The following is a 109,856-nucleotide window of genomic DNA, read 5'->3' as shown; positions in this document are numbered from 1 at the left end:
AAGAAAAAGAAGGCATACGATATGGCGGCGGGGCTGGTGGGCTCGGGGATGGGTATAAGAGACAGGGAAGACGGGAGGCTTGGGCGCGGGCACGCCGGGCTTGTCCGGCATGGCGTGGCGCAGACCCGGCGCCGGGGGAGCGGGAGGCGCCACCTGCGTATCGGGGTTGTCCGCCGGCGTGTGCGGGGTGCTCGGCACCACGCGCGGTTCGCCGGCGACGTGCATGCTCGGCGCGCGGTTCGCCGCGTCGGCCGGCACGCTCGGGAACGCGAGCGAATGCTTCAGCTCCTCGGACGACGGGGCGACGCCGTGCTCGTCGATGGTCGGGAACGAGAGCGCCGGGATGTCCCAGTCGTTGTCCTCGCCCTGCGGGTTGAGCAGCGAGACGCCGTTGATCGTCACGTTGTTCGGGTCGAGGCCGCTGTCGAGATGCGGCTTGTCGTTCGGATTCGGGATGTTGTCCGCGGCATGGTCGGACTTGGCGCGCTGATTGCGTTGGTCGCGCTGGTTCTTCGGGTTCGTCATGTTCTCCATCTACCCCCTACGATTCGCTGCGCATCATCATAGTCGAAGAGCGGGGATATGGGGACGCCCGTAACAAAACGTCCCCACGCGGGGAATCGTATCCGCGGGGGGACGTGTGGTCATCGGGCCGCGCGTGCGCCGGCCCGGGGCGGCCCGGGGTGAACTCAGGCCTGCTGCTGCGCGGCCTGGGCGGCGGCGAGGTCGAGGGCCTTGGCCTGGGCGATCAGGTCGTCGAGGTCCTCGGCGCGCAGCGCGCCGGCCTGCTGGAAGATGATCTGGCCCTGCTTGGCGATCATCAGCGTCGGCACGGCCTGGATGCCGGCGGCCGCGGCGAGGTCCTGGTTCTGGTCGATATCGACCTTCGCGAAGACGATGCCCTTGTTGTCCTCCTGCTCGCTGGCGGCCTCGAAGATCGGGCCGAACGCCTTGCAGGGGCCGCACCAGGTGGCCCAGAAATCGACGAACACGATCTCGTTGTCGTTGATGGTCTTCTCGAACTCGGCCGAGGTGAGGGTGGTTGTCGCCATGTGAGGCTCCTTTATATATACGTGCGCATGCGTCGCGCATACGCGGGTTTGCGTCGTGGTCGTGTGCGGCGCGCGGTCCCCGTGCGCACACCTTGCACACCAGCAAACCAGCATGGGGCAACAAAGGCAAGGGCTTGCGCCGACAGATGATTCCCCGTGCGCCCCGGACCCCGCCGGTCCCGCGCGACGCCCCGCGAAACGCCCGGTCCACGTTGTGGACGGTTGGGGGCGGATGCGCGGACCGTCACGTGAGCGCGCGATAATGGGACGCATGCCAGTGATGAATGATGAGGTGCCCGACGAGGGCGACTTCGACGCCGACCGCCCGCGCGGTGAATTCGACCATGTGACTCCGGAGGACTTCATCCGCGGCTCCGGCCACGGCAACCCGCCCGGATGGCTCGACCCCGCGGACATCAACCGCGCGCGCAGCCAGATGCCGATCGCGTACGTGGAGATCGTGCCGGTGCGCGCCGACGAGTTCGGCCGCATCGCCCAGGTCGGCTCCCTGCTGCGCGTCACCGAGGACGGCTCGGTCGAGCGCGCGCTGATCTCCGGACGCGTGCTGTTCCACGAGACGCTGCGCGAGGCCATCGCCCGCAACGTCGCCAAGGATCTGGGCGACATCGCCCTGCCGATCCTGCCGCTCAACCTCCAGCCGTTCACCGTCGCCGAGTTCTTCCCGACGCCGGGACTGTCCGAATACTTCGATCCGCGCCAGCACGCGATCGCGCTGTGCTACGTCGTGCCGATCGCGGGCGACTGCCGTCCGCAGGACGAGACGCTCGACGTCGAATGGGTCGATCCCCATTCCGACATGCTCGACAAGTTCCTGTCCCAGATGTCCAACGGCCACGACCGCATCGTCCGCAGGGCCCTGGCCTGGGCAAACGCATAGCGCATAGAGAGGATCTCAATCACATGACTTTCACCATCCATAACCGCATCCTGCGCGAGGGCGAGGGGACGCCGCTCGTGCTGGTCAACGCGTACCCGGTGGACGGGCGCATGTGGACCGAGTGCGCGAGGCGCATCGCCGCGCTCGCCGACGAGGAGGGCCTGAGGCCCTTCCCGATCTGGGCGCCGGACATGCCCGGCTCCGGCGAATCGCCCGCGCCGAGCGACCGGGAGTCCGGCCGTCGCGCCGCTAACGGCTCGTATCCGGACGCGCTCGACCGCATGGCCGAGTCGTACGTCGCCCTGCTCCACGCGGCCGGCCACGACCGGGCCGTGTGGGCCGGCCTGTCGATGGGCGGCTATCTCGTGACCGATCTGTACCGCCTGCATCCGGAGGCCGTCGCCGCGATCGCCCTGTGCGACACGATGGCCGCGTCCGACGGCATCGGCGGCGAGCCGCGCCTCGAGACGTCGAACGCCTGCGAGGCGACGAACAGCGTCGAGCCGGTGATGCACTTCGCCAGGCCGTCCGACGGCGACTCCACCGTCAAGAAGGGGCAGCCGTTCATCGACCAGATGACCGCATGGATCAACGACCAGAACCCGGCCGGCCTCGCGTGGCGTCAGCGCATGACGTACGGCCGCCCGGAGCTCGCCGGCGTGCCGGAGACGATGGACGTGCCGGTCGCGGTCATCTCGGGCGAGCTCGATCCGACCAGCAACCCGTCCGTGATGGGCCCGCTCGCCGAGCGCATCGGCGACAACGCGGTCTTCACCGCGATCCCCGACTGCGGCCACTTCAGCGCCGTCGAGCACCCGGATACCGTCGCGCGCGCCCTCGTCGACCTCGTCGGGCGCGTCTGACGGCAACCAGCCGGAACAAACCGGAACTTCAGGAAGCAGTACATCATATGAGCATTTCGTTCAATCCGCTCGCGCTGACGCAGGCGCTGCCGTTCCTGCCGCTCGCGCAGGGCGACATCGACTACCAGACCGAGCGCCGCACCGAGCCGGGACTCATCGAACGCACCCTCGCCGAGCCCGCCACCAAGGTGATCCTCACGCGCAACGGCCTGATCGCCGTGCCGCGCGGCCAGGGCGAACTCGCCGACTACGAGAACGTCAAGATGCGCCTCGCCACGCTGCCCGGCGCGTACATGGCCGCCGAACTCGGGAGGAACCCCGAGGCCGTCGCGATGTTCCTCGGCAGCTACGGCGGACGCCGCGACGAGCACGTCGTCGCCGTCGACATCACGCGCGTGACCGCGCGCCCCGCCTCGTTCGGCGTGGACGACGGCACGGACGGGTCGTCGCGCGGCAGCACGGCCGGCCGCTCGGGCGCGTCCGACGGCGGGCAGGGCGCCGACGCCGCGTTCGACGAGACCCCGGCCGGCCCCGCGTCGCGCGTCCGCAAGAGCCTGCTCGAGCAGGCGCTCGACCGCTTCGACTGGGTGGATCTGCGCGGCTTCGCGCCGCACGCCTCCGCCCGCGAGGCCGGACAGGCCACGACCGCCATCTCCCTGAGCATCTGGCACAACCGACAGCGCCACTGCCCGACCTGCGGCGCGCCCGTCGAGACCGCCAACGGCGGCTGGGCGCAGCGCTGCACCGACGAGGCCGACGGGCGCCGCCTGCTGTTCCCGCGCGTCGAGCCCGCCGTCATCACGATCATCGTCGACTCCGAGGGCCGCGCGCTCATGCAGCACAACGCCGCATGGAAGAACCCGACGCTCTACTCGGTGTCGGCCGGATTCGTCGAGGCCGGCGAGAACCTCGAGCACGCGGCCCGTCGCGAGGCGCTCGAGGAGGTCGGCATCCGGCTCGGCGAGGTGAAGTACCTCGGCTCCCAGCCGTGGCCGTACCCCGCGTCCCTGATGATGGCGTTCAAGGCGCAGGCCCTGACCACCGACATCCGCGTGGACAACGTCGAGACCGTGGAGGCGCGCTGGGTCACGCCGGACGAGTACATGGCGGCGGTCATCTCCGGGCGCATGAGCGCGCCGGGCAAGGCCACGATCGCCCGGTACATGATCGAGGAGTGGCTCGGCCACGAGCTGTGAGTCGTCTGTGCATACCCCACGAATAGACCGATCAGAACCAAATATTTCACTGTGAGGTATGTCACAGGCGTGTTTCGATTCCGTGAATATCGCGGAATGCCGCGGAAATTCACGGAATCGGGCCGTTCGGCTGGGATGACGTTGTTGTACAGTCGGGAAGCAGTCCGCATGCGCCGCGCCCCGTCGCGCCGCATCGCGGGGAGAACGAGACCGTCAAGAGGTTAAGGAATCGGGAATGACTGACGAGCAGACGCAACGCATGTCGAACTGGCGCCCGGAGTACGGCGCCATGCGTGGCGACTTCGAGTCCACGCAGCGCATGGCCCCGATCGCCGCCCAAATGGCCGTTCCGATGCCCGGCGTGGCCGGGGTCGCGGGCGGCGCGTCCGCCGGAACGTACGCCGGCGCGCATCAGGTGGCTGGCCGCGCCCAGTCGAACGCCGGCGAGGCGGCCGGCGCCGCGGACGGCGTCGACATCAACGCCGACATGAACATCGCCGTCAAGAAGAAGTCGCACAAGGGACTCATCATCACGCTGATCGTCGCCGCGGTCCTGCTGGCCGCGCTCATCGGCGCGTTCTTCACCGCACGCTGGTACTTCGCCGACCGCGTCGCGCCGGGCGTGCACTTCGGCGCCGTCGACGTCACCGGACAGACGAGCGACGAGCTGACCGCCACCGTCACCAAGGCGGTCAAGGACTCCGCGATCACCGTCAACGACGTGACCAGCGGCAACAAGGTCACCGCCTCGCTCGAGAACCTCGGCGTGGACGTCGACGTCGAGGCCACGGTCAAGGACCTCCTCAACGCGAAGTCCTCCTCCAACCTGCTCGAGGACGTCGTGCGCGTCAACCCGCTGAGCACCGTGAGCGTGCCGCTCAAGGCCACCACCAACGACTTCCAGCTGAGCGACTACCTGTCCTCCAAGCTCATCGACGAGTCCGGCCGCGCCGTGCCGTCGTCGATCGCGTACAACGCCGAGACGAAGGCGTTCGCCGCCACCGAGGGCCGCTCCGGCTCCACGCCGCAGACCGCCAAGGTGCAGGCCGCCGTCAGGAACGCCGTCGCCGAGCCGGGCACGGCCGCCACCGTGAGCGTCAAGGACGAGACCATCGAGACGCCGATCAGCCTCGCCACGGCCCAGCAGGCCGCCGATCAGGCCAACCAGCGCCTGAGCAACAAGATCGTCATGACCAACGGCGATTCCAAGCAGTTCACGCTGCCCGTCGACGAGGTCGCCAAGTGGATCGAGCCGACCGGCGAGCCGTCGAAGGGCGAGATCACGCTCTCCTACGACACCACCGCCATCAAGCAGTACCTCGAGCAGCAGCTGCCCGCGCAGCTCAATCAGGACATGGTCTCGCAGGTCGACATCGTCGACGGCAACGGCACCGTGGTCATCAAGGCGCAGACCAAGGGCGTCAACGGCGTGGTCGTCAAGGACACGGACGCCGCCGCCACGCAGGTCGTCTCTGCGCTCGAGAAGGGCCAGGGCGGCACCGTGCAGGTCGCCGCGGACGTCACCAAGTACGACACCAAGCAGAAGAAGAGCGAGTACCGCCTCGTGGTGGACAAGAGCTCCCAGACCGTGACGGTGTACCAGAACGGCAGCCTCATCAAGACGTTCAACGTGGTCACCGGCAAGGCCTCCACCCAGACCGACAACGGCACGTTCTACGTGTATCTGAAGTATCAGACGCAGACCATGCGCGGCGAGGACTACGTCACGCCGAACGTGCGCTGGGTCACGTACTTCAACGGCGGCGAGGGCTTCCACGCCGCGCCGTGGAACTACAGCGCCATCGCCGCGGGCGACCCGATCAACCACGGCTCGCACGGCTGCGTGAACATGTACGAGGCCGACGCCAACTGGATCTACACCAACATCCCCGACGGCGCGATCGTCCAGGTCGTGGGCTCCAACCCCACCAGCCCGACGCGCTGACGGCCTCCCCGGCCGTTCCGGCGACCTTGCTACCCTTGTAACCATGAGTGAAGAACTTGACGACCAGCCGCTGAACCTCGATGTGCCCGAGCACCTCGAATACTCCGACGACCACGTGTGGGTCGACACGACGCTCGAGCCCGCCGTGCTCGGCATCACCGACTACGCCGCCGAGAAGCTCGGCGAGCTGGTCTACGTGGACCTGCCCGAGCCCGGCACGCGCGTCGAGGCGGGCGACGAGGTTCTCGAGCTCGAGTCCTCCAAGGCCGTCGAGCCGCTGATCGCGCCGGTCGCCGGCACCATCCGCTACGTGAACCAGGCCGTCTCCGACGACCCGAGCGTCATCAACTCCGATCCGTACGGCGAGGGCTGGATCCTCAAGATCGAGCTCGAGGACGACGAGCCCGAGCTGCTCACCGCCGAGGAATACCTGAAGGTCATCCGATGACCAACGAGGGGGAGCAGTCGCCCGACGACATGCCCACGGTGCCGATCCCGGCCCACCACGTCGTCACCACGTTCGACGCGGCGTCCAAGCGCGAACGCATCGAGGCGCAGCCGTTGCTCGAACGCGTCATGCGCCGCGTCGTCACCCGCACGTTCAACGCGTGGGTGACGGCCGCGACGAAGGTCGCGCACGACCTCGACTGGTTCCCCCGCGTCGACCCGTATGTCGGGTACGGCACGAACGACTACTCCCGACTGATCTGCCGCACCGTCTACGCGGGCCCACACAGCCAGTCCGGGCGCGCCACGCGCGGCATCCGCGGCATGCTCGCCATCCCGTCGCGCCACACGCAGGTCAAGATCCGCATCGACGACGTCCCGCTCGAGACCGTCCAGGTGGGTGAGTCCGAGCGCTACGACGCGGTCGACGCGCATCCCGAGGTGGACAGCGAGTACGCGGTGTCCGACACGTCCGGCTACCTCGATCTGGTCGCCGAGCACAAGCTCTCCTCCGGCGTGCATACCGTCTCCTACCGGGTCAACGGCCGCAAGCCGGTCACCGCCAACCTGTTCACGATCCCCAGGAGCGCGAAGGTCGGCATCATCTCCGACGTCGACGACACGATCATGATCACGCAGGCGCCCGTGCTGTGGAAGGCCGCGTGGAATCTCCTGTTCCTCAATCCGGAGAAGAAGGCGTCCGTGCCGGGCATGAGCGTGCTGTTCACTAAACTTGCCGACCTGTTCCCCGACGCGCCGTTCTTCTATCTGTCCACCTCGCCGTGGAACGTCGAGGGCTCGATCCGCCACTTCATCGCGAACCACGGGTTCCCCGAGGGGCCCCTGCTGCTGCGCGACCTCGACCCGCGCCCCAAGACGTTCGTGCCGTCCGGCCCGCAGCACAAGCTCGAGTTCGCCGAACAACTGATGGGCGATTTCCCCGACATGAAGTTCATCCTCGTCGGCGACGACGGCCAGAAGGACCCATCGACCTACGCGACGATCGTCCGCCGGTATCCCGGACGCGTGCTCGCCATCGCCATCCGGCAGCTGAGCCCGCGCGAGGCGATGCCGTTCGGGCTGACGGCCGCCGGAATGACGGCCTCCCAGCCCACCCCCGTCACGGACGTGCCCGTGTTCACCGGAACCACCGGCGCGAACCTGATGAAGACGATGCTGCCGTACCTCAAGGAGCACCTCGCGGGCCTCGATCGCGGGTGACGCGCGGTCCGGCGGCCTTACGTCTACGGCCGGCAACGTACCATATGGCGATCGGAACATGTCGAATCGCGTGGTCAGGTGACGTCGTCGGCCTATAATCGCGATTATGACTGACGAGAAGAACACCACTACGGCAACGGAGCCGCAAGAGGCGACCCAGACGACGGCGCCCGCAGACAGCAACGATCCGAAGCACCTCGAATCGATCCGCGACATGGCGTGGGCGGCCGAGGCCACGGCCGCGCGCATGGAGGTCGTCGAGGCGGAATCGCCCGACCTGACCATCCTCCCGCTCGTGCCGCAGGCCGTCAAGGAGTACGTGCGCCGCGAGCATCACGGCGACCTGTTCCTCGACCCGTACGAGTGGATGCGCGACAAGGAATCGAAGCGCACACGCGACTACGTGGCCGCGCAGAACGCGCTGTGCGAGACGCGCAACGCCCATCTCAAGGGGTTGCGCGACACCCTCTTCGACGAGCTCAAGTCGCATGTGCAGGAGACCGACATGTCGGTGCCGGTGCGCATGAACGGCTACTGGTACTTCGCGCGCACGCAGGAGGGCCGGCAGTACGCCGTCCAGTGCCGCATGCCCGTGCGCGACCAGGACGACTGGACACCGCCGCAGGTCGATCCGATGGGCGAACCCGGATCGCTGCCCGGCGAATCGGTCATCTTCGACGCGAACGCCGAATCCGAGGGGCATGACTTCTTCCGCCTCGGCGGCATGGACCTGAGCCGTGACGGCCGCTGGATGCTCTACGGCGTCGACACCGAGGGCGACGAACGCTACGACTTCCATGTGCGCGACCTCGGCAAGCCGGTCGCCCTGCAGCCCGGGCACGCGGCCGAGGCCGACCTGCCCGAGGTGTTCGAGGGCGTCGGCGGCGCCTGCTTCACCCCGGACGGCGCGTACGTGTTCTGGGTCGAGCTCGACGACGCGTGGCGTCCGTGCGCGGTGTGGCGCCACCGCGTCGGCACGCCGGTCGAGAGCGACGTGTGCGTCTACCGCGAGCGTGACGAGCGCTTCTGGGTGGGTGTGGGCCTGAGCTTCGACGAGCGCAACATCGTCATCGGCACCGGATCGAAGACCACCACCGAGGTGCTCATGCTGCCGACCGACCGCCCCGAGGGCGAGTTCCGGCCGTTCATCCCGCGCCAGACGGACATCGAATACGACGTGAGCTTCGCGTGCTTCGAGGGCGCGGGGGAGAACGGCGCCGACATCCCGCTCGCCGTCGTCTACCACAACGCGAAGAACCCGAACTTCGAGATCGACGTCATCGACATGCGCGACCACGAGCCGCCGTACGCGCTCGGCGAGGGCGTATGCGTGGCGCAGGGCTCGCCGTACGGCTGCGAGCGCGGCGACGAGGTCGGCACGCCGGACGGTCAGGAGAGCCTCGTGGCGAACTCCGAGCAGCCGATCACCAAGGCGTATGTCAACCCGGCGAACCCGGCGATACTGCAGGGGCTGCACGGACTGGGGATCGAGGGCATCGCCATCCACCGCCACTTCGTCTCGCTGGCCTACCGTGCGGACGGTCTGCCGCGCGTGGCGGTCATGCCGAAGGGGCTCGCCGCCGAGGACTTCCTCGCCGGGCGCCCGTGGCGGTTCACCGAACTGCTGCCGCCGTCGCTGGAGGACGATTGGGATACGGTCGCGGACGACGTCAACGAGACCACCGGCGACCACGGCGAGCAGCTGTGGCTCGACGCGCACGCGGATCCGACCGACCACACGTCGTCGTCGGACGGCGCGAGCGACGACCATCTGCCGGGCGAGACGCGCCGCCTCTACTCGATCGGCACGGGCGGCAACCCGTCGTACGACGCGCCGCGCATGCGCTACTCGTTCACCAGCTACACGCGTCCGGGCGAACTGCACGAGTTCGACCCGGCGACCGGCGAGGACCGGCTTTTGAAGCGCGCGACCGTGCTGGGCGGCTTCGATCCGCGCGACTACATGGAGCGCCGCGTGTGGATCACCGCGCGCGACGGCGAGCGCATCCCCGTCTCGTTGGTGTGGCGCCGCGACATCCCGGTGCAGGACGCGCCGATGTTCATCACCGGCTACGGCGCGTACGAGATCTCGTCCGACCCGTCGTTCTCGGTGGCGCGCCTGAGTCTGCTTGATCGCGGCGTGCTGTACGCCGTGCCGCACGTGCGTGGCGGCGGCGAGCTGGGCCGCGCCTGGTACGAGCAGGGGCGTCGTCTCAACAAGAAGCACACGTTCGAGGACTTCGTCGACGCGACGCGCGCGCTGCAGAAGGCGAGGCTCGCCGATCCGCGCAGGACGGTCGCCAACGGCGGCTCGGCCGGCGGCCTGCTGATGGGCGCGATCGCGAACATCGCGCCGGAGGCGTACGCGGGCATCGAGGCGGACGTGCCGTTCGTCGACGCGCTGACGTCGATCCTCGATCCGTCGCTGCCGCTGACGGTGACCGAGTGGGACGAGTGGGGCGACCCGCTGCACGACAAGGACGTGTACGACTACATGAAGTCGTACACGCCGTACGAGAACCTGCCCGAGAGGGACACGACGTTCCCGCGCGTGTTCATCACCACGTCGATGAACGACACGCGCGTGCTGTACGTGGAGCCGCTGAAGTGGCTCGCCGCGATGCAGGAGCGCGGGTTCGACGCGATCGCCAAGATCGAGGTCGAGGCCGGCCACGGCGGCACGTCCGGCCGCTACAAGCAGTGGCGTCAGGTCTCCTACGAAAACGCCTGGTGTCTGGACGTAATGGGCCTGGCCTGAGGTAAGGACAGTCCGGTGGACTGTCCGCAGGCCAGGTCCCGCCGGCAGGCGGGCGGGGTTGGGTCTTGCCGGAAGGCAAGTCGATGATTGCAGGGCCGGAGGATGGCCTGAAACAAGGACGGTCCAGTGGACCGTCCGCAGGTCAAGTCCCGCCAATAGGCGGGCGGGGTTGGGTCTTGCCGGAAGGCAGATCGATGATTGCAGGGCCGAAGGATGGCCAAGTGGCGTACGTTGCCGGTGGCTTTTCCCGTCCGTACCCGTATAAACGTACGCTGAGCAGCCGTCAGCGTACGTTGATACGGATGAACGGCCGGAAGGCCCCTGCGAACGTACGGTGACGTCCGCTCGGCGTACGTTTTTCCGGACTAGGCAACGAAAAACCCCGTCGGGCGTACGCCGTGACGACGTTCGACGGGGTTTCTCCGTTGTCGTGGAATCAGATCCTGTTGAGGATGTCCTGGCCGACCTGATCGGTGGAGCGGACGGTGGAGCCGAGCTCCTCGATGTCCGCCTCGACGGCCGTGTGGATCTTCTTCGCGGCATCGTCGAAGCCGAGGTGCTCGAGCAGCATCGCGGCGGAGAGGATCGCGGCGGTCGGGTTGGCCTTGTTCTGGCCGGCGATGTCCGGGGCGGAGCCGTGGATCGGCTCGAACATGGACGGATACTTGTCGGTCGCGTTGATGCAGCCGGACGCGGAGTAGCCCACGCCGCCCACGACCGCGCCGGCCTCGTCGGTGAGGATGTCGCCGAAGAGGTTGTCGGTCAGGATCACGTCGAAGCGGGACGGATCGGAGACCAGGAAGATGGTGGCCGCGTCGATGTGCTGGTAGTCGTGCGTGACCTCCGGGTACTCCTCGCCGACCTTGTCGACGATGCGCTGCCACATGTCGCCCGCGTTGACGAGCACGTTCTTCTTGTGCACGAGGGTGATGTGCTTGCGGCGCTTCATGGCCAGCTGGTAGGCGTAGCGCACCACGCGCTCGACGCCGTACGCGGTGTTGATGGACACCTCGGTCGCGACCTCGTTCGGGGTGTCGCGGCGGACCGCGCCGCCGGCGCCGCAGTACAGACCCTCGGTGCCCTCGCGCACGACGACGAAGTCGATGTCGCCGGGGTTGGCGAGCGGGGAGGTGACGCCCTTGTACAGCTTGGACGGACGCAGGTTGACGAACTGGTCGAGGTCGAAGCGGAGCTTGAGGAGCAGGCCGCGCTCGAGGATGCCGGCCTTGATGCGCGGGTCGCCGACGGCGCCCAGCAGGATCGCATCGTTGGCCTTGATGCGCTCCTCCTCATCCTCGGGCAGGATCGCGCCGTCGCGCAGGTAGCGCTCGGCGCCCAGGTCGAAGTGCTCGTATTCGAACTCGGCCACGCCCTCGGCGGCCTTCTCGAGCGCCTTCTGGGCCCAGGGGGTAACTTCCTTGCCGATACCGTCGCCGGGGATGACGGCGATCTTGTACTTCTTCGTTGCGGTGTTATCAGTCATGTAGACGAACGTTACCCGCGGGGCGACGAGTGTCCGCCGGCCCGTTCATTTGATGGACATAGGCGGGACGCGCGGCGGCGTGTGCCGGGCCGTAGGATGGGGCCGATGTCGACTTGGGCGCGGTCCGGATCCGTCATGCGGCATATGCCGTCGTTCCAAGGGCGAATCCGTCTCATCGCCCGGCAGATGCGCTGCATCCGATGCGCTGAATAGCGGCTGGATCGATGCTCCCTGAGTGAACCGTCGCGGGAGACACGGCGGGTTGCTCCCAGCGTACGTTTTTCTCGAGATGAACCCATTGCTCGAGAATATGTGCCGCTGGGCTTGACTGAGCGGTACATATTCTCGAGGTTTCCCTGGTTTTCGAGAATATGTGACGCTGGGCGCGAATAAGCGGTACGTATTCTCGCGCATTGGGATGATCTCGAAAATAAGTACCGCTTACCGGGGCATGATGGATGTGATGACGCGGTCCGTGCCCACGAGGAGTTCTGTATCGGACCCATCGAAGCGATTGCCGACCGTCGGACTGGTAGCGTGAGGGTATGAGGACCGTGCGTGGGGAATATAAGGTGCCGGGCGGCAAGCTGGTCGCCGTCAACGTGAAGGTCGACGAGTCCGGGCGGCCCGTCGGATGCCGGATCGACGGTGATTTCTTCGTCGAAGCGGAATCGGACGGGCAGGCCGACGCGCTGATCGGCGATGTGGAGCGGTCGCTGGTCTCGGGGTCGGTCGGTGCGGCCGGGGCAGACGAATCGACTGGTGCGGCCAGGGCGGACGGCATGGCCGCACCGGGTGATGCGGCCGGAGTGGCTGGGTCGGGTGATGCGGCCGGAGTGGCTGGGGCGGATGATACGGCTAGGGCGGCCAGGGCGGGTGATGCGGTCGGAGCGGCGAGACTCGTTGAGGCGGTGGTCGCGCGACATCCGGGCGTGCGGCTCATCGGTTGCGATGCGGCGGCGATCGGGACGGCGTTCCATCGGGCGGTGATGGCGACATGCGGGGGTCATGGCAATGGTCATGACGGTGATGATCGCCCGGGGAGCGGGAACGATGCGGGGGCGCTCCCCCCGGTCCGTGTGCCGCGGCAGGCTCCGGTCGATGAGTGCCATGCCGATGAGCGTGGCACTTCGGTCCGTGTGCCGCGGCAGACTCGCCTCGGGAAAGGGAATTGGGTGTCGGCCGATGGGGAAAACGGAGGAGTACTGGCCGATGAGGGAAACAGAGAAGTCTCGGCCGGTGAGGAAGTCGGCGGAGCCCCGGCCGGTGGGGAATGTGGTGGAGTCTCGATCGCCGGGGAAAACGGCGGAATCCCGGCCGGCGGACGGGGAATCCGGGTGCCGGCCGAGGACGCCGATTTCTCGGCGAGATGGGCGAAGCTCCGGCCGCTACTGGAGATCGTGCACGATGTGCCGCGCTCGCCGGCCGAGCAGATGGCTCTCGACGAGCGGTGGGCGCGCGAGGTCGCGTCGGGGGATCGGCGGCCGACCCTGCGCATCTGGGAGTGGAGCGGGTCGTGCGTGGTCGTCGGACGGTTCCAGTCGATCCCCGACGAGGTCCATGAGGACGTGGCGCGCGCCGAGGGCATCGAGGTGGTGCGCCGGTGCACCGGGGGCGGTGCGATGTTCATCGAACCGGGCAACACGATCACCTACTCACTGTACGCACCGCTGTGGTTCGTCGACGGAATCGACGTGGCGGCGTCGTACCGCCTGTGCGACCGGTGGCTCGTCGGGGCGCTGGGGGAGATGGGGCTCGATGTGCGGTTCTCGGGGCTCAACGACATCGCCTCCGCGCGCGGCAAGATCGGCGGCGCCGCGCAGCGCCGGTTCCCGGCCTCATCCCGGGCCGCCGGCGGACGGTCGGACGACGCGGCATCGTCCGCATTCGGCGGGGCGGTCGCGGGGCGATGCGTGCCGCCGCAGGCGACCGGGCATGGCCCCGGCGCGGTGCTGCACCACGTGACGATGGCGTACGACATCGACGCGGCGAAGATGGGGCGCGTGCTCAACACGAGCCGGGAGAAGATGAGCGACAAGGCGGTCAGATCGGCCGTCAAACGAGTCGACCCGCTCAAAAGCCAGACCGGGCTGACCCGCGGCGAGGTCGTCGCCCGGCTGCTCGCGTACCTGCACGACCATGTCCGCTGAACGGATGCGCGCCCGATGGCCCGATGGCTGGATGGCAGGATGATCGGACGGCCAGACGAATCGGATGGCCCGGATGGCCCACGTGAACGGGAGCCCGGCCGTACGCCGTCCGGTCCGTCCGACATGTCCGCCGTTCGCTCCGTCCGACATGTCCGCCGTTCGCTCCGTGACCGGTCACGGAACGTCTCGCCGGTCCCGTCGCGGTGCGGTACAATGATGCGGAAACGTCAACGGCCGGCGGGAGATGGATCGAAGTCGTCCGACCGATATCGTCCGACAAAGGAGTGATGCGTGGTGGCGGAGAAACCGAATGCGATGCCCGATCAGGAGAACGTCCTGCTGCACACGGCATTGTTCAAGCAGGTTTCGCCGCAGGAGGCCGAGGAGCTGATCCCGCACCTCAATCAGGCGGTCTACGCCAAGGGCGACGCCATCTTCGAGCAGGGCGGCACCGACCACCGCATGTACCTGCTCGAGAGCGGGCGGGTCAAGCTCATCCGCGAGTCGAGCGACCACCGCATCCAGCTGCTGTCCATCCACGCGCCCGGCGAGGTGCTGGGCGAGATCCCGGTGTTCGACCCGACCGGCGGCCCGCGCACGGCGTCGGCGCTGGCGATGCGCCACGGCACGCGCGTGGTGTGGCTCGAGCACGACGCGCTGTTCCACTGGCTCGACCAGCATCCGCGCGTCGCCATCGACATGCTGCAGGTGATGGCCAGCCGCATGCGCACGAACAACGAGCACATCTCCGATCTGGTGTTCATGGACGTGCCCGCGCGCCTCGCGAAGACCCTGATCAATCTGGGCGCGCGCTTCGGCGAGCCGGTCGAGGAGGGGCTCAAGGTCCCGCACGACCTCACGCAGGAGGAGATGGCGCAGCTGGTCGGCTCCAGCCGCGAGACCGTGAACAAGGCGCTGATGGACTTCGCCAACCGCGGTTGGATCGCGCGCGAGGGGCGCTCGATCATCATCTACCAGCCGGGCATGCTCATCCGTCGTTCGCGCAGGTAGGCCCATCGAAAAACCGTCGTCAAGGCAGTATTAAGGTGTCTTTCAGAGAGTGCGGTTACTGTGAACGATTGACTACGGCCGCGGGACGATGACGTCCACGGACCACCCGCCCACTTAGAATGGGCCGCATGCCCAAAAAGAAGTCCTCCCTCACCGTCCGACGTGTGTTCACTCTGCTGTTGACCTATGTCATGCTGTGCGTCGGCGGCGGCATCGTGGTCGCCACGATGTTCTCGCCCGCCGTGTTCGCCGCGAATACGGTCTCCAAGAGCGTGGTCTCGTCGCTCAAGGTGGAAGGCGTCGATTTCGACGTGACCTCCCTGCCGCAGAAGTCCGTGATGTACGCGGCCGACGGCAAGACCGAGATCACCGATTTCTACGCCGACAACCGTACCGTCGTCCCCCTGAAGAAGATCTCCAAGGCCATGCAGCAGGCGGTCGTCGCGCGTGAGGACCGACGGTTCTTCCAGCACCACGGCGTCGACATCCAGGGTACGATGCGCGCCTTCTTCCAGACCTTCATCCACAAGGGCGACACCCAGGGCGGCTCCACGCTGACCCAGCAGTACGTCAAGAACGTGCTCGCCATGCAGGCCCGCGAGGACAACGACCCGATCGCCGAATACCACGCCTCCGAGCAGACCATCGCGCGTAAGCTGCGCGAGATGCTCATCGCCGTGCAGATGGAGAAGGAGTACACCAAGCTCGAGATCCTGCAGGGCTACCTCAACATCGCGCAGTTCGGCAACCACAACCTCTACGGCGTCGAGAGCGCCGCGAAGCGCTACTTCAACACCAGCGCCGACAAGCTCACCTACGTGCAGGCCGCCACGATCGCCGCCATCACGAAGAACCCGGCCATGTACGACCCGACCTCCGACGCGAACCTCAAGAGGTCCGAGGAGCAGCGCAACATCGTGCTCAAGCTCATGTACGACCAGGGCTTCATCACCTCCGAGAGCGAGTACAAGAAGGCCGTCGCCACCCCGCTCAAGGACACGCTCGACGTGCAGACCATCGAGTCCGGCTGCCAGGTCGCCGGCGACGCCGCGTTCTTCTGCGAGTACGTGACCCGCCAGATCCTCAAGAGCAAGGAGTTCGGCGACACCGAGGAGGAGCGCAGCAAGCTCCTCAAGGAGGGCGGCCTCAAGATCGTCACCACGATGGACGTCAACGCGAACACCATCGCGATGCAGACGGCGCGCAACACCATCCCGCCCGACGACGCCACCGGCTTCGAGGTGTCGATGGCCGTCATCAGACCCGGCACCGGCGAGGTGCTCGGCTTCGGTCTGAACCGCACGTTCGACGCGACCGACCGTGCGAAGACCGATTCGACCCGAACGGCCGTCAACTACGCCGTCGATCAGGTCGACGGCGGCGGCTGGGGCTTCAACGTGGGCTCCACGTGGAAGCCGATCAACCTGGTCGCCTGGATGCAGGCGGGCAAGTCCATCAACCAGGCGCTGTCCACGTCCACCGTGGTCAACACCAGGGGCTTCAGCTGCAACGGCCACAGCTTCGGCGCGATCCCGTGGAAGGTGCAGAACTCCGGCGGCGGCACCGTCGCCACCGAGACCCCGCTGCAGGCGCTGGTCCTGTCGCACAACACGACGCAGGCCGCCATGGCCTCGCAGATCGGCCTGTGCGCGATCGCCGACGCCGCCAAGTCGATGGGCTACCACAACTCCATCCAGGGCAAGGAAGACATCTACGACTCCAACTCCTTCCAGCCCCCGATGGTCATCGGCACCGTCCAGGCGTCCCCGCTGACCATGGCCAACGTGTACGCGACCATCGCCGCCAAGGGCGTCGAGTGCACCCCGATCGCCATCACCAAGATGACCGACAGCTCCGGCAAGAACTACAAGGTGCCGTCCGCCAACTGCCATCAGGCGATCGACCCCGAGGTCGCCGAGACCGCCGCGTACGCGCTCAACCAGGGTGTCGTGCGCTCCGGCGGCAACGCGGTCCTCGCCCAGCTCGACGACAACCGCAAGACGTTCGCCAAGACCGGCACCAACGAGGACACGTACATGCTCACCGGCGGATTCATCCCGCAGGTGGCCACCTACGTGGCCGTCGGCAACGCCGAGACCCCGCAGTCGTTCAACTACAAGACGATCAACGGCAAGTACCACGGCACGTGGTACGGCATGTACATCGCCGAGCCGGCGTGGCGCGAGTTCATGCAGAACTACGTCAACGCGGCGAACATCCCGATCGACAACGACTACGGCAACCCGAGCGCGAAGTACACGTACGGCGCCTCGTCGACGACCACCAAGAAGCGCAGCTCGTCGTCGTCCGGCAGCACGTCGTCCGGCACCACGTCCGGCACGACCGGCGGCACCACCGGTGGCGGCACGGCCACGGGCGGCGGCACCACGGGCGGCACCACGACCGGCGGCGAGTCCACCGGCGGCACCACCCAGAACGGCACCGGCCAGGAGGGCACCACCCAGCAGTGACGCCCGCGCCGCGGTCCGCATGTCCGCGGTGCGACGCCCGACGGTGTCGCGCGGCAGGTGAGGGCCGGCATATGAGGAGGACGCTCCACCAGATCGGTGGGCGTCCTCCTCGCGTATGCGGGCCTCGCGCGGGAAGGCGTTCCGGTGAAGGACCCGCCGGCCCGTCCGATTCCCCGATGCCCCCGGCCGAGGGCGCGTCCGACTACAATGGAGAGCGTTCACAGCGGTACCGCGCCGACGGCGAGAAGGGGCATCACACATGGCGGACCAGACCGAGACCAGCAACACGAACGACACGGCCAACACGGGCGACGAGGGCATCGAAAGCCCGAGCGGATTCGACTTCCGCGGGCTGACGATCTCCGGCGTCGCGCCCGCCGCGGCACCCGTCCCGACGGACGGCGGGGGAGTCAAGGGCGGCAGGAAGGGCGGACGGAAGTCCGCGAAGTCGTCCGGCAAGGGCGCGAAGTCCGGCGGCAAGGCGGACAAGACGGGCAAGGATGGCAAGGCGAAGGCCGGTCGTTCCGCCGCAACGCCCGCGCCCGCGTTCCTCGGCACCTTCCCCGACAAGCCCGGCGCCGACGGTCCGGCGCTGTTCGAGCCGATGACCCTGCGCGGGCTGACCATCCGCAACCGCATCTGGCTGCCCCCGATGGACACCTACTCCGCGTTCGGGCGCGACGGCCGACCCACCCCGTTCCACTACCAGCACTACGTCTCCCGTGCACTCGGCGGCTTCGGCATGATCATCGCCGAGGCCACCGCCGTCGCGCCCGAGGGCCGCATCTCCCCGTGCGACGTCGGCCTGTGGGACGACTGGCAGATCGACGCGTGGCGGTGGATCGTCGAGGATATCAAGGCCGCCGGCGCCGTCGCCGCGATTCAGCTCAACCACGCCGGCCGCAAGGGCTCGACCGGCTGCTTCACGACCGGATACGAGGGTCGGACCGTGCCGCCAGAGGCCGGCGGCTGGCCCACCGTCGCCCCCAGCGCGATCCCGTTCGGCGACTACGCGACGCCGCGCGAGCTGGGCGTCGACGAGATCCACGGACTGGTCGGCGCGTTCGCCGCGGCCGCCCGTCGCGCCGTCGCCGCCGGATTCCAAGCGATCGAGATCCACGCCGCCCACGGCTACCTGATCTCCCAGTTCCTCGACCCGCTGAGCAACGAGCGCGCCGACGAATACGGCAACGGCTTCGAGGGACGCATCCGTTTCCTGCTCGAGGTCGTCGACGCGATCCGCGGCGAGATCCCGGGCGACATGCCGTTGCTCGTGCGCGTCTCCGCCACCGACTGGGCGGCCGGCGGCTGGGATCTCGACCAGACGGTCGCGCTCGCCCGCATCCTCAGGGAGCACGGCGTCGATCTGGTGGACGTGTCCACCGGCGGCATCGTCTCCGGTGTGACGGTCCCGGTCAAGCCCGACTACCAGGTGCCGTTCTCCGCGCAGGTGCGTCGCCGCGCCGAGGTGCCGGTCACGGCCGTGGGGCTCATCACCAAGCCGAAGCAGGCCGAGCGCGTGCTGCTCAAGGGCAAGGCCGACGCCGTCGAGATCGGCCGCGCCGCGCTGCGCGACCCGTACTGGCCGCTGCGCGCCGCCGACAAGCTCGGCGTGCCGTCCGACCGCGTCCCGTACGCGCCCCAGTACGTGCGCGGCGCGTACTGACGCCCGGCCGCGTGCTGCGGCGTACTGACATCCGGTGCGTGCAGTGGCGCGTACCGGTCCTCCTCTGATCGGCCGTCCAACCGACTGAGTTGGCCGTCCAACTGACCGAGTTGGTCACCCAACCGACTAAGCGGTCCCTTTTCTCGAGATCGTCCCCATCCCCGCGAAAAGGGACCGCTGGGCTGAGCCAGGAGGTACATATTTTCGGGCAATGGGGTGATCTCGCGAAAAGGGACCGTGGGGAGCGGCACGGCGTTCCGTCCGGCGGCGGGAGAGACGGGGCGATGGTGACAAGCCCCGCGAATGGTGAGACAATGGGCGTCATGAGTTACGTTTCGGAAAACTTCTGGCACGACGCGGTCAACAAGGCGACGACCGACCTGTTCACCTTCGGCTACAAGCACGTCATCAAGCCCAACTTCGTCTTCAACGTGCCGCCGGACGAGGCGCACGACCGCATGATCGCGTTCTGCCGCGTCACCAAGCACGTCCCGCCGCTGATGTGGGCGTGCCGCGAGATGCTCAACTACACCGATCCGATCCTCGAGACGACCGTGATGGGCGTCGACTTCGCCAATCCGTTCGGCCTGTCCGCCGGTCTCGACAAGAACTGCGACATGCCGGTCCTGCTTGACAACGCCGGCTTCGGCTTCGAGACCGTTGGTTCGACCACGTCGCGTCCGTGCGCGGGCAACCCCAAGCCGTGGTTCCACCGTCTGCCCGAATACGATTCGATGATGGTCCACGTGGGCCTGGCCAACATCGGTTCCGACAAGGTCATCGCCCGCGCCGAGCAGGCGTGGACGCACGCGCACGACATGCAGGTGTCCGTCTCGATCGCCCGCACCAACGACGGACTGTGCGGCGACCTTGACGAGGGCATCGAGGATTACTGCACCTCGATGCGCCGCGCCGCCGGACGCACCGCGATGGTCGAGGTGAACGTCTCCTGCCCGAACACGCACGCCGGCGAGCCGTTCACCGCCTCGCCCGAGGCGCTCGACCGCCTGTTCACCGCGCTCGACAGGATCGACCGCCCGCAGCCGACGCTCGTCAAGATGCCGCTCAACAAGCCGTGGGGCGAGTTCCGCGAGCTGCTCGAGGTGCTCGCCGAGCACAACGTGCAGGGCGTGTCCCTGGCCAACCTCAACAAGGACCGCACCGGCCTCGAGATTCCACGCGACTGGGAGGGCGGCCTGTCCGGCGGCCCGTGCACGCTCGCGAGCGAGCAGCTGGTGGCCCGCGTCTACCGCGAGTTCGGCGACCGGTTCGCGATCGCCGGCATCGGCGGCGTGTTCACCCCCGAGCAGGCGTACGCGAAGATTCGCGCCGGCGCAAGCCTCGTGATGTTCATCTCGTCGCTCATGTACCGCGGCCCCCAGCAGATCACCGTGCTGAAGCGCGGTCTGGCCGAGCTGCTGCGCCGCGACGGCTTCGACTCCGTCTCCCAGGCCGTCGGCGTCGACGCCTGACGCCCGGTCCCGGCCGGTCTTCCGTCTCAGTCTCTCCCCGTCTCAGGATCTCCCGTCCTAGGGGGGCGTTCCCAGAGTTCCGTCTCTGGGGGATTTCCTGTTCCCCGGGGATTTCCTGTCCCCGGGGTTCTTCTGTCCCCGGGGTTCTTCTGTCCTCTGGGTTCTTCTGTCCTCTGGGATCTCCCGTTCTAGGGGGTTTCTCTCCCGTCTCGGGCTCTCTCGTCTTAGGGTCTTCCGGTCTAAGGTGCGTCCTAGGAGTTCGTCCCTGGGGATTTCCTGTTCCCGGGGATCTCCCGTTTCGGAGAACCTTCCGTTTCGGGGATCCCCTGTCTGTCCCGTCTCATCCTCTCCGTTCTCATGCCCGCAAGAATGTCCGATCCTATAGGAATGGATGTTTTGAGGTCGTGCGGAGAACGTATTACGTCCGTTCCTATAGGAACGGACGTTCATGGTGTGGTTGGAGGGTGCGTTGCGTCCGATACTTACGGATCGGACGTTTCTGGCCCCCTGGAGGGTGCGTTGCGTCCGATACTTACGGATCGGACGTGTGGGTCTCTCCCAGAGAGGTGTGTTGCGTCCGTTCCTATAGGATCGGGCGCTTGAGATTGATCGAAGGGGCGTGTTGCGCCCGATTCTGCAGTATCGGACGTTTGCGGGGCTGCTGGAAGGTGTGTCGCGTCCGATACTGACGGATCGGACGTTTGTCGGGTGGACTGAGGGGCGTTTCGCGACGGATTCTGCGGTATTGGACGTTTGCGGGGGCGCTGACGAGGATGTTGCGTCCGTTCCTATAGATTCGGACGTTTGGAGCTTGTTCTTGATGGACATTTCGTCTGATACTGAAGGATCGGACGTTTGCGGTGTGGTTGGAGTGCGCGTTGCGTCCGATACTTACGGATCGGACGTTGGGGCTCTCCCAGAGAGGTGTGTCGCGTCCGTTCCTATAGGGTCGGGCGTTGGCGGGCGATGTGCTTTTTTGTTCGCTAACGTTTGCAAAAACGAAAATACGCGACGCGAAACGCACAAGTCGGTTTGGTAAATGGGTGATTGTGTGCGATAATGTTCGTATGATATCGTCACAACGTCAACACCTGATACTGAGCAGGCTGCGCACCAGAGGTGCCGTGCGCATCACGGCCCTGAGCAAGGAACTCGGCGTCTCCGCGATGACCATCCGCCGCGATATCGCCGAACTCGCCGACAAGGGGCTCCTCAAGCGGGTCCACGGCGGCGCCGTCACCACCAGCACGCTGCTGAGCGAACCGCTGTTCTCTGTAAAGTCGCAGATGGACATCGGACTCAAGGACGCCATCGCGCAGGAGGCCGTCAAGTACGTCGCCCCCGGCGACGTGATCGCCATCGGCGGCGGCACCACCGCCTACGTCTTCGCGCAGCATCTGCTGGAGAGCCAGCAGGCCAGCGGCATCACCATCCTCACCAACTCGATCCCCGTCGCCGAGCTCGTCCAGGCGCTCGAATCGAAGGACGTCGAGGTCATCGTCACCGGCGGAGTCACGACCCGCTCCAACTCGCTCGTCGGGCCGATCGCCGACAAGGTCATCGCCTCGCTGCGCGTCAACACCGTCTTCCTCGGCACGCACTCCGTGTCGATTCCCCGCGGCTTCCTCATGCCTAACTCGCTCGAGGCCGCAACCGATATGGCGATGATGAGCATCGCCGATCGCACCATCATTTTGACCGACCACACCAAGTGGAGCTGCACATCGCTGTCGTTGTTCGCGCGGTTCGACCAGGTGGAGACGGTCATCACCGACGACGGCCTCGATCCTGATACCGCCGCCAAAACGAAGGAACTGGTCAATGAGCTCGTCCTGGCCGAACAGGTCGAGCCCGCACAGGAAAGTGAGCAGAAGTAACCATGACCGATTTCGCAGCCTACGAACCCGGTGAATACGCGAAGGAACACATCCGCATCACGCCGACGAAGCTCGCCGACGGACGCGACTTCTTCTACCTCGACGACGACCCGGAGTACGTCTCCGGCAAGAAGACCCGCGAGCTCAAGGACCCGCGCGACCTGCCGTACCGCTTCAGCAACCAGCTGAACGCCGCCGGCGAGGAGGTGCCGTACGCGGCCCCCGAGATGCGCCGCGACCCGCTGACCGGCGACTGGATCCCGATGGCGACCGCCCGCATGAACCGCCCGATCACCGCCGGCCCCGGCGCCACCGCCAAGGGCAACCCGCTGGCCGCCCGCAAGCCCGGCGACCCGTACCAGGACGGCGAGGTCCCGGACACCGACTACAACGTCGTCGTCTTCGAGAACCGCTTCCCGTCGATGGTGCGCGTGCCCGGCCGCTCCGAGGACGTCACCTACGTCGACGGCAACCCGCTGTGGGAGAAGAAGATGGCCGCCGGCCGCTGCGAGGTCATCTGCTTCGACCCCGACGAGCACGGTCTGCCGGCCGACCTGCCGGTGTCCCGTCTGCGCACCGTCGTCGAGGCCTGGGCGTTCCGCACCGCCGAGATCTCCAAGATGGAGGGCATCGAACAGATCTTCCCGTTCGAGAACCACGGCCAGGAGATCGGCGTCTCCCTCGCCCACCCGCACGGCCAGGTCTACTGCTACCCGTTCATCGCCCCGAAGATGGAGAAGGAGCTCCAGCACACCGAGGCCTACCATGAGAAGACCGGCGGCAACCTGCTCAAGGACCTGATGAACGCCGAGCTCGAGGCCAAGGAGCGCATCGTCCTGCGCAACCACAGCTGGGTCGCCTACGTGCCGGCCGCCGCCCGCTGGCCCCTCGAGGTCCACGTGGCCCCGGTGCGCGACGTCCTGACGATCGACCAGCTCAACGATCAGGAGCGCTGGGACCTCGCCCAGATGTACTCCACGCTGCTCAAGCGCGGCAACGCGTTCTTCGACAAGGGCGACGGCAAGGGCATGGACCTGCCGTACATCGCCGCCTGGCACCAGGCCCCGATCCACGATCCGCGCCGCGAGAACTACCGCCTGAACCTGCAGTTCTTCAGCTTCCGCCGCGCCGCCAACAAGATCAAGTACCTCGCCGGCTCCGAGTCCGGCATGGCCGCCTGGATCTCCGACACCACCCCGGAGCTCATCGCCAAGCGCTTCCACGAGCTGGGCGACATCGACATCGCCGACTGAGCGAAACCATCGGGCACCGAACACTTCAACGAAGAAACCAAACACAGACAGAAAATACAAAGGAACACACCAATGACTGATGTCGAGTTCATTGAACCGCTGTCCCACGAGGAGGGCGTCTCGAAGGCCACCAAGCTCTTCGTCGACACCTTCGGCACCGCGCCCGAGGGCGTGTGGGGCGCCCCGGGCCGCGTCAACCTGATCGGCGAGCACACCGACTACAACGCCGGCCTGTGCCTGCCGATCGCGCTGCCGCACCGCACGTTCATCGCCTTGAAGCCTCGCGAGGACACCAAGGTGCGCGTCGTCTCCGACGTCGCCCCGGACAAGGTCGCCGAGGCCGATCTCGACGGCCTCAAGGCCCGCGGCGTGGACGGCTGGGCCGCCTACCCGGTGGGCGTCGCCTGGGCTCTGCGCGAGGCCGGCTTCACCAAGGTGAAGGGCTTCGACGCCGCGTTCACCTCCTGCGTGCCGCTGGGCTCGGGCCTGAGCTCCTCCGCCGCGATGACCTGCTCCACCGCCCTCGCCCTCGACGACGTGTACGGCCTCGGCTACGGCGACTCCGACGCCGGCCGCGTGACCCTGATCAACGCCGCCATCAAGTCCGAGAACGAGATGGCCGGCGCCTCCACCGGCGGTCTTGACCAGAACGCCTCGATGCGCTGCACCGCCGGCCACGCGCTGCTGCTCGACTGCCGTCCGGAGCTCACCCCGCTCGAGAACGTCTCCCAGCAGGAGTTCGACCTCGACAAGTACAACCTCGAACTGCTCGTCGTCGACACCCAGGCCCCGCACCAGCTCAATGACGGCCAGTACGCCCAGCGCCGCGCCACCTGCGAGGAGGCCGCCAAGGTCCTCGGCGTGACCAACCTGCGCGTCGCCGCCGACGGCATCGCCAAGGCCGACGACCAGTTCCAGGCCTTGAAGGAGACCCTCGACGCCCTGCCCGACGAGACGATGAAGAAGCGCGTGCGCCACGTCGTCACCGAGATCGAGCGCGTCCGCTCCTTCGTGCGCGCCTTCGCCAAGGGCGACATCGAGGCCGCCGGCCGCCTGTTCAACGCCTCCCACGACTCCCTCGCCGCCGACTACGAGGTCACCGTCCCCGAGCTCGACGTGGCCGTGGACGTGGCCCGCAGGAACGGCGCGTACGGCGCCCGTATGACCGGCGGCGGCTTCGGCGGCTCCATCATCGCGCTCGTCGACAAGGGCCGCTCCCAGGAGGTCGCCCAGAAGATCGCCGACGAGTTCGCCAAGCAGGGCTTCCACGCCCCGCGCGCGCTGGCCGCGTACGCCGCGCCGAGCGCCTCGCGCGAGGCGTGAAGGACGGTCCGGTAGGCCGTCCGCAATCGCGGGACGCGTACGCCGCGCCGAGCGCGAGCCGCGAGGCCCGATTCCCCGCGACACGCCCGGCGGACTTACGAAGAATCCGCAAATCCGCTACGGTGAGGCCTTGATCTGATAACCGCATGCCTCTGGCGTATTTCCCGCCAGAGGCATGCGGTTTTTCGTTGTCGTCGAGACCCGGACGTTAGGGGTTGTCGACGCGAAGCCAATGAAGCCGCCCGCCACGCCGTTCCGGGATTCCCGGGCACGATCCGTGGCGGGCGAAGCCGTGGCCGAGCGTCGCTCGGCGGCGACGAACGCGAATCATCGAGAGAGGCCCATGTTGTCCGAAACGCAGGCAACCGCAACGCAATCCAACTCCAATTCCCATTCCCACGCATCCGATTCCCATAACGATTCCAAGCCGCACTTCGACGATCTCAGCTACGAGATCGCAACCCCGACCGCCGACCCCGACGGCCGCGAGCCCGCCGGCCGATTCGCGCATCCGCACCGCGTGATGCTCGGCCTGTACCTCGCCGTGTTCCTCGGCATGCTCTCCGAGACGTCGATGAACATCGCCATCCCCGACCTGATGGACGAGTTCTCCGTCTCCTCCGGCACCGCCCAGTGGATGGTCGTCGGCTACATGCTCGCCATCGGCGTCGTCCTGCCGTGCGTCGGCTTCCTGCTCAAGTGGATCAAGGCGAAGACCCTGGTCGTCTTCGCGCTTGTCTGCTTCCTCGTCGGCGCTCTCGTGTGCACGTTCGCGACCGCGTTCCCCGTGCTGCTCGCCGGCCGCATCGTGCAGGGCGTGAGCACCGGCATCGTGCTGCCCACCATGTTCGCGTCGATCATGCGCGTGTTCCCGCCGGTCAGGATCGGCGCGGCCAACGGCGTGGCGGGCCTCGTCATCATGTTCGCGCCGGTCGTCGGCCCGACCATCGCCGGCGCGCTCATCGGCTCCGTCTCCTGGCGCGCGATCTTCGCCCTGTTCGCGCTGATCGCCGCCGTCGCGCTCGTGCTCACCGCGCTGTTCTTCGTGACCCCGATCGAACGCACCCGTCCGGCGGTCGACGTCATCTCCATCATCGCCTCCGCGATCGGCTTCGGCTGCCTCGTCGCCGGCGTGAGCCTCGTGGCCGACATGGGCTTCTCGCCCGCCGTCATCGGCCTGCTGGTCGTCGGCGTCGTGGTGCTCGCCTTCTACGCCCGCCGCCAGCTCACCATCGCGGACCCGCTGCTCGACCTGCGCGCGCTCGGCGTCGCCGCGTTCCGCACGCCGGCCATCATGGTCTCCTGCTCGTTCGCCTGCACGCTCGCGTTCATGTACCTCGTGCCGCAGGAGCTGCAGCGCGGTCTCGGCCTGAGCTCCACCGTCGCGGGTCTGCTCATGCTGCCCGGCGGCATCGTCAACGCGGTGTGCACGCTGGTCGCAGGTCGTCTGTTCGACCGCCACGGCGCCCGTCGTCTCGTCTGGATCGGCGTGGTGATGTCCGTGATCGGCGGCGCGCTGTTCTACATGATCGGCGTCGGCACCCCGATCGCGCTGTTCCTCGCCGCGCACATCATCGTGATGGTCGGCATCCCGTTCATCCAGCAGTCCACGCAGTCGGCCGCCCTGAAGGCCCTGCCGGGACGCATGGCCGCCGACGGCAGCACGATCCTCAACACGATGCAGCAGGTGTGCGGCGCGATCTCCACCGCCGTCGCGACCTGCCTGCTGGGCCTCGGCCAGGCGAACTACGCGGCCGCCGGCGGATCGAACCCGGCGCAGGGCTTCGTGGACGGCTCGCGCTACGGCTACCTGTTCGGCCTCGCGCTGATCGTCATCGTGCTCGCGTTCTCGTTCCTGCTGCGCGAACACCGCTCCGAGCCGGAGCTCGTGCCGGTCGAGACGCGCGCCGCCGAGGACCTCATGGCCTGAATCTCCTGACCCATGCGTCGTGATCCGGCTGTGATCCGGTCGTGATCGGCCATGGATCGGTCCGTGATCGGAACCGGCCGATCATCGTGACGGACCGTCGCCGCCTCCACGCGGGACCGGCTCCGTTCCCGGGAGAGGCCGACTTCGGCCCGCGTGGACGATTCACCTCATCGAAACGGGTGTCTTCCTATACTGGAAGACACCCGTTTTTCGTCTTTCGATTTCAGGAGCTCCATGAACAAGGCAATCATCACCGTCGTCGGTCAGGACACCGTCGGCATCATCGCACGCGTCTGCACCTATCTGTCCAACCACAACGTCAACGTGCTTGACATCTCCCAGACCATCATCGACGGATTCTTCAACATGATGATGATCGTCGACTACTCCAACTCCGACAAGGAGTTCAGCGCCATGGTCGGCAACCTCGAGGATCTCGGCGACGACATCGGCGTGCGCATCCGCTGCCAGCGCGAGGAGATCTTCACCAAGATGCACAGGATCTGATACGACCCGCTTGTCAGGTCGCATCACGCGAGGAGACGGAAAGCCCGGTGGCTTTCCGCCGACGGAGCCATCCATATAACCCAACGGCTCACCCACCGAATTTTTCAGAAAGACAACACCATGCTGAATATCATGGAGGTCCACGAGACCAACCAGATGATCGAGCAGGAGAAGCTCGACGTGCGCACCATCACGATGGGCATCTCGCTGCTCGACTGCGCCACCGACGACGTCGACGAGACCTGCGACAACATCTACCGCAAGATCACCACGTACGCCAAGGACCTCGTCTCCACCGGCGAGGACATCGAACGCGACTACGGCATCCCGATCGTCAACAAGCGCATCACCGTCACCCCGATCTCGCTGGTCGGCGCGAGCTGCTGCAAGACCTCCGAGGACTTCGTCAAGATCGCCCACGCGCTCGACCGCGCGGCCAAGCAGGTCGGCGTCAACCTCATCGGCGGCTACTCCGCGCTCGTCTCCAAGGCCATGACCCCGGCCGAGGAGCTGCTCATCAGGTCGCTGCCGCAGGCCCTGTCGGAGACCGAGGTCGTGTGCTCGTCGGTCAACGTCGGTTCCACGAAGACCGGCATCGACATGAACGCGGTCGAGCTGCTCGGCCACATCATCAAGGACATCGCGCACGCGACCGCCGACAACGACTCCTACGGCTGCGTCAAGTTCGTCGCGTTCTGCAACGTGCCCGACGACAACCCGTTCATGGCCGGCGGCTTCCACGGCGTCACCGAGGGCGACGCGGTCATCAACGTCGGCGTCTCCGGCCCCGGCGTGGTCTCCCGCGCGCTCGACGCCGCCAAGGGCAGGGACTTCGAGTTCCTGTGCGAGACCATCAAGCGCACCGCGTTCAAGATCACGCGCGTCGGCCAGCTCGTCGCGCAGGAGGCCTCGCGCCGCCTCGGCGTGCCGTTCGGCATCATCGACCTGTCCTTGGCCCCGACACCGGCCGTGGGCGACTCGGTCGGCGAGGTCCTCGAGAAGATCGGCCTCGAGCAGGTCGGCGCCCCCGGCACCACCGCCGCGCTTGCGATGCTCAACGATCAGGTCAAGAAGGGCGGCATCATGGCGTCCTCGTACGTCGGCGGCCTGTCCGGCGCGTTCATCCCGGTCTCCGAGGACAAGAACATGATCGACGCCGCGGCCTCCGGGTGCCTGACGATCGAGAAGCTCGAGGCGATGACCTGCGTGTGCTCGGTCGGCCTCGACATGATCGCCATCCCCGGAGACACCACGGCCGCGACGATCTCCGGCCTCATCGCCGACGAGGCGGCCATCGGCATGGTCAACCAGAAGACCACCGCCGTGCGCGTCATCCCGGTCGAAGGCAAGGGCGTGGGCGAGATGGCCAACTTCGGCGGCCTCATGGGCTACGCGCCGATCATCCCGGTCAACCAGACCTCGTGCGAGGCGTTCGTCACGCGCGGCGGCCGCATCCCCGCCCCGATCCACTCCTTCAAGAACTGACCTCCACCCGATCCGTCCGGTCGACGGTCGTCGTCGGCCGGACGGATCGGTCCACGTGGCGTTCAGGGCGTCGTATGTTCTCCCGCGAACGCCGATTCGTCGCATCGCGCCGGCGTCGACGCATGGGGCAGAGGATGTCCTATGCTCGAATGTCGGTCGCGGCCCCGCGCAGGGCGGCGCGCACGAGTCCACAACCGAGACGAATGACGAATCGACGGTGAGAAGAATATGAGTGAGATGGAACCCACGGCGGGCATGGGCCCGGAGGCCTCCGGCAATCCGGAGGACAAGGTCGAGAAGATGTTCGAATACGGCTACCGCAAGTCGAACTACGGGCCGGACGAACTCGTCACCGACGCGCACGGCAACCCGATCTCGGTGGTCGACGCGATGCTCTCCGCCGAGAAGGCCGCGGAGACCGAAACCGTCACCCCGCACCTGTGCTACTACAGCCCGCGTATCCCCGGCAATACCGGCTCGGCCATCCGCCTGTGCGCGGTGACCGGCACCATCCTGCATCTGGTGGAGCCGCTCGGCTTCAACCTGCGCGACACGAAGCTGCGCCGCGCCGGCCTCGACTACCACGACATGGCGCACGTGGTGCTGCATCCGAACTTCGACAACCTCGTCGAGTCGATGCCGAACTCGCGCATCATCGCGTTCACCGCGCACGCCACGAAGCTGTACACCGAGATCGAGTACAAGCCGACCGACATCCTGCTGTTCGGCCCCGAGCCGGGCAACATCCCCGACCCGATGGACATCATGGCCGGCCCGCACGTGGCCGAGCAGGTGAGGCTCCCGATGCGCCCGTCCCTGCGCTCCCTCAACCTCACCAACTGCGCGTCCATCGCCATCTACGAGGCCTGGCGCCAGCTGGGCTTCGCCGGCGGCCGCTGAGCCGGGAACGCTCGTGCGGCGGCGCCGGGGAAGTGCCGGCAGTTGTGAACGAGACGGGAAAGAGTCCCCGCGCGGCGGGTCCGCGATCGTGAACGGGAGGTGATTCGTGATGACGCCGGATGCCGAATCCGTCCGTCTGAGGCTCGCCGCGTGGTGGGAGGCGAACGCGCGCGATCTGCCGTGGCGCTTCGGACGCGCGACCCCGTGGGGCGTGCTTGTCTCCGAGGTGATGAGCCAGCAGACGCAGATGAGCCGCGTCGTGCCGTACTGGACCCAGTGGATGGAGCGCTGGCCGGACGCCGCCGCGCTCGCCGCCGCGCCCAAGGCCGACGTGATCACCGCGTGGGGGAGGCTCGGCTACCCGCGCCGCGCCCTGCGACTGCAGGAGTGCGCGCGCGTCGTGTCGACCGAATGCGGTGACGAGCTGCCACGCACGTATGACGCGCTGATCGCGCTGCCCGGCGTCGGCGACTACACCGCGTCGGCCGTGATGAGCTTCGCGTACGGCGAGCGCATCGCCGTGATCGACACGAACATCCGTCGCGTCCTCGCGCGCGTGTTCCGCGGCGAGGAGTCGCGCGGAGGAGCGGCGAGCCTGTTGGAGCGCGCGCTCGCCGCCGAGGTGTTGCCGAAGGACGGTGCGGTCGATGACGGCGCGTGCGGTGAATCGGCCCGCCGTGTTCCACGACCTGTTTCACACGGCGACAAACCTGTTTCACGGGATGTTTCACGACTCTCCGAGGGAAACGGGGAAGCCGATGGCGGGACGGGGCTGACTAACCGGGATACGCCGCGCCTTGCTCCGGTCCGCCGGCGCGAGCCGCGCTCGGTCGTGTGGAACCAGTCGGTGATGGAGCTGGGCGCGCTGGTGTGCACCGCGAAGAACCCGCTGTGCGACCACTGCCCGGTGTCCGGCGACTGCGCGTTCCTCGCGGCCGGCCGTCCCGGGCTGGGGGAGCGGCGCACGAGGCCGCGCCAGCGCTTCCAGGGCACCGACCGTCAGGTGCGCGGCATCGTGCTCAAGGCGTTGCGCGACCTGTCGTTCGAGAAGGCGGGAATGGTCGGTGGTCGTGACGCATCCGTCGCTTCGCCCGTCTCGGATCCGACCGGGCCGGATTCGGTCGGTGCGCCGGGAGGAGGCGGCTCGGTCCCGCGCATGACGACGAAGGGCGTGGACGAACGGGTCGCACCGCGCTCGCTGCCGCGCGCACGGGTCGAGGAATTGTGGAAGGACCGCGTGCAGCTCGATGCCTGCATCGCCGGCCTCGACGAGGACGGTCTGATCGAGATCCTCGACGACGGTTCGCTGCGTCTGCCGCGGGGCTGAGGCGCCTCATCATGTGAAGAAACATGGGCGGCGCCGGCGCGTGGAACCCCGCCGCCCGTACACTGGGAATCGTTATCGGCAGTCAGGAGGAGCAGCATGGGCACGCACCCGAACGGAACCTACGGAGCCGGTGGCGTCGGCGGTCCGGGGGTTTCGCGCGGGTCGGGGCCCGGTGGCGCCCGTCCCAGGGGGAGCGGGAAGAAGCGCAGGCCGAGCAAGCGCCAGCGCGCGATCTACCGCCGTCGCCGCATCGTGGTCGGCGCGGCCGCCCTCGTCGTCCTCTTCGTGCTGGGATTCACCCTCTACAGCCTCGGCCGCGGCGCGGGAGCCGTGGTCAACGTGGCGCTCGGCAACGCCGACCACTCCGTCCTCGAGCGCGACACCTCGCCCGAGCCGCACCACAGCGCGTCCGTACGTAACTGCTCGGCGAAGGACACCCGCCTCGAACTGACCGCGAAGACCGCGACGGTATCGGTCGGCGGATCGCTCGACTGGGTCGCGACCATCACGCACGAGGGGTCCGGCTCCTGCCTGATCGACGCGTCCGACTCCGGCCGCGTGCTCACCATCACCTCCGGCGGCAAGACCGTCTGGCGCTCCGACTCCTGTCCGGCCGAATCGCGCTCGCTGCTCATGGCCAAGGGCGACAAGGACGTCAAGACGATCACCTGGAACACGAGCCGCACGACCGACGAGTGCGTGCAGGATCAGGACAGCCTGTCCAAGGTGGACCGCGGCACGTACGTGGGCGTGCTGAGCCTCAAGAAGGCGCCGAAGGTCAAGAGCCAGCCGGTCACCATCGAGGTGCAGTAGCCCTGGGGTCGGCGTCTCCGCCATGAGTCGGCGCGTCGCCGTCCGTCCGGTCGGTCCCGGTATGCGGAGTTGTTCATGCCCTCGTTGCAGTCGTCATCGCCGCGGATCCGTCCGGTCCGCCGCGCATCGGCCCGAAATGTGACGGGATTGTGTTGATTTCCGCCCCGCGGCATGGGGAAGCGGGGCCTGCGGGTATGGACGTCCAGCCATACCACTAGAGTTGTTTGTTTGCATAGGGTATGTCATATTGCGGGCATGCCATCAACGATGAAGCGTCCGCAGAGGCATATGGTGGCCATGCGTGCGCTCCCGGGGAACCATACGATATAGCGAGCGATAAGGAACGTCCATTGGCTACTGAGTCTACGACGAATACCACCACCATCACCGCGCGCGCCGACCAGCACGACATCGACCTGCACAAGGCGTCGGACCGCGTGAACTTCGGTTCCATCAAGGAACCCATCGATGTGCCCTACCTGCTGGGCGTGCAGACCGACAGCTTCGACTGGCTGATCGGCAACGACCGCTGGAAGGCGCGCGTCGCCGAGGACGAGAAGAACGGTACCGTCACCACGCCGCACACCTCCGGCCTCGACGAGGTCTTCAACGAGATCTCCCCGATCGAGAACTTCGCGCAGACCATGTCCCTGACCTTCTCCGACCCGTACTTCGAGGAGCCGCGTCACACCGTGCAGGAGTGCAAGGAGAAGGACTACACCTACTCCGCGCCGCTGTACGTCAACGCCGAGTTCGAGAACGGCGAGACCGGCGAGATCAAGTCCCAGACCGTGTTCATGGGCGACTTCCCGCTGCAGACCGCGCACGGCACCTTCATCATCGGCGGCACCGAGCGCGTCATCGTCTCCCAGCTCGTGCGCTCCCCGGGCGTCTACTTCGACCGCCAGCAGGACCGCACCTCCGACAAGGAGGTCTTCGGCGCGAAGATCATCCCGTCGCGCGGCGCCTGGCTCGAGTTCGAGATCGACAAGAAGGACCAGCCGCAGGTGCGCGTGGACCGCAAGCGCAAGCAGTCCGCGATCGTTTTCCTCATGGCCATCGGCATGACCAAGCCGGAGATCCGCGAGGCCTTCAAGGACTACCCGCTGGTGCTCGACGCCCTCGAGCGCGAGACCCTGCAGACCCAGGACGAGGCCCTCGTCGACCTCTACCGCAAGATCCGTCCGGCCGACACCCCGACCCCGGACGCCGGCAAGAACCTGCTGGACTCCTTCTACTTCAACACCAAGCGCTACGATCTGGCCCGCGTCGGCCGCTACAAGATCGACCGCAAGCTCGGTCTGGAGAACGACGTCAACGACCGCTCCCTCCACCGCGAGGACATCATCGCGACGATCAAGTACCTGTGCACCCTGCACGACGGCAAGGCCACCTTCCCGGGCCGTCGCAACGGCGAGGACGTGGACCTGCGCGTCGACGTCGACGACATCGACCACTTCGGCAACCGCCGCATCCGTCAGGTCGGCGAGCTGATCCAGAACCAGCTGCGCACCGGCCTGTCGCGCATGGAGCGCGTCGTGCGCGAGCGCATGACCACCCAGGACGCCGAGGCCATCACCCCGCAGTCCCTGATCAACATCCGCCCGGTGAACGCCACCATCAAGGAGTTCTTCGGCACCTCGCAGCTCTCGCAGTTCATGGACCAGAACAACCCGCTGTCCGGCGTGACGAACAAGCGTCGTCTCTCCGCGCTGGGCCCCGGCGGTCTGTCCCGCGACCGCGCCTCCATGGAGGTGCGCGACGTGCACCCGTCCCACTTCGGCCGCATGTGCCCGATCGAGTCCCCCGAAGGCCCGAACATCGGTCTGATCGGCTCGCTGGCGACCTTCGGCCGCGTCAACCCGTTCGGCTTCATCGAGACCCCGTACCGCAAGGTCGTCGACGGCCACGTCACCGACGAGGTCGAGTACATGACCGCCGACCGCGATCTCGACCACGTGATCGCCCAGGCCAACCAGGAGCTCGACAAGGACGGCAACTTCACGCAGTCCGAGGCCCTCGCCCGAGTCGGCGAGGAGGAGGCGGTCGATGTCCCGGTCAGCCAGGTCGACTACATGGACGTCTCCCCGCGCCAGATGGTCTCCCTCGGCGCCTCGCTGATCCCGTTCCTCGAGCACGACGAGGGCCACCGAGCGCTGATGGGCACCAACATGCAGCGTCAGGCCGTCCCGCTGATCGAGTCCGAGCGTCCGCTCGTGGGCACCGGCTCCGAGTGGCGCGCCGCCAACGACTCCGGCGACGTCATCAAGTCCGAGAAGGACGGCGTGGTCACCTACGTGTCCGCCGACATGATCCGCGTGATGAACGACGACGGCACGACCAGCTCCTACAAGCTGGCCAAGTTCCAGCGCTCCAACCAGACCACCTGCTACAACCAGCGTCCGATCGTCCACGACGGCGAGCGCGTCGAGGCCGGCACCGTGATGGCCGACGGCCCCGCGATCGAGAAGGGCGAGCTGGCCCTCGGCAAGAACCTGCTCATCGCCTTCATGCCGTGGAACGGTTACAACTACGAGGACGCCGTGATCATCTCCCAGCGCCTCGTGCAGGACGACACCCTCTCCTCGATCCACATCGAGGAGTACGAGATCGACGCCCGCGAGACCAAGCTGGGCGCCGAGGAGATCACTCGCGACCTGCCGAACGTCGGCGAGGACGCGGTCGCGAACCTCGACGAGCGCGGCATCATCCGCATCGGCGCCGAGGTCGAGGCCGGCGACATCCTCGTCGGCAAGGTCACCCCGAAGGGCGAGACCGAGCTGACCCCGGAGGAGCGCCTGCTGCGCGCCATCTTCGGCGAGAAGTCCCGCGAGGTGCGCGACACCTCCCTGCGCGTGCCCCACGGCGAGACCGGCACGGTCATCGGCGTCAAGGAGATCACCCGCGAGGACGCCGAGGAGGACGGCGACGAGCTGCCCAACGGCGTCAACCAGATGATCCGCGTCTACATCGCCCAGCACCGCAAGATCACCGTCGGCGACAAGCTCTCCGGCCGTCACGGCAACAAGGGCTGCATCTCCCGCATCCTGCCCGAGGAGGACATGCCGTTCCTCGCCGACGGCACCCCGGTCGACATCATGCTCAACCCGCTCGGCGTGCCGTCGCGAATGAACCTGGGCCAGGTGCTCGAGCTGCACCTGGGCTGGATCGCGCACTCCGGCTGGGACATCTCCCTGGATCCGGACCTCGAGGCCGAGTGGAAGAAGCTCGTCCCCGCGGGCGCCGAGAAGGCCGAGCCGGGCACCCCGGTCGCGACCCCGGTGTTCGACGGCGTCAAGCCGGACGTCCTCAAGGGCCTGCTGTCCACCACGCTGCCGAACCGCGACGGCGACCGTCTGGTCGGCCCCGACGGCAAGGCCACGCTGTTCGACGGCCGCACCGGCGAGCCGTACGCGCGTCCGATCTCCGTGGGCTACATGTACATGCTCAAGCTCCACCACCTCGTGGACGACAAGATCCACGCCCGCTCTACCGGCCCGTACTCGATGATCACCCAGCAGCCGCTGGGCGGCAAGGCGCAGTTCGGCGGCCAGCGCTTCGGCGAGATGGAGGTGTGGGCCCTCGAGGCCTACGGCGCCGCGTACACGCTGCACGAGATGATGACCACCAAGTCCGATGACGTCGACGGCCGCGTGCGCGCCTACGGCGCCATCGTCAAGGGCGAGAACCTGCCGCCGGCGGGCATCCCCGAGTCCTTCAAGGTGCTCCTCAAGGAAATGCAGTCCCTGTCCCTGAACGTCGAGGTCCTGAACGCCGAAGGCCAGGCCATCGACATGAAGGACGAGGACGACGATCCGAGCAGCGCCTCCGACGACCTCGGCTTCAACATCGGCGCCCGCCCGGACGCCGCGGCGAAGGAAGACCAGGCCGCCCCGCAGCCCGAGTACCAGTGAGCCCGGCGGGGCGCGAGCCCCGCACAGCGGACACGGTAACGCACGACTGAGCGCAGTCGTCATGCGGCGTCCCCGCCCCGCCCCGGGAGGGCGGACGGCGGGGCGCCGCCCACGAGCAAGCAGAACGAGCAACGTTAGAACCGTTTTCAAGTAAGGACGTAAGAAACAAGTGCTGGACGTCAACGCATTTGACAAGCTGAGGATCGGCCTGGCCACCGCGGACGACATTCGCGGCTGGAGCCACGGCGAGGTCAAGAAGCCCGAAACCATCAACTACCGCACCCTGAAGCCGGAGAAGGACGGTCTGTTCGGCGAGCAGATCTTCGGCCCGACCCGCGACTGGGAGTGCGCCTGCGGCAAGTACAAGCGCGTGCGCTTCAAGGGCATCGTGTGCGAGCGATGCGGCGTCGAAGTCACCCGCTCCCGCGTGCGCCGCGAGCGCATGGGCCACATCGAGCTGGCCGCCCCGGTCACCCACATCTGGTTCTTCAAGGGCGTGCCGTCCCGTCTGGGCTACATGCTGAACGTCACCCCGAAGGAGCTGGAGAAGGTCATCTACTTCGCCTCCTACATGGTCACCGCCGTCGACGACGCGCAGCGCCACCAGGACCTGCCGGACCTGCAGGCCGAGTTCGACCACGACATCAACGCCCTCGAGCACCGCCGCAACAACGAGATCGAGGAGCGCGCCAAGAAGGTCGAGGCCGATCTGCACGAGCTCGAGGAGGCCGGCGAGGCCAAGGGCGCCGCCAAGGCCAAGCTGCGCAACGGCGCCGAGCGCGACATGGCGGCCATCCGCCAGCGCTACGACGACCAGATCGCGCGCATGGGTGCCGTCTTCGACAAGTTCAAGAAGCTCAAGCCGGGCGACATCATCGACGACGTGGATCTGTGGCGCGAGATGCAGGACCGCTACGAGGACTACTTCGAGGGCTGCATGGGCGCCGAGGCCGTCAAGAAGCGCCTGCAGTCGCTCAACCTCGAGGCCATCGCCGCCGACCTGCGCGAGGAGATCAAGGACGCGTCCGAGCAGCGCAAGACCAAGGCCCTCAAGCGCCTGAAGGTCGTCAACGCGTTCCTGTCCACCGGCAACAAGCCGGAGGCCATGGTCCTCGACGTCATCCCGGTCATCCCGCCGGACCTGCGCCCGATGGTCCAGCTGGACGGCGGCCGCTTCGCGACCTCCGACCTCAACGACCTGTACCGCCGCGTGATCAACCGCAACAACCGTCTGAAGCGACTGATCGAGCTCGGCGCCCCGGAGATCATGCTCAACAACGAGAAGCGCATGCTCCAGGAGGCCGTCGACTCCCTGTTCGACAACGGCCGTCGCGGCCGTCCGGTCACCGGCGCCTCCAACCGCCCGCTCAAGTCCCTGTCCGACATGCTCAAGGGCAAGCAGGGCCGCTTCCGTCAGAACCTGCTCGGCAAGCGCGTCGACTACTCCGGCCGTTCCGTGATCGTCGTCGGCCCGTCCCTGCGCATGCACCAGTGCGGTCTGCCGAAGCCGATGGCGCTCGAGCTGTTCAAGCCGTTCGTCATCAAGCGCCTCGTCGACATGAACTACGCGCAGAACATGAAGAGCGCCAAGCGTCTGGTCGACCGCGGCGACTCCGAGGTGTGGGGCGTGCTCGAGGAGGTCATCTCCGAGCACCCGGTGCTGCTCAACCGTGCGCCTACGCTGCACCGTCTGGGCATCCAGGCCTTCGAGCCGATCCTCGTCGAGGGCAAGGCCATCCACCTGCCGCCGCTCGCCTGCGCCGCCTTCAACGCCGACTTCGACGGCGACCAGATGGCAGTCCACCTGCCGCTGTCCGCCGAGGCCCAGGCCGAGGCCCGCTCGCTGATGATGGCGTCCGACAACATCCTCAAGCCGGCCGACGGCCACACCGTGACCATGCCGTCCCAGGATATGATCCTCGGTCTGTACTACCTGTCCACCGTGGTGGAGGGCGCCAAGGGCCAGGGCCGCGTGTTCTCCTCGCTGGCCGAGGCCGAGATGGCGCTCGACCTGCACGAGATCGACATGCAGGCCAAGGTCCTCATCCGCGTGCCGGAGACCTTCGTGCTGCCCGCCGGCTGGGAGCCGGGCGAGCTCAAGGTCGCCGACCCGGCCGCCCAGAACGGCGAGGAGGTCGTCAAGGAGGAGCGCTTCCACGACGGCACCGCGCTGTTCGCGACCTCCTACGGCCGCATCCTGTTCAACCAGACCCTGCCGATCGACTACCCGTTCGTCAACGAGCAGGTCGGCAAGAAGCGTCTGGCCAAGATCGTCGACGACATCGCGACCCGCTACTCCACCGCCCAGGTGGCCGCCTCGCTGGACGCCCTGAAGGATCTCGGCTTCACCCGCGCGCCGTGGTCCGGCGTGTCCTTCGCGTTCTCCGACGTCATCGAGCCGGCCGAGCGCAACAAGCTCGTCGCCAGCTACGAGGACGAGGCCGCCACGGTCAACGAGAACTACGAGATGGGTCTTCTGACCGAGGAGGAGCGCCGCCAGGAGCTCATCGACCTGTGGACCAAGTGCACCGCCGAGGTCTCCAAGGCCGTCGAGCACGACTTCGATCCGCTCAACAACCTCGCCATCATCGTCCAGTCGGGCGCGCGAGGCAACATGATGCAGATCAACCAGATCGCCGGCATGCGTGGCCTCGTGGCCAACCCGAAGGGCGAGATCATCCCCCGTCCGGTCAAGTCCAACTACCGCGACGGCCTGTCCGTGCTGGAGTACTTCATCTCCCAGCACGGCGCGCGTAAGGGTCTGGCCGATACCGCACTGCGTACGGCCGAGTCCGGCTACCTGACCCGTCGTCTGGTCGACGTGGCGCAGGACGTCATCGTGCGCGAGGAGGACTGCGGCACCAAGCAGGGCATCCAGATCCGCGTGGCCGACCGCGACGCCGACGGCAACCTCGTGCTCGTCAAGGCGGCGGACGGCGGCCCGTACTCCCGTCTGCTCGCGGCCGACGTGCTCGATCCGGCCGACGGTACCACCGTGCTGTACAAGCGCGACGACGCCCTGTCGATGGACGTCCTCGAGGACCTCGTCAAGCACGGCGTCGAGTTCGTCAAGTGCCGCTCCGTGCTCTCCTGCGAGTCGAGCCGCGGCGTGTGCGCCAAGTGCTACGGCTGGTCGATGGCCACCAACAAGCTGGTCGACGTCGGCGAGGCCGTCGGCATCGTCGCGGCCCAGTCCATCGGCGAGCCCGGTACGCAGCTGACCCTGCGTTCCTTCCACTCCGGCGGCGTCGCCTCGGCGTCCGACATCACCCAGGGTCTTCCCCGTGTCACCGAGCTTTTCGAGGCCCGTACGCCTAAGGGCGAGTCCCCGATCGCCGACTTCGCCGGCACGATCAAGATCACCGAGAACGACCGCGGCCGTCAGGTCATCCTGACCCCGGACGCCGACTCGGGCGCGCCGATGGAGGAGGGCGTGATCAAGCCGATCACGTACTCCGTCTCCCGCCGCGTGCCGCTGCTGGTCAAGGACGGCGAGCACGTCGCCACCGGCACCCAGCTGGTCGAGGGCTCCGTGGATCCGAAGAAGATCCTGCGCATCCTCAACAAGCGCGCCGCGCAGATGAACATCGTCGAGGAGGTGCACAACGTGTACCGCTCCCAGGGCGTCGACATCCACGACAAGCACATCGAGGTCATCGTGCACCAGATGAGCCGTCGCGTCACCGTGATCGACTCCGGCGACACCGATCTGCTGCCGGGCGAGCTGGTGGACCAGCGCCGCTTCCGCGACGTGAACAAGGCCGCCGTCAAGGCCGGCAAGAAGCCCGCCTCCGGCCGTCCGGAGCTCATGGGCATCACGAAGGCCTCGCTGGCCACCGATTCGTGGCTGTCCGCCGCCTCCTTCCAGGAGACGACCCGCGTGCTCACCGACGCCGCCCTGAACCAGAAGGTCGACGACCTCAAGGGCCTCAAGGAGAACGTCATCATCGGTAAGCTCATCCCGGCCGGCACCGGCCTGGCCCGCTACCGCAACGCGGTGGTCGAGCCGGACAAGGCGATCCGCGACACCATCTACCCGAACTTCGGTCTGGGCGGCGACGCGGACGGCGACGGCGTGGACTTCACCGACGGCGACATGAGCGATGTGGACTTCTCCAACATCGACTTCGGCGACCTCAAGCTCGGCGAGGACTTCAACCCCGACGACTTCCTCGACGACCAGGGCGGCACCGCCATGTTCGGCGACGAGGACGAGGAGCACCACATCGACCACACCGATCTCCTCGGTGGCGACGATGACGCCTCCGGCTCCGCCGACGGCGATGCGGACGACTCCGCCTCCGACGAGGGCCAGGACGCCTGATCCGGTAGCATAGGGTAGTCCGAAGCAATCGAAAGGGCCGTGACCACCTCCCCAAGCGGGGAGAGGTCACGGCCCTTCGTCGTAGGCGGCGGGTGCGCGGCGCGCACGGGGCGCGGATCGTCCGGACGCCGGCGTCAGTCCTCGGACGTGCGTTCCGTCAGCTCGAACAGCTGATCGCCGAATCGGATGGAGGCCGGAGCGGCCACAGCGACGGCCTCGCCCGAGGCGATCTTGTGGTCGTGCCCGTCGATGACGAGGAACGTGCCGTTGAGCGACCGGCAGTCGTCGAGCCACAGCCGGCCGTCCTCGTCCATCGTGATCGTCGCGTGGTTGCGCGAGATGGTGCGCGTCGGATCCTCGAGCTGGACGATCCTCGCGCCGTCGGGCACCGGATTGGACGGGCGACGGCCCAGCAGCATGCTGGAGTCGACGACGATCGACTGCCCGGTGGAGCCGTTGCGCAGCACGTAGGTGCGGCGGGGCGACGCGTCGGACGAGGCCGGCGTCGGTCCGCCGGCGGGGGACACGGCCGGCACGGCGGCCGGACCGGCCGCCGACGACGCGGGGGAGGAGCCGGGGGCCGGCTCGCCGGAAGACTCCCCGGACGCGGCGTCGGCCGGCTCCTGATGGCGCGGCAGCGTCCGCAGCACGTCGCCGGTGGCCCGCGAGAGCTCCGCGAGGCCGCTGTCGCCGCCGGCGTGCTGCGTCATCGGCACGGTGTGCATCGGGATCGCGGCGCTGGTGGCGGGATACTCGTCGTCGACGTCCTCGATGGCGCTCAGCGCGGCGGGCAGGCCGTCGCCAGCGCCGTCGAGCGCCTCGGCGTCGAACGGCTCGTCGGCGACGGATTGGATGTCGTCCATCAGCTCGCGCGCGGGACCGGCGCCCGGCGCGGGGAGGGCGTCATCCGCATACCAGCCGGGTTCCGGCGCGGGAGGGAACGGGATCGTTCGGGTCATGGCAGAACCTCCTTGGCGTGGGACCGTCAGAACCGCGGGGTGCGCGCGGCGAGCGCGGCGTCGACCGCCGGGTCGTGCAGCTGCGCGAGCCAGTCGACGAGCGCCGGGTACAGGTTGGGATTGCGCGCCAGATCGGCGTACAGCTCGGGCGCGCTGCGGGCGATCTCGGCCATCTGCATCTGATCGGTGGTGGACGCGGCCTGCGCGGCGGTGAAGCCGTAGGGGTTCCTCGCCGGCTGCACGTAGGCGTCCTCGCCGTAGGAGGCGGGACGGGGGTGCGGTTCGAACGAGACCGGACGGGCCGCGGCCTGCGCGGCGTCGGCCGGGGCGGCGGCCTGCCCGGACGGGGCGTATCCGTACGCCGGGCCGTCGTCGTACGACGACGCGTCCGCGGCGGCGGGCGCCGACGGCTCCTCGGCGGATTCGGACGGCTGATGGGCGCCGGCGGGGGAGTCGGACACCGCATACCCCAGCTGCGCGACCGTCTGGCGCGCGCGGTCGTCGCCGAACTCGGCGAGCCAGCGGATCAGGCCGGGGTAGGCGCGCGGGTTCACCGCGACGTTCGCGCCGAACTCCGGGTTCTCGTATGCGATTTTCGCCAGAAACACGGGATCCGCGTTCGGATCCTGCACAGCCGCGACCGCGGCGTCATAATCGACCATTCTTCAAACTCCTTATGGTGCGTGCGGTGCGAAGTCGCGTCGGCGCGAGGCCGAGTCCCCACCTTCTGTAAGCCCAGTGTAGTCAAGACCGGGCCATAACGCCGGCGGAATCCCGCGCCCTCCCCGCGCGGGGACGCCGACGCGACACGCCGGAGGCGGCGATGTCCGGTCGAAAACCGGTGCACATCCACCGTCCGACGGGAAGGGACTTAGTCTGGAACCATGACCGACACGATGCAGACCATGAGCGCGACCGACGCGCTGCACACGCTGTTCGCGGACGACGGCGTCCAGGCCGGGGCGCCGCGCGTCCTGCTCGCCGCCGCGCCGCCGAGGGGAGGCAAGACCGAGTTCGCGTTCGCCGCGCTGCTGGCCGCGCTGGAGCGCTTCGGCGGGGATGCGGCGGCGATGACCGTCCCCGACCGCGTGATCGCGGACCGTCTGGGCGACCGCGCGATCCGCGTGATCGGCGCGTCCGCGCAGGTCAGGCCCGTCACGACGCTGTCGGCCGTCGCGTTCCGCGCGATCGCCGGCGAGCGGTTCGCGGCCGGGGAGAGCGCGCCGAGGCTGCTCAACGGCGCCGAACAGGACGCCCTGCTGCGCGGCGTGCTGGCCGCGCACCTGGCGCACGCCCGCGTCGGCGACCTGTGCGGCACGTGCGGCCTGCTGCGCGCCTACTTCGCGTCCGACGACTGGGCGCGCGCGGTGGCCTCGTTCGAGGACGACGCCCCGCGCGCCGCCGACCCCGATGCCGACGGGACCGCGGGCGCGGCCTCGACCGACGAGATGTTCGCGCGCGGCGTCTCGTCCGCGTTCGTCGACCAGCTGCGCGACATGCTCGCCCGCATGAACGAGCTCGGCGCCTCGTTCGACCGCGAGGACGAGCTGGTCGCCGCCGCCCGCGCACAGGGTCCGGCCGGCGAGCGACTGGAGCTGCAGTGGCGTCTGGCGTTCGCGCTGCGCCGCGAATACGTCGCGGCGATCGAACGCACGTATCCCGGCGAATACCGGCTCGACGCCTCCCGGCTGCTGGTCGAGGGCGCGGCCGTGCTGCGCCGTCGCGCCGCGGGGACGGCGTCGTTGCCGCGTCTGCTCGTCGTCGACGACTTCCAGGACACCACGCTCGCCGGCCTGAACTTCCTCGAGGCGCTGGCCGGCGCCGGCGCGCGACTCCTGCTCGTCGGCAACCCGGACGAGTCGGTGCAGACCTTCCGCGGCTCCTACCCCGAATACCTCTTCGCGCGGGCGTGCGACGGCCCGCTGCACGCGACGCCCGTACGCGTCGCCGCGGACGCGGTGGACGACGTCGCTGCCGCGCGCGGCGACGGTCGACCCGGCGCCGTCTCCGAACCCGCGGCCGGCGCGCCGCGCCCCACCTACCGCGACATCGTCGCGGCGCGCGTCTCCCTGTCCATCCCCTCGCCGGAGGACGATCCGACTCCGCTGCCGGATCGTCCCGGCAAGACGCCGCGGCTGCCCGGCGCATGGCCGATCGCGCCGCTCGGTGCCCACGCCCCGGAGCCGTCCGACGGCTCGCTCGCGACGGCCCTGTACCGTTCGCCTCGCGAGGAGCTCGACGACGTGGTCTGGCGCATCAAACGCGCCCGGCTCGACGGCGACGCGCAGTGGAACGACATGGCCGTCATCGCGCACGACAACGCCACCGTGCGCGCGTTCGGCGAGCGTCTGCGCCGCGACGGCGTGCCCGTGCGCTACTCGTCGGTCACCCGCCCCCTCAACGAGGAGCCGTTCGTGCAGGGCCTGTTCGCGCTGATCGAACTCGCCCGACTGCGCCGCCGGGGCCTCGACGGCGCCGACATGACCCTGCGCGGGATCGCCGCGTTCGCCCGCTCCCGCGTCGCGACGCTGATGGCCGGACCGCTGATCACGACCGGTGCAAGGCCGGGCGAGGGCCGGCCCGCGCGCCTCGAGGTCATCGAATCCGCGATGCACGCGCTCGAATCGCTCTCCGCGGTGATCGGCGACGACGCGTCCGATGCGGGCACGACGACGATCGGCGAGGCGGAGTCCCACGATACCGCGGCCGACGGCGATCCCGCGGGCACGGGGGAGACGCTCGCCGCGCTGGTACGCGGCTGGCGGACCCTGACCGACGCCGATCGCGCGCGGCGCGACGCGGACGGGACGCCGTCCGCCGCCGTGCCGATGGTCGACGACTCGCTGCTCGACCCGCTGGCCGCCGACGAGGCGCCAGCGTTCGGCCTGAACGCGCTGTACGCGATGCTCGCGCTCGACGATCCGCGCGCGCCCGCCGACGCCGTGGTCGCCGCCGTCGGACGGGTCGTCGGCACCGACCCGCAGCTTCGGGCGTTCCAACGCCTGTGGCTGCTCGTCGACAAGGTCGCCGGGGGCCTCGACCGGCTCGCCGGCGACGGCCCGCAGTTCGCGCTCGCGCTCGCCTGGGACGCGACCGGCGTGGCCCGCGTCTGGCAGCGCGCCGCGCTCGACAACACCCCCGAGGGCCGTGCGGCCAACGACCGCCTCGATGCGGCGATGCGCCTGTTCCAGTACGCCGAGGGCGGCACCGCCGGCCACGACGTCGTCCACTTCATCGCGCAGGTGCGCGCCATGCAAATCGAGGCCGACTCGCTCGCCCACATCGGCCCGGTCGAGCAGGCCGTCACCCTGACCACGCCCGCCGGCGCGGCCGGACGGCACTGGGCGTACGTGTGGTGCCCCGCCGTCCAGCAGAACGTGTGGCCCAACCTCGCCGAACGCAACACGATGTTCGGCGGCGAGGACCTCGCCGACGTCGTCCTGCACGGCGGGCCCGCCCGGGGCGCCGGCTCCGCGCACGACCCGCGGCTGGAGTCGGTGCTCTCCTCCGAGAAGAAGAGCCTGCTGGTCGCGCTCACCCGCGCCGACCTCCGCGTGACGGTCAGCGCCGTGATGAGCGACGACCTGACGCCCTCCGACTTCCTCTACGGCTACCTGCCGGAACGCTACGACCGCGGCTCCTCCCGCTTCACCGAGGTGGGAGGGGCGGACGCCGGATCCGGCGCGTTCGCGGGCCTCGACGCCGACCCGCGCGGACTGGTCGCGGCCGCGCGCGTCGTCCTGGCGACCAGCCCGGCCGGCTCCGACGAGGCGCGCGACGCGGCCGCCGCGCTCGCGTTGCTCGCCGACCACGGCGTCGAGTCCGCCGATCCCGACAACTGGACGTATCCGCCGCACCATGGCGGTGACGCGGCGGGCGCGGACCTCGCGCCCGGTCCGGACGCCCCCGCCCGCCCGCCGGTGGTCTCCCTGTCGCCGTCCTCCGTGGACCGGCTGTGGGAGTGCCCGGTGTGCTGGATGCTGGAGAACACGTTCGCCGGACCGCGCCCGAGCAGCGTCGCCACCGGCTTCGGCACGCTCATCCACGCGGTCGCCCAGCGCGGCAGCGAGGAGGGGCTCGACCTGCCCGGCTTCATGGCCGGCGAGTCCCGCGACAGGTGCCTCAAGGCCGTCACGGACCGGCTCGTCGCGATCTACGACGAACTCAAAACCGATCCGTCCGACATCGACGACCCGGCGAGCCGGTACGCCGCCATCCGCAAGGACCGCACCGCGGGCGAGACCCTGGGGCACATCGCCGCCTACTTCACCGGCTCCAACGAGCCCGACTACCTCGGTGCCAACGCGAAGCACTTCGAGACCGGACGCCTCGAGAGCGCCTCATGCGAGGAGGAGTTCGCCGCGCGGTTCGATCTGGACGACATCCTCGCCGCCGTCAACGCGACCCCCGGCGTCGAGACGCTCGACCGCCACGGGCTCGCCGGACTCATGGGCCTCCTGGTCGGCGGCTGGCCCGAGGGTATGCGCGACGACCTGACCGTGCGCCTGACGGGCCGCATCGACCGCATGGAGACGCGCCTGATGCCCGACGGCACCGAACGGCTGCGGCTCATCGACTACAAGACCGGGCGCACGCCCGTGCAGAACCAGATCTCCAACGACCTGCAGCTCGTGTGCTACCAGCTCGGCGTGACTTTCCCCGAACACCTCGCGGACGGCTCGCCGGCCCCGCGCGGCGCCCGGGCGCTCGCCGTCGCGCCGCGGATCGGCCAATGCGCGCTGTTCCACGTCGAGCACAAGGCCGCGCCCGCGGAGAGCCACGCGCCGGAGGGCCTCCACCAGCCCGCGCTGTTCTCGCGCGGCTCGCTCAACGCCGACGGGTTCACGCCGCGCTCCTACTTCCGCGAGGCGTCGAGGATCCTCGAGATGCCCGTGCTCGACCCGGAGCGTCCGGGCGTGGTGGACGGGACCGACATGGGCCTGCCGGACGGCGTCACCGCGACGCAGTGGCGCGCGCTCGCCTCGCTCGACGGCACGCAGGCCCTGTGGTCGCTCACGATGATCGCGCGCGTGTTCTTCGCGGCCGCCGCGAGCCGGTCCGAACATCTGACCGCCCACCCGACCAAGGCCCACCTGTCCCACTGCCGCATGCGCACCGTCTGCCCGGCGTGCGCGGGCGAGATCGACACCGTATTCGAAACGAGGCAAGCATGACCAACGCACCCGTCTTCACCGACAGCCCCGAACAGGCGGCCGTCGTCGGCGCGCCCGCGGACGCCGACGTGCTCGTCGTCGCCGGCGCCGGATCGGGCAAGACCTACACGATGACCCGCCGCATCATCGCCCTGATCGAGCGCGGCGTCGCCCCCGAGGCCATCCTCGGACTCACGTTCACGCGCAAGGCCGCCGGCGAGCTGCTCGCACGCGTCTCCGCCGCCGTGACCGACGCGCGCGAGGACGCGATGTTCCTCAAACCGTCGGTCCTCACCTACGACGCGTTCTTCCAGTCGATCGTGCGGCAGTACGGCCTGCTCGTCGGCTTCGACCAGAACACGCAGCCGCTGAGCGAGGCCGGCGCGCTGCAGCTGGCCGCCGACGTCATCGACGAGCACATGGACGAGCTGCGCGGCGTCGACCTCGGCGCGTTCAGTACGCTGGCCGGCCGCGTGCTCGCCCTGTCCGGGGCGATCGGCAGCGCGATGATCGGCGGCGACGTCGCCGACATGGACCGGGCCATCGCCGAGGTGCGCGCGTGGGACGGCGCCTTCGCCGAGCGCGTGCGCGACGCCATCGGCGGCGAGGACGTGCCCGAGGAGGCGCCGAGCCTCAAGCCGCCGCGCCACCTGAAGAAGGACACCGACGAGACGTGGGCGGCGAAGCTGCGCGACTTCCAGCGCCGCCAGCACGAGGCGTGCCTGCGCAACTGCGCGGACCTCGTCGAGGTCGCCGCCACGCGCGACGTGCTCCTGGACCTCGTCGAGGCGTACACGGCGGCCAAGCGCCGGCGCGACATGGCCGAGTTCGGCGACTTCACCATCGCCGCCTACCAGCTGGTCACCCGCTTCCCGTCCATCGGCGAGCGCTACCGCCGCCGCTTCAGCCACGTGCTGCTCGACGAGTACCAGGACACCTCCACCACGCAGGCGTCCCTGCTGGCAACCCTGTTCCACGGCCCCGGCACCGCCGTCAACGCGGTCGGCGACCCCTTCCAGTCGATCTACGCGTGGCGCGGCGCCAGCCCGGGTGCGTTCCGCATGTTCCAGCGCGACTTCCGCATGCCCGCCGACGCCCGTCCGTATGCGCTGAGCGTCACCCGGCGCAACGCGCGCCTCGTGCTCGAGGCCGCCAACGACCTGACCCTGCCGCTGCGCGAGGCCCCGCGCCGCGCCGGCAGCTCGCTGATGCGCGAGGTCGACGTGACCCCGCTCGGCACGCTGCCCGGGGCGCCGCTCGGCACGCTCGGCGTGCTCGGCTACGACACGCTCGGCCAGGAGATCGACGCGGTCGTGCGTTTCTGCCGCCACTGCGCGCGTCGCGACGAGCTCGACGCGGCCCGCGGCGACGGCCCGACGGCCGACCCGGACCCGTGGAACCCCGGGCCGAAGCGTCGCAGCGTCGCCGTGCTGTTCCGCTCCAAGAAGCACATGGCCGACTACCAGCGCGCGCTCGAGGAGGCCGGTCTGACCACGCTGGTCGTCGGCTACTCGGCCATGCTCGAACGGCCCGAGATCCGCGACGTGCTCGCCCTGCTGCACGTGGCCGCCGACCACACCGACTCGGCGTCGCTGATGCGTCTGCTCGCGACCCCACGCTTCGGCCTCGACACCGCGGCCCTGACCGCGCTCGCGTCGATCGCCGAGACGCTCAACATGGAGACCCGGTTCCGCGCGCTCGCGGCCGCCGGCATCGCGCCCACCGACGCGCCCCGCGAGCGCTGGGCGTCGATCGTGCGCGAGCACCGAAACGAGGTCGCCAACGCCGTGTTCCTGCCGGACGTGATGCTGCGCGGCGATCTGGAGCGGCTCATCGACGGCGACGACCGGTTCGCCCCCGACGCGCGCCGCGTCGTCCTGCGCGCGGGTTCCGTGCTGCGCCGCGTGCACGACGTGGTCGGCCGGCCCCTGCCGGACGTCGTGCGCGAGGCCGTGCGCGCGCTGGACCTCGACATCGACACCGTGCTCGCGCAGGCGATGCACGCCGACCCGGACGGCCCCGCCGACGTCGCCGCGGTCAACCCCACGCTCGCGCGCATCCCGATGGACGCGATCATCGACCTGACGGACACGTACGCCGCCGAGATCGCCGCCGGCTCGACCCCCACGCTGCGCGGCTTCATGGCGTGGGTGGACGCGCTGGGCAGCATCGAGGACGAGACCGCCACGCTGCGCCCCGACCAGCGCGCCGACGTGGAGCTGATGACCGTCCACCAGTCCAAGGGCCTCGAATGGGACTCCGTCGCCATCGTCGGGCTCGCGGCCGGCGCGTTCCCCAGCGGACAGGGCGACCGGCTGAGCGTCACGCCCGACGAATCGCACGTCGGCGGCATGGAGGGCGGCGTGTGGCACGCGCCCGAATACCGCGAGACGGCCCGCACCTGGCTCGACGACCCGACCGCCGTGCCGGCGCCGATCCGCGCCGACGCGGGCATCCTGCCGCGCTTCCCGCACGACGCGCCCGCCGACGCCGACCCGATCGCCTCGCTGGACGCGCTCGACGGCGTCGAGGCCATCGACGACGAGGTGTACGGCACGCTGCGCGCCGTCGGCGACGGCGTCGACGAGGTCGACCCCGATTCCTGGCATCTGACCCAGCGCGAGGAGTACGGCCGCCGGCTGCACGCCGACGAGCGCCGGCTCATGTACGTCGCGCTGACCCGCGCGAAGGAGGACGTGCTGCTCACGTACTCGCGCCGCGCCGACCCCGGCCGCGTCGCGGCGGACGATGCGTCGTCGCGCGAGGCCAAGCCCTCCAATTTCTGGACCGAGGTGCACGACGCGCTCGGGCACCGCCCCGACGTCGTGGGCGACCCCGGCGCCCTGCCCGAGGGCGTCGAGCCGGCGGCCACGGCGCCCGACGGGTTCTTCGTCGGCGAACGAGCGCGCGAATACGAGGACGCGGTCGTGCGCGACGCCCTGCTCGACCCGGTCGAGGATCGCGACGAGGACGCGACCCTGCCGTGGCCGGCCTCGCTGAGCGGCACGCTCGAGGAGCGTCTGGACACGGCGGCCGAGGCCGTGCGCGGGGCGCGCCGGGACGGGGAGACGGGACCGTCCGCGCCCGACGGGCCGCTCATGGCCCGCGCCCGGCTGCTCGTCGCCGACGAGGACCTCATGGCCGGCACGCTCGAGGGCGCCGATCTGGACGCGGCCGTCAAGGCCAAGGCGCAGCGCATCCTGGCCGGTTCGCGCCGCTCCGTCACCAGCCTGCAGGCGCGCGCCGGGCAGTTGGGCGAGCACGAGGAGCGCCGCTACTGGCGCGGCATCGTGCGCCCGATCCCGTCCGTCGCCTCGCCCGCCGCATCCGCCGGCACGCGCTTCCACGCGTGGGCCGAACGCTTCGTCGACGCCGCGATCCCGGACGGGCGGGACGTCGCCGTCACGCGCGAGACGCTGCTCGACGACCTGCGCGCGCGTCGGGACGGCATAGAACGGCAGGAGCGTCCGGACGCCGTGGAACGCGACCTCGTCGTCTGGGAGGGCCGACTCGCCGACTCGCCGTGGGCGCGCCGCACGCCCGCGTGGGCCGAACGCCAGCTCGTCGTCGCCCTGCCCGGGCTCGACGGCATCATCGCCAACGGCAAGCTCGACGCCGTGTTCGTCGGCGGCCTCGACCCGGACGACCCGTCCAAGCGGTTCACCGTCGTCGACTGGAAGACCGGACGCCGTCCGCGCGACGGGCGGCGGACCGCCGAGAAGCTCGTCCAGCTGGACCTCTACCGGCTGCTGCTTTCCGCGATGGAGGGCGTCCCGCTGGACAGTATCGACGCCGCTCTCTACTATGTGAGTGAGCCTGACGAGGCACGCAGGCAGCTGCGCGCCGAGGCGAAAACAGAACAGGACATCATTGCCGAGTTGAGCTCCGGAGTTCCCGAGCAATCCGACGACGACTAGACCCATCCCGAGGCCGGGACAGCGGGTCCCGCGGTGGAACGCGCCGCGAACGTCGCGCCGGAGGAACCCGCGACCCTCGTGCGTGCACGTGTGGGCGGGCGCACGTGCCGAACGACATACAAGGAGTATTGGCATCATGGCCGCGACCGCGCACGCGATCAGCAACGCATCCACCGACCGCACCGCTATCACCTACCGTCCCATCCGACGGGACGACATCGACGTCATCGTCGAACAGTTCTATCTCACCTGGGGCGTGGCCGAACCCGGCGACCCGGACATCGCGCGGATGACCTCGCGTCATTTCACGCTCCACTACCTCGAGCCGGCCACGCGCGGCGACATCGCCGAGGGGCCGGACGGCACGTTCATGGGCGTCACGCTCGCACGCGTGGCCGGCCGGCCCGTGCTGTTCCCCGAGGTGTCCGACGAGCTCGCGCACGTCGACGCCGCGCTGAACGCCACGGCTCAGGGCGCCGACGCGCTCGCGCGCACCAACGCCTGGCACCGCGTCGAGGAGCGCATGGAGGACGACGTCGCCGTCAACGAGCGGGCCGGGGCCGAACTCGAGCTGTTCCTCGTCGCCCCGGCCGCGCGCGGCCACGGCGTCGGCGGCACGCTGTGGCGCCGGCTGCTCGCGTACTTCGCGCATCAGGGCGTCGAACGCTACTACCTGCACACCGATTCGAGCTGCGACGTCGGCTTCTACGAGCACAAGGGCCTGACGCGCACGGCCGAGCGGCTGGCCGCCGACCATCCCGAGGAGCCGGCCGGCGACGGCGAGGACCTCTTCATCTACGAGGGCGCGGTCGAGGCCGCCCCGGCCGCGCGCGAGGACGGGGAGGTGCGCGCGTGAGCGAGCGCACCCGCAAGGCCGTCGCGCCCGGCCCCGGACGCGCGGCATCCCCCTACGCGCGACTGTTCCGCATCTCCGGCGCCAAGGCGTTCTGCGTCTCCGGCGCCGTCGCGAGGCTCCCGATCTCCATGATGAGCCTCGGCATCGTGCTCGCCCTGAACCACCTGTACGACAACTGGACCATCGCCGGCACGATGAGCGCCGTCTACGTGTTCTCCCTGTCGTGCGTGACCCCGTTCTACGCGCGCATGTTCGACCGGTTCGGCCAGCGCCGCGTCGGCCGGACCGCGCTCGCCGTGCAGGTCGCCTCGATGCTCGCGTTCGCCTTCGCCGCGCTGGTGCGCGTGCCGATCCCGCTGCTGTTCGCGCTCGCGATCGTGATGGGCCTGACCCAATTCTCGTTCGGCGCGCTGGTGCGCACCCGATGGGCGTACGCGCTGCGCGGCGTCGAGGACGGCGAGGCGCTGCTCAACACCGCGTACGCGATGGAGGCGGCGATCGACGAGGTCGTGTTCATCCTGGGCCCGATCCTCGCCGCGTGGCTCGCCACGTCCGTGCACCCGGTCAGCCAGCTGTTCGTGCCGACGCTCGCCTGCGGCATCGGCGGCGCCGTGTTCTTCTCCCTGAAGTCCACGCAGCCGCCGGCGATGGTCGAGGCCGTCGAGGTCGAGGCCGCCGCCGAGGCGCCGGGGGAGGGCGGTCCGGCCGATTCGCTGAGCCTCGACCGGCTGCGCCGCCAGGGCGGGGCCGCCAGGCCGAGGAGCGTGCTGCTCTACGGCGGCGTGCTGCCCCTGCTGATCGTGTTCCTCGTGTTCAACATGAGCTTCACCGCGTTCGACGTGTCGATCACCGCGTCGATCAAGGCGCGCGGGCTCGAGCAGTTCCTCGGCCTGCAGCTGGCCATGTTCGCGCTCGGCTCGTGCATCGGCGCGATCGTCTTCGGCTCGCGCCGATTCCGCGGCTCGCACTGGGCGCACATGGTCATGTTCCTGTGCCTGCTCGCCGTCGGGTACGTGGGCTTCCGCCTCGCGATGGACAACCTGCTGCTGCTCGGCGCCGTCGAGGTGCTGACCGGCCTGTTCGTCTCGCCGCTGTTCACCACCGGCAACCTCATCGTCAAGGACCTCGTGCCGGCCGAGAGCCTGACGGAGGGCCTGAGCTGGGTGACCACCGCCGGCACGGTCGGCACGTCGATCGGCTCGTCCGCGGCCGGCGTCGTCCTCGACGCGGCCGGCCCGCACGTCGGCATGTTCCTGCCCGCCATCTTCACCGCCTGCGCGATCCCGCTCGCCCTGCTGGGCTGGGCGTTGGCGCGCAGACGGTAGGGGAGGGGCGTCCTACTTCTCGAACGGGTAGACGAGACCCCACTCGCCGCGGATGCGGTCCATCAGCCCCATGAGGCGCAGCGTGTCCGCGTGGGGCATCTCCGGGCATTCGCCGCGGCCGTCGAGGATCGCGTTCGCGGCGGACGCCACCTCGTATTCGTAGCCGGTCAGCTGCGCCGGCACGTCGATGTGGCGCACCGGCTCGTGGTCGAGCCCGTACACGTCGATGCCCAGCGGGTTGTTGATGTTGTCGACGACCGCGTACCCCTTGCTGCCCTCGATCACGCCGGAGCGGTCGGAGGCGACTGCGCGCGAGCTCGTCGCCACGGCCATCAGGCCGTCGTCGTACGTGATCACGGTCGCGTTCGTCGCGTCGACGCCCGTGTCGTACGGCGTCATCGTCGTCGTGAGTCCCGCGATCGTGCGCCCGTGGTCGGCGCCGACGGCCATGTCGATGAAGTTGAGCGCGTACACGCCCACGTCGAGCAGGGCGCCGCCCGCGAGGTTCGGGTTCGTGATGCGGTCGCGGCCGTGCGGCTCGTAGCTCAGGTCGGCGCGCACCATGCGCACGTCGCCCAGCTCGCCCGACGCGATCAGGTCGTTGATGATCGCCCGGCTCGGCTGGTAGCGCGTCCAGATCGCCTCGGTGGCCAGCAGCCCCGTCCGGTCGGCCGCGGCCAGCAGGTCCTCCGCCTGCGCGACGTTCGCGGTGAACGCCTTCTCCACGAGCACGTTCCTGCCGTGCTTCAGGCACAGGATCGCCTGCTCGGCGTGGAAATTGTGCGGGGTGGCGATGTAGACGAGGTCGACCATCGGGTCCTCGACCAGCTCCTCGTACGAGCCGTACGCCTTGTCGAAGCCGTACCGGCCGCGGAACGCCTCGGCGCGTTCGAAGTCGCGGGCCGCCACCGCGTACGGGTGGATCCATCCCGCGTAGCGCGGGTCCGCCGCCATCGCGACCAGCGTCGTCGCCATCGTGTTGGCGATCGACCCGGCGCCGAGGATCGCGACGTTCACCTTGTCGCCGTTCGCCTCGAACTCGGCCCTCCTGCCGTTCAGCCTGCCCTGCGTCGTCATCGTTCCTCCTTGAATCGTCGGATGTACCGTGTCACCGCCAATCCTATCGTTTCCTGTCGGGCCGTGCCGATACAACGGGCGTATGACCAGTGGTGAAGCAACGCAGCCCGGCACGGCGGAATCCGCCGTCGCCGCGACCAACCCGACCGATTCGTCCCTGCCCGTCATGTCCCGTCGCGCCCGCGAGGCGCAGCCCTTCCGCGCCATGGTGTTCGGCGCGAAGGCCGACGAGATGATCGCGAACGGCATCGACGTCATCAAGCTCTCCCTCGGCGAGCCCGACTTCGGCGCGCCCCCGGCCGTGCGCGACGCGATGCGCGAGCAGTACGACGGCCGCGCCCTGCCCTACACCGCGGCGATGGGCCTGCCCGAGCTGCGCCGCGCGATCGCCGACTTCTACCGCGAGCGCCACGGCCTCGACATCGACCCCAGGCGCATCGTCATCACCTCCGGCGGTTCGGCCGCACTGCTGCTCGCCACCGCCCTGACCGTCGACCCGGGCGACGAGGTCATCATCGCCGACCCGTCCTACCCGTGCAACCGCGAGCTGGTCAACAGCTTCGAGGGCCGCGTCGTCGACGTGCCCACCTCCGCCGCCACGCGCTTCCACCTCAACCGCGAGCTCGTCGCCGCGCACTGGTCGGAGCGCACCAAGGCCGTCATGATCACCTCCCCGTCCAACCCGACCGGCACCACCATCGACTTCGACGTGCTGCGCGGCGTGTGCGACTGGGCGCGCGAACACGGCGCGTGGCGCATCGTCGACGAGACCTACCTCGACTTGGCCGACCACGAGGACGGCGTCGACGTGCGCTCCGTGCTTGCCTGCGACGACGGCGCGATCGTGTGCAACAGCTTCTCCAAGTTCTTCGGCATGACCGGCTGGAGGCTCGGCTGGGCCGTCATCCCGGACGACGACGCCGTGCTCGCCGCGGTCGACGACCTCGCCACCAACTACTACCTGTGCGCGCACACGCCCACCCAGCACGCCGCGCTCGCCTGCTTCACGCCCGAGAGCCTCGCCGAATGCGAGCGCCGCCGCCAGGAGCTCCTCGCGCGCCGGCGCATCGTCATCGACGGGCTGAAACGCATCGGCCTGCCCGTCGAGGTGGAGCCGAACGGCGCGTTCTACGCGTACTTCAACATCTCGTCGACCGGCCTCGACGCGTGGACGTTCTGCGAGCGCGCGCTCGACGAGGCGCACGTCGCGCTGACCCCGGGCCGCGACTTCGGCGCCGCGACCGCCGACACGCACGTGAGGCTCAGCTACGCGGCGTCGCGCGAGGCGCTCGCCGAGGGCCTCGACCGCCTCGGCCGCTGGCTGCCGACCCTGCACGCGTGAGCGCCGCCTTCCGACATCATCAACCATCCGAGAGAACCAAGAGAGACAAAGGAACAAGAACCCACATGGTCAACCTGCGTTCGCACACCACGCGACTGGGCGTGCTCGACATCGGCTCGAACACCATCCACATGCTCATCGTCGACGCCGCGCCCGGCGCCCGCCCCGATCCGGAGGCGAGCACGAAGCGCACCGTGCGCCTGATGAAGTACTTGAAGGAGGACGGCTCCATCAAGAAGTCCGGCGTCGAGGCGATCCTCGAGGCCGTCGATGAGGGCATGCAGCTCGCCGAGGAGTACCAGATCACGCAGCTGCTCGCGATGGCCACCAGCGCCCTGCGCGAGGCGCCCAACGGCAACAAGGTGCTGCGCAAGATCGAGGAGCGCATCGGTCAGGGCGTGACGGTCCTGTCCGGCACCGACGAGGCCCGCCTGACCTTCCTCGCGGCCCGTCGCTGGTACGGCTGGGACGCCGGCCGACTGCTCATGCTCGACATCGGCGGCGGCTCGCTCGAGGTCGCGATGGGCTCCGACGAGGAGCCTACGGTGGCGCTGTCCGTGCCGGCCGGCGCGGGACGCATCACCACCGAGTATCTGCCCGAGGGCGTGGCCACGCCCGAGCAGCTGGAGGAGGTGCGCAAGCACGTGCGCAAGATCCTCGAGCCGATGGTCGAGTCGTTCCCCAAGTCGAAGCATCCGAACCACGCGGTCGGCACGTCGAAGACGTTCCGTTCGCTCGCCCGTCTCGCCGGCGCCGTGCTGCGCCAGCCGGGCCGCGAGGACACGCTCGTCATGACGCGCGAGCAGCTCGAGGACTGGATTCCGCGTCTGGCGGCGATCGCGCCGGAGCAGCGCGTGGCCCTGCCCGGCATCACCCCGGAGCGCACGATGCAGATCGTCGGCGGCGGCGTCGTGGCCGACGAGATCATGAAGGCCCTGAACATCGAGGAGATCGAGATCTGCCCGTGGGCCCTGCGCGAGGGCGCGATCCTGCGCTGGCTCGACCAGTTCGGCCGCACCCGCCTCGGCTTCTAATCCCGCCGGCCGGATCGCGCTCGACCCCGAGACCGCCGCCGCGCTCGCAACCGTCTCCGACCGACTCGGCGTCGGGTACGCCGGCCTGTTCTGAAGGGCGAATACGTGAAAACCCCTTGGAACCGTTGGGTTCCAAGGGGTACGTGCTCCGGATCAGATTCGAACTGACGACACCCGATTTTCTCGATGGCTTTCGGCTGCGATTGCGGTGAGACTGTCGTCTGTAAGAGTCTCACCTCTTTCCTGTGCGGAGGTGTCTTTTCTCCGTAGATGGATGCTTCAAGCGGCAACTAATGCAGAAAATGGTTGGCAGTCATCGCGTGCTCACTTACCGTCAGTGACGTCATCACTGACTCTCAAAGGTAAGTGAGCGGGTAAGTGATGGTCAGTGAGCGACGATGATGAGGAATGATGACGACGCCTCGACCCTCCGGGTATGCTCGTGACCTGTATGGTGACTGCGTCGTGATGGAGGAATGGCATGGACTCGAAGATCGATGAGGCGGCGGTGTTCTCCCGGATGGACGAGAGCCAGTACTTCGACCGCAAGAGCGCGCGCATCAAGCCCGAGGACGTGACCAGACACATCATTGCGTTCGCGAACGCCTCCGGCGGCCAGCTGGTCATCGGCATCGAGGACAAGGGCGCCGTCACCGGATTCAAACGGGAGAACGCGAAACCCGTCGAATCGTTCGAACAGATCCCGATCACGCAGTGCGCGCCCAGCCCCCGCGTCGCGGCCCGGCGCATCCCCTGCGTGAACGCCAAGGGCCAGGACGACGTGATCCTCGTACTGGACGTGTCCCCGTCGTCGAACCATGTGATCGCCAGACGGTCGAACGGCGACGTTTACCTGCGCGAGGGCGACAACAGTGTCCTGCTGGACCGCGAGCAGGTGCTTGCCCTGGAATACGACAAGGGACAGCGCTGGTTCGAGGACGAACCGGAGACATGGGCGAACCCGGACGATCTCGACCATGACGTGCTCGACCGGTACAAGCGGTCCATCGGTGCAGCGGATATTCCCGACGAGCGGGTGCTGCGTAGCCGAGGTTTCCTCATGGACGGGAAACTGACGAACGCGGGCGTACTCCTGTTCACGGAGAACCCGGCCGCGTTCCTGCCGTCGGCGCGCGTGCGTGTCCTGAAGATCGACGGCACGCAGCTGCACACGGGCCGCAATCTGAACATCGTCAAGGACGAGGAGTTCGACGGGCCGCTGCCCGAGGTCGTTGAGCAGTCCAGTCGGCTTATCGGCTCGCTGCTGCGTGAGTTCCAGGTGCTCGGGGAGGACGGCAGGTTCCGCACCGTGTCCGAGTATCCGCGGTTCGCGTGGTTCGAGGGTTTGGTGAACGCGGTCGCGCACCGCGACTACTCGATCCGAGGCGAATACACGCGCGTGATGATCTTCGACGACCGGCTGGAGATCACCAGCCCGGGCGCACTGCCGAACCGGGTCACGCTGGAGAACATGCGCACCACCAGATACGCACGCAACCCGAAGATCTGCCACGTGCTCACTGCGTTCGAACTGGTGCGCGAGCTCAACGAGGGCGTGCACCGCATGTACGAGGAGATGGAGGAGCTAGGCCTGCCCGACCCCGAGTACAGCGAACCCAACGACGTCAACGTCAAACTCGTGCTGCGCAACAACATCCGCCAACGCGTCCCCTACCTGAACAAACAGCAGGACGAGAATCCCGCCATCAGCCAGACGGAGATCCCGGGAGAGGGATTGACGGAACTGGAACGCAGGGCCCTCGCAATCGCGGCCAGTGATGGAAAGGTGACGACCAGAGCCCTTGCCGCCGAATCCGGAGTGAGCGCCAGGACCGCATCGAAGACCCTGAAGAAAATGGCCGGCGAGGGGATTCTGGAATGGCATGGGTCCAGACCGCGCGATCCTAGGCAATACTACGCCTACTTCGAACGGCGGGTTCGGAGTACTTCGGAGTAGGTTCGGAGTACTTCGGAGTAGGTTCGGAGCTGTGTCAGAGTGCTTCGGAACGGACAAGGTCCTCATCCCCAACCGGATGGGGAATGCCGGCCGGCTTACTCGGCGTTCTTGATATAGCCATCACTGACGAGCGGCTCAGCGGTAAATGCATCAATGCGGAGGATGCGAAGCTGGACGCAGTTGCCGATGCGCTTGAAAAGGCTGTGAAGTGCAGTCAGACACCCCCATTGCCCCCGGAAAGACCAAGCGCAGTAAGCGAAACTCCTTGGAACCGTTATGTTCCAAGGAGTGATTGTGCCCCGGATCAGATTCGAACTGACGACACCCGCTTTACTCGATGGCCTTCGGCGGTGGTTGCGGTGACGATGTCGTCTGTCCGTGTCCTTCTCTGGTTGATGGCATTTTCATGTGAATGATTTTAATTCATCCGCATGAATTGGGGTTGTTCTGTTATCATGGCCATATGGTTACGAAACAGCGCGGATTGGCGATGGAGCTGCGGAAGCGAATCGCATCGGGGGAGTTCTCCGTGACGAACAAGCTGCCGACGGAGGATCGGCTCATGGAGAGGTATGGGGTGTCCCGCTACTGCGTGCGCGGGGCGATCGCGGAGCTGACCGCGGCGGGCGAGGTGTTCCCGGTATGCGGCAGCGGCGTGTTCGTGCGTGAAAGACGCGATGGCAACTACCTGCCTTTGGGGACATCGTATGGGATTTCGGCGGATTTTCCCGGGCGCCGCGTCACATCGGAGGTGCGCGAGCTCGCGTTGGTTCGGGCCGATGCGCGGCTCGCGCTGCGTATGCGGTGCGACGAGGGGGATCGGGTATGGCGTGTGGTGCGTCTGCGCAGGGTGGACGGATTGCCGATCAGTTATGAGACGGCGTGCTATCTCAAGGAGTTCGTGCCGTACATCGGCGAGGATGTCGCCGGCGGTTCGCTGTATTCCTATGTGCATGATGATCTGGGGTTGCGGTTCGGGTTCGTCGATAAGACGGTCTACCTTGACCGGCTTGACGCGTCGGCGGCCGGTTCGTTGGGGTTGCGGGAGGGTGACCCCTCGATCTGCGTCGAGGATGATGCGTTTCTGTCGAACGGCCGATTGTTCAACTCCTCGCGGAGTCTGTATCACTCGGCGAACGCGAGGTTCTACTCCGCGGCGCCGATGCGTTGATAAGGGAGGCCTTCGGGCGCGGGAACGGGTGCATCCGGTATTCGAACGAATCGGAATCATGCGATAGTATGACCGTATAGGCCGTGCCGATGCGGCGAGATGGCGGCGAAGACGGTGATGTGGATACGGAGGATAGGTGTATGAAGTACCGTGAGCTGGCGAAGATCCTCAAGATGGAGATCGAGCGTGGCGAATACCGCGCCACGGGCAAGCTGCCCACCGAGCCTGAGCTCATGGAACGCTTCGGCGTGACCCGGTACTGCGTGCGCAACGCCATCGCGCTGCTGGTCAACCTCGGGGACGTGTGCCCTGTGCAGGGCAGCGGCATGTTCGTGCGGGAGGACGATCGGGACGGGTGTCTCAACATCAACAACACGAGGGGATTGACCTCGGAGTTCCCCGGGCATGCCGTGTCCTCCAAGGTGATCAAATTGGAGCAGCGCGAGGCGGGTGGGGACGCCGGACGGCTCAAATGCGATCCCGGTGATGATGTCTACAGCATCTCCCGTCTGCGTCTGCTAGACGGCGAGCCGTTCGCCATCGAGTACGCCCTGTACCTCAAGGAGTTCGTGCCCTACCTCAACGAGGAGATCGCCGACGGCTCCATCTACTCGTACATCCGCAGGGATCTGAAATTGGTGACGGGCTTCGCCGACAAACTGATGTATGCGCGCAAGCTGGATCGTGGGCAGGCCGATCTCCTGGGGCTGTCGGCGGGCGATCCGGCGCTGGTGGTCGAGGACCACGCCTACCTGTCCAATGGCCGTCTGTTCAATGTGGGCACGGTCTACTACCACTACGAGAAGGCGACGTTCTTCAACTTCGCCGATTTGAAGTAGGGAGCGCTTCGTCGAAGTGATCTTCCCTGGTGACCGGTCGTCGTCGTGACGGCCGGTTTTTTTGTTCGCCACACCGCGATCCGTCCTCCTGGAACCGTTCTCTCGGGCCGGGACGCGCCGTGTGGAAAAATCATTCGAATGAATTTGACTCAGACGAATGACTGTCGTATGCTGAAGCCAAGTCATTCGGATGTTGCCTATTCATTCGAATGACTTGACCAACGGAAAAGGAAACCGGGGTGGTGCAAGGACGCCGGCCCGGAAGATCACATCAGTCCGAAGGAGGACGAGAATGAAGGAGTTCGGCAATACACTGCTCAACGGCTTCATGAAATTCGCGACGACCAAGGCGGTCACCGCATTGAAGGACGGCTTCGTGCTCACGATGCCGGCCACTCTGGTGGGTTCGCTGTTCCTGCTGCTCGCGAACCTGCCGTTCGAGGGCTACACGGACTTCATGAACAACCTGCTCACCGATAAGTGGAACATCGGTCTGAACCAGGTGTCCGCCGGCACGTTCAACATCCTGGCCATCATCATCGCGGTCGGCATCGGCTACGCCTATGCGCGCAACGAGAACGAGGACGGTATCTCCTCCGGCCTGTTGTCCCTGGTCGCCTTCTTCATCCTCTCGCCGTCCTCGGTGAGCATCGACCACAGCACCGTCGAGGCGCTCAAGGAGGGCACCACCGCCTCTGTGTCCGGAGCGATTTCCACCTCGTGGACCGGCGGCAACGGCGTGATCACCGCCATCATCGTCGGTCTGCTGTCCGGACTGGTGTTCGTCAAGTGCATGAAGCACAACCTCAAGATCAAGCTGCCCGACTCCGTGCCCGACGGCGTGTCCAACGCCTTCTCCGCCATGATTCCCGGCTTCTTCGTGGTGCTCGGTTCCGCGATCATCTACCACCTGTGCCAAGTGTTCGGCGGCGTGAGCTTCACCGAGCTCATCTTCAAGATCCTGCAGACCCCGATGCAGAATCTCACCGACAACTGGGCCGGCGCGATCATCATCACCCTGCTCATCTCCGTCCTCTTCTGGTGCGGCATCCACGGCCCGAACGTCGTCATGGGCATCATGGCCCCGCTTCTGACTGCCAACTCCGTGGCCAACCAGGCCCTCATGGACGCCGGCAAGGCCGTGACCGCCGCCGACGGCGGCCACATCCTCACCCCGCAGATCGTCGACTGCTTCGTCAAGTTCGGCGGCACCGGCATCACCCTCGGCCTGCTCATCGCCGGCCTGATCGTGGCCAAGTCCAGCCAGATGAAGGAGATGTCGAAGCTGTCCATCGTGCCGGGTCTGTTCAACATCAACGAGCCGGTCATCTTCGGCTTGCCGATCGTGTTCAACCCGTTCTTCCTGATCCCGTTCATCGCCGTCCCGCTGATCGCCATGATCATCACCTACGGTGCGATGTACATCGGCTTCATGCCGCCGTTCGGCGCCGTCCAGGTGCCGTGGACCACTCCGGTGATCATCTCCGGCTTCCTGTTGGGCGGCTGGAAGGGCGCGCTCATCCAGCTCGTCATCCTCGTGATCTCCGTGGTCGTCTACCTGCCGTTCGTCAAGAAGCAGGATCAGGCCTGGGTCGCCGAGCAGAACGCCAACGACGCCGCCGCGGTGCAGGACTGAACCGGGCGCCCGAAATCACACGCTTCCGGTCGATCGATAGCCAAGACCGGATGACATGGGGGTCCGGCGGCATCGAGCACTTCCCGCCGGATCCCCTCCTACCGACCGAACACACTCAATTATCACCCAACCATCCATGACAACCAGTCGCCCCGCAGCCGATGCGGGCGACGAACAGTGAAAGGAACATCACCATGAAGATCGTACTGTGCTGCAACGCCGGAATGTCCACCAGCATGCTGGTCAAGAAGATGCGCGCCGCCGCCGAGACCAAGGGCATCGAGGCCGAGATCGACGCCTACCCCGTCTCCGAGGTCGAGGACAAGGCCGCCGACGCCAACGTCGTTCTGCTCGGTCCTCAGGTCCGCTATGAGCTCGGCCGCGTCCAGAAGCTGCTGCCCGGTAAGCCGGTCGAGGCCATCAACCCGCAGGACTACGGCCTGGTGCGCGGCGACAAGGTGCTCGAGCACGCCATCGCCATCGCCGCCAAGTGAGCCGGGACGAAGCGTTACAGGGACAGCGAACAAACAAGCAAACGAACCGAGGATGACGACAATGGCAGAAGACAACAAGGACTTCGACTGGGAGACCCTCTGTTTCCAGATGATCACCGCAGCGGGGAGCGTCAAATCCGACTACATCGAGGCGCTGCAGGCGGCCAAGGCCGGCGACTACGACAAGGCCGACGAGCTCATCAAGAGCGGCGACGCCAGCTTCTCGACCGGCCATGACCTGCACACCGACCTCGTGCAGCGAGAGGCGTCGGGCGAGAAGATCGAGGTCACCCTGCTCATGACGCACGTCGAGGACCAGATGATGGCCGCCGAGACCGTCAGGCTGCTGGTCAACGAGCTCATCGCGCTCTACAGGAGGATCGGCTGAGACGCGGCCGCGTCGGCCATAATAGGAAAAGGAACACAACATGGGTTTCCCAAGCAACTTTCTGTGGGGCGGCGCGGTAGCCGCCCACCAGCTCGAAGGTGCATGGAACGAGGACGGCAAGGGCGTGTCCATCGCCGACGTGATGACCGCGGGCGCGCACGGCGTGCCGCGTCAAATCACCAGCAGCGTCGAGCCCGGCAGGATCTACCCGAACCACTGGGGCAACGACTACTACCACCGTTTCCGCGGCGACGACTCGCTGTTCCAGGAGATGGGCTTCAAGTGCTTCCGCATCTCCATCGCCTGGTCCCGCATCTTCCCGACCGGTGAGGAGGACGAGCCCAACGAGGCCGGATTGCGGTTCTACGACGACCTGTTCGACGACCTCAAGGCCAAGGGAATGGAACCGGTCGTGACGCTCTCCCACTTCGAGATGCCGCTCAACCTGAGTCTCAAGTACGGCGGGTTCACCGACCGTAGACTCATCGACCTGTTCGTCAAGTTCGCGCTCACCGTCATGGAACGCTATAGGACCAAGGTGAGATACTGGCTGACCTTCAATGAGGTCAACAACCAGATGAACCTCGACAACCCGATCTTCGCCTACACCGACTCCGGCATCCGCTTCTCCGACTCCGACACGATGCGCGACCGCAAACGCAAGGTCTGGCAGGCCGTGCACAACGAGTTCGTCGCCAGCGCGCTGGTCGTCAAGCGCGGACACGAGATCAACCCCGAATTCCGAATCGGCTGCATGCTGGCCATCGTGCCGATCTACCCGGCCACCTGCAACCCCGACGACGTGATGCGCGCCGAGATCGCCATGCGCGACCGGCTCGTGTTCGGCGACGTGTACGTCAACGGCGCATACCCGAACTACGCGAGGGCCATGTGGACTCGCGAGGACGTGGCCCCGCACATGGAGCCGGGAGACGAAACGGCCATCGCCGAGGGCACGGTCGACTTCATCTCCATCAGCTACTACATGTCGATGGCCTTGTCCGCCGACGCCTCCACCCCGGGCGATTTCGACTCGGGCATCGCCGGAGTGGTGCGCAACACGTATATCCCCGCCACCAAATGGGGCTGGCAGATCGACCCGGTCGGTCTGCGCTACGCGCTGAGCGTCCTGTACGAACGTTACCGCAAGCCGATCTTCATCGTGGAGAACGGCTACGGCGCCTACGACACCGTCAACCCGGACGGCACCATCGACGACGACGACCGCATCGATTACCTGCGCGCCCACATCGAACAAGTCGGCAAGGCCATCGACCTCGATGGCGTGGAGGTCATGGGCTACACCGTGTGGGGCTGCATCGACGTGGTCAGCTTCGGCACCGGCGAGTTCAAGAAGCGCTACGGGCTGATCTACGTCGACGCCGACGACGAAGGACATGGCACCTTCGAGCGTCGCCGCAAGAAGTCCTTCGACTGGTACCGGAAGGTCATCGCCACCAACGGCGAGGAGCTGTGAATCGGACGCCGAGCGCGCCGATCGCATCGAGTCAATCGCATCAATCGAGTCAATCCATAGGAACGCATAAGGAGCGTCATCATGACCCAGGAATTCACGTTCACCGTCTCCGACCCCGAGGGCATGCATGCCCGACCCGCCGGTCTGCTGGTCGGCAAGGCGCAGCAGTACGAGTCGACCATCATCATCAACCGCGGCGGCAAGTCCGTGGACGCCAAGCGCATCTTCGGCGTCATGGGACTCGGCGTCAAGCAGGGCGATGAGGTCACCGTCAAGGTGGAGGGCAACGACGAGGTCAAGGCCGCCGAGGAGTTCGAGCGGTTCCTCAAGGAGAATCTGTGATGAGGACGATACAGGGCACCGGCGTCTCCGCCGGCATCGCCATCGGCACTATCCGTGTGCTCGACACTGCCGACCACGCCGTGGACCGCCGCGTGGTCGACGACCCGAAGGCCGAGGTGGAACGTTTCCGCACGGCCCGTGACACGGCCGTCGCCCAGTTGAAGCGGCTGCGCGACAGGACCGCGGCCGAATTCGGCGAGGGCAAGGCCGAACTGTTCGACACCCACCAGCTCATGCTCCAAGATCCGGACTACGTGGAAAGCATCGAGGACCTGATTACGCAGAGCAAGGTGAACGCCGAGTACGCGGTCAACAGCACCGCCGAACAGTTCGCCGCCATGTTCGCCGCGATGGACAACTCCTACATGCAGGCCCGCGCCGCCGACGTCAAGGACGTCTCCCGCCGCGTGATCAATGTGCTCGAAGGCAAACGCGGCGGCACCGCCGCTGGTGGCGACGGCGACAGCCACATCATCCTCGCCGAGGACCTTGCCCCCAGCGAGACCGTGCAGCTCGACCGCGCCAAGGTCCTGGGCTTCGTGACCGCCAAGGGCTCCTCGAACTCGCACACCGCGATTCTGGCCCGCACGATGGGTCTGCCCGCCATCATCGGCATCGGCGACTCCTTCGACCCGGACGACGACGGCCACACCGCCGTGATCGACGGCACCAGCGGACTGGTGTTCGTCGACCCGGATGAGTCCACGCTGGCCGAATACCGCGGCAGGAAGGCCAAGTACGAGGAGCACCTGCGCCTGCTGCAGGAGCTCAAAGGCAAGCCCACCGAGACCAAGGACGGCCGGAAGGTCCGTCTGTACGCCAACATCGGCCGCCCTTCGGACGTGACTGCGGTGCTGGCCAACGACGCCGAGGGCATCGGCCTGTTCCGCAGCGAGTTCCTGTACCTGGAGAGCGAGGACTACCCGACCGAGGAGTTCCAGTTCGAGGCGTACAAGGAGGTCGCGCAAAAGATGGGCGATCGACTCGTCGTCATCCGTACGCTTGACATCGGCGCGGACAAGCAGGTCGGCTATTTCAATCTGGAGCACGAGGACAACCCCGCCCTCGGCTACCGCGCCATCCGCATCTGCCTGACCCGTCCGAAGATCTTCAAAGTCCAGTTGCGTGCCCTCCTGCGGGCCTCCGTGTACGGCAATATCGCCATCATGCTGCCCATGATCACCTCGGTGCAGGAGGTGCGCGACGCCAGGAAGATCCTCGACGAGGTCAAAGACGAGCTGCGCGGCGAGCACATCGACTTCAACGAGCACATCCAGGTCGGCATCATGATCGAGACTCCCGCCTCGGTCATCATGGCCGACGAACTGGCCGCCGAGGTCGACTTCTTCTCCATCGGCACCAACGATCTGACCCAGTACACGCTGGCCTGTGACCGACAGAACCCGAACCTCGGCCGCTTCGCAGACCCGCACTCGCCCGCCGTGCTGCGCATGATCCGCATGGCCACCGAGGCCGCGCACCGCCACGGCATCTGGTGCGGCATCTGCGGTGAACTCGGCGCGGACCTGAGCCTGACCGACGCGTTCCTCGAGATCGGACTCGACGAACTGTCCGTATCTCCCACCAGCGTCCTGCCCCTGCGCGACGCCATCCGCAACCACTGAGCGATGGTCGGCTCTCAACAACCATCTCGACAGCAAGGAAAATCAGTCATGGAAACGCTCGGCATCGATATCGGCGGCACCAAGATCGCCGGAGGCATCTGCGACGAGAAGGGCAACATCCGTTGCCTGCAGCGCGTGCCCACGCCGGAGGACGCCGCCGACATCAACGCCGTCGTGGCCGGCATCTACCAACGGTGCAAAAATGACGGCGACATCAGGTCCATCGGCATCTCGGCCGCCGGCAACGTGGCGTCCGACCGACGCACCGTCAGCTTCGCGGCGAACCTGCCGGCATGGAACCAGTACCCGCTCGCCGATGCCATCGAGAATCTGATCGGGGACGGCGTCAAGGTGGTCGTGGAGAACGACGCCAACGCCGCCGGATGGGGCGAATACCGCTTCGGTGCCGGCCGTGGTTCCCGAGACATGATCATGATCACCGTGGGTACCGGCGTCGGCGGCGCCGTCATCGTCAACGGTCAATTGGCCAGAGGCGGGTTTGGCATGGCTGGTGAGATTGGACACATGGTCATGGTTCCCGACGGCGAGGCCTGCGGGTGCGGTCTGCTTGGATGCGCCGAACAGTACGCCTCCGGCTCCGCATTGGAACGGTTCGCATGGTCCGCGGCCAGAAGGCAGCCCTGCCAGTCGGAGCATCTGCTCGAGGCGTGCGAATACGACCGAAGCAAGCTCATCGGCCCGATGGTGAGGGACGCCGCCCGGCAGGGCGATCCCACCGCCAACGAGGCGTTCGACCGGATCGGCGAATGGCTCGGCCGTCTCATGGCCAATCTGGCCTCCGTGCTGGACCCCGACACCTTCGTCATCGGCGGAGGCGTCGCCGAGGTCGGCGGCATGCTGCTTGACCCCGCGCGAGCCGCGTTCAGCCGCTATCTTGAGGCCAGCATGTACCGCCAGCATGCCAGCATTCTGGAAGCCAAGGCCGGCGGCATGGCCGGTGTCATCGGAGCCGCCGATCTGGCGAGAATCGACTAGATGACCGATATGCAGGGAAGATTTTGCGGCGGGCGACCTGCGTAAGACCATGTTCGCGTTGGTCTCCAGCGCCGACACTTACCCCCTCACTCACCCTTGGAAAGTAAGTGATGGTCAGTGACGGTAAGTGAGCGGCGATGTGTCTGGTCAATGGAAAGTGGAGCGTGTACGGCGACACATCCCCCATCGATCCTGAAAATCTCGGATAACGGGAAACCCCTTGGAACCGTTGCGTTCCAAGGGGTGATGGTGCCCCGGATCAGATTCGAACTGACGACACCCGCTTTAGGAGAGCGGTGCTCTATCCCCTGAGCTACCGAGGCGACAGCGGTCCATTGTACACGGCCCCCGGCCAACGCCGCGCCATCGGGTGATTTTCGGGGAAAATCCCCGGCTCGGTGGTCGGCCGTCATGCGATCGTCCTGTGAATCGTGTGCCGGGCCGGCTCCTCCCGCGCGCCGGTCACGGTAAGGTGGCTCGCGAAACGGGAGGGAGATGCGGATGTCCCGACGATCATCCGGGCGCGGATACGATGGCGGCCGCGCCGAACTCATCGCGCGGGCCGAGGCTGACGCCCGGGACCGCGGGCGGGCGAAGCGACGGCCGCGGGGATCGGCGAACGGGAACAAGGCGAGGAGGAACATGGCGAACGGCAACGGACGTGACGGCGGCGCGGGCGGCGGGCGACGCGGCCACCGCATGATGGGCGCGGTCTCGACGCTTTTGGCGATGCTCGCGGTCGTCGGCACGGCGGCCCGCGCGCTGCCGTCCGATCTACAGGACACGCCGTACGTGCCGATCCTCGTGTCGGCCACGCCCTGGTTCATCCTCGTCGCCGCGCTCTCGCTCGTGCTCGCGTTCGCCTCGAAACGCGTCGTGACCGTCGTCGTCGCGCTCGGCCTGCTCGCGGTCAACGTGTGGTGGCAGTACCCGTTCTTCTCGACTCGGGAGAAACTGCCCGGCCGGGCCCTGTCCGCCGTCGCGCAGCCGAGCCCGATCCTCGACGACGCGTACGCGCGCGTGATGACGTTCAACGTGTACAAGGGCCGGGCCGACGCGCGGGCGATCGTCGACACGGTGCGCGACCAGCATGTCGAGGTGCTCGCGCTGCAGGAGACGACCGAGGCGTTCGTCGCGAGGCTCGACGAAGCCGGCATCGGCGACTACCTGCCGTACTCGCACGTCTCCAGCTCCGACGGCGTGTACGGCAACGGCCTGTGGTCCGCCACGCCCCTGGGCGACCCGGCCGACGACGACGTCAACTCCAGCGCCTCGTTCATGCCCGGAGGCACCGTCGCGTTCGCCGGTGGTGCGAGGTCGATCCGGTTCGTCTCGGTGCACACGACCGCGCCCGTGCCCGGCTACTGGGGGCAGTGGCGGCGCGCGCTCGACGAACTGGCGCTGATGAGGGACGACGCGTCCACCGTCTACGTGTTCATGGGCGACTTCAACGCGACGTACGACCACGCGCCGTTCCGCGGCTTCCTCGGCGACCGGTTCTCCGACGCGGCGCGAATGGCCGGACGCGGGTTCACGTTCACCTGGCCGGCCGACCGCATAGTGCCGCCCGCGTTCGCGGGAATCGACCACGTGGTCGTCGACCGGGGGATCGTCGCGGGGGAGATGAAGGTCAAGCGCATCGCCGGTTCCGACCACGAGGCGCTGCTCGCCACCATCGCCGTCGAATGACGCCGAAGCCCCGCGATATCCACGGCCTTATCCACAACGATCCGTCCGGATCGGCGAAAGGACGCCGGGCGGGGCCGCGCTCACTATAGTGGAGCCCATGAGTTACGACATGAACGCCAATCGGGGACCCGGACAGTCGACGCCGGGCGCTCCCGCGGGACCGCGGCCGCTCGACCAGCTGCCCAGGCTCGCCGCCGAGACCACGGCCGAGAACCCCTGGCCGGTGAGCGTGCTGAGCCAGAAGTTCCACAACGCCGTGGCGAAATGGCCGGCGGCGTGGATCTGCGGCCAGATCACCGAGATCAACACGCGCCGCGCCGGATCCGCGTACCTCACGGTGCGCGACGACTTCGAGGACATCGCGATGTCCGTGTCCGGATGGCGCAACTTCGCGGCCGCCGCCTCGCAGTTCAGGCAGGGCGACCGCGTCGTCATCCACGGCCGCGCCGACATCTGGGTCAAGCAGACCAGGCTGAGCTTCATCGGCGACGACATCCGCAAGATCGGCGCCGGCGGCCTCAAGGAGCAGATCGACGAGCTGCGTAAGAAGCTCAAGGGCGAGGGACTGTTCGACGCCGAGAACAAGATCCCGCTGCCCGAATTCCCTAAGTGCATCGGCCTGATCTGCGCCCCGCAGGCGCGCGCCGAGGGCGACGTCGTCACCAACGTGAACCTGAGGTGGCCGGCCGTGCGGTTCAAGATCGTCCACGCGCACGTGCAGGGCGCCCAGTGCCCGCCCGACATCATCGAGGCGATCCGCCGGCTCGACGCCGACCCCGAAGTCGACGTGATCATCGTGGCGCGCGGCGGCGGCGCGTTCGAGGACCTGGTCGGCTTCTCCGACGAGGGCGTGGTGCGCGCGGCCGCCGCCTGCGCGACGCCGATCGTCTCCGCCATCGGGCATGAGGACGACTGGACGCTCATCGACCTGGCGGCCGATTTGCGCGCCTCGACGCCGACCGACGCCGCCAAGAAGGTCGTGCCGGACGTGCGTGAGCAGTGGCAGCTCGTCGACAACGCCGTGAGCCGCATGCGTCTGCGCATCTCCTCGCGCGTGGAGGGCGAGGTGCGCCTTATCGAGGGCTACGCGAACCGTCCGAGCCTCACCCAGCCGCTGACGATGCTCGAGCCACACCAGCGGTTCGTCGACGACGCCCGCGCCCGCCTCGACATCGGGCTGCGGCGCATGGTCGACGACGCGTCGCTGACCATCGAGAAGGCGCACGCCTCGCTCACCGCGCTGAGCCCGCAGTCCACGCTGAACCGCGGGTACGCCGTCGTGCAGACCGCCGACGGGCGCGTGCTCGACGACGCCTCCGGCGTCGCCTCCGGCGACGAGCTCACCCTGACGCTCAAGCGGGGCGTCATCACCGCCACCGCCGACTGAGCCTCGGCCGCCGATCGGCATTCCCGATATTCGGACGTCGCTTCGGACCATCATCAAGGATCATCAAGCACCATCAAGGAGAACACGTCATGACCGACAAGACCGCGAACGAGCAGACCGAGCAGGCCGTCGCCAAGGAGACCGCCGCGCCCGCCTCGACGCTGACCGACAAGGAGCGCGAGCTCATCGCCAACATGCCGTACGAGGAGGCGCGCGACAAGCTCATCCAGGCCGTCCAGGCGCTCGAGGCCGGCGGTCTCAACCTCGACCAGTCGATGCGCCAGTGGGAGATCGGAGAGGCCCTCGCCCGACGCGCGCAGAGCCTGCTGAACGACGTGCGTGCCCGCCTCGACGCCGCCCAGAGCGCGCAGGCGGCCACGGCGGACACCGCGGGAACGCAGTCGAATCTCGACTGAGTTCCCCTTCGAGCGCAGCTCTCGCCTCACCTGCGGGAAGTCCACCGGACATCCCGTTGAACGCTTCGGCCCGGTCGGCATCCGACCGGGCCGTCGTCGTCAACCCGACACGCGGCGTCGGGGATTGTTACATGAATCACACGTTTGTGATTTGGCTCTATTCCGCCGTTTGACCACTACTGCTAGTGTTTCCACGGCGTGCCGCAACTAGATATAGGGTTGGGGATGCCGTACAGTATCTGAGGCCCGCGAAAACGCGGCCGCCCAGCCCGCCTCGGAACACCCTTTCGGACGTGCGGCTGACTGGCCGAAAAGGCCCATTTCACGTAATCGAACCTAGGGAGAAGCGATGGATACCGCAGTCATGGATGCAGCGACCACAACCGTCAAGAACACCGCCCGCACGGTGCAGGTGGAGAAGCGCGACGGCCGCATCGTCGACTTCGACCCGATCAACATCATCGAGGCCGTCAAGGCCGCCTTCGGCGATCTGGACAAGCAGATCGGCCCGGAGGAGGACGCCATGATCCGCGGCTTCGCCAACCAGGTCGAAGGCGAGATCAAGGAGCGCTACGCCGGTCCCGCCAAGATCGAGGACATCCAGAACCTCGTCGAGCACGCCCTCATCGACGCGCACCTGTACGACGTCGCCCGCGCGTACACCAACTACCGCCTCGACAAGGACATCCAGCGCGCCAAGGCCACCGACGTCAACGAGGCCGTGTCCCGCTTCATCAACCAGGATCCGACCCTCATCCACGAGAACGCCAACAAGGACGCCAACGTCTACGCCACCCAGCGCGACCTGCTGGCCGGCGCCGTCTCCAAGGCCGCCGCGTTCAACATGCTGCCGCCGGCCGTCTCCAACGCCCACATGAAGGGCGACATCCACTTCCACGACGCCGACTACTCGCCGTTCACCGCGCAGTCCAACTGCTCCCTGCCGAACTTCTGGGACATGCTCGCCAACGGCTTCACCCTCGGCAACGCGCCGATGGCCTCCCCGAAGTCCATCGCCATCGCCGCCACCCAGATCACCCAGATCATGAAGGACGTGGCCTCCAGCCAGTACGGCGGCCAGACCGCCAACCGCGCCGACGAGCACCTCGCCGTCTACGCCCGCCTCGACTACGAGAAGTTCCTCGAGGAGGCCCGCGAGATGATCCCGGACGACATGCCGATCGAGTTCGCCCGCCGCCAGGTCGCCAACGCCAAGGCCAACGAGCCGGCCAAGCTGCACTTCGAGAAGGGCCGCGAGCCGCTGCCGATGGACGTGCCGTTCCACACCGACGTCGACGAGCTCGAGCAGGAGCGCGAGATCCTCGCCAAGATCCGCACCCGCAAGGCCATCTACGACGCCATGCAGACCATGGAGTACCAGATTAACTCCAACCGCGTCTCCAACGGCCAGACCCCGTTCGTGACCGTCGGCTTCGGCCTCGGCACCGACTGGTTCGCCCGCGAGATCCAGCGCGCGATCCTGCTCAACCGCATCCGCGGCCTTGGCAAGGAGCACCACACCGCGATCTTCCCGAAGCTCGTGTTCACCGTGCGCCACGGCGTGAACGCCGATCCGGGCGATCCGAACTACGACCTCAAGCAGCTCGCGCTCGAGTCCGCCACCAAGCGCATGTACCCGGACGTCGTGTTCTACGAGAACATCGTCAAGATCACCGGCTCCTTCAAGGCGCCGATGGGCTGCCGCTCCTTCCTCCAGGGCTGGATCAACCCGGAGACCGGCAAGGACGAGGAGGACGGCCGCATGAACCTCGGCGTCGTCTCCGTCAACGTGCCGCGCATCGCCATCGAATCCCACGGCGACAAGGCCCGCTTCTGGAAGCTGTTCGAGGAGCGCATGGAGGTCGCGCACCAGGCCCTGCAGTTCCGCATCATGCGCTGCAAGCAGGCCACCCCGGTCAACGCCCCGACCCTGTTCCGCTTCGGCGCCTTCGGCCGTCTCGGCGCCAACGACAGCGTCGACGCCCTGTTCAAGAACGAGCGCGCCACCGTGTCCCTCGGCTACATCGGACTGGCGGAGACCACCGCCGTGTTCTACGGCAAGAACTGGATCCGCGACCACGGCTGGGACCCGGAGGGCAAGGAGTTCGCGCTGTCCATCGTCAAGCGCATGAACGAGCTGTGCAAGCAGTGGAGCAAGGCGGAGGGCTACCACTACTCCGTGTACTCCACGCCGGCCGAATCCCTCACCGACCGCTTCAACCGCATGGACCGCGAGAAGTTCGGCCGCATCGAGGGCGTCACCGACCACGACTTCTACACCAACTCGTTCCACTACCCGGTGTGGCTGCAGCCCACCCCGATGGAGAAGCTCAACTACGAGAAGGACTTCCCGTACTACGCCTCCGGCGGCTTCATCAACTACTGCGAGTACCCGTGCCTGCAGGACAACCCGAAGGCGCTCGAGGCCGTGTGGGACTACGCCTACAACGTCGGCATCGGCTACCTCGGCACCAACACGCCGATCGACCACTGCTTCGTGTGCGGCTTCCAGGGCGACTTCGAGCCGACCGACGAGGGCTTCAAGTGCCCCGAGTGCGGCAACTCCGACCCGGACAAGTGCAACGTGACCAAGCGCACCTGCGGCTACCTGGGCAACCCGGTGTCCCGCCCGATGGTCCACGGCCGTCACGAGGAGATCTCCCACCGCGTCAAGCACATGAGCGGCGAGACCGGTCATGTGACGCTGGATGACGGGTCGACTCGCGAGTGGTTCGAAGAGACCAAGTAACTACTGGTATCGCGAAGCTCGTATCCGCGGCGGTTGCCGTAATACGTTGACCGACACGCTCAAGGCCGCTCGGCCAAGCCTACGGTCGGTCAACGTATTACGGCAACCGCCGCTCCGTTTGCGCTCAACGTTACGGTTGGGTGGGAGCGCCAAGGCGGATTCCGGTTCGCGCACAACGGTACTGTCAAAACATAAGCCCGCCCCCGCTGGCGGGGGCTGTCGGCGGCAGCCGACTGGGGGTGGTGGCGCTCCCCGAATCGACTGAACGGCGACGGAAAGGCGGAATCGGTGATGGCCGAGACGACACGTGAGATGATTCGGCGGGATTTTGCTGCGGGGGAGACCGGGCGGGGGCCTTCGGTGCCTTCGAACGGGCTGGCCAATGATCCGCGTGCGGGGCAGTGGGACGGGCGGCGCATGTCGAAGCGGATGATCGCCGACTACAAGACGTTCGTCGTCACCGACGGGGAGGGCGTGCGCAACTCGCTGTACGTGTCCGGATGCCCGTTCCACTGCGTCGACTGCTTCAACTCGTCGATCTGGGACTTCAAGGCGGGTCACGAGTACACGCAGAAGCTCGAGGACAGGATCATCGAGGACCTCAGGGCGCCGTGGGTGCAGGGCATCACGTTTTTGGGCGGCGAGCCGCTGCTCAACACGCCCGTGCTGCTGCCGCTCGCCGAGCGCATCCGCCGCGAGTTCGGGAAGACCAAGGACATCTGGTCGTGGACCGGCTACACGTGGGAGGAGCTCATGAGGCCGGGGGAGACCCCGGACAAGATCGAGCTCCTGAAGCTCATCGACGTCCTCGTCGACGGGCGGTACCTCAAGACCCAGAAGGACTCGCTCCTGCAGTTCCGCGGCTCGAGGAACCAGCGCATCATCGACGTGCCCAGGTCCCTCGAGGCCGGCAAACCCATCATCTGGGCCAAGCTCCACGACCAGGAGCGCGACATCCCCGAGATCTATCTGAAGGACCGCGAGGCCGGCGAAGGCGCACAGGCGTCCTGAACGGCGCGTCGTCGGCGTAGCTCCTTGGTCGACGTGCCTTTGCACGCCTTCCCTCGGTGCGCCTTGACGCCGCGCGCGTTCAGGACGTCTGTCAGGCATCGTGACGATGGCGCGTCGTCGGCGTAGCTCAGCGCTTGGTCCAATCGATGGTGGTGGATCGTCGCGTGATGCCTGCCGGCGCGATCAACTCGCATCGTGCATCGCGATTGCGATCGCCCTCGAGCCGGTCGAAGAGCAGGCCGGCGGCTCGTTCGGACAGCCGTTCAGGCGTGGTGGATACGTTGGTGACCTGCCATTCGAATGATGTCGCGGCGTAGTCCGAGCAGTACGACACCACGGAGACGTCCCGTCCGGGAATCACGTCGTGCCGGCGCAACGTGCGCAGCAGCCATTCGGTCGGCTGAGGCTGCCGGACGATGATGCCAAGCCGGTCGTCGGCATGCAGCAGCAGCTGGTCGACGGTCTTCTCGATGCCGGGCCAACCTTCGCCGAGTCGTTGCACGATGGAGAATCCCAACCCGCGTTCATCCGCGCGTCGGTGTGCGGTGCTGTAGAACTCGTCGACGAAGTTGTATGCATTCGGGTCGGTGCCCAATTGCGTGCCGACCATCGTCACATGGTGATGCCCGGTGTCGGCGAGCTCGTCCACGGCCAACAGCGCGGCCTTGCGGGCGTCGGCGTCCACGCAATCCAGCCCCCGCGCGTTGTTGGCGCGGCCCACGAGCGTGACGGGCTGGCTGAGTTCGGCGGCGATGGGGATGCGGGGATCCTCGCGGCTGACGTCCATGAGAATGAAGCCGTCGCAGATCGATTTGCCGGCCATGCGCTTGAGCGCGGCGACGCCGTCATGCGTGGTGGTGAGGATGACGTCGTAATCGCGTGCGCGTGCGCTGCGCACGATGGCGTCGATGTACGGCGTGGTCTCGTTGGCGTCGATCGTCTCGCTCATCTCCACGAACAGCGCGATGATGTTGGTGCGGTTCGTCTTCAACGTGCGCGCGCCTGCGTTCGGCTGGTAGTTGAGTTTGCGCATCGCCTCCTCGACCCGCCGTCGCGTCGCTTCGGACACGGTGTTCTTGCCGTTGATGACGAACGACACCGTGCTTTGGGATACGCCCGCCAGGGCGGCGACGTCCTTGCTGGTCGGCGGTCGGGTTCCGGCTTGTCTGGTGGTCATGAGGTCCTCTTGCGTTGTGTTTCGGCGGGATGCGCCGGCGGTCGCGTCGTCGCCACGCCGCTATTCGATATTAGCCCGTGCGGCTCACCCCTTATGCTGCCGGTCTCTTGGTCGTCCTTATCCGATCGGCTGAAGGGGTGGTGGTCTTCGCGAGTCGTGCAATCAGTCTTCGCGCATGAAATGCGGCAGCCTGTCAAGCGGGCAAGGCGTGTCGATGACGGCAGGTCCCGTGATGATCCGACCGTCGTCCGCACGCCATCGCCCCTCGGGAATCGACACTCGCCGGGAAACCGCATGACGCTGTGTGCAGGGGGCGACGATGATGTCACTGCCCAGAAGGAACTGATCGGTGACGGGATCCATGTCGGGGAAGTGGTAGGCCATCGGGCGGATGATCGGCTCGCCGGTCTGCGCCGCATGATCGGCAAGCCGCAGAATCGTCGGCAGGTATTCCTCACGAATGGCCAATGCCCTGCGCACGGCTTCGAGATGATCGGCGTCCAACACGCGGGACGGGGCGGTGGAGAACTGCATCATCGGGGAAAGCGCTGCGATCTGCGCGTAGCGGACGAAGAACTCCTGGTCCACGTTCGAATGCTTGGCGCTGTTGACTTCGCCGCCGCCGATCATATCGGGGCAGACGAACGGCTGCCCGATCATGCCCTGCGCCAGCATCTCCGGAATCAGCGAACCGATGCCGTACTCGTCCCAGGTGGCGGGCTTGTCCTGAAGCCTTTGCGCGAGCGGCTGTCCGCCCATCTTCCAGCAGGCGCGGAACTCGTTGAACGGGTAATGCACGCCGATCGCGGCCCACTGCTCGCACATGTCGTTGGACGTCATCGGAGTGGACGGCAGATCGTCGTCGTGGAAGTCGTACAGGTCGGCGCCGTCGAACTTGAAGCCGTCCACGCCGAGCTCGCACAGCGCGTCGAGCCGGCCGCGGATCCACTGTCTCGCTTCCGGGTTGCTCAGGTCGAGCACGGCGCTCAGCCCGTTCCACCAGCGGCGGATGGCCGTGCGTCCGTGGCGGTCGCGCAGCATGAGTCCACGCGCCTCGAGCTCGCGGAACACCGCGGAATCGGGGCTGACGAACGGCACCAGCCAGACGATGACGTCGAATCCCTTGTCGTGCAGCTGACGGAGCATCTCCCGCGGGTCCGGGAACGTGGCCGGGTCGAAGGTCCAGGTTCCGTAGTCGGGGCTCCACTTGTCGTCGATCATCAGCACGCCCGGGGGCATGTCGGCGGCCAGCATCGCGTCGGCGTAGGCGAGCACCGCCTGCTGGGTCGGGCGGTAGGGCATTTCGATCCACGTGTTGTATTGCGGTTTGGCGAACATGGCCTTGGCGGGAGTCGCGCCGGACGGGGGGAAGTGGTTCCGGCTTGCGGCGAGGAATGCGTCGCGCAACGTGCCGTCGCCATCGCCGTGCACGATGACGGGATGATCGGCCTGCACGGTCAGGTGTCCGTCTTCAAAGGAGAACGCGAACGGCTTGTCGCACCATATATACCGGCCGCAGGTGGAGATCAGCAGTGGCGCGCTCTGGTTCGAGGCTTCGGGCAGCTGGCCGTCCTCGTGCTTCCAGGTGGCCAGGTCGCAGGAGAACGGCTGTGCGCCGAACGGCATGAGTCGGCCGTCCGCTGCACGGCCTCCCCACCAGCGTTCATCGGGCAGCAGATCGATTGTGGCGCTTTGGATGGTGGTGTTCATGGTTGCTCTTCCCTATGTCATCTATGTACGGCGGGTATCTGACGCAGCTGCGGTGCCGCGTATATCTAATACGTATTATTAAGGCGAAGGTGACGATTTACAAATCCCGGCGTGGCGTGATTTCCTGCATGTGGGCCGAAGGGTGATCGTTGCGGTGGATGCCCCAATGAATGGCTTTATTACGAGGTTTTACGGGAATATCATCGCTGCGACACGCCGCTTTGCCGCCATTGCCCCTTGGTGGCATACTGAAGTCACGTAGTTACTCATACGTATTAACAAATCAAGACGGTACGCAATGGAGGGGCATAGTGGCCCCAAGGTTCGAGCCGAGCTTGATCAACGTTCTTGGCGACGCCAAAGCGGGCGCCGCAGGAAGGAAGAAGAATCATGAAGCTCTCCAAGACCATCATCGCGGCCGTAGCCGCAGCGGCGATGATCGTTCCTCTGGCCGCATGCGGTAGTGGAACGGCTGATTCCGGCAAGACCACCATCACCTACTTCTCGTGGAACAACGAGAATCAGGTCAAGCCCATCATCGAGGCCTTCGAGAAGGCCAACCCCGATATCAAGGTCGATCTGAGCACCGCACAGGGAGAAGCCGCCGATTACGCGCAGACGCTGACCACGCGCGCCGCGGGAAACCAGCTGCCCGATGTGTTCCACATGTCCATCGAGACGCGCAACGAAGTGTTGGACGCCGGCCTGGCCAAGGATCTGACTGATGAGCCGTTCATGGATTCCATTCCGGACACCAATAAGGACCTCTATACGCGTGACGGCAAGGTCTACGGTATGAGCCCCACCGCATGGGTCGGCGTCATCGTATACAACAAGGACCTGCTCAAGAAGGTCGGATACGATTCCGTGCCTGAGACGATCGACGAGTTCTGCGAGCTGGGCAAGAAGCTGCAGGCGGCGGGAATCACGCCGTATATGGATGATCCGACCGTCGTCTCCGGCTCGTTCCAGCCGATGCTCGGCGGCTACTACGCCAAGCAGGGCATCGCCACCAGCGAATGGACGGAAATGGGTGAAGGCGGCAGCTTCGAGAAGCAATGGACCCCGATCATCAAGGAATGGCAGAAGCTCATCGACTCCGGCACCATGCCCAAGGAAGTCGTGGGCGTGAACAACGACCAGATCAAGCAGCAATTCATGACCGGACAGCTGGCCATGTTCCGCTCCGGCCCGTGGGACTTCCCCGATCTGGACTCCTCCGGCGTCGACTACGCCACCGCACCGTTCCCCGCGGTGGAAGGCGGCGAGCCGTACGTGGGTGGCGGCCCGGACTCCCCGTTCGCCATCTCCTCGAAGATCGACGGCGATAAGCTCAAGGCCGCCGAGAAATTCCTTGCCTTCATGAACTCCGAAGAGGGCCTCAAGCTCGAGGAGAAGAACATCGGCCAGATCTCCGTCTCCTCCGAATACGCTGCCGACGTGGCTCCGCAGCTGCAGGACATCTACAACGACTATGTGACCACCGGCAAGTACTACTGGACCAACTGGTCTCAGAACGGCAACGTGATGGCCACGGAAATGACCTCCCAGTGGCAGCTGCTCATCCAGGGCAGCACGGACGCCGCTTCGGTGGCCAAGCACATGGACGAGACCTGGAAGGCCAACGCCAAGTAAGGCAATCGGCATGAATGCGCAATCCAAGCGAATGCGCAAATCAGCGGCGACCGGTTCTCTGGGCGCGGGGCTTCCACGCTCCGATGCGCGTCGCCGCTCCAGCCGGGGCGAACCTCCTGACGATTCTCCTCTCCTGTACGCCAGAGAAGCTTCGCCCCGACTCGTTCCTTATGGAAAGGCAGTTAAGACATGACGGCACAAACATGCAACACCGCAGTGATGCGGCAGTCCGACAGCAGCGGCGACGTTAACGTCGGTGGACGTGATGGCGTTCACAGGATTCCGTGGTACAGAACCCGCGGATTCGTTGAATCGGCATCGTCCACCGGATTCCTGATTCCCGTCCTCGCGGTGTTCGTCGTGCTGACGCTGATCCCCTTGATCCAGACGGTGTATTACTCCTTCACCGACTACACCGGATTGAACCCCGATGTGAATTTCGTCGGCCTCGACAATTACCGCAAGGTGTTCACTGATCCCTCCCTGCTGGTGGGTCTGGGATTCACCATCCTGTTCGCGCTCTCCACCACGCTGATCACCACGATCATCGCCATTCCTCTGGCGGTGCTGCTCAACACGAAGTTCCACGGTCGCTCGTTCGCCCGCTCCCTGTTCTTCTTTCTGGGCGTTCCCTCGCTGATCGTGTTGGGCATGGTGTGGAGCTTCATCCTCTCCCCGCTGAAGACGGGCGCGCTCAATTCCGTGCTGGTGTCGACGGGACTGGATTCCATCCCGTGGTTGTCCAATGCGACCCTGGCCCGCGGTTGCGTGATCTTCGTGGCCATCTGGGCGGCCGTGGGCTGGCATGCCACCCTGTACCTGGCGTATCTGCAGGCGATTCCCGCGGACCTTTACGAGCAGGCCGCCGTCGATGGCGCCAGCGGATTCCAAAAGTTCATCCACATCACGCTGCCGCAGCTCATTCCCGGAATCGTGGTCTCCACGTTCCTGCTCATCACCAATGGACTGAAGGTGTACGATCTGCCCTTCGGCATGACCAAGGGCGGTCCCGGATATTCCACGAACACCATCACCCAGGCGATTATCGTCCATGGTATTTCGCAGTCGCAGTACGGTCTTGGTTCGGCGCTGGCGGTGCTGTTCACGCTGGCGTGCCTGATCGTGGTTCTCGGACAGGCGGCACTCACCAGCGCCATCTCTAGGAGGTTTGCGTAATATGAACGGGCTCAAGCCAAGCACCAGGGCGAAGATCGGCGTGTGGGCGCGTACGATCCTCATCAACGCCGCAGCGATCGTGATGGCGCTCCCGCTGTACTACATCATCATCAATTCGTTCAAGACCTCCATCGACATGGCGAAGTCTCCGTTCGGATTGCCTGAGACATGGTCCATCCAGAACTACATCGATGCCTTCGCCAACCTGCCGATCGCCCGCAGCTTCCTGAACTCGCTGATCGTCACGGTCGTGGCGGTCTTCCTTCAGCTGTTCATCGGTTCCCTGGCCGCATACGGCATGATTCTGCGTAAAAGCTGGTTCACCGCAGGAGTCGGCGCCGTGCTGATGGTGGCTTTCTGCATCCCGTTGCAGGCCACGCTGATCCCGCAGTACCGCATGGAGGCCAACCTCCATCTCGTCAACACGTTGTGGGGCCTGATCGCGCTGTACCTGGTCAACTCGATTTTCTGCTACTTCCTGATCGTCGGATACATGCGGAAGCTGCCGATGGAGGTGCTGGAAGCGGCGCGCATCGACGGCGCCGGTCCGTTCAGGATCTACTACAAGATCGTCCTTCCGATGATCACGCCGATTCTGGCGACCGTGGTCGTGTTCCAGACGCTGTCCACGTGGAACGACTTCCTGCAGCCGAATGTGTTCCTGTCCTCCACGGACAATCGCACGATCATCCTGCAGGTGTTCAACTCCATGAGCCAGTTCACCACCAACTGGCCGGCGTTCATGACCATCACGGTGATCGCGCTGGTTCCGGTGTTCGTCTTCTTCATCTTCTGCCAGAAGTGGATCGTCTCCGGACTGGTGGCCGGATCGGTGAAGGGATGATTTCGTGAACGGGATGGTCGCTTCGGTTTCGGAGCGACCATCCCGTTCGTGATTGATCTCATGTCATGGCGCCTTTCCGGCGTGTGCCGTTCGACGGTGTCGACGGTGTCGCCGGAAAGGCGACTTTGCTTTCAAGGAGGTTTCGCAATCCCGACAGGACGCGCGCAACCGTTGCGTTTACCGCTTCCACTGTTAGATGAATCACGCCCGACCCCCGCGTGACCCACCCCTCTTGGGTGGGGCTTCGGACTACAGTATGGGATTTGAGTAGCCGGGCCATACGCGATTTATGCGCGACTCGCAAGACGCGTCCCGGAAAATCGGTTGAAGAGGTTTTGCATGGTGAACGAAGCACATACCGCGGCGACGAACCGCGATACGAAGCCGTTGCGTGTGGGATTGGACATCGGCTCCACCACCGTGAAGGCCGTGGTGCTCGACCAGTCCGACTCCCTGTCCGAGACCCTGTTCTCCGACTATCGCCGCCATCACGCCAACGTGCGCGCCACCGTCGCCGGACTCCTCGTCGACATCCACAAGAAGCTCGTCGAGTTCGGCCGCGGCGACGAGCCGATCCGCCTCGCCATCACCGGCTCCGGCGGACTCGCGCTCGCGGACAGCATGCATGTGCCGTTCGTCCAGGAGGTCATCGCCGAGACCGAGGCGATCGACAAGGAGTACCCGCAGGCCGACGTCATCATCGAGCTCGGCGGCGAGGACGCGAAGATCACGTATTTGAAGCCCACCCCCGAGCAGCGCATGAACGGCTCGTGCGCGGGCGGCACCGGCGCGTTCATCGACCAGATGGCCACGCTCCTCGACACCGACGCCGCGGGCCTGAACGAGATGGCCAAGAGCTACGAGAACCTGTACCCGATCGCGTCGCGATGCGGCGTGTTCGCGAAGACCGACCTGCAGCCGCTCATCAACGACGGCGCCGCCAAGCCGGACCTCGCCGCCTCCATCTTCACCGCCGTCGCCACGCAGACCATCGCCGGCCTCGCCTCCGGGCGTCCGATCCACGGCACCGTGATCTTCCTCGGCGGCCCGCTGTTCTTCATGAGCGAGCTGCGCGCCGCGTTCCAGCGCGCGCTCGACGGCAAGGTCGACGAGTTCATCGTGCCGACCGACGCCCACCTGTACGTCGCCTACGGCGCCGCCCTGCAGGCCGAGATCGACTCCGACGACGAGGGGCACCACTTCGAGGCCCGCACCTGCGACGACATCCTCAAGCGCCTGGACGAGCTCAAGAACCTGCCCTCCAACACCCCGACCATGCCGCCGCTGTTCCCGACCGAGGCCGACCGCGAGGCGTTCGACAGGCGTCATCACCGCGAGCACGTGCACATCGGCACGCTCGAGGGCGCGAAGGGCCCGCACTTCCTCGGCATCGACGCGGGATCGACCACCATCAAGGCCACGCTCGTCAACGACGACCGCGAGATCGTGTGGTCCTCCTACGCGAACAACGAGGGCAGCCCGCTGACCGCGGCCATCAACATCGTCAAGCAGATCCAGTCCGAACTGCCCGAGGGCGCGTGGATCGCGCGCTCGTGCGCCACCGGCTACGGCGAGGGCCTCATCACCACCGGCCTGCACCTCGACGAGGGCGTCGTCGAGACGATGGCCCACTACCGCGGCGCCGAGATGGTCAGCCCCGGCGTCACCGCCGTCATCGACATCGGCGGCCAGGACATGAAGTACCTGGCCATCACCGACGGCGTCATCGACTCGATCGCCGTCAACGAGGCGTGCTCGTCCGGCTGCGGCTCGTTCCTGCAGACCTTCGCGATGTCGATGGGCCTGACCATCCAGGAGTTCACGGCCAAGGCCCTCGCCTCCACGCATCCGGTCGACCTGGGCTCGCGATGCACCGTGTTCATGAACTCGTCGGTCAAGCAGGCCCAGAAGGAGGGCGCCTCGATCGAGGACATCGCCGCCGGTCTGTGCTATTCGGTCGTGCGCAACGCCCTGTACAAGGTCATCAAGCTGCGCGATTCCGGCGAGCTCGGCGACACCGTCGTCGTGCAGGGAGGCACGTTCCTCAACGACGCCGTGCTGCGCGCGTTCGAGCTGCTGACCGAGCGTGAGGTCACCCGTCCGAACATCGCCGGCCTCATGGGCGCGTACGGCGCGGCCCTGACGGCCCGCATGCACTATCAGGACGTCGCCGACGACGACCATGAGCGCGTCGGCGTGGACGGGCGTTCCGTCGACGTCGCCGACGCGGCCGCCGCCGAGGAGTCCGCCGCGGGCGACACCCCCAACGCCGATGCGCACGAGGGCGAGGTCGTCATCGACGGCGTCCACCACACCGCCAGCTCGATCCTGACGGGCGAGGCGCTCGACCACATGTCGATGACCACCGAACGCGACGTGTGCAAGCTGTGCCAGAACCACTGCAAGCTCACCATCACCACGTTCTCCGACGGCTCCCGCTTCGTCACCGGCAACCGCTGCGAGCGCGGCGGCGACGCGAAGAAGAAGCGCTCCGATCGCCCGAACCTGTACGACTACAAGTACAAGCGCTGCTTCGCGTACCGCCGTCTGACCGACAAGAAGGCCACGCGCGGCGAGATCGGCATCCCGAGGGCGCTGAACATGTACGAGAACTACCCGTTCTGGTTCACGCTCCTGACCTCGCTGGGCTTCAAGGTGATGATCTCCGGCCGTTCCAGCCATGAGCTGTTCGAGACCGGCATCGAGTCGATCGCCTCCGAGAACATCTGCTACCCGGCCAAGCTCGTGCACGGCCACATCAAGTGGCTCCTGAACAAGGGAATCAAGACGATCTTCTACCCGTGCGTGAGCTACGAAGACAACCTCGTGCCCAACACGGACAACCACTACAACTGCCCGGTCGTGGCGAACTACCCGCTCGTCGTCGGCGCGAACATGCCCGAACTGCGCGAGGACGGCGTGCGCTACATGCACCCGTACTTCAACCTCGCCAACCACGAGCTCATGGTCGACCGCATCGTCGAGGAGTTCGCGTGGGCGAACGTCACGCGCGAGGAGGCCGAGACCGCCGTCAAGGCCGCCTATGCCGAGGACAAGGTCTTCAAGCACGACGTGCAGGAGGAGGGCCTCAAGGCCCTCGCCTACATGAAGGAGCACGACTGCCGCGGCATCGTGCTCGCCGGCCGCCCCTACCACATCGACCCGGAGATCAACCACGGCATCCCCGAGACCATCTGCGCGCTCGGCATGGTGGTGCTCTCCGAGGACTCGATCTGCGAACTGCAGCCGGGGGAGAGGCTCAACCTCACCGAGTTCCTCTCGAAGGGCGAGGAGGACCCGAGGAAGAAGAACGCGAACGGCTTCCGCCACGTCGGCGACCGCAAGCTCACCGTCGCGCGCATGCCGCTGCGCGTCACCAACCAGTGGGCCTACCACTCCCGCCTGTACGCGGCGGCCCACTTCGTCGCCTCCTACCCGGGCCTCGAGCTCGTCCAGCTCAACTCGTTCGGCTGCGGACTCGACGCCATCACCACCGACCAGGTCGCCGAGATCCTCGCCGACAAGGCCGACGTGTACACGCTGCTCAAGATCGACGAGGTCTCCAACCTCGGCGCCGCCAAGATCCGCCTGCGCTCGCTCAAGGCCGCCGTCGAGGAGCGCGAGGCCAACAAGGCCCGCGCGGCCCGCGCCGCGTCCGCCGCCGTCGACAAGCATGACCGTCCACTTGTGGACGACAAGGCGATCGCCGCGAACTCCGCCGAGCTTGAGACCCGCCTCAGGGCGCAGGAGAAGGCCGAGGCCGACCTCGCCGCCGCCAAGGCCGCGCTCGCCGAGGCCCAGGCCGCCGTCGACGCGGCCGAGGCCAAGGTCAGGGCCGGCTCCGACGTCGCCCCGGTCGCCGCGCCGAAGTCCACCGGCTTCCGCAGGACCGGCTCCAAGGCGCCGACCCCGGGCCGCCAGATCCTGCTCGACACCACGATGGCCGCCAACCCCAAGCTCACCGAGCGCATGCGCGAGGCGTCCAAGCGCGCCGCGCAGCGCGACATCGAGGCCGCACGCCTCGGGTCTCTCGGCGATGGCACCACCGGCGACGGCAAGACCTCCGCCAAGCCGGCCAAGTCGGGCAGGGGCCACAACAACGCCACCATGTCCCGCTACGCGCACCGTCAGAAGTTCGTCAAGGACATGAAGCGCGACTATACGATCGTCGCCCCGCAGATGAGCCCGATCCACCTGTCGCTGGTCGAGGCGGTCATCCGCTCCGGCGGCTACAAGTTCGACGTCCTCAAGCACGCCTCCCGCTCGGACGTGGAGACCGGCCTCAAGTACGTGAACAACGACGCCTGCTACCCGGCGATCATGGTCATCGGCCAGCTCATCGACGCGATCCTCGAGGGCAAGTACGATCCGGACCACGTCGCGCTCGCCATCACCCAGACCGGCGGCATGTGCCGCGCGACCAACTACTTCGGCCTCATCCGCAAGGCCCTGGTCGACGCCGGCTACCCGCAGATCCCGGTCATCGCGATCTCCACGCAGGGCCTCGAGGACAACCCCGGCTTCAAGGCCACCGTGCCGATGCTCCACCGCGCCGTCAAGGCGCTGATCCTCGGTGACCTGCTGATGAAGTGCCTCTACCGCGTGCGCCCGTACGAGGTGGAGAAGGGCTCGGCGAACAAGCTCTACGAGCAGTGGGACACGATCGTGCGCGAGACCCTCGAGCATCACGGCTTCTCGAGGACCGCCGCGAGGACCCCGTGGCTCAAGAAGGGCTACCTGCCCTACCCGGTCCTCGCCAAGGAGATCGTGAAGTCCTTCGACGCCCTGCCCCTGAAGGACATCCCGCGCAAGGTGCGCGTCGGCGTGGTCGGCGAGATCCTCGTCAAGTACCAGCCCGACGCGAACAACCACGTCGTCGACGTCATCGAATCGCAGGACTGCGAGGCCGTCGTGCCCGGCATCATGGAGTTCATGACGACCCGCCCGTACATCACCGACTGGAACGAGAAGAACCTCGGCATGGGCGGCAACCAGAAGCTCTACGCGCTCATGCGCTGGGGTCTCGACCGCTACAACGCGCCGATCAGGGCCGCCATCGCGACCGCCCACGGCAAGTTCAAGCAGGACGACCCGATGCCCGAGCTCGTCCAGAAGGCCGCCGAGGTCACCTCGATCGGCGTGCAGGCCGGCGAGGGCTGGCTGCTCACGGCCGAGATCCTCGAGCTCATCGAGCAGGGATGCCCGAACGTGGTGTGCGCGCAGCCGTTCGCCTGCCTGCCCAACCATGTGACCGGCCGCGGCATGTTCGGCAAGATCCGGCGCCTGCACCCGGAGGCCAACATCGTCTCCATCGACTACGACCCGGGTGCTTCCGAGGCCAACCAGCTCAACCGCATCAAGCTCATGATCGCCGCCGCGAAGAAGGCCCACAAGGCCAAGTTCGCCGACAAGGGCGAGCCTCAGGGCTTCGTGACCGCCGACTGACGGCGGGCTCCGGTTCCCGATTTTCCGCGTCGCAAAATCGGGAACCGGAACCGCACATGAACGCACACGCCCGGAATCGGACTTCGGTCTGATTCCGGGCTTTTTCATGTTCGATCGAACAGCCCTCCGGTTCCCGATTTCGCAACCCCCGAAATCGGGAACCAGAGGAGACGTCGCGCGCCCGCTATCGGAAAAAGATATAGCCGAATAGCGGGTTCTCGGCGGGCCGTGCGGTACGGCTCGCATACGATACCGGTTATGGTTACTCCCAGAATCAGCTATGCGCATCTGCTCGCCAAGCCGAACCCGAAGCACGTCGAAAGCCTCCTGAAGTTCTTCGAGGCCGGCCGCTCCCAGCGCGGCACCGGCGGATTCGGCGTCGAGATCGAGCACCTTCCCGTGCACAATTCCGACGACACCGCCGTGAGCTACTACGAACCGAACGGCATCGAGACGTTCCTCAAGCGCATCGCGCCCTTCTACGACCACGAGAAGGAGTATTGGGAGAACGGCCATCTGGTGGGACTGTCGCGCAAGGGCGTCGCCGTCTCGCTCGAGCCCGGCGGCCAGATCGAGACCTCGATCGGCATCCTGCACAAGCCCGAGGACCTCATCCAGCTTTACTCCGACTTCCGCCGCGAGGCCGACCCGATCCTCGAGGAGCTCGGCTTCCGCCTCGTCAACTACGGCTACCAGCCCAAGTCGAGCTACGCCGACGTGCCGGTCAACCCCAAGGACCGCTACGACGCGATGACCGACTACCTCGGCCGCGTCGGCCAGTTCGGCCCGTGCATGATGCGCTGCTCCGCCTCCACGCAGGTGAGCATCGACTTCGTCGACGAGAAGGACGCGATCGACAAGATGCGCGTCGGCACCGCCATCGGCCCGATCCTCGCGTGGTTCTTCCGCAACACCCCGTACTTCGAGGGCCGGCTCAACCCGTACCCGCTGCTGCGCCAGCGCATGTGGGACTACCTCGACTTCCAGCGCACGAACGTGATCCCGGGCCTGTACGACCAGCGCTTCGGCTGGGAGGACTACGCCGTCGACGTGCTCTCCACGCCGCTCATGTTCGCCGACCTCACGCACACGCCCGAGGCGGTCGCCTCCGGCGCGAGCAACAAGGAGCTGCACCGTCCGGCGTTCCGCGAGAACGCGGGCGACGTCTACCCGGACCGCGAGCTCAACGCGTACGAGATCAACCACATCATCTCCACGCACTTCAACGACGTGAGGCTCAAGAACTTCATCGAGTTCCGTCACTGGGACTCGCTGCCGATCGAGCGCGCCGAGCGCCTGACCGAGATCATCAATTCGCTGTACTACGTGCCGTCCAACCGCATCCGCCTCGAAAGCTACTTCGACGGACTCACGGAGGAGGACGTGTTCGAGGCCAAGGCCAACATCCAGGCCCACGGCCGCGAATCCAACCCGTACGGCCAGCCGCTCGACTTCTGGCGCGAGTTCCTCGGCCTCGAGGGTCTGCTCGACGACATCCCCGGCGACCCCAAGCACCCTGAGGTCTTCCAGCGCTGATCTCCGGTCCGCCGCGCGACGGTGCGACGACGATGGCCCCGCGACGTCAGGAAGACGTCGCGGGGCCATCGTCGTTGCGGCACGTCCATCAGCGGACCAATTTCATATACACGGCGCGTTCCGGTCTCGCTCCGACATTGTGTGAGTCAGTAAAAATGTCAAATATACTGTTTGATTCTAGTGTGGCAAGTAATATTGCCCAACGTATTTGACGATTTTCTGCCGGAACAACGGCGATCTTCAGACCCTCCCCGCGTCGCAGCGGTGGCGGGTCAGTCGTACCCGGACCGTGCCGTCGGCGGTGTGGCTGCCCCAGATCTCGCAGATCGTGGCGTGCGGCCACTCGTCGGGATTGTCGCGCGCGGCCGTCGCGAACGCCTCGTCGAAGCACGCCGACAGCGACTCGCGTTCGATGACGCGGCCCTCGCCGTAGCCGCCGGCCGGGTGGAACACGGCGAGGGACGCATCGAAGCCGAACGGCCCGTCTCCTGTCCTGTCGGCGGCGTCGCCGGTCGTGGTGGTGTCATCGGTCGTGGTGCCGCCGCCCGCCGTCGCATCGCATCGCGCCGCCTCCGGGTCGAACTGCTGGTAGACATACGCCCGCCCCTCGCGCCGGTCGAGACGGGCGTGAGGATGCCGTGCGCGTCGTAGTAGCGCATCGCCTTTGTGCTGGTGCCGTCCAGCTTGGCGACCTCGCCGATGGTCAGCAGATCGTCGTCGTCCCGCATCATACGCACCTCCTCGCCGCCGGGGCCGTCGTCGATCACCATCGCCGATTGACGTCGCGAATCGCCGCAGGCCCGTCGCCGACCGTTCCGCACCATGCCGGTCCTCGTCCTGCGCGCCCCCCCCCGTGCCTCCGTATGCGCCTTCGCGACACGCGGATTGTTGCATGTGCAACTGTTGTATGCGGGGCGTATTACGATGTCCATCGCACATAACGTTGCATATGCAACAAAACGATGGTCGCATCGGGTGCATCCGACGCGGTCACACAAATGAAGTGGGGGAGTCATGGACAGTCACATCCTCAGCTTCGAACTGAGGGCGCTGGTCAAGGCGATCAACCGCCACCTCGGCGAGACGATGCCCGAATCGGCGCGCATCGCCACCGGCGGCAACGCCCGCATCATCATGTTCCTCGCACGCAACCGCGACGAGGACGTCTACCAGCACACCATCGAACGCAAGTTCTGCATCACCCGTTCGACCGCCTCGCGCGTGCTCGCGCTGATGGAGAAGAAGGGCCTCATCGCCCGCGAATCGGTGGCGCATGACGCGCGGCTCAAGAAGATCGTGCTCACCGCCAAGGCCGACTCCATCGTCGCCACCCTGCAGGCGAACGGCGAGCGGATGGAGCGACGGCTGGTGGAGGGGTTCACCGACGAGGAGCGGGCCGCGCTCATGGACTACGTGCAGCGCATGCGCGCGAACGTGGACGCGGCGCAGCGCGAGTTCGAGGAGCAGTCGGACAGGAACCGGGCCGGGTACGGCATCGGCGCCGCCGATATGACCGAGCCGGTCGGACCGCCCGACGATCCGTCGGGTTCGGGAGAACCGGCCCCGGACGGCACGGACGATGCGGAAGACATGGAAGACAAGAAGGAGGAGAACGAGTGAGCGACATCACGAAGACGAACGTCGACGCCGAGGCCGCCGCGACCGAGGCGGCCATCGAACGGTCCCGCAAGGCCGTCGAACCGGCCAGGCCGAAGCACATCATCCGCACGCTGGCGCGGTCGATGCGCCAGTACAGGAAGGAAAGTCTGCTGGCCCCGCTGTTCGTGACCGTCGAAAGCGTCCTGGAGATCGTCATCCCGACGGTCATGGCCTCGCTCATCGACCGGGGCATCACCGGCGGCAACATGAACGCCATCGTCAGGTTCGGCCTGATCCTGCTGCTGTGCTCGCTGATGTCCCTCGGCTGCGGCTTCCTCGCCGGCAAGTTCTCCGCGATCGCCGCCGCCGGCTTCGCGAAGAACCTGCGCCGCGACCAGTTCGAGAAGGTGCAGGGCTTCAGCTTCACCAACATCGACCGCTTCTCCACCGGCTCGATCATCACGCGCCTGACCACGGACGTGACGAACCTGCAGATGGCGTACGGCATGATGATCCGCATGGGCGTGCGCGCCCCGATCATGGTCGTCGTCGCCTGGATCTTCTCGTTCCGCATCTCGCCGTCGATCTCGCTGGTGTTCCTCGCCTGCGTGCCGATCCTCGCGATCGGCCTGTGCGGGCTCGCGGTGCTGGTCCACCCGGTGTTCGAGCGCGTGTTCCACACGTACGACGCCCTGAACAACGTGGTCGACGAGAACCTGCAGGGCATCCGCGTCGTCAAGTCCTACAACCGCGAGGACTTCGAGATCTCCAAGTTCGACCGCATCTCCAAGCGCATCTTCCGGGACTTCACGCTCGCCGAGCGCATCATGAGCTTCAACAGCCCGATCATGATGATCTGCATCTACGGATCGATGATCATGATCTCGTGGATGGGCGCCCAGCAGATCGTCGCCTCCGGCAACAACGCCGCGCTGGGCCTGACGACCGGCGACCTGACCGCCCTGGTCACCTACGCGATGCAGATCCTCATGTCCATGATGATGCTCTCGATGATCTTCGTCATGGTCATCATCTCCCAGGCCTCCGCCGAGCGCATCTGCCAGGTGTTGCAGGAGGAGAGCACCGTCACCGATCCGGCCGACCCGGTCCGCGAGGTCGCCGACGGCTCCATCGAGTTCGACCACGTCACATTCCGCTACTCCGACAACTCCGAGAAGCCGGTCCTCGACGACATCGACCTGACCATCCCGTCCGGCATGACCGTCGGCATCGTCGGTGGCACCGGCTCGGCCAAGTCGAGCCTCGTCCAGCTGGTCCCGCGCCTGTACGACGTGACCTCCGGGTCCCTCAAGGTCGGCGGCCGCGACGTGCGCGACTACGACCTCGAGGTCCTACGCGACCAGGTCGCGATGGTCCTGCAGAAGAACGTCCTGTTCTCCGGCACCATCGCCGAGAACCTGCGCTGGGGCAACCCCGACGCCACCGACGAGGAGATCCGCCACGCCTGCAAGCTCGCGCAGGCCGACGGCTTCATCCAGGAGTTCCCCGACAAGTACGACACGTACATCGAGCAGGGCGGCACCAACGTCTCCGGCGGCCAGCGCCAGCGCCTGTGCATCGCCCGTGCGCTCCTGAAGAAGCCGAAGATCCTCATCCTCGACGACTCCACGTCGGCCGTCGACACGAAGACCGACAAGCTGATCCGCGAGGCGTTCCACCACGAGATCCCCGACACCACGAAGATCATCATCGCCCAGCGCGTCGCCTCCGTCGAGGAGTCCGACATGATCCTCGTCATGGACAACGGCCGCATCATGGCCCGCGGCACGCACGCCGAGCTGCTGGAGACCTGCGACGAATACCGGTCCATCTACGAGTCGCAGACCAAGAACCAGGCGCAGCCCGAGCAGGAAGGAGAGACCCGATGAGCGACAAGCAGAACAAGCCCGGCCAGCCCGGCCGCCCCGCCATGGCCCGGCCCGCGCCCGGCACCACCAAGCGCATCTTCGGCTACATCATGCACTACCGGTGGCGCGTCGTCGCCATCGTCGTGTGCATCCTCGTCGGCGCCGCCGCGCAGGCCGGCTCCGCGCTGTTCCTCCAGTCCCTGATCGACACGTACATCCTGCCGATGGTCGGCGAGACGAACCCCGACTGGGGTCCGCTCCTGAGGGCCATCACCCTGATGGGCTGCCTGTACGTGGCCGGCATCGTCTCGAGCTGGCTGTGGCAGTGGCTCATCGTCACCGTCGAGCAGGGCACGCTCAAGAGGATCCGCGACGACATGTTCGCCCACCAGCAGCGCCTGCCGATCCGCTACTTCGACACCAACGAGCACGGCGACATCATGAGCCGATACACCAACGACACCGACACCCTGCGCCAGGCCATCAGCCAGTCCTTCCCGCAGATGTTCGCCTCGATGATCTCCGCCATCGCGGCCGTGATCTCGATGCTGTGGCTCTCCGTGCCGCTCACCGCGTTCGTGCTCCTGTTCACCGTGCTCCTGTTCTTCGTCATCAAGAAGATCGTCGGACGCGCCGGCCGCTACTTCGTCAAGCAGCAGCACTGGCTCGGCGACGTCAACGCGTTCGTCGAGGAGTCCGTCAACGGTCAGAAGGTCATCAAGGTCTTCAACCACGAGGACGCCACCCAGAGGACCTTCGACGAGAAGAACGAGGAGCTGTTCGCCGCGTCCGCCGAGGCCAACACCTGGGGCAACGTCACCATGCCGGTCGTCGGCAACATGGGCTACATGCTCTACATCCTGCTCGCCATCATCGGCGGCGCGATGGCGCTCGCCGGTGTCGGCAACTTCGGCCTGTCCGGCGCGGGCCCGCTCACCCTCGGCACCCTGATCTCGCTGCTGACCCTGTCGCGCTCGTACATCAACCCGCTCGGCCAGGTCTCCATGCAGCTCAACATGGTGATGATGGCGCTCGCCGGCGCCTCCCGCATCTTCGCGCTGATGGACGAGCCGGTCGAGTCGGACGGCGGCACCGTCACCCTCGTCAACGTCGAGCTCGGCGAGGACGTCGTGACGATGCGCGAGGTCGACCACGAGACCGGCCACTGGGCGTGGAAGCGCGAGGCCGGCGACGACGGCACCCGGTCCCTCAAGGCCGCGGAGAAGCTGCACGGCGCCGCCCGCGAGGTCGCGCTCAAGGCCAAGGAGCAGGCCGTCACCTCGCCCGACGGGCGTCTGACGTTGCTGCGCGGCGACGTGCGCTTCACCAACGTGACGTTCGGCTACGATCCGGCCAAGCCGGTCCTGCACGACATCACGTGGTTCGCCAAGCCGGGGCAGAAGATGGCCCTGGTCGGCGCTACCGGCGCCGGCAAGACCACCGTCACGAACCTCATCAACCGGTTCTACGACATCCAGGAGGGGCAGATCCTCTACGACGGCATTGACGTGAAGAACATCGCCAAGCCGGACCTGCGCCGCTCCCTGGGCATCGTGCTGCAGGACGTGAACCTGTTCACCGGCACCGTGATGGACAACATCCGCTACGGCCGGCTCGACGCCACCGACGAGGAGTGCGTTGCCGCGGCCAAGCTGGTGAACGCCGATGGCTTCATCCGCATGCTGCCGCAGGGCTACCAGACGGTGCTCGAGGGCGACGGCTCCGGCCTGTCGCAGGGCCAGCGCCAGTTGATCTCGATCGCGCGCGCCGCCGTCGCCGACTCCCCGGCGCTGATCCTCGACGAGGCCACCTCGTCGATCGACACGCGCACCGAGGAGGTCGTGCAGGCCGGCATGGACGCGCTGATGAAGGGCCGCACGGTGTTCGTCATCGCCCACCGTCTGTCCACCGTGCGCAACTCCGACGTGATCATGGTCCTCGATCACGGCCGCATCATCGAACGCGGCAACCACGAGGAGCTCATCGCCCTCAAGGGCGAGTACTACCAGCTCTACACCGGCGCGGTGGAGCTGGAGTAGCCCCGACCCCACGGGGAACGTGCCTCGGCGTACGTTCCCCGTGGCTCATCCCTACTTGTTCTCGTCCGGATCCGGGGAATCGGAGTCCCCGGATCCGTCACCCTCCTCGCCGAGGAGCTTGGAGAGCTCGGCGTCCCAGTCGGTGCCGGTGGAGCCGTCGTCGGCCTTGGCGTCGCCGCCGGCCGTTCCGGTGTTGTCGCCCGTCGCCGGGGCGGTGGGGGAGACCGGCGTGTTCCCGCCGGCGCCGGTTCCGCCATTGGCCAGGACCGGCAGCAGGTCCGGGTGGGCCCACTTCGCGTCACGGCCCTCGACGCCCTCGGCCGACGTGATCATCTCCCACAGGGCCGCGGCCTCGCGCATGCGCTTGGGGCGCAGCTCCAGACCGAGCAGGCTCTCGAAGGTGCGCTCGGCCGGACCGCCGGTCGCGCGTTCGCGGCGCATCATCTCGCGCAGCTGTTCGATGTGCGGCAGATGCGCCATGCCGGCGCGCCACACCACGCAGTCGACCCAGCCCTCGACCATCGCGAGCAGCGATTCGAGCGAGGCCATCGCCTCCTTCTGCTCGGGCGTGTCCGGGATGCCGACCTTGGTGAGGTTGACCGCGGAGGAGATCGAATCGGGATCGAGCGCGCCGGCGTCGCGCAGCTGCTCCTCCATCGCGTCCAGATCGATGGAGATGCCGCGCGCGTACTTGCCGATCAGCGCCTCGAAGCGCGGCATCAGCCACGGCACGGCGGAGTAGAGGCGCGCGTGCGCCACTTCGCGCAGCGCGAGGAAGGCCATGACCTCGTCCTTCGGGATCGGGTCCGGGCGCACGATCTCGTCGAACAGCGCCTCGGTGTCCGGGTCGGAGGCGGGATGGTGCGGCGCATCGTCGGTGCCGTCGGCGGAACCGGCCGCGTTGGCCGCCGCCGACGTGAAGCCGATCGGATTGCCCGTCGCCGACGACGTGCCGGCGGCGTCCGCGTCGTCGGGCGTCTCGCCGTTGAGCTGCTTCGCGTACTCCTCGACGTTCTGCGCCACCAGCGCGCCCGCCGGCGTGGACAGCAGCGCGATGCCCTGATCGAAGCCGCCGTGCACCTCGCGGCTGAGCGTGCCGGCCGCGTTGCCCAGCTGCATCGCGAACGACGTGTTGCCGAGGAGCTTGACCAGCTGCTTCGGATCCTTCATGCCGTCCGGGATCGGGATCGGCACGGGGCCGGCGAACATGCCCGCGATCTCGCCGTTGAACGCGTCGCCCAGACGCTCGGAGATCACGGAGGCCAGCGCGTCGCCCATCGAGGCGGCCACGGGCGCGGCGAACTTCGCCCACGCCTCGAGCGTGTCCTCCACCCAGCCGGCGCGGGTCAGCGCGCGCGGCTCGCCGGGCGCCGGATCGAACTCGCAGGCGGTGTCGAGCCACAGGTTCGCCTCGCTCATCGCGCGGCGCACCTCGGCGCCCTCGGCCGCGGAGACCGACGTGCGCGAGCCGTTCGCGTTCGCCTGCTGCAGCGCCAGCGACTTGGCGAGCTTGACGTTGATCGGCCCCTCCTCGACCACGTGCTGCATGTCGCCCATCGTGTTGAGGCCGCCGGCCGTGAACGCGGCCATCATCTGCTGCACCTCGGCCGGGTTCGGCAGGGTGCTGGGATCCTGGCTCATCAGCTGCTCACGGATCGAATCGGGCAGCTGGGAGATCTGCTGCCATGCCATCTCGCCCTGGACCGGGCCGAAGCACTTGATCAGCCACTCGTGAATTGCGTTCTCGTCCATAATCGGAACCTCTTGGTCGTTCGCGGTCTTTTCCTGCCATTCTAGGGGTGCCCGGGCATGTTTCGCGCAAAGCAAGCGCTGGTATCATGCGCGGTATGTCGTTCCTGAGCCACCTCGCCGACGCCCTGCGCGCCGTCCCGTCCGTGCCGACCCGCGTCGGCCGTTATCTGTCCGCCCGCTCGCCGCGCTATCTCGCCGGTCTGCTCGCCGTCGTACTGGGCGTGCTCGTGCTGTGCCTGCCGAGCGCGTACTCGGTCGAATGGCCCGGACCGACCCGCGACGTGCTCGGCACCGTCGAATCCGACGGCAAGGCCGTCATCCAGGTCTCCGGCGCGAAGACCCACAAGGACTCCGGCAGACTGCTGCTCGTCACCGTCTCCGCCAACGGCGTGCCCGGCTATCCGGTGACCAACGCCGAGGTCGTCTTCGGCTGGCTCGCACCGGACCGCGTCGTCATGCCGCGCGAGGCCGTCGTGCCCGTCGGACAGACGACGAAGCAGTACAAGGAGAAGACGAGCAGGGAGATGTCCGGCTCGCAGTCGCACGCCGTGACCGCGGCGAAGCGCTTCCTCAAGGCCAGGGGCGTCGACGTGTCCGGGCTGAAAGTGTCGATGCACGTCGACGACATCGGCGGCCCGTCGGCCGGCATGATGTACACGCTGGGGCTCATCGACAAGCTCACGCCCGAGGACGAGACCGGCGGCGCGACGATCGCCGGCACCGGCACGATCGACGCCAAGGGCAAGGTCGGCGCGATCGGCGGCATCAGGCTCAAGATGATCGGCGCGAAACGCGACGGCGCGACCTGGTTCCTCGCCCCGAAGTCCAACTGCGACGAGGTCGTCGGCCATGTGCCCTCCGGTCTGCGCGACGTCAGCGTCTCGACCCTCGACGAGGCGTACGCCGCCCTCGTCGCGATCGGACGGGGCAAGGGGGAGACGCTGCCGCACTGCACCGTCAAATAGCGTCGGCGCGTCCAAATTCATCGCGTGTTAACGCGTCAGTTCGCAACGTATTGCTATTCTTAGGTCCCGTGAATCAAACCGCATCACAGAACGCAGAGGAATTTGGCTTCAAGCCCGGAGACATCGTGCAGGAATGGCTGTGGGATGACGACGTGGACGATTCGATTCGAGAGAAGATCGAGGATCTCACCGGGCAGGATCTCGTCGACGAGGACTACGATTCCGCCGTCGACGGCGTCATTCTGTGGTGGCGCGACGGCGACGACGAGGACGAGCTGTCCGACACCATCGTCGACGCGGTCGCCGTGCTCGGCAACGACGGACCGCTGTGGGTCCTGACCCCGAAGCCCGGCCGCCCCGGCGCCGCCAGCTCCTCCACCGTCCAGAACGCCGCCAAGACCGCCGGCATGAACGCCGCCACCCCGCTGACCGTCAGCCCCGACTGGAACGGCATCCGTCTGCGCGCCTTCGGCAAGGGACGCTGACACCCCGACTTCGACGAAAGGCTTGGAACCACGAGGGTTCCAAGCCTTTTCGATTGTGGGCGATGAGGGATTCGAACCCCCGACATCCACCGTGTAAAGGTGGCGCTCTAACCAACTGAGCTAATCGCCCGCAGATGCCCACTGTAGCGTGACCCGGGCGACAATCGCGCGTCCCGGTGGGGCCCGGGCCCTCGATCGGACGCGAACGGACCGCGAAACGGCGACCGGGTGGTGAAAAGGCCGTGACATTTCCCCGTTCCGTGGGCCGGGATGCGTGATTGCGTCGCATCGGTCACGTAATGTGGCACACAGTACCGTTTGTTCCACTAGGAGGTTGAAAGCCCATGGCGCAGCAATCCGAAGCCGGGATCCCCAGGGCAGGCAAGCGCAAGTGGGGGTACGACCCCGCCCAGGTGGATGCGTTTCTGGAGCGTGCGCACGCGCTGTACGAAAGCGACGGGGCGCAGCTGACCCAGCGGGACATCCAGGACACGTCCTTCGATCTGGCCCGCGGCGGATACGTGATCGCGCAGGTCGACGCGGCCCTCGCCCGCCTCGAGCGCGCGGTGGTCGACAAGCAGACCCAGTGGGAGATCTCCCAGCAGGGACGCGTGGCATGGAAGGCCCGCACCGAGGAGCTGTACCGTGAGATCTCCGGTCATGCGGAGCGCGCCGAGCGCGAGCGCTTCTCGCCTGCCAGGGTCCATGCGCCCGCCTACGACCGCAAGCAGGTCGACCGCCTGACCGACCAGATCGTCGACAAGTGCGCGGCCGAACTCGGCGTGGACGGCGCGGACGCGGCCGACGCGGCCAAGCTCGGCAGGATCACCTCCGAGTACGTGGCGAACGCCGTGTTCACCCAGCGCAAGGGCAAGAAGGGCTACGACGAGCGTCAGGTCGACTACTTCCTCAACACCTGCGTGGAGCTGCTGAGCCGCATCGAATCGTTCGACCGCATCGCCGACTACATCACCGCCGACGGCGACGCCGACGGTTCCGCCTCCTCGCTCGATTCGAAGCCGCGCGCCGTAGCCCCGGCCCCTGCCGCGGTGTCCGCCGCGGCATCGGCGACCGCCTCCGCCGCCGCGCCGCAGGCGCCCGCCGGCGGCGTCGCCCCGCTGTTCTCCGCGGATCGCTTCCGCCGCCCCGCCGCCGAGACCGATGATGCTCCGCAGAGCTACGCCCCGGCCGCCAAGAGCGCCCGGAACGACAGCTTCGACGCGCTGAGCCAGGCCGAACAGGACCTGTTCGCCGCCGCCTCCAAGAACGCGTCCGCGCCCGTGACGGCCGTGACCCCCGTCGAGCCCGTGACGGTCAGGCCGGTCGCCCCGGCCCCGGCTCCGGCCGTGGCGCCGTCCGCCGCCCCGTCGGCTCCGGTCCCGGTCCAGACATCCGTGCCGTCCTACACGCCGACGGCCCCGTCCTATGCGTCCGCGGCTCCGTCCGTTCCCGCCGCGGCCCCGATCGCGCCGGCCGCTTCGACGCCGTCCGCCCCGGCCGTCGCCGCGCCCGCGATCCCGGCTCCGGTGCTCCCGACCCCGACCCCGACGCCGTCTCCGGTCGCATCGTCCGCGCCGGCCCCCACGGCCCCGCCGTCGTTCGCCCCGCCGGTCGTCCATGTGCCGGCACCGGCCGTCGCCGCGACCCCGACCGCCGCTTCGTCGTCCCCGACCACGCCCGAGAGCGATCCGGACGTCAAGTACACGACCTCGTCGCTGGCCGCGCTCGCGCAGATGGCCGAGGCGTCGCAGGAGTTCCCCAAGGTGAACGGCACCACGTCCTTCACCCCGCACATGCCGAGCCTCGACGTGCCCAACACGTTCACCTCGATGCCGCCCGTCACGGCCTCCGCACCGGCTCCCCAGACCTCGTCCGTCTCCCCGGCCCCGACTCCGGCCCCGGCGGCCGAGCCGGCCCGGACGGCCGACGAGCCGATCCCGTCCTTCGCCCCGGCGGCCAAGCCGGTGCGTCGGTCGGCGGCGCACGCCGCCGCCAACCCCTTCTCGCTGCTGTCCACCGACAACAACGATCTCGATATTCCCGACCTGTCGTTCCCGTCCATCGGCGGTGACGACGAAAAGAAGGAACAGTGATCCACAGCAACACCGTCGTCATCCTCGGGTCCACCGGCTCGATCGGCACCCAGGGGCTTGACGTCATCTCCAGACATCCCGACCGCTTCACCGTCGTGGGCCTCGCCGCGGGCGGCGCGCACATCGATCTGCTCGCACGGCAGGCCGCGCGTTTCCGCGTGCCGCAGGTCGCGATCTACGACGCGTCCAAGGCGGGGGAGCTGCGCGACGCGCTCGACCGCGCCGGCGCCCCCTACACGCAGATCCAAGCGGGCCGTGACGCCGTCGTCGCGATGGCCGGTTCCGGCGCGGCCGTCGTCCTCAACGGCATCACCGGCTCGATCGGACTCGAGCCGTCGATCGCGGCGCTCAAGGCCGGCTCCCAGCTGGCCCTGGCCAACAAGGAGTCCGTCGTCGCTGGCGGCCACCTCCTGTTCGGCGCCCGCGTGCGCGAGGACCAGATCAACCCGGTCGACTCCGAGCACTCCGCGATCTGGCAGTCGCTGCGCTCCGGCACCCACGCCGAGGTCGCGCGCCTGATCGTGACGGCCTCCGGCGGCCCGTTCCGTGGCTGGAAGCGCGAGCAGATGACCGACATCACGCCCGAGCAGGCCCTGAACCACCCCACGTGGAACATGGGTCCGGTTGTCACCATCAACTCGTCCACCCTGATGAACAAGGGTCTCGAGGTCATCGAGGCGAGCCGCCTGTTCGACGTGCCGCCCGAGCGCATCGACGTGACCGTCCACCCGCAGTCCATCGTCCACTCGATGGTCGAATTCGTCGACGGCGCCACCATCGCGCAGGCCTCGCCGCCGGACATGCGTCTGCCCATCGCGCTGGGCCTGTCCGCGCCGGACCGCATGGACAATGTGGCCGCCGCGTGCGACTGGACCAAGGCCGCCTCGTGGACCTTCGAACCGCTCGACGACGAGGCGTTCCCCGCCGTCTCCCTCGCGCGCCACTGCCTGGCCGCCTCGGAGAAGCACACGGCCGTCCTCAACGCCGCCAACGAGCAGGCCGTGCACGCCTTCCTCGAGCATCGTCTGCCGTACCTCGGCATCGTGGACACGGTCAAGGCCGTGCTCGACGAGATGGACGCCGAGCTGCGCGGCGATCCGCTGTTCCGCGACGTGGAGGAAATGGAACAGCTCGAGCTCGAGGCCCGTCGCCGCGCCGACGACCTGATAGACAAGCAGTGATGAATACGTTGAACACCGAAACACCCGTTGCCAAGCCGTTCCGCCGCACCGGCGACCCGGTCGAGCTGACCAGCGAATCGCCGTTGCACCCGCGCCGCAAGTCCCGCCGCATCATGGTGGGCCCCGTGCCGGTCGGCGGCGGCGCGCCCATCTCCGTGCAGTCGATGACCAACACGCTCACCGCGGACGTGCCCGCCACGCTCCAGCAGATCGCCGAGCTGACCGCGGCCGGCTGCGACATCGTACGCGTGGCCGTGCCGAGCCAGGACGACGCCGACGCGCTGCCGGAGATCTGCCGCAAGTCGCCGATCCCGGTCATCGCCGACATCCACTTCCAGTCGAAGTACGTGTTCCAGGCCATCGACGCCGGATGCGCCGCCGTGCGCGTCAACCCCGGCAACATCCGCAAGTTCGATCAGGTCGGCCCGGACATCTGCAAGGCCGCGACCGACGCGGGCATCTCCCTGCGCATCGGCGTCAACGCCGGTTCGCTCGACAAGGATCTGTACGCCAGGTACGGCGGCCCGACCCCCGAGGCGCTCGTCGCCTCCGCGCTCAAGGAAGCGCACATGTTCGAGGACGTCGGCTTCCACGACTTCAAGATCTCCGTCAAGCACCACGACGTGATCACGATGGTCCAGACCTACCGTCTGCTCGCCTCGAAGGGCGACTGGCCGCTGCACCTCGGGGTCACCGAGGCGGGCCCGCAGTGGCAGGGCACCATCAAGTCGTGCCTCGCGTTCGGCGCGCTGCTGGCCGAGGGCATCGGCGACACGATCCGCGTGTCCCTCTCCGCGCCTCCCGTCGAGGAGGTCAAGGTCGGCTGCAAGCTGCTCGAATACATGGGTCTGCGCCCGCGCAAGTTCGACATCATCTCCTGCCCGAGCTGCGGCCGCGCGCAGGTGGACGTGATCCAGCTCGCCTCCGCCGTCACCGAGGGCCTGAAGAACATCACCGCGCCGATCCGCGTGGCCGTCATGGGCTGCATCGTCAACGGCCCGGGCGAGGCCCGCGAGGCCGACCTCGGCGTCGCCTCCGGCAACGGCAAGGGCCAGATCTTCATCAAGGGCAAGGTCATCAAGACCGTGCCCGAGGACCAGATCGTCGACACGCTGCTCGAGATCGCCAACGACATGGCCGCGAAGATGGAGGCCGAGGGCAAGGTGCCCGAGGGCGCCACCGGCCCGGTCGTCGTCCCCATCCAGCACCCGGGCCGCTGAACGGCGGTCCGTCGACGGGGCGATCGGACGCATGCGGGAGATGACGCGGATGAGGCAGACCGGGGCCGGGGGAGCCGTCGCGCCCAAGCGGGATGGACGGTCCGGCGAGGGCGGGGCATGGACCTTTACCCGGCGTCTGACGGTCAGTCTGCCCATCTTCATCATCCTCATGGGTCTGCTCGTCGCCGTCTCCAACCTCACCACCGTCCCGTGGGACAACGACCCCACGGGACAGACCATCGCCACCCTCACCGACGATACGGCCGTCACGTTCGACACGGCCTCCGGCGCCCGCGCGCTCGATGAGGCCGGCACATACCGCGTCGAGGAGCGGGCGGTCGAACTCACCGTCCGGCGCGACGGCACGCAGGTCGGCTCCCCGCGCGAGGTCGCGGTCGACGCCGACGCGGATTCCACATGGCGGGGCAGCGGATCGGGCGCCGACCAGACCCAGACCATCACCGTGCTCATCCGCGCCCCGATCGGCGCGTCCGGCGCGCGCCCCGGCGTGGTCTTCATGCACGGCGCCGGATTCGGCACCGCGTACAACTCGTTCGGCGACGTGGCCGCCACGCTCGCCTCCGCCGGATTCGTCACCGCCGTCATCGACAAGCCGGTGTGGTCCACCTCCGACATCACCCGCGACTATCCGGCCTCCGCACGCGTATACGACGCCGCGATCGACCTGCTGCGCGGCCTCGACGACGTGGACGCGGCCAAGGTCGGCATCTACGCGACCAGCGAATCGACGTGGATCTCCCAGTACCTGCTCGCCGACGACCCACAGGTCGCCTTCCAGATCCTCCTGAGCCCGATGGTGTTCCCGCCGCGCCAGTCGCTCGGCTTCTTCATCTCGCAGGACTTCGCGCTCGTCGGCGCCAACGACGGCTACCAATCGATCGTGCGCCGCGTCTTCAACGCCGACACCGCACTGTTCGGCATGACCAACTTCGATCTCGACCTGCCCGAATCGAGTGCCTACTCGATCCCCACGCTCGTCGCCTACGGATCCAAGGACGTGATGACCGCGCAGGTCGAGGGCGTCAAACGCATCCTCGTCGAGGCGCACCGGGCCGGCAACTGGGACGTGACCGTGCGCAGCTACCCGGTCGCCAACCACGTGCTGCGGCTCGGCGACGAGGCCGAGACCGGCACGAAGTTCGCTGACCAGTACGTCGACGACCTGACCTCCTGGGCGGCCGGCACGGTCGCCGGGCTGAAACAGACCAGCGAACGCGTGGCCGGCGACGTCATCTACCAGTCGATCGCCGTGCCCGACGATCTTCAGGCCCGGCGCGCGCTGACCGTCTACGGCGCCATTCTGCACGCGGGCACCGTCCTGCTCCTGCTCGCCACCGCCGTCGCGTGGCTGGCGGCGCTGGCGCGGCGGATCCGGTTCCGTCTGCGCCGTGCCAACCGCGGCGTGCGCTACCCCGGGCTCGGCTTCCGGCACGGGTTCGGCAACGCGCTCGTCACCCTCGCGGTCACCACGATGGCGACGCTCCTGCTGTTCTGCTCCGGACTCGGCCAGGTCATCATGGGCGTGGTCCGGCTCGCCTGGGGCGCCGCGCCCGACGAGGAGCCGGGCGTCATGTGGTGGAGCTGGCCCGTCATCCAGATCGTGTGCACGCTGGTCGTGTGGGCGTGGTCGCGCGTGTTCGCCCGGCTCATCGAGGTCGCCGTCGAGCGTGGCATCCTCGCATGGCCGCCGCGCGAGGGGTCGATCCGTGGCGTGGTGACCGGCGCCGAACCGGTGCTCGCCTCCACGCGCTTCGGGCGCGTCCTGTTCTGGCTCACCGCCGCCGCGATGCTCCACGTCCTGTTCCTCTTCGCCTTCTGGGGCCTGTTCATCTACTAGATCGACCCATCTACCGAGCCGTCATCCACGTGTTGCCACCTGAGTTGCACCCGAGTTGCCATCCGCCCGGCCTGGTCCCGCCAACCCCCCGCTCTCTTGGCGTCCGTTCCTATAGAATCCGACGAAATGCGGCCCGCTCGTAAACGAAACATGTCCGATCCTATAGGAACGGACGGAAATCGGCCCGTACGGACGTGGAATACGTCCGATTCTATAGAATCGGACGCGGAACTGCGCGGGGCGGGCGGCCGTAGTATGGTGCCATGCCCCTGTACAGAGACGAAGGCGTGGTGCTGCGCACCGTCAAGCTCGGCGAGGCCGACCGCATCATCACCCTCTTGACCAAATCCCACGGCAAGGTGCGCGCCGTCGCCAAGGGCGTGCGACGTACCAAATCTCGCTTCGGCGCCCGACTCGAACCGTTCATGCGCGCCGACCTGCTCATCGCGCAGGGTCATTCGCTCGACGTCGTCTCGCAGGCCGAGTCGATCGCTGCGTACGCCGGCCCGATCACCGCCGACTACGACGCGTACACGGCCGCGAACGTCATCGTCGAGACCGCCGACAAGCTCGTCACCGCCGAGAACGAGCGGGCCGCCGCGCAGTACCGGCTCCTCATCGGGGCGTTGAACGCGCTCGCCCGGCATGCGCACGCGAGCGCCCACATCTCGTCGTCGTACGTGATGCGCGCACTCGCGATCGCCGGCTGGGAGCCGCGGCTGTTCAGCTGCGTGGTGTGCGGGGAGCGGCCCGCGATGGACGGCGCCGGCGTGGACGCGGAGAGCGCCGGTGACGCCGCCGGCGGCATCGGGAGCGGTGTCCCCGCGGGACCGGGACCGGTGCCGGGAACGGGAACGAACGGCTTCGCGTCCGGCATGTACCTGTCGATGCCGGGCGGCGGCCTCATGTGCGGCAGGGACCACACGCCGGACGCACGTCGGCTCCCCCCGGCGGCGCTCACGCAGCTGCGTGCGCTCGTCGAAGGCGACTGGACGACGCTCGACGGCACGGGCCTCCTGCCCGAAACCGAACATCTGGTGGAGGATTGGGCCGAGTACTACCTCGAGCGGCCGCTACGTTCGATGCGACTGCTAGATTGACAATCATGGCTTTCGAAAACGTCGACTACACTTCGCTGGACATCCCCGCCGCCCCCTTCTCCGATCCGTCGCGCATCCCCGACTTCCCCAAGGGCAAGGTGCCGCGCCATGTCGGCGTCATCATGGACGGCAACGGCCGCTGGGCCAAGCAGCGCGGCATGATCCGCACCAACGGCCATCAGGCCGCCGAACCGGTCGTCTTCGACACCATCGCCGGTGCGATCGAGGCCGGCGTGCGCTACCTGAGCCTGTACACGTTCTCCACCGAGAACTGGAAGCGCAGCCCCCAGGAGGTGCGCTTCCTCATGGGCTTCTCGCGTGAGATCATCCACCGCCGCGTCGCGCAGATGGACGAGTGGGGCGTGCGCGTGCGCTGGTCCGGCCGACGCCCGAAGCTGTGGAAGTCGGTCATCGACGAGCTCGAGGTCGCGATGGAACGCACCAAGAACAACAAGGTCATCGACGTGGTGTTCTGCATCAACTACGGCGGCCGCGCCGAGATCGCCGACGCCTGCGCCGCCATCGCGAAGGAGGTGCGTGACGGGAAGATCTCCGGTGACCGCGTCACCGAGAAGATGATCGCCGATCACCTCTACAACCCGGACATCCCCGACTGCGACCTCGTGATTCGCACCTCCGGCGAGCAGCGCACCTCCAACTTCCTGCCGTGGGAGGCCGCCTACGCCGAGCTCGACTTCGTGCCCGAGCTGTTCCCCGACTGCGGCCGCGAGGTCCTGTGGCGTTCCATCGACCACTACATCCACCGCGACCGTCGCTTCGGCGGCGTGAAGAAGTAGCTCGGCGAGGCCGCGATCGCCGGTGCCGTCGAACCGATCGTCGAAAACGGCATGGCCAACGGCGGTCGCATCCGTTTCCCGTGGTCGTGCTCATTTCCTAGGCAGGTTTTTCACTTCCTAGGCAGGTCACCGGCAGCATATGACGGACGGGGCGTTGGAATCCTCGGATTGCCAGCACTCCGTTTCCCGTATGTCGTCAGTGACCTGCCTAGGAAGTGAAAAACCTGCCTAGGAAATGCAGGACATGGTCAGGCGATGTCGCATAACGCCGTCAGACGGTCGGTGAACCCCCTGACGAACCGCGGCGCGTCGACGCCGAGCGCGACGTGCGCGCGCGGGGCGTCGGGCGTGACGAGACCCACCGGGTCCCCGGTCGTGCGTCCGCGCACGCCGGTGAAGTCGCCGGTCGCGGTCTCGGCGCGCATCGCGACATCGAGGCACGTGACCAGCGACGGGTCGAGGGCGACCGCTGCCGCCAGCGGGTCGTGCAGCGGCATGCCGCCGGCGAAGATCGCCGGATCCGCCTCGAGGTTCGCGGCGATCGAGAATTCGGTGATTCCTGCGAGGAAGCGGCCCGCCTCCGTGTCGGTCGCGCGCCACCGTTCGGCGGCGGAGCGCGGCAGCAAACATTGATGCGTCACATCGAGGCCGACCATCGTCACGTCCGCGCCGGAGTGGAACACGCGGTCAGCGGCCTCGGGATCCTGGATGACGTTCGTCTCGGCCACCGCGTCCCAGCAGTTGCCCGGCTGGGTGAACGTGCCACCCATCATCACGAGCCGCAGGCGCGGCGCGATGTCCGGCGCGCGCGTGATCGCCGCGTCCACGTCCGTGAGCGGCCCGGTCGCGAGCACCGTCACGTCGCGGCCATGCGCGCGCACCTCGTCGACGAGGAAGTCAATGCCGTCGCGGGATGATCGCGGTTGCATGGCGGCGTCGGGGAACGGCCGTCCGGAGTTCTCAAGACTCGGGGGAAGCCGTCGTGCGCGGGACGCCGACGATCCCCGCGGGGTCGGGTCTCCGATCGGAACCGCGGGATTCGCATGGGGGTCGTCCGTGCGGTATCCGCCGACGGAGACGATGGGGATTCGCCCGCAGCCGTCCGGTGCATTCGTCGGGTTCGCGATGGACGCGTTCCCGCCGGCGGTTTCGGACGTGTCCGCCGCCGTCTCGTGACGGCCGCGTTCGTGCGCGTTGGCCGTCGTTCCGCCGACCGTCGATTCGAGCCGGCCGCGCAGGCCGCCCAACCCGTCGACGCCGTGGAACTGCGCGCAGCCGGCGTCCGGGATGAACGTGTCCGCCCACGAGGGGTGCGTGGAGGAGCGGAACACAGGGATGTCGCCGCGTCCGAACAGGTCGAGCACGAGGCGAGTGTTCGCATACGCGGTGTCCGCGTCCACGTTGCCGTATCCGGCGAGCACGCCGGCGAGCTCGCATTCGCGTGGCGAGGCGAGCAGGTACGCGAGCGCCATCGCGTCGTCGACGCCGGTGTCCACGCACGCGATGACGCGGACGAGGGAGTGTGCGTTCATGTGAGGTCTCCTATTGATGGTGGAGGGGCGGTCGGTGTCCGTGGTCTCGGATGGCGGCATGCCATCGGTCGACGGGGAGCGGCGGGGCGGGGATGGTGATCATGGGCATCCGCGGCGTGGGAGTGGGAGGGTGTCTCCCGCGCATAAGAAACCGCACCTCCGATCGTCGGGCCGAGGCGGTTCGGATCTCGACGATCGGAGGTGCGGTGCACGACGATGATGGTCTTCCCGCCGGGCGGGGGACCATCGTTGCTACTTGCCGAGGAACTCGTTGGTGGCGAAGTCCTTGGTGTTCGGGGCCTCGTGGATCACGTTGTCGTGGGAGTCGGTGTAGGCGTCCTCCTGGGCCAGGAAGTCGAAGTACTTCTGCGGCTCGACGAAGTCGTTGGTGCCGAGCACGAACGAGCCGTCCTTGATCTTGGCCGGGTCGCCCCAGTACTGGCCGTCGACGATGGTCTGCATGCTCTTCTTGACGAACTTGAGCTCGAGGTTGGCCTCCGGGGCCTCGTCGACGAGGATCTGCGCGGCGTCGTCCGGGTGCGAGTATGCGTACTCGTAGCCCTTCTGCGTGGCCTGGGTGAACTTCTTGACCAGCTCAGGATCGTTCTTGATGGTCTTGTCGCTGGTGATCACGCCGATCGCGTCCGCGTTGCCGGGTACGCCGTAGTCGGGCTCGGTGAAGCAGTTGAGCTTCGGGCCGTACATGTCGGCCTGCACGCCCTCCCAGGTGGCGTAGAAGCCGCCGAAGTCGGCCTTGCCGGACTCGAGCGTCTTGAACGTGGAGGTGCCGACGGTGACCTTGTCGAACTCGCCCTTGCCGCCGTCGGTCTGGATCATGCGGCGCACGACCGCGTCGGACTCGTTCGAGCCGAACGTGGCGAACGTCTTGCCGTCCAGGTCCTTCGGGGACTTGATGGCGGTGTTCGAGGCGAGCGCGCACCAGATCGCGCTCGGCTTCTGCTGGACCTGCAGCACCTGCTTCAGGTGCGCGCCCTTGAGGTTGTACATGCCCACGTTGGTCAGGTTGGACAGGGCGAAGTCGGCGTTGCCGTTGTTCACGGCCTGCTCGGCGCCGGCCTGCGCGACCGCGACGATGTCCACGTCGAGGCCCTGGTCCTTGAACCAGCCCTTGTTCTTGGCGACGTAGACGCCGATGTGGTTGGTGTCCGGCGCCCAGGACAGCATGAACGTGACCTTCTTCAGGTTGCCGTTGGAGGTGGAGGAGGTGTCGTTGCTCTGGCCGCACGCCGTGAAGCCGAGAGTCATGGCGATGGCGCCCACGAGGGCGATGGCCTTGTTCACAAGGCTGTGCTTCATGATGAATCCCTAGTTCGTTCTCTCAGCCGTTCTCTGGGTGTCGCTTCGGACGGACAATCGGCAGAGAACGGCATGGAGGGCCTGACGATCCGCCCGACCGGCGCCCCGGCCGTCCCCTCGACGAATGAAGCGATGAAAGGGAGGGGAGGTCGTTTGCCACACGCCGGACAAGCGTCTGCCATTATAGGGGCAAGGGACTACCGGACGGGAACGGGGAGGCGGGCCCGCCGGCCGACTCACTGGTCGGCGTCGGGGTCGGCGTCCTTGCCGACCGGGCCGAGCAGCAACCGCTCGCTGATATTTACCGCGATGAGCAGCAGGCACGTCATCGCGATGATCGTGAACGTCGCCGAGAAGATCAGCGGCGTGCGGAACGAGTTGTACGCGGCCTGCAGCCAGATGCCGAGGCCCTTGCGCGCGCCCAGATACTCGGCGGTGGAGGCGGTGGCGAAGATGTACGCGCCGGAGACGCGGATGCCGCCGTAGATCTGGCGGGCCGCGACCCTGAGCTTGACGTGCCACAGCGTCCACCATCGCGTCGCGCCGCAGGTGAGGGCCACGTCCGAGTAGAACTCGGGCACCGCCTCGAGGCCGCGCACGGTCTGCACGGCGATCGGGAACAGGCCGAACACCGCGGTGATGACGATCTTGCCGTACGTCTCGAAACCGAACCAGATGAGGAACAGCGGGGCGATGGAGATGAGCGGCATCGTCTGCGCGGCGGCGAGCAATGGGTAGAACGCCGCGTTGAACGTGCGCGAGCAGTACAGGCCGATGCCGATGAGAATGCCGAACAGCACCGCGAACAGGAATCCGACCACGCCCTCGTACGTGGTCACCGCGGCTGCCGGGCCGAGCGTGGACCACACCTCGACCGTCGCCTGCGCGATCTCGCTCGGCGCGGGGATCATCGTCGACGGCACATGGCCGATGCGCACCCACGCCTCCCACGCGGCGAACAGGACGACGACGGCGATGACCGTGGGGATGTGGCGTTTGGCTCGCTTCGCGAGGGAGGCCGCGGGCGATGGGGACGATGCCGATGACGATGCTGATGCTGTGGACATGGGATTCACCTTGCTTTCCGCGCCGACCCGCCGTCTGGGGAGGGCCCGGCGCTCGCGGCCGGGGCGTGGAGCAGTAAGGTGAGGAGCCTGCGCGCCAGCCGGCCATGACTAACCGCGTCACAGTATAGCGGCGCATGGCGATGCCGCGCCCCGTCGACCTCCTCCATACGGAAAGGCCCCGGAGGGACATCCCCGCCATATGGTGGCGGAAACGTCTCTCCGGGGCCTTCCCGGTGATGGAGAGGAATGGAAGAGAGATGGGGAAGGAGGACGGAATCCGTCGGTTCGGGCGGACCGGACCGCCGGACGGATCACTCCAGACCGATGGACTTCATGTGGTGGAGCTTGAGGGACTCGACCTTCAGGGAGCCGGACTCGGCGACCAGCTTGATCGCGCGCGGGCCCTCGGAGGCGTAGGAGTAGGAGCTCAGCACCTGGTGGCCGCCGTTGACGTACACCTCGACGGAGCCGCGGTCGACGAACACGCGCAGGTCCAGCTTGCCGGAGGCGAGCTCGGCGTCGGTGAGCGGTGCGGTGCGGTAGCCCTTGTCGCCGTACTTCATCGCCTGACGGTCCACCACGACGCGGCCGATCTGGTCGTCGTACGCGACGTAGGTGTACGCGCCGTCCTCGGTGGCGTTGACCTTGAGGCCGCAGCGCTCGGCGGTGGAGTGCGCCAGATCGATGGTCAGCTCGATCTCGACGGCGCGCTCGTCGTCGGCGATGACCTTCTCGCCGTCCAAGTCGAGGGTGACGGGGCCGAGGTCGATGGTGTCCTCGCGCAGACCCTCCATCTCCTTGACCGGAGCGGTGACGACGTCGCCGTCCTCGCCGAGGGTGATCTCGCGCGGCAGGGTCATCTGGCCGCACCAGCCGTCGTCCTGCATCGGGACCGGATCGACGAACGGGCTCATCCAGCCGTAGACGATCTGACGGCCGTTCGTGTTGAACGACTGCGGCGCGTAGTAGTTGTGGCCGCAGTCCCACAGGCGGAACTCGGTCTCCGGCTGGAACGCCTCGCCCGGGGTCCAGGTGCCGATCATGTAGCCGGCGTTGTTGACGTTGCGGTTCATGAAGCCGTTCTTCTTCGCGCCCATCGCGGAGAAACCGATGACCCACTTCTCGTTGCCGTCCTTGTCCTTGATCGGGAAGAAGTCGGGGCACTCGAGCATGAAGACATCCGGATCCGGGTGCTCGAACAGCACGCGCTCGTAGGTCCAGCGCACCATGTCGTCGGAGGAGAACAGCCACATCTGGCCGCGCTTCTCGGCGGAGGAGACGCCGAAGGTCATGTACCACTTGTCGCCGGTCTTCCAGACCTTCGGATCGCGGTA

The 109,856-nt window shown here is 67.3% G+C and carries 72 protein-coding genes, 2 tRNA genes and 3 pseudogenes (1 of these 77 cut by a window edge); 60 read left to right on the top strand and 17 right to left on the bottom strand.

Going from position 1 to position 109,856, the window contains the following annotated elements; genetic code table 11:
* Window positions 1-525 (bottom strand): annotated as a pseudogene (locus JS528_RS05730) (hypothetical protein); the annotation flags it as partial.
* A 164-nt stretch (window positions 526-689) separates the two neighbouring features.
* Window positions 690-1,052, bottom strand: a complete 363-nt coding sequence (gene trxA, locus JS528_RS05725; RefSeq protein WP_214358119.1) for a thioredoxin — start codon at window positions 1,050-1,052, stop codon at window positions 690-692.
* A gap of 271 nt (window positions 1,053-1,323) precedes the next feature.
* Between trxA and JS528_RS05720 the strand changes: the two genes are divergently transcribed.
* The 7 genes from JS528_RS05720 to JS528_RS05690 all read left to right on the top strand — a co-directional run bounded on the left by JS528_RS05720 (window position 1,324) and on the right by JS528_RS05690 (window position 10,380).
* Window positions 1,324-1,950: an NUDIX hydrolase family protein gene (locus JS528_RS05720; RefSeq protein WP_240541351.1), complete on the top strand. Its 627-nt coding sequence runs from the start codon at window positions 1,324-1,326 to the stop codon at window positions 1,948-1,950.
* Window positions 1,951-1,973: 23 nt separating this feature from the next.
* On the top strand, window positions 1,974-2,813 hold the full coding sequence (locus tag JS528_RS05715) for an alpha/beta fold hydrolase (protein WP_214358118.1): 840 nt from the start codon (window positions 1,974-1,976) through the stop codon (window positions 2,811-2,813).
* 47 nt (window positions 2,814-2,860) lie between these two features.
* Entirely contained in the window at window positions 2,861-4,009 is a 1,149-nt protein-coding gene (nudC, locus tag JS528_RS05710) for an NAD(+) diphosphatase (protein WP_214358117.1), read from the top strand.
* A gap of 235 nt (window positions 4,010-4,244) precedes the next feature.
* Entirely contained in the window at window positions 4,245-5,954 is a 1,710-nt protein-coding gene (locus JS528_RS05705) for a L,D-transpeptidase (protein ID WP_214358116.1), read from the top strand.
* A 43-nt stretch (window positions 5,955-5,997) separates the two neighbouring features.
* Window positions 5,998-6,402 (top strand): glycine cleavage system protein GcvH, encoded by a 405-nt coding sequence (gene gcvH / locus JS528_RS05700; RefSeq protein WP_214358115.1) that lies wholly within the window; start codon window positions 5,998-6,000, stop codon window positions 6,400-6,402.
* Window positions 6,399-7,622 (top strand): App1 family protein, encoded by a 1,224-nt coding sequence (locus JS528_RS05695; protein WP_240541350.1) that lies wholly within the window; start codon window positions 6,399-6,401, stop codon window positions 7,620-7,622. The genes gcvH and JS528_RS05695 overlap by 4 nt, the downstream gene beginning before the upstream one ends.
* A gap of 367 nt (window positions 7,623-7,989) precedes the next feature.
* Window positions 7,990-10,380, top strand: coding sequence for a S9 family peptidase (locus tag JS528_RS05690; protein WP_420838195.1), 2,391 nt, complete (start codon window positions 7,990-7,992; stop codon window positions 10,378-10,380).
* A gap of 436 nt (window positions 10,381-10,816) precedes the next feature.
* On the opposite strand, the gene JS528_RS05685 is transcribed toward JS528_RS05690, so the two are convergent.
* A complete protein-coding gene (locus JS528_RS05685) occupies window positions 10,817-11,863 on the bottom strand; it encodes a 3-isopropylmalate dehydrogenase (RefSeq protein ID WP_214358114.1) in 1,047 nt (348 codons plus the stop codon).
* Between the two features lie 545 nt (window positions 11,864-12,408).
* Between JS528_RS05685 and JS528_RS11885 the strand changes: the two genes are divergently transcribed.
* The 16 genes from JS528_RS11885 (at window position 12,409) to JS528_RS05600 (ending at window position 40,286) form a co-directional block, all read left to right on the top strand.
* On the top strand, window positions 12,409-14,013 hold the full coding sequence (locus tag JS528_RS11885; RefSeq protein WP_420838190.1) for a lipoate--protein ligase family protein: 1,605 nt from the start codon (window positions 12,409-12,411) through the stop codon (window positions 14,011-14,013).
* A 291-nt stretch (window positions 14,014-14,304) separates the two neighbouring features.
* A complete protein-coding gene (locus JS528_RS05675; RefSeq protein ID WP_214358113.1) occupies window positions 14,305-15,024 on the top strand; it encodes a Crp/Fnr family transcriptional regulator in 720 nt (239 codons plus the stop codon).
* Between the two features lie 128 nt (window positions 15,025-15,152).
* On the top strand, window positions 15,153-17,495 hold the full coding sequence (locus tag JS528_RS05670; RefSeq protein ID WP_214358112.1) for a transglycosylase domain-containing protein: 2,343 nt from the start codon (window positions 15,153-15,155) through the stop codon (window positions 17,493-17,495).
* 604 nt (window positions 17,496-18,099) lie between these two features.
* Window positions 18,100-19,161, top strand: coding sequence for an NADH:flavin oxidoreductase/NADH oxidase (locus JS528_RS05665; RefSeq protein WP_240541358.1), 1,062 nt, complete (start codon window positions 18,100-18,102; stop codon window positions 19,159-19,161).
* A gap of 323 nt (window positions 19,162-19,484) precedes the next feature.
* Window positions 19,485-20,633: a quinone-dependent dihydroorotate dehydrogenase gene (locus JS528_RS05660; RefSeq protein ID WP_214358110.1), complete on the top strand. Its 1,149-nt coding sequence runs from the start codon at window positions 19,485-19,487 to the stop codon at window positions 20,631-20,633.
* Window positions 20,634-21,700: 1,067 nt separating this feature from the next.
* Entirely contained in the window at window positions 21,701-22,510 is an 810-nt protein-coding gene (locus tag JS528_RS05655; protein ID WP_214358109.1) for a DeoR/GlpR family DNA-binding transcription regulator, read from the top strand.
* A gap of 2 nt (window positions 22,511-22,512) precedes the next feature.
* On the top strand, window positions 22,513-23,763 hold the full coding sequence (gene galT, locus JS528_RS05650) for a galactose-1-phosphate uridylyltransferase (protein WP_214358108.1): 1,251 nt from the start codon (window positions 22,513-22,515) through the stop codon (window positions 23,761-23,763).
* A 72-nt stretch (window positions 23,764-23,835) separates the two neighbouring features.
* The gene (gene galK / locus JS528_RS05645; protein WP_214358107.1) at window positions 23,836-25,086 is read left to right on the top strand and encodes a galactokinase; all 1,251 of its coding nucleotides are present in this window, start codon (window positions 23,836-23,838) and stop codon (window positions 25,084-25,086) included.
* A gap of 343 nt (window positions 25,087-25,429) precedes the next feature.
* Window positions 25,430-27,016, top strand: coding sequence for a DHA2 family efflux MFS transporter permease subunit (locus JS528_RS05640; protein ID WP_214358106.1), 1,587 nt, complete (start codon window positions 25,430-25,432; stop codon window positions 27,014-27,016).
* A 234-nt stretch (window positions 27,017-27,250) separates the two neighbouring features.
* Window positions 27,251-27,523 (top strand): ACT domain-containing protein, encoded by a 273-nt coding sequence (locus JS528_RS05635; protein ID WP_214358105.1) that lies wholly within the window; start codon window positions 27,251-27,253, stop codon window positions 27,521-27,523.
* Window positions 27,524-27,643: 120 nt separating this feature from the next.
* Window positions 27,644-29,008 carry a PFL family protein gene (locus JS528_RS05630; RefSeq protein WP_214358104.1) on the top strand — a complete coding sequence of 455 codons (1,365 nt, stop codon included), beginning with the start codon at window positions 27,644-27,646 and terminating at the stop codon, window positions 29,006-29,008.
* Window positions 29,009-29,245: 237 nt separating this feature from the next.
* Window positions 29,246-29,908, top strand: coding sequence for a tRNA (cytidine(34)-2'-O)-methyltransferase (locus JS528_RS05625; protein WP_240541357.1), 663 nt, complete (start codon window positions 29,246-29,248; stop codon window positions 29,906-29,908).
* Window positions 29,909-30,017: 109 nt separating this feature from the next.
* Complete coding sequence (locus JS528_RS05620; RefSeq protein ID WP_240541349.1) at window positions 30,018-31,235, top strand: HhH-GPD family protein; 1,218 nt, start codon at window positions 30,018-30,020, stop codon at window positions 31,233-31,235.
* Window positions 31,236-31,331: 96 nt separating this feature from the next.
* Window positions 31,332-32,048 (top strand): hypothetical protein, encoded by a 717-nt coding sequence (locus JS528_RS05610; protein ID WP_240541348.1) that lies wholly within the window; start codon window positions 31,332-31,334, stop codon window positions 32,046-32,048.
* Window positions 32,049-32,398: 350 nt separating this feature from the next.
* On the top strand, window positions 32,399-35,962 hold the full coding sequence (gene rpoB, locus JS528_RS05605; RefSeq protein WP_214358103.1) for a DNA-directed RNA polymerase subunit beta: 3,564 nt from the start codon (window positions 32,399-32,401) through the stop codon (window positions 35,960-35,962).
* Window positions 35,963-36,131: 169 nt separating this feature from the next.
* Window positions 36,132-40,286 carry a DNA-directed RNA polymerase subunit beta' gene (locus JS528_RS05600; protein ID WP_214358102.1) on the top strand — a complete coding sequence of 1,385 codons (4,155 nt, stop codon included), beginning with the start codon at window positions 36,132-36,134 and terminating at the stop codon, window positions 40,284-40,286.
* A gap of 134 nt (window positions 40,287-40,420) precedes the next feature.
* On the opposite strand, the gene JS528_RS05595 is transcribed toward JS528_RS05600, so the two are convergent.
* Both JS528_RS05595 and JS528_RS05590 read right to left on the bottom strand, forming a co-directional pair.
* The gene (locus JS528_RS05595) at window positions 40,421-41,245 is read right to left on the bottom strand and encodes an FHA domain-containing protein (RefSeq protein WP_214358101.1); all 825 of its coding nucleotides are present in this window, start codon (window positions 41,243-41,245) and stop codon (window positions 40,421-40,423) included.
* 26 nt (window positions 41,246-41,271) lie between these two features.
* Window positions 41,272-41,907: a variant leucine-rich repeat-containing protein gene (locus JS528_RS05590; protein WP_214358100.1), complete on the bottom strand. Its 636-nt coding sequence runs from the start codon at window positions 41,905-41,907 to the stop codon at window positions 41,272-41,274.
* 234 nt (window positions 41,908-42,141) lie between these two features.
* On the opposite strand from JS528_RS05590, the gene JS528_RS05585 reads away from it, so the two are divergent.
* The 4 genes from JS528_RS05585 to JS528_RS05570 all read left to right on the top strand — a co-directional run bounded on the left by JS528_RS05585 (window position 42,142) and on the right by JS528_RS05570 (window position 52,496).
* Window positions 42,142-46,419 (top strand): PD-(D/E)XK nuclease family protein, encoded by a 4,278-nt coding sequence (locus JS528_RS05585; protein ID WP_420838194.1) that lies wholly within the window; start codon window positions 42,142-42,144, stop codon window positions 46,417-46,419.
* Window positions 46,416-50,315: an ATP-dependent DNA helicase gene (locus JS528_RS05580; protein ID WP_214358099.1), complete on the top strand. Its 3,900-nt coding sequence runs from the start codon at window positions 46,416-46,418 to the stop codon at window positions 50,313-50,315. The genes JS528_RS05585 and JS528_RS05580 overlap by 4 nt, the downstream gene beginning before the upstream one ends.
* A 136-nt stretch (window positions 50,316-50,451) precedes the next feature.
* On the top strand, window positions 50,452-51,171 hold the full coding sequence (locus tag JS528_RS05575; RefSeq protein ID WP_214358098.1) for a GNAT family N-acetyltransferase: 720 nt from the start codon (window positions 50,452-50,454) through the stop codon (window positions 51,169-51,171).
* Between the two features lie 128 nt (window positions 51,172-51,299).
* Window positions 51,300-52,496 carry an MFS transporter gene (locus tag JS528_RS05570; RefSeq protein WP_240541356.1) on the top strand — a complete coding sequence of 399 codons (1,197 nt, stop codon included), beginning with the start codon at window positions 51,300-51,302 and terminating at the stop codon, window positions 52,494-52,496.
* A gap of 12 nt (window positions 52,497-52,508) precedes the next feature.
* Here the strand turns inward: JS528_RS05570 and JS528_RS05565 are convergent, their stop codons facing one another.
* Window positions 52,509-53,573 (bottom strand): Gfo/Idh/MocA family protein, encoded by a 1,065-nt coding sequence (locus tag JS528_RS05565; RefSeq protein WP_214358096.1) that lies wholly within the window; start codon window positions 53,571-53,573, stop codon window positions 52,509-52,511.
* A gap of 166 nt (window positions 53,574-53,739) precedes the next feature.
* On the opposite strand from JS528_RS05565, the gene JS528_RS05560 reads away from it, so the two are divergent.
* The 12 genes from JS528_RS05560 to JS528_RS05505 all read left to right on the top strand — a co-directional run bounded on the left by JS528_RS05560 (window position 53,740) and on the right by JS528_RS05505 (window position 66,874).
* Window positions 53,740-54,915: a pyridoxal phosphate-dependent aminotransferase gene (locus JS528_RS05560; RefSeq protein WP_214358131.1), complete on the top strand. Its 1,176-nt coding sequence runs from the start codon at window positions 53,740-53,742 to the stop codon at window positions 54,913-54,915.
* Window positions 54,916-54,980: 65 nt separating this feature from the next.
* On the top strand, window positions 54,981-55,949 hold the full coding sequence (locus JS528_RS05555; RefSeq protein ID WP_214358095.1) for a Ppx/GppA phosphatase family protein: 969 nt from the start codon (window positions 54,981-54,983) through the stop codon (window positions 55,947-55,949).
* Between the two features lie 481 nt (window positions 55,950-56,430).
* Window positions 56,431-57,906, top strand: coding sequence for an ATP-binding protein (locus JS528_RS05550; RefSeq protein WP_214358094.1), 1,476 nt, complete (start codon window positions 56,431-56,433; stop codon window positions 57,904-57,906).
* 412 nt (window positions 57,907-58,318) lie between these two features.
* Window positions 58,319-59,077 (top strand): GntR family transcriptional regulator, encoded by a 759-nt coding sequence (locus tag JS528_RS05545; RefSeq protein WP_420838189.1) that lies wholly within the window; start codon window positions 58,319-58,321, stop codon window positions 59,075-59,077.
* A 140-nt stretch (window positions 59,078-59,217) separates the two neighbouring features.
* Window positions 59,218-59,916: a GntR family transcriptional regulator gene (locus JS528_RS05540; RefSeq protein ID WP_214358093.1), complete on the top strand. Its 699-nt coding sequence runs from the start codon at window positions 59,218-59,220 to the stop codon at window positions 59,914-59,916.
* Window positions 59,917-60,208: 292 nt separating this feature from the next.
* Window positions 60,209-61,552: a PTS sugar transporter subunit IIC gene (locus tag JS528_RS05535; protein ID WP_214358092.1), complete on the top strand. Its 1,344-nt coding sequence runs from the start codon at window positions 60,209-60,211 to the stop codon at window positions 61,550-61,552.
* Window positions 61,553-61,746: 194 nt separating this feature from the next.
* The gene (locus JS528_RS05530) at window positions 61,747-62,046 is read left to right on the top strand and encodes a PTS sugar transporter subunit IIB (RefSeq protein ID WP_214358091.1); all 300 of its coding nucleotides are present in this window, start codon (window positions 61,747-61,749) and stop codon (window positions 62,044-62,046) included.
* Between the two features lie 61 nt (window positions 62,047-62,107).
* Window positions 62,108-62,434 carry a PTS sugar transporter subunit IIA gene (locus JS528_RS05525; RefSeq protein ID WP_214358090.1) on the top strand — a complete coding sequence of 109 codons (327 nt, stop codon included), beginning with the start codon at window positions 62,108-62,110 and terminating at the stop codon, window positions 62,432-62,434.
* Window positions 62,435-62,474: 40 nt separating this feature from the next.
* A complete protein-coding gene (locus JS528_RS05520) occupies window positions 62,475-63,911 on the top strand; it encodes a 6-phospho-beta-glucosidase (RefSeq protein WP_214358089.1) in 1,437 nt (478 codons plus the stop codon).
* Between the two features lie 81 nt (window positions 63,912-63,992).
* Complete coding sequence (locus JS528_RS05515) at window positions 63,993-64,253, top strand: HPr family phosphocarrier protein (RefSeq protein ID WP_163229708.1); 261 nt, start codon at window positions 63,993-63,995, stop codon at window positions 64,251-64,253.
* On the top strand, window positions 64,253-65,878 hold the full coding sequence (gene ptsP, locus JS528_RS05510) for a phosphoenolpyruvate--protein phosphotransferase (protein ID WP_214358088.1): 1,626 nt from the start codon (window positions 64,253-64,255) through the stop codon (window positions 65,876-65,878). The genes JS528_RS05515 and ptsP overlap by 1 nt, the downstream gene beginning before the upstream one ends.
* A 48-nt stretch (window positions 65,879-65,926) precedes the next feature.
* Entirely contained in the window at window positions 65,927-66,874 is a 948-nt protein-coding gene (locus JS528_RS05505; protein ID WP_214358087.1) for an ROK family glucokinase, read from the top strand.
* Window positions 66,875-67,121: 247 nt separating this feature from the next.
* Here the strand turns inward: JS528_RS05505 and JS528_RS05500 are convergent.
* Window positions 67,122-67,197, bottom strand: a tRNA-Arg gene (locus JS528_RS05500).
* Window positions 67,198-67,516: 319 nt separating this feature from the next.
* Between JS528_RS05500 and JS528_RS05495 the strand changes: the two genes are divergently transcribed.
* The 5 genes from JS528_RS05495 (at window position 67,517) to nrdG (ending at window position 74,126) form a co-directional block, all read left to right on the top strand.
* Entirely contained in the window at window positions 67,517-68,563 is a 1,047-nt protein-coding gene (locus JS528_RS05495; protein WP_214358086.1) for an endonuclease/exonuclease/phosphatase family protein, read from the top strand.
* A gap of 109 nt (window positions 68,564-68,672) precedes the next feature.
* Window positions 68,673-69,950, top strand: coding sequence for an exodeoxyribonuclease VII large subunit (xseA, locus tag JS528_RS05490; RefSeq protein WP_240541355.1), 1,278 nt, complete (start codon window positions 68,673-68,675; stop codon window positions 69,948-69,950).
* 89 nt (window positions 69,951-70,039) lie between these two features.
* Window positions 70,040-70,366: an exodeoxyribonuclease VII small subunit gene (locus JS528_RS05485; RefSeq protein WP_214358084.1), complete on the top strand. Its 327-nt coding sequence runs from the start codon at window positions 70,040-70,042 to the stop codon at window positions 70,364-70,366.
* 364 nt (window positions 70,367-70,730) lie between these two features.
* Complete coding sequence (nrdD, locus tag JS528_RS05480; protein ID WP_420838193.1) at window positions 70,731-73,115, top strand: anaerobic ribonucleoside-triphosphate reductase; 2,385 nt, start codon at window positions 70,731-70,733, stop codon at window positions 73,113-73,115.
* Window positions 73,116-73,406: 291 nt separating this feature from the next.
* Window positions 73,407-74,126: an anaerobic ribonucleoside-triphosphate reductase activating protein gene (gene nrdG / locus JS528_RS05475; RefSeq protein WP_214358082.1), complete on the top strand. Its 720-nt coding sequence runs from the start codon at window positions 73,407-73,409 to the stop codon at window positions 74,124-74,126.
* A 127-nt stretch (window positions 74,127-74,253) separates the two neighbouring features.
* Here nrdG and JS528_RS05470 read toward each other — a convergent pair whose 3' ends face one another.
* Window positions 74,254-75,303, bottom strand: coding sequence for a LacI family DNA-binding transcriptional regulator (locus JS528_RS05470; RefSeq protein ID WP_214358081.1), 1,050 nt, complete (start codon window positions 75,301-75,303; stop codon window positions 74,254-74,256).
* A 162-nt stretch (window positions 75,304-75,465) separates the two neighbouring features.
* Window positions 75,466-77,013 (bottom strand): glycoside hydrolase family 31 protein, encoded by a 1,548-nt coding sequence (locus JS528_RS05465; protein ID WP_214358080.1) that lies wholly within the window; start codon window positions 77,011-77,013, stop codon window positions 75,466-75,468.
* Window positions 77,014-77,403: 390 nt separating this feature from the next.
* On the opposite strand from JS528_RS05465, the gene JS528_RS05460 reads away from it, so the two are divergent.
* From JS528_RS05460 to JS528_RS05440, 5 genes are all read left to right on the top strand, one after another.
* Window positions 77,404-78,648 (top strand): ABC transporter substrate-binding protein, encoded by a 1,245-nt coding sequence (locus tag JS528_RS05460; RefSeq protein ID WP_214358079.1) that lies wholly within the window; start codon window positions 77,404-77,406, stop codon window positions 78,646-78,648.
* A 189-nt stretch (window positions 78,649-78,837) separates the two neighbouring features.
* Window positions 78,838-79,824, top strand: a complete 987-nt coding sequence (locus JS528_RS05455) for a carbohydrate ABC transporter permease (RefSeq protein WP_240541346.1) — start codon at window positions 78,838-78,840, stop codon at window positions 79,822-79,824.
* A gap of 1 nt (window position 79,825) precedes the next feature.
* Window positions 79,826-80,668 (top strand): carbohydrate ABC transporter permease, encoded by an 843-nt coding sequence (locus JS528_RS05450; RefSeq protein ID WP_214358078.1) that lies wholly within the window; start codon window positions 79,826-79,828, stop codon window positions 80,666-80,668.
* A gap of 339 nt (window positions 80,669-81,007) precedes the next feature.
* Entirely contained in the window at window positions 81,008-86,113 is a 5,106-nt protein-coding gene (locus tag JS528_RS05445; protein WP_214358077.1) for an acyl-CoA dehydratase activase-related protein, read from the top strand.
* A gap of 258 nt (window positions 86,114-86,371) precedes the next feature.
* Complete coding sequence (locus tag JS528_RS05440) at window positions 86,372-87,649, top strand: glutamate-cysteine ligase family protein (RefSeq protein ID WP_214358076.1); 1,278 nt, start codon at window positions 86,372-86,374, stop codon at window positions 87,647-87,649.
* Window positions 87,650-87,889: 240 nt separating this feature from the next.
* Here the strand turns inward: JS528_RS05440 and JS528_RS05435 are convergent, their stop codons facing one another.
* Window positions 87,890-88,102, bottom strand: a complete 213-nt coding sequence (locus JS528_RS05435) for a hypothetical protein (protein ID WP_214358075.1) — start codon at window positions 88,100-88,102, stop codon at window positions 87,890-87,892.
* 561 nt (window positions 88,103-88,663) lie between these two features.
* Here JS528_RS05435 and JS528_RS05430 point away from each other — a divergent pair.
* The 3 genes from JS528_RS05430 to JS528_RS05420 are packed head-to-tail and all read left to right on the top strand — an operon-like array spanning window position 88,664 to window position 93,155.
* On the top strand, window positions 88,664-89,269 hold the full coding sequence (locus tag JS528_RS05430) for a MarR family winged helix-turn-helix transcriptional regulator (RefSeq protein ID WP_214358074.1): 606 nt from the start codon (window positions 88,664-88,666) through the stop codon (window positions 89,267-89,269).
* Between the two features lie 53 nt (window positions 89,270-89,322).
* Complete coding sequence (locus JS528_RS05425; RefSeq protein WP_338069769.1) at window positions 89,323-91,137, top strand: ABC transporter ATP-binding protein; 1,815 nt, start codon at window positions 89,323-89,325, stop codon at window positions 91,135-91,137.
* A gap of 41 nt (window positions 91,138-91,178) precedes the next feature.
* Entirely contained in the window at window positions 91,179-93,155 is a 1,977-nt protein-coding gene (locus JS528_RS05420) for an ABC transporter ATP-binding protein (RefSeq protein ID WP_420838192.1), read from the top strand.
* Window positions 93,156-93,206: 51 nt separating this feature from the next.
* Here JS528_RS05420 and JS528_RS11880 read toward each other — a convergent pair.
* Window positions 93,207-93,956 (bottom strand): annotated as a pseudogene (locus JS528_RS11880) (zinc-dependent metalloprotease); the annotation flags it as partial.
* Between the two features lie 104 nt (window positions 93,957-94,060).
* Window positions 94,061-94,907, bottom strand: a pseudogene (locus JS528_RS11875) (zinc-dependent metalloprotease); the annotation flags it as partial.
* Between the two features lie 95 nt (window positions 94,908-95,002).
* On the opposite strand from JS528_RS11875, the gene JS528_RS05410 reads away from it, so the two are divergent.
* Both JS528_RS05410 and JS528_RS05405 read left to right on the top strand, forming a co-directional pair.
* Window positions 95,003-95,872: a YlbL family protein gene (locus JS528_RS05410; protein ID WP_214358071.1), complete on the top strand. Its 870-nt coding sequence runs from the start codon at window positions 95,003-95,005 to the stop codon at window positions 95,870-95,872.
* A gap of 68 nt (window positions 95,873-95,940) precedes the next feature.
* The gene (locus tag JS528_RS05405) at window positions 95,941-96,357 is read left to right on the top strand and encodes a DUF3052 domain-containing protein (RefSeq protein ID WP_214358070.1); all 417 of its coding nucleotides are present in this window, start codon (window positions 95,941-95,943) and stop codon (window positions 96,355-96,357) included.
* A gap of 56 nt (window positions 96,358-96,413) precedes the next feature.
* On the opposite strand, the gene JS528_RS05400 is transcribed toward JS528_RS05405, so the two are convergent.
* A tRNA-Val gene (locus JS528_RS05400) sits at window positions 96,414-96,487 on the bottom strand.
* A 214-nt stretch (window positions 96,488-96,701) separates the two neighbouring features.
* On the opposite strand from JS528_RS05400, the gene JS528_RS05395 reads away from it, so the two are divergent.
* The 6 genes from JS528_RS05395 to JS528_RS05370 all read left to right on the top strand — a co-directional run bounded on the left by JS528_RS05395 (window position 96,702) and on the right by JS528_RS05370 (window position 104,606).
* Window positions 96,702-98,450, top strand: a complete 1,749-nt coding sequence (locus tag JS528_RS05395) for a DivIVA domain-containing protein (RefSeq protein ID WP_214358069.1) — start codon at window positions 96,702-96,704, stop codon at window positions 98,448-98,450.
* Window positions 98,450-99,631, top strand: coding sequence for a 1-deoxy-D-xylulose-5-phosphate reductoisomerase (dxr, locus tag JS528_RS05390; RefSeq protein WP_214358127.1), 1,182 nt, complete (start codon window positions 98,450-98,452; stop codon window positions 99,629-99,631). Before JS528_RS05395 ends, dxr begins: the two co-directional genes overlap by 1 nt.
* Window positions 99,631-100,851: a flavodoxin-dependent (E)-4-hydroxy-3-methylbut-2-enyl-diphosphate synthase gene (ispG, locus tag JS528_RS05385; protein ID WP_214358068.1), complete on the top strand. Its 1,221-nt coding sequence runs from the start codon at window positions 99,631-99,633 to the stop codon at window positions 100,849-100,851. Before dxr ends, ispG begins: the two co-directional genes overlap by 1 nt.
* Before the next feature lie 169 nt (window positions 100,852-101,020).
* Window positions 101,021-102,709 (top strand): alpha/beta hydrolase family protein, encoded by a 1,689-nt coding sequence (locus JS528_RS05380; protein WP_214358126.1) that lies wholly within the window; start codon window positions 101,021-101,023, stop codon window positions 102,707-102,709.
* Window positions 102,710-102,972: 263 nt separating this feature from the next.
* Entirely contained in the window at window positions 102,973-103,809 is an 837-nt protein-coding gene (recO, locus tag JS528_RS05375; protein WP_214358067.1) for a DNA repair protein RecO, read from the top strand.
* 5 nt (window positions 103,810-103,814) lie between these two features.
* Window positions 103,815-104,606, top strand: coding sequence for an isoprenyl transferase (locus JS528_RS05370; protein ID WP_214358066.1), 792 nt, complete (start codon window positions 103,815-103,817; stop codon window positions 104,604-104,606).
* Between the two features lie 248 nt (window positions 104,607-104,854).
* Here the strand turns inward: JS528_RS05370 and JS528_RS05365 are convergent, their stop codons facing one another.
* The 4 genes from JS528_RS05365 to JS528_RS05350 all read right to left on the bottom strand — a co-directional run.
* Window positions 104,855-106,138, bottom strand: a complete 1,284-nt coding sequence (locus JS528_RS05365) for a nucleoside hydrolase (RefSeq protein WP_214358065.1) — start codon at window positions 106,136-106,138, stop codon at window positions 104,855-104,857.
* A gap of 252 nt (window positions 106,139-106,390) precedes the next feature.
* Window positions 106,391-107,455, bottom strand: a complete 1,065-nt coding sequence (locus tag JS528_RS05360; RefSeq protein WP_214358064.1) for an ABC transporter substrate-binding protein — start codon at window positions 107,453-107,455, stop codon at window positions 106,391-106,393.
* 236 nt (window positions 107,456-107,691) lie between these two features.
* A complete protein-coding gene (locus tag JS528_RS05355) occupies window positions 107,692-108,522 on the bottom strand; it encodes an ABC transporter permease (RefSeq protein ID WP_214358063.1) in 831 nt (276 codons plus the stop codon).
* 311 nt (window positions 108,523-108,833) lie between these two features.
* Window positions 108,834-109,856, bottom strand: the 3' portion of a protein-coding gene (locus JS528_RS05350) for a glycoside hydrolase family 32 protein (protein WP_214358062.1). It continues 534 nt past the right edge of the window; 1,023 of the gene's 1,557 nt are visible here — the last part of the coding sequence; its start codon lies beyond the right edge, outside the window — the gene reads right to left on this strand; the stop codon is at window positions 108,834-108,836.

The organism is Bifidobacterium santillanense (assembly GCF_018555385.1).
GTDB lineage: Bacteria > Actinomycetota > Actinomycetes > Actinomycetales > Bifidobacteriaceae > Bifidobacterium > Bifidobacterium santillanense.
This window is presented reverse-complemented; position numbering and strand designations above follow the sequence as displayed.

Coding starts and splice junctions, on each gene's coding strand:
- JS528_RS05525 (WP_214358090.1), top strand. CDS start 62,108: ATGGCAGAAGACAACAAGGACTTCGACTGGGAGACCCTCTGTTTCCAG.
- JS528_RS05545 (WP_420838189.1), top strand. CDS start 58,319: ATGATTTTAATTCATCCGCATGAATTGGGGTTGTTCTGTTATCATGGC.
- galT (WP_214358108.1), top strand. CDS start 22,513: ATGACCGATTTCGCAGCCTACGAACCCGGTGAATACGCGAAGGAACAC.
- xseA (WP_240541355.1), top strand. CDS start 68,673: ATGAACGCCAATCGGGGACCCGGACAGTCGACGCCGGGCGCTCCCGCG.
- JS528_RS05660 (WP_214358110.1), top strand. CDS start 19,485: ATGAGTTACGTTTCGGAAAACTTCTGGCACGACGCGGTCAACAAGGCG.
- JS528_RS05565 (WP_214358096.1), bottom strand. CDS start 53,573: ATGACGACGCAGGGCAGGCTGAACGGCAGGAGGGCCGAGTTCGAGGCG.
- JS528_RS05665 (WP_240541358.1), top strand. CDS start 18,100: ATGACCCTGCGCGGGCTGACCATCCGCAACCGCATCTGGCTGCCCCCG.
- JS528_RS11885 (WP_420838190.1), top strand. CDS start 12,409: ATGAGGACCGTGCGTGGGGAATATAAGGTGCCGGGCGGCAAGCTGGTC.
- JS528_RS05620 (WP_240541349.1), top strand. CDS start 30,018: ATGACGCCGGATGCCGAATCCGTCCGTCTGAGGCTCGCCGCGTGGTGG.
- JS528_RS05630 (WP_214358104.1), top strand. CDS start 27,644: ATGCTGAATATCATGGAGGTCCACGAGACCAACCAGATGATCGAGCAG.
- trxA (WP_214358119.1), bottom strand. CDS start 1,052: ATGGCGACAACCACCCTCACCTCGGCCGAGTTCGAGAAGACCATCAAC.
- JS528_RS05355 (WP_214358063.1), bottom strand. CDS start 108,522: ATGTCCACAGCATCAGCATCGTCATCGGCATCGTCCCCATCGCCCGCG.
- ispG (WP_214358068.1), top strand. CDS start 99,631: ATGAATACGTTGAACACCGAAACACCCGTTGCCAAGCCGTTCCGCCGC.
- JS528_RS05370 (WP_214358066.1), top strand. CDS start 103,815: ATGGCTTTCGAAAACGTCGACTACACTTCGCTGGACATCCCCGCCGCC.
- JS528_RS05715 (WP_214358118.1), top strand. CDS start 1,974: ATGACTTTCACCATCCATAACCGCATCCTGCGCGAGGGCGAGGGGACG.
- JS528_RS05670 (WP_214358112.1), top strand. CDS start 15,153: ATGCCCAAAAAGAAGTCCTCCCTCACCGTCCGACGTGTGTTCACTCTG.
- JS528_RS05690 (WP_420838195.1), top strand. CDS start 7,990: ATGCGCGACAAGGAATCGAAGCGCACACGCGACTACGTGGCCGCGCAG.
- JS528_RS05720 (WP_240541351.1), top strand. CDS start 1,324: ATGCCAGTGATGAATGATGAGGTGCCCGACGAGGGCGACTTCGACGCC.
- JS528_RS05470 (WP_214358081.1), bottom strand. CDS start 75,303: ATGACCACCAGACAAGCCGGAACCCGACCGCCGACCAGCAAGGACGTC.
- nudC (WP_214358117.1), top strand. CDS start 2,861: ATGAGCATTTCGTTCAATCCGCTCGCGCTGACGCAGGCGCTGCCGTTC.
- recO (WP_214358067.1), top strand. CDS start 102,973: ATGCCCCTGTACAGAGACGAAGGCGTGGTGCTGCGCACCGTCAAGCTC.
- JS528_RS05610 (WP_240541348.1), top strand. CDS start 31,332: ATGGGCACGCACCCGAACGGAACCTACGGAGCCGGTGGCGTCGGCGGT.
- JS528_RS05580 (WP_214358099.1), top strand. CDS start 46,416: ATGACCAACGCACCCGTCTTCACCGACAGCCCCGAACAGGCGGCCGTC.
- JS528_RS05635 (WP_214358105.1), top strand. CDS start 27,251: ATGAACAAGGCAATCATCACCGTCGTCGGTCAGGACACCGTCGGCATC.
- gcvH (WP_214358115.1), top strand. CDS start 5,998: ATGAGTGAAGAACTTGACGACCAGCCGCTGAACCTCGATGTGCCCGAG.
- JS528_RS05420 (WP_420838192.1), top strand. CDS start 91,179: ATGGCCCGGCCCGCGCCCGGCACCACCAAGCGCATCTTCGGCTACATC.
- JS528_RS05640 (WP_214358106.1), top strand. CDS start 25,430: ATGTTGTCCGAAACGCAGGCAACCGCAACGCAATCCAACTCCAATTCC.
- JS528_RS05530 (WP_214358091.1), top strand. CDS start 61,747: ATGAAGATCGTACTGTGCTGCAACGCCGGAATGTCCACCAGCATGCTG.
- JS528_RS05625 (WP_240541357.1), top strand. CDS start 29,246: ATGGAACCCACGGCGGGCATGGGCCCGGAGGCCTCCGGCAATCCGGAG.
- JS528_RS05360 (WP_214358064.1), bottom strand. CDS start 107,455: ATGAAGCACAGCCTTGTGAACAAGGCCATCGCCCTCGTGGGCGCCATC.
- JS528_RS05465 (WP_214358080.1), bottom strand. CDS start 77,013: ATGAACACCACCATCCAAAGCGCCACAATCGATCTGCTGCCCGATGAA.
- JS528_RS05695 (WP_240541350.1), top strand. CDS start 6,399: ATGACCAACGAGGGGGAGCAGTCGCCCGACGACATGCCCACGGTGCCG.
- JS528_RS05540 (WP_214358093.1), top strand. CDS start 59,218: ATGAAGTACCGTGAGCTGGCGAAGATCCTCAAGATGGAGATCGAGCGT.
- JS528_RS05585 (WP_420838194.1), top strand. CDS start 42,142: ATGCAGACCATGAGCGCGACCGACGCGCTGCACACGCTGTTCGCGGAC.
- nrdD (WP_420838193.1), top strand. CDS start 70,731: ATGGATGCAGCGACCACAACCGTCAAGAACACCGCCCGCACGGTGCAG.
- JS528_RS05450 (WP_214358078.1), top strand. CDS start 79,826: ATGAACGGGCTCAAGCCAAGCACCAGGGCGAAGATCGGCGTGTGGGCG.
- JS528_RS05515 (WP_163229708.1), top strand. CDS start 63,993: ATGACCCAGGAATTCACGTTCACCGTCTCCGACCCCGAGGGCATGCAT.
- JS528_RS05590 (WP_214358100.1), bottom strand. CDS start 41,907: ATGGTCGATTATGACGCCGCGGTCGCGGCTGTGCAGGATCCGAACGCG.
- JS528_RS05550 (WP_214358094.1), top strand. CDS start 56,431: ATGGACTCGAAGATCGATGAGGCGGCGGTGTTCTCCCGGATGGACGAG.
- JS528_RS05575 (WP_214358098.1), top strand. CDS start 50,452: ATGGCCGCGACCGCGCACGCGATCAGCAACGCATCCACCGACCGCACC.
- JS528_RS05495 (WP_214358086.1), top strand. CDS start 67,517: ATGGCGAACGGCAACGGACGTGACGGCGGCGCGGGCGGCGGGCGACGC.
- JS528_RS05555 (WP_214358095.1), top strand. CDS start 54,981: ATGGTCAACCTGCGTTCGCACACCACGCGACTGGGCGTGCTCGACATC.
- JS528_RS05380 (WP_214358126.1), top strand. CDS start 101,021: ATGGGTCTGCTCGTCGCCGTCTCCAACCTCACCACCGTCCCGTGGGAC.
- JS528_RS05485 (WP_214358084.1), top strand. CDS start 70,040: ATGACCGACAAGACCGCGAACGAGCAGACCGAGCAGGCCGTCGCCAAG.
- JS528_RS05440 (WP_214358076.1), top strand. CDS start 86,372: ATGGTTACTCCCAGAATCAGCTATGCGCATCTGCTCGCCAAGCCGAAC.
- JS528_RS05430 (WP_214358074.1), top strand. CDS start 88,664: ATGGACAGTCACATCCTCAGCTTCGAACTGAGGGCGCTGGTCAAGGCG.
- JS528_RS05395 (WP_214358069.1), top strand. CDS start 96,702: ATGGCGCAGCAATCCGAAGCCGGGATCCCCAGGGCAGGCAAGCGCAAG.
- JS528_RS05570 (WP_240541356.1), top strand. CDS start 51,300: ATGATGAGCCTCGGCATCGTGCTCGCCCTGAACCACCTGTACGACAAC.
- JS528_RS05685 (WP_214358114.1), bottom strand. CDS start 11,863: ATGACTGATAACACCGCAACGAAGAAGTACAAGATCGCCGTCATCCCC.
- JS528_RS05535 (WP_214358092.1), top strand. CDS start 60,209: ATGAAGGAGTTCGGCAATACACTGCTCAACGGCTTCATGAAATTCGCG.
- JS528_RS05595 (WP_214358101.1), bottom strand. CDS start 41,245: ATGACCCGAACGATCCCGTTCCCTCCCGCGCCGGAACCCGGCTGGTAT.
- ptsP (WP_214358088.1), top strand. CDS start 64,253: ATGAGGACGATACAGGGCACCGGCGTCTCCGCCGGCATCGCCATCGGC.
- JS528_RS05655 (WP_214358109.1), top strand. CDS start 21,701: ATGATATCGTCACAACGTCAACACCTGATACTGAGCAGGCTGCGCACC.
- JS528_RS05455 (WP_240541346.1), top strand. CDS start 78,838: ATGACGGCACAAACATGCAACACCGCAGTGATGCGGCAGTCCGACAGC.
- JS528_RS05520 (WP_214358089.1), top strand. CDS start 62,475: ATGGGTTTCCCAAGCAACTTTCTGTGGGGCGGCGCGGTAGCCGCCCAC.
- JS528_RS05505 (WP_214358087.1), top strand. CDS start 65,927: ATGGAAACGCTCGGCATCGATATCGGCGGCACCAAGATCGCCGGAGGC.
- JS528_RS05410 (WP_214358071.1), top strand. CDS start 95,003: ATGTCGTTCCTGAGCCACCTCGCCGACGCCCTGCGCGCCGTCCCGTCC.
- JS528_RS05560 (WP_214358131.1), top strand. CDS start 53,740: ATGTCCCGTCGCGCCCGCGAGGCGCAGCCCTTCCGCGCCATGGTGTTC.
- nrdG (WP_214358082.1), top strand. CDS start 73,407: ATGGCCGAGACGACACGTGAGATGATTCGGCGGGATTTTGCTGCGGGG.
- JS528_RS05460 (WP_214358079.1), top strand. CDS start 77,404: ATGAAGCTCTCCAAGACCATCATCGCGGCCGTAGCCGCAGCGGCGATG.
- JS528_RS05365 (WP_214358065.1), bottom strand. CDS start 106,138: ATGAACGCACACTCCCTCGTCCGCGTCATCGCGTGCGTGGACACCGGC.
- JS528_RS05705 (WP_214358116.1), top strand. CDS start 4,245: ATGACTGACGAGCAGACGCAACGCATGTCGAACTGGCGCCCGGAGTAC.
- JS528_RS05445 (WP_214358077.1), top strand. CDS start 81,008: ATGGTGAACGAAGCACATACCGCGGCGACGAACCGCGATACGAAGCCG.
- galK (WP_214358107.1), top strand. CDS start 23,836: ATGACTGATGTCGAGTTCATTGAACCGCTGTCCCACGAGGAGGGCGTC.